Genomic DNA, 115343 nt, shown 5'->3' with positions numbered 1-115343 from the left:
GGAGAAAAGCTGGAGATTGGCAACGAACTTGTGAAAAAGCTCAAAGAAAAAAACACGTTCGCATGGCACTTTGTGTCACAAAAAGAAGCAAATAAAGGGTTAAAGCAGCGCAAGTATTATATGGTTGTCGAGATTCCTGGAAATTTCTCAGAAAACGCCACAACCTTACAAAATGAACATCCGAAGCAAATGGAGATTGTTTATAAGCCGAACGAAGGGATGAACTTTTTATCAGCACAAATCGGAAATAAAGCGGTTGAAGCAATCAAAGAGGAAATCTCCCGCACGGTAACGGCGACTTATGCAGAAGCAATGCTTAAAAATGTACAGAAGATGGCGAAAGGATTACAGGAAGCGAGCGCTGGTGCAAAACAATTAAATAATGGGATGTCAACTGCGGAGGACGGGGCCGTTCAATTGCAGAAGGGCCTTCATTCTGCACAAACAGGAGGCAGCCAGCTTCAGAAAGGGATTGGATCAGCCAAGACTGGGGCAGAAGCCATCAATCAAAACTTAACTTTCTTAGCGGAGAAGTCAGCTGCCTTTGAAAACGGGGTGAAATCGGCCAGTGAAGGTTCCCAGCGTTTAAATGACGGCCTTCAGCAGCTAAATGGCGGATTGGGAAGAATACATGAAGGTCAATCCCAACTGCTTAATGGAGCGAAGCAAACAGAAGGTGGCACAAAGAGTCTTTTGGAAGGAATTCAGCAATCACTGTCAGGGATGGAACAACTACAAGAAGCACTGCCATCGTTGACTAACGGCTCTCTACAGTTAAAGGAGGGAAGCGGAGAGCTTTCTGCATCATTGTCACAATGGCAGCAAGGGGCTGAAAGCACAAAGGACGGAGCGATGCAAGTCAGCAACGGACTGGAGCAAGTGGTAACCGAGTTAGATGGAATGATTGCTCAAGCACCAACTGAGGAGGAAAAAGCAAAATTACAAACGCTAAAAAATCAGCTTCAGCTTTTATGGCAAGGAAGCAAACGAACAACGGAGGGAATCGGCCAGCTCACTGCTAGCGCCACGGCACTAAAAGCTGGAGCCGATCAGCTGGCAGAGGGAGCGCTTCAGCTTTATAGCGGGGAGAATGCCTTCAACCAAGGCTTTAAGCAAGTGATAGACGGTCAACAGAAGCTGGCAGAAGGAGCGAGCGCTCTTGTAGAAGGTCAAGGAAAAGTGATTCAAGGCTTAGCGGTATTAGAAGAAAAAACGGGAGAAGCGAAAGCGGGAACGGCTGATCTCGCCAATGGAAGCCATCAGCTCTCCAATGGTTTACAAGAGCTTGCGGATGGTTCAGGACGCTTAAAGGATGGAGCAAGCCAGTTAGCCAACGGATCTAGCCAGCTTGCCGGCGGTATGACAGCGTTAGAAAATGGCGCTTCCCAGCTTCTAACAGGAATGAATCGATTAACGGATGGATCGAATCAATTAGTCAATGGTATGGAAAAACTTGATAACGGATCGGGAGAACTTGCGCAAAAGCTTACAGACGGGGCAAAAGAATCCAAAAATGTTAAAGCAAATAATGAAGTTTATCATATGTTTGCGGAACCAGTAAAGCTAAAAACCGAATCCATTCACCATGTGCCGAACTATGGAACAGGAATGGCTCCGTATCTTTTATCGCTTGGATTATATGTAGGAGCGCTTCTTTCGACTATTGTATTTCCGCTACGTTCACCAGCGGGCGTGCCGCGTTCTGGATTAAGCTGGTTCATTAGCAAATTTGGTGTGATGATGCTGATTGGGACAGTGCAAGCATTGCTTGCGGATCTGGTGCTGCTTATCGGATTAGGAGTCCATGTACAAAGCGCCCCGAGATTTATCATTTTTAGTATCATTGTCAGCTTTGCATTTATGGCATTGATCCAATTTCTTGTCACAACGTTAGAGGACCCGGGCCGATTTATTGGAATTATCATTCTCATTTTGCAATTGTCAGCGAGCGCAGGGACGTTCCCTATTGAATTAGTTCCAAAGGCTCTGCAGCATGTAACGGCTTATTTACCAATGACATACTCCATTCAAGGGTTCCGATCTGTCATTTCCAGCGGAGATTTTTCCTTCATGTGGGAAAACGCGGCTATTCTTGCGATTTATCTAGTATTCGGTGCATTTAGCACAGCCTTATACTTCATATATTGGCATAAACGGAAATTTCATAAGACCGCAAAACAGATGACAGAAGCACCTCAGGCGTAACGGCCGAGGTGCTTTTGTCAAAAAATTTTGAGATTGCTAGTTGAATGTTTTTGGAAAGTTGATTATAATTCAAATATGAAAACGATTTCATTACCGCGGAAGGCGCGGCACTCCAACAAGAAAGGGGGTATGCAGCGATGCCAACGATTGAAGATGTAGCGAAGCTGGCAGGGCTTTCTCGGACAACTGTATCACGAGTGATTAACAATCATCCATATGTGTCAGAAGATAAAAGGAAATTGGTCATCGAAGCGATGGAGCAGCTCGGATATGTTCCGAATTCTTCGGCAAGAAGTTTGAGAAGTCAGAAAACAGATGTGATTGCATTATTTGTTCCAAGAATCATGAATCCGTTTTTTAGCCATTTAGTAGAGTCGATGGAAATTGCTGCTGCTGAGCATGGCTACCAGCTTATTATTTGCCAGACGAGATATTCGGCGGAAAAAGAATTAAATTATATGAATTTATTAAAGATGAAACAAGTAGACGGCGTCATTTTAGCATCTATGCAAAATGATTGGAACGTCATTGAACCGTTTTTAAACTATGGTCCAATCATTCTGTGCAATGAGTTTGACGAACAAGCGAACGTTCCATCCGTGATGCTTGATCAAGTAGAAGGAGGCTACATAGCGACAAAGCATCTGCTTGAACAAGGCCATCGCCGCATTGCGTATTGCCAAGGCGGAGCGCGCAGCAATGTCGCCAGCTATCGGGAAAGAGGATTTCGCAAAGCGCTTGCGGAATATAAAATTGAATTTAATGAACAATACGCATTCCGCAATGTGTTTCACAGCGAGGGCGGCCGGCGCGTGTTTCATGAAATGATGGCGCTTTCTGAACCTCCGACTGCCGTATTCACAGGCAGCGATGAAGTAGCCGCTGGAATTATTTCTGAGGCAAATAAGCATGGCTGCAGCATCCCTGAGCAGCTTGCCGTAGTAGGTTTTGACAATCAAGAAATTACGGAATTAATAGAGCCGACGATTACGACTGTATACCAGCCGGTTGAGCAAATGGCCCAGAAGGCGCTTGAAATAATGGTGGAAAAAATTCATTCCCGCAAATATCGATGTCGTGAAGTATATGAATTTCCGCTTGAATTGATCGTCAGAGAGTCGACGGTATCATCGAATAAACTGGTGACATTATAAGCCTTCAAGGTTTTGAAATCGATTTCTGAAGCTGTTTAGTACGATACGGGGGGACACATATGAAAAAAACGGTCAAACTATCTTCTGCTTTGTTAGCGCTTACATTCGGGTTAACGGCATGTTCTAGTGGCAACAGCGATCAAGGGGCTGATCAAAAGGAAACAAACAAAGGAGACTCATCAGACAAAAAAGTAACCATTGTGTATGCGCGTGGCCAAGATTCTACGAAAGCGACGGAAAAGGTGATTGAAGCGTTTGAAAAGGCTCATCCCAACATTAAAGTAGAGTTCCGCGAAATGCCCGCTGATACAGGCAAGCAGCACGACTCATATGTAACGATGCTGAATGCTCAATCAGCGGAAATTGATGTGATGGATCTTGATGTGGTTTGGCCTGCTGAGTTTGCTCAGGCGGGCTATACGCTGCCACTTGACCGTTTTATTGATAATGATGGTATCGATCTCAGCAAGTACAATCAAGGGGCGTTAGCGGCCGGTAACTTCAACGGAAAGCAGTGGGCGTTACCGAAATTTATTGATGCTGGAATGCTCTTTTATCGTACCGATCTTGTGCCTCAGGACAAAGTGCCAAAAACATGGGATGAATTATTAGCCATGGCGAAGCAATTAAAAGGAACAGGAGGCACCAAGTTTGGTTATTTAATGCAGGCAAAGCAATATGAAGGATTAGTATGTAACGCAGTCGAGTTTATTGCTTCCTATGGCGGCAAAATCGTGGATGAAAATAATAACGTTGTTATAAACAGCCCAGAAGCGATCAAAGGGTTGAAGAAAATGGTCGAGATTGTAAAATCAGATGCCGTGCCAAGCAATATTACGACATTCACAGAGCCTGAATCGCATACGGCGTTTATTGAAGGACAGTCCCCGTTTATTCGCAACTGGCCTTACCAATATGCACTGGCCAATGACCAAACTCAATCGAAAATCGTCGGCAAGGTTGGCGTAGCACCGCTTCCAGCGGGTGATAAAGGATCTGCCGCTACTTTAGGAGGTTGGATGACAGCCATTAACAAATATTCGAAACATCCGAAAGAGGCTTGGGAATTCGTAAAGTTTATGACGGGACCAGAGGGGCAAAAAATTTCAGCTATTTACGGCGGACTTGCTCCAACGCTTCCAGAGTTGTATAAAGATGCGGATGTGCTCAAAGCGAATCCATTCTTTGGTGAGCAAGGATTCGTTAATGCTCTTAATGCAGCGGTACCGCGCCCTGTTGTGCCAAACTATCCGGAAGTGTCAGAAATCATTCAAATCAATGTATCAAAAGCTCTTGCCGGAGAATTAACGGTTGAGCAAGCAGCTGCAAACATGGAAAAAGAAATTAAGGCAGCCTTAAACAAATAATTGTTGCTCAACGATTTGGTTAGCCTTCAGATCGCTGTTTGTTCAGCGCTGAAGGCTAATTATCCTTTATGGCATAGGAGGAGAACCGCATGAGGAACGGAAAACGCGCAGAACAAATATTAGGATATTCGCTTGTTGCTCCAGCGCTGCTGCTTATTTTAGCGGTGGCCATTTGGCCGGTTATTCAATCATTTTATTACAGCCTGTTTGATTATCGGTTAAATGATCCGACTAAATCTTCCATTCATCTGAATTATAGCCTTGATCTCGAAGGTTATTTACAAAATTATCCGTTTTTAAAAAGCTCTTTAACACAGGAAATGGCACAAGCAAATCCTGACGCGAAGAAAGCGCTGGTAGATGTCGAGGAAAAGCTGAAAAAAATGGATCAGACGATTCGCTCAGATCAGGAAGTAGCCAAACGCTACGATCAAGTGGATGAGGCTTTAAATAATTTCGAGTCACCAAGCGATGAGCTTAAAATGGTGGAGATTGATGAGGAAGCCGCCCGGCAGTTCCAAAATAACGTCCGAGAAGTAATCAAAACACTTTCTCAAATGAAAGAAGAGGGGAATTTAAAACAGGCAGATAAAATTGTCGGACTTGCTCAGGGATTAAAGGGAGTGGTTGTGGAACCGAATTTTATTGGCTGGCAGCATTACAAGGACAGCCTTGGTGATACGCGTACATGGAAAGCGTTGTGGAATACCGCTTCTTTTACGATCATTTCTGTAGCGATTGAACTAGTCTTGGGATTAGGAATTGCCCTTTTAATTAACAAAACCTTCTTTGGCCGCGGATTAGTGAGGGCCGCCATTCTTGTTCCGTGGGCAATCCCGACAGCTGTGTCAGCATTAATGTGGAAATTTTTATATGATGGACAGAATGGGATTGTCGCGAAATATTTTGAGGATATTGGAATTGTTCATCGGATGGGGGATTTATTGACAACAGAAGTAGGAGCGATGTTTGCTGTTATTTTTGCTGATGTATGGAAGACAACTCCTTATATGGCCCTACTTTTGCTGGCCGGATTACAGACCATACCAAGCTCCTTATATGAAGCAGCCTCCATTGATGGGGCGACCAAATGGCAGCAGTTCACAAAAATTACGCTGCCGCTATTGAAGTCAAGCATTCTTGTTGCGTTACTATTCCGCACACTGGATGCCTTCCGTGTTTTTGATCTCATTTATGTGCTGACAGGCGGAGGTCCAGCGAATTCGACAGAAACGATTTCCATTTTGGCTTATAAAATGATGTTCTCGCAAACGAACTTTGGAGAAGGCTCTGCATTAGCCGTTATGGTCTTTATATGTGTTGCTCTTATTTCCATGATTTATATTAAACTATTAGGCGCGGACTTGCTCTCGGATGGCGCAAAAAAATAAAGGAGGGGTGAGACGATGTCTAAAAAAGCTGGACCATTATTTTATGTTTGTTTAGCCGTTTTTATCTTTTTTGTGATGTTTCCATTTTTATGGATTTTACTTAGTTCAGTGAAACCGTTGAGCGAGCTGTTTGGCGATCATGCGTTTCAATGGTTTACGAGCCATCCTACCTTTGAATCATACGTTTCTGTGTTTGTCAATTATCCATTTCTGCGATATTTGTGGAACAGCACAGTGGTTGCGACCATTACCACCGTGTATACGGTATTTGTGGCGGCATTTGCTGCCTATGCCATTGCACGTCTTGAATTTAAAGGAAAGGCCGTCATTCTCGGATTGGTCTTGGCCGTGTCAATGTTTCCGCAAATTGCGACGATTTCCCCCATTTACATGTTTGTTAAAAAATTTGGTTTAACGAATAGCTATTTAGGTTTAATTATTCCGTATACTACCTTTGCTTTACCATTGTCTATTTGGCTGCTTGTTACGTTTTTTAGAAAAATCCCATTTGATTTAGAGGAAGCAGCGAAAATGGACGGAGCTACGCCGATGCAAACGTATTTTAAAGTCATTTTGCCGCTGGCAGTACCAGGGGTATTTACAACTTCGATTCTTGTATTTATTGCTGCTTGGAATGAATTTCTATTTGCTTTGACGATCAACACAGCTGAAAAATATAAAACGGTTCCGGTTGGAATTGCGATGTTCCAAGGACAATATACGATTCCATGGGGAGAACTATCAGCTGCAACCGTGATTGTGACGGTTCCGCTCGTGATCATGGTATTATTATTTCAGCGGCGGATTGTCTCTGGATTAACATCTGGATCTGTAAAAGAATAAAAAAAGGATGCTCCTTACTAGCGAGCATCCTTTTTCTATTAATGATGATGGATCACGCCTAAACAGTCGTTGCATTTATTGCCATAACATTCATGCTGCTCTTCGATTTCTTTTCCGCAATCTGTACATTTTTTAGGCGGAAGGTTTCTGAAAAATTCAGAAATTTTCATTAGCATGGGAATCGCCTCCGTTGATTTGTTATTTATATTGTATTATAACAGTGTTAAATAAGTCAATAACTGTTTTAAAACAAAATTCCACAATCGTGAAAAATGTTGGAGAATTATGTATGATATAAAAAAGACTACATATGTAGAGGTGAGTGATGATGAAAGTAACGGTCATTGGATATTGGGGCGGGTTCCCAGCCGCCAATGAAGCAACGTCTGGATATTTATTGGAATATGATGGATTTCGGTTATTAGTGGATTGCGGGAGCGGAGTGCTTTCAAAATTGCAAAATTATGTGTCAGTGGAAAAGCTAGATGCCGTCATCTTGTCGCATTATCACCATGACCATGTGGCCGATATCGGACCGCTCCAATATGCGTGGCTGATTAAGAAAAATCTCGGATGTTCATTGCCAGAACTGCCTATTTACGGTCATCCATTTGACTCGTTGGGTTTTGCGCGCCTCGCTCACAAAGAGATCACAAAAGCGGTCGCGTACGATCCAGAGAAACCGTTGGAAATCGGACCGTTTGCGATTCAATTTATGAAAACTGCGCATCCGGTGATTTGCTACGCCATGCGCATCACAGCGGGAGGCTCCACGGTTGTTTATACGGCGGATTCCAGCTACTTACCAGAGTTTGTGCCATTTTCGCAAAATGCTGACTTATTCATTTGTGAAAGCAACTTTTATGCGGGACAAAACGCGGCTCCAGCTGGTCACATGACAAGTGAAGAAGCGGCAGCCATCGCCCGCGATGCGAACGTAGGAACCTTGTTATTAACGCATTTGCCGCATTTCGGAGATCACGCGCAGCTCGTTCAGGAAGCAAAAACGATATTTGCCGGAACAGTAAAGCTTGCAGCGACAGGGCTTGTATGGGAAAGATAAACAAACGCACGAACTTTCTCCCTTTTGATTCCATCATAAAATGAAAAACAAGCAGTAAATAATGACTAGCTTTTGGAATGCGATAGAAGAAAAAAACGCAGGCTTTCTAGGCTGTTGAGATTTCTCGACAGCCTAGATTCATATATCTTGTTGATGATCGTATACAATCTAGCGGATCATTTGAACGGTTTTTCAAAACAATTGAATGATAGTGGTTAGCATCTTTGTGAATGCCGCTATTAGAATAACAAGAAAAAACAGATCGATAAAATGGAGGAGCGGGGCTTTTTTCTTGCGCTTCTCTTTTTTATAAAATATAATATATTTAGAATTTTTTTATTATTAAATGAATGATTATTCATTCATTAATTAAGCAGGGGAGAGGGTTTTATGAATTTATCGTGGCGATTGGCAGAGGTGGCCAAGCAGCTGCCACAGAAGAAAGCGTATGTGTTTGAAGGAGAAAGCTGTACATATCAAGAATTGCATGAACGAATCTCGCGGTTTGCGAGCGGACTAGCCAGCATGGGAGTTGGCAAAGGGGATCACATTGCGCTATTGCTTGGAAATTCGCCATACTTCATTATTGGATTATATGGAGCGTTGCGGACGGGAGCGACGGTCATACCGGTCAATCCGATTTATACGCCTGATGAAATTGGTTATATTTTAACCAATGGCGATGTGAAAGCGGTTATAGGCTTAGATTTGCTTGTTCCGCTATTTCAGAAAATGGAAGCGCGCTTACCAAACATTGAGCATGTCATCGTATGTGACACACCGCAAGGAAAAGATCAGCCTATTTCATTCACCGGCAAAATGAAATCGTTTACAGACGTCTTAAAGGCTGGTGTGGCTGATTATCAAGGACCGCAGCTTGCTGAGGATGATACAGCGGTTATTTTATATACATCAGGAACGACAGGAAAGCCGAAAGGAGCGATGCTGACACATAAGAATCTGTATAGCAACGCGCAAGATACGGCCAATTATTTAAAAATAAACGAGAGCGATCGCGTGATTGCTACATTGCCGATGTTTCATGTTTTTTGTTTGACCGTTGCGCTCAATGCGCCGTTGATGAATGGCGGAACGGTGCTGATTGTTCCAAAATTCAGCCCTGCGAAAATCTTTCAGCTTGCTAGAGAGGAGAAAGCGACGATCTTTGCTGGGGTGCCAACAATGTACAACTTTTTGTACCAATATGAACACGGAAAAGCGGAGGATTTTCAAACATTGCGGCTTTGCATCTCTGGCGGAGCCTCGATGCCGGTGGCGCTGCTTAAAAATTTTGAGCAAAAATTTAAAGTGATTGTATCAGAAGGATATGGATTGTCAGAGGCTTCTCCGGTTACGTGTTTTAATCCGCTTGATCGTCCGCGCAAACCGGGGTCCATTGGCTGCAGCATTTTACATGTGGAAAATAAAGTGGTGAACGAATTTGGCGAGGAAGTGCCAGTCGGAGAAGTCGGCGAATTAATTGTGCGCGGTCCGAACGTGATGAAGGGATATTATAAAATGCCGGAGGAAACGGCTCATGCACTTCGCAACGGCTGGCTTTACACCGGAGATTTGGCGAAAATGGATGAGGAAGGATATTTTTATATCGTTGATCGCAAAAAAGATATGATTATTGTCGGAGGATATAATGTTTATCCTCGCGAGGTAGAGGAGGTGCTGTACAGTCATCCGGACATTGTTGAAGCAGCGGTCATCGGCATTCCTGATCCCGATTTTGGAGAAGCAGTCAAGTGCTTTGTTGTATCTAAGAATGCCGATTTGACAGAGGAACAGCTGATCGAATATTGCCGGGAGCATCTTGCCAAGTATAAGGTGCCAAGCATGGTTGAATTTTTAGACGAAATTCCGAAAAATACAACCGGGAAAATTTTAAGAAGGGCATTGAAGGAGCAATTGACTTCACGCTAAGCGATATTCAAGCCCGTGGGTGATGGATTTAAATAGAAAGAGAAAGCGGTGTAAATGGGCTTGGCTGAAAAAAGTGCCGATCAATCGGTACTTTTTTTATTGAAAAACGCAAATCATTTACGGAAAATAAAGAAAGAAAGGAGGAGGAAGATGGACACAGCACTTACTGCACGAACGTTGTCCTCATTTCGCCAAGGGGTGCAAGCGGGGATGAGCATTGCAATCGGGTATATGCCGATTGCTTTAACATTTGGACTATTGGCGAAAACAACAGGATTGACGCTGTGGGAAACAGTGATGATGAGCGTGATCGTCTTTGCCGGGGCGTCGCAGTATATCGCTTTAAACTTGTTGACGCTTGGCACAGGCGGATTTGAAATTGTGTTGACCACCTTTATTTTAAATATTCGTCACTTTTTGATGGCGGCGGCATTGAATGAAAAAGCGGAGCAGGAATCGTTATGGAAAAAGGCGTTATATGCGTTTGGCATTACAGATGAAACCTTTTCCGTAGCGGCGATGAAACCGGGAAAAGTGAATGCCTCCTACATGTTGGGTTTAATTTTTGTATCTTATGGGAGTTGGGTGATAAGCTCAGGTGTTGGCCATGTAGTGGGAGAGAGACTGCCAAAAAGCCTTCAGGAAAGCATGTCGGTTGCTCTATACGCCATGTTTATCGGCTTGCTTGTCCCGACTTTAAAGAAGCAACGAAAAGTGATTTGGCTTGCTTGTTTAGCCGCTGCGTTCCATTCTATTTTGTTGCTGGGGCTTCATATGTCAAAAGGCTGGGCGATTGTCATCTCCACCTTGCTTGCTTCCGTACTCGTTCAATCTTTTGCCAAAGAAAGCGAGGAAAGCGACGATGCGCTATGACATTATTTGGATGATTATTGGAATGGGAATGGTTACGTATATTCCGCGCATGCTTCCGCTTGCTGTTTTTCATCGAGTGAAGCTCCCGCCGTTTTTGCAAGGGGTATTAAAAAACGTGCCATACGCGATATTAGGAGCATTAATTGTACCGGGAATTTTTTTGCTTGACGAGGATCCTTGGTTCGGCGTGCTCGGCTTTGTCAGTGCTGTTGTCGTGGCGTGGTTTGGTGCGAATATCATTATCGTAGTGCTTGCCTCTGTTTTAGTTTTAAGCGCTTATGCTGTTTTATAAAAAGGAGAAACCACCGATAAACCGGTGGTTTATTTGATTTTGTCCATAATGGTCTCGTAAACTTCTTCGTATTTAAATCCTTTTTTGCCCATTCCAAATTGCTCAATGACACGGTTGTTTTCATCGAGCAGGTATGTGCGAGTTGTATGAATGAGCATGCCGTTGCCGGGGTCGCGATATTGGAAATCAAAGGCGTCGGCTACTTTTTTTGTATCGCGTTCACTTCCGCGAAGCAAAATCCATCCTTTGTCATTTGGCGAAATGTGAAAAGTTTTAGCGTATGCTTGAAGCTTTGCCGCTGTATCGCGCTTCGGATCAATGGTGATGGTAATAAACTCGATTTTATTTGGAAATACACGCTGCTGCTCTAATTTTTGCCGCAGCTTCGTCATTTCGAATGTCGTATTTGGACAAATGTCTGGACAATTTGTATAAATAAATTCGAGCAGCCGCATTTTTGGTGTCATTTTATTGAATGAATATTCTTCCCCCCATGCCGTTTCCATGGTTATGTTGTTTGGCAGCTTCATTTGCCATTGACGGTATATGGAAACATAAAAAATCCCGATACCAATGCATACAGCAAGCAAGATGCCGAACATCCAATATATTTTTTTCAACAGCTTCACCCTCCCTTATTTTCCATGATACATGAAAAAGTAAGGAAAAACGAATAATGATTTTGAACTTTATCTGACGTTCTAATTCATCCAAAAGAGACTACACTAATGATAAGGAATGTTGTCCATTCGAAGGGGGAATTTGATGAAAAAAATGATCTATTGGTCGGTGTTGATTTATGTGTTGTACTGTGCAGGTATCGCGCTGTATTTATTTTGGTTTTCTGATGCGTCCATTCCGACTGAATGGCGGGGAACGAGTGCAGATCCATCCAGCTTTTTAACATCAGGAGAGCAGCATTTGAGCGAGCGGTATTCCGATTTGAAAAATTTTTTATATTTTGCCTCTATTCCTTATGATTGGTTTGTTTACTTATTGATTTTACTGCTGGGAATCTCCAACATGCTGCAGAAATGGGCGCAGCGTGCCACAAAAGCATTTTGGGTGCAAACCGCGCTTTATGTATTTTGGCTGTCGCTGATCATCACAGCTGCCGCCTTGCCATTGGAGTTGGCAAGCTATCATTTTTCTCGAGCCTATGGAATCAGTACGCAATCCATGTCTAGCTGGCTTCGAGATGAAGTCACTGATTTTTTGATCAGTACGCTGCTTCTGTTTTTCGTCATCACGGTTTTGTATGGGTTGATTCGTCGCTTTGAAAAAAGATGGTGGTTTTTTGCTTGGTTGATATCGATTCCATTGACCATCTTTTTGATGTTTATTCAACCTGTTGTCATTGATCCATTATACAATAAGTTTTATCCACTAAAGAATCACGCGCTTGAGGCGGAAATTTTATCATTGGCACAACAAGCGCATATTCCAGCTGACCATGTATTTGAAGTCAATATGTCTGAAAAAACCAATGCACTGAATGCATATGTGACAGGCATCGGTTCCCATGCGCGCATTGTGTTGTGGGATACAACGGTTGAACGGTTAAAACAGGAAGAAGTACTGTTTATTATGGCCCATGAAATGGGGCACTACGTAATGAAGCATATATACTGGGGCATAGCAGGGTCCATTGTGCTGGCTTTTTTTGGACTATGGATGGTCAGCCGCTTGATGAGCTGGGCTCTTGCTAAATGGAGAAAGCATTTGCGTATAAAAGCGGTGGGAGAATTAGCTTCCTTGCCGCTGCTTTTGCTCATCATGTCGCTGCTCCAGTTTTCTGTTACGCCTTTGACTAATATGGTGTCAAGATATGAAGAGCATGCGGCTGATAAATATGCGGTTGAATTAACAGAAGATGCAGATGCCGGGATTTCCACATTTCAAAAACTGGCCAAAGCTGGACTTAGCGAGGTGTACCCACCATATCTAGTGAAAATTTTTCGCTATACACATCCGACTATTTTTGAAAGGATCGTGTTTTTAGAACAGCAAAAATCAGAGAATGGGCATAAATGAAAGTTCTATTTATGGATAAAGCTTGGTCCTTCCATGAAATTTGTGTTCTTTTAAACATCATCCACTGATTTCTTTGCTGAGTCTTGAATTTTTCGGTGATATTATCTGCAGGCAGAAAGTGAAACACTTTCTGCTTATTTTTTTAAAAAATTTCAAAAAAATAGTTTTCTTTTCGGATGTTCTGTTATATAATAACAACAGAAAAAATATTATTTGTATTATAACAAAAGGAAGGTGGGGGATATGGAGACGAAAATATCGCGACTTCATGCAAATGGACGCATAAAAAAGAGGTAGAAACCATTTTGACAGATGAGCCTTCCAAATGTACGGAGAAATAAGAGGGCGATTTTGGTTGGAAAAGAAGGAAATTGTTTGAGCAAAGAAAGAAAAAGCATCAAGAAATGGATGATGGAAAGATTGTTAAACTCCCCAGAAGAAACTGTTCATATCGGCAACCGTGAGACCCATTTCTAAAGATCTGCTAGACTAGCATATTGAAATTGCGGAGCCGGCGGATCGCCAAATGATGATTGACGCGCTCTATTCCGGGGCTAAGGGGGTTATGGTTGATTTGGAAGATGTTTATTCTCCGACATAAGAAAACGGACAGCAAAGACACCAACCCACTTACGAGACACCACCGTATGATCACTTATGAATCTCCAGAAGGAAAACTCTATTTACGAGGGAAGAGACGGCTGTGCTGAAGGGTTCGTCCGCACGGCTGGTATTCTGAAGAAAAGCATCTCACACTTGATGGAAATTTACTTTCTATAAAAAAGTTAGTTCAACTTTAACAAAAATGGCTTAGTTCATATTTTTATTCGCTGAAAATAGAAGGCCATTTTGAGGATCTTACTGAAAAAAAGAGGGGGAAGGGAAAATGACACGTGATGAAAAAGTGAGACAATTGCAAGAAAGCTGGAACACGGAGGAACGATGGAAAGGGATTGAGCGCCCTTATTCTGCAAAAGATGTGATCAAGTTGCGCGGTTCGATCGATATCGAATATACGCTTGCTCGCCGTGGAGCAGAAAAGCTTTGGAATTTGCTTCATACAGAGGATTATGTGCATGCGCTTGGGGCATTGACTGGCAATCAAGCTGTTCAACAAGTAAAAGCGGGATTAAAGGCGATTTATTTAAGCGGCTGGCAGGTAGCGGCTGATGCCAACTTAGCTGGACAAATGTATCCGGACCAAAGCTTATATCCTGCCAACAGCGTGCCACATGTCGTGAAACGGATCAATCAAGCGTTACAGCGGGCGGATCAAATTCAACATCTAGAAGGAAGCGGTGATATCGATTATTTTGTTCCGATTGTAGCAGATGCGGAAGCGGGCTTTGGCGGGCAGTTGAATGTATTTGAATTGATGAAAGCGATGATTGAATCAGGAGCAGCAGCGGTACATTTTGAGGACCAGCTTTCTTCTGAGAAAAAATGCGGTCATTTAGGCGGAAAAGTATTATTGCCTACGCAAACAGCGGTACGCAATTTAATTGCAGCGCGTTTGGCGGCAGATGTTATGGGAGTTCCAACGGTGCTAATCGCTCGCACGGATGCAAATGCCGCTGATTTAATTACAAGTGATATTGATCCGCGCGATCAAGAATTTATTACAGGAGAACGCACACCGGAAGGGTTTTACCGCACAAAAGCAGGATTGGATCAAGCGATTGCTCGCGGCCTAGCATATGCACCATATGCCGATTTAATTTGGTGCGAAACAAGTGAACCGAATTTGGAAGAAGCACGCCGTTTTGCTGAAGCTATTCATGAGAAGTTTCCTGGAAAGCTGCTTGCGTATAACTGCTCTCCATCCTTTAATTGGAAAAAGAAATTGGATGCTGAAACAATTGAGAACTTCCAAGTGGAGCTTGGAAAAATGGGTTACAAGTTTCAATTCGTTACATTGGCAGGATTCCACTCCCTCAACTACAGCATGTTTGAATTGGCACGCGGATACAAAGAGCGCGGTATGGCGGCGTATTCCGAATTACAGCAGGCAGAATTTGCAGCTGAAAAATACGGTTATACAGCAACTAGACACCAGCGTGAAGTTGGAACAGGATATTTTGATGAAGTATCCCAAGTCATTTCCGGGGGACAATCGTCAACGGTGGCACTTAAGGGATCGACAGAAGAAGAACAATTCACAACAGCTTAATCATAGAAATGTAAGGAAATAAGGGGGATTATATAGAGAAAATAATAGAGAGAAAAGCTCGCGTCTATGCGAGCCTTCAAGTTGTAGACAAAGTCATCATTGACTTTGTCTACAACCATTTTAATATCCTTTATTGATGGCATGGTTTCACATCGGACTCGTTTGAAAGCGCTTGGCAGATAAGGAACACAGCTGAGTGAAGACGTGAATGGAACCAAAACGTTCATGAGTGGATGTACGAGGCCTGTGACGCAGGATGAAAGCATTTGTCAGCAGTCAAAAGGTTCGCAGTCGATGCGAACCTTTTGCATGTTTAGCGAAAAATGAAACATGATAACATCAGGAGGTGTTGACAAATGCAGAATAGCCGAAAGGAATTGCCGCTTGATTCCGTGCTCAATCCCGAAGTAAGAATAAGCACCGATTTTCATTTTTATCAAGCGTTTTTCGATGAGGTTGGATATGCAGACAGCTCAAATGCAGAACATAAAGCGATCAAACAGGCAAACGAGTATTTGGCAGAGGAAGAGAGGTACCCCGTTTTTTATTATTCATGAGCGATTTTTTAATCGCTCTTTATTTTTTGAAAATATAGAAAAATATAGATGTAAATGGTATGATGAAGATGTACAAGTCATTTTAATCGATGTGAGAGGTGAACGATTTCAATGAAAGTAAACGAATTTATTGTATTAAATGACTTCATTGTGAGCCGCTACACAATGGTCATTTTGCCTCATCATTTTCATGACCATCATTACACAAAAGTCATTGAAGAAGACGGAGAATACATCGTCAAGATGAAGCCGATTGAGATTATTTCCCGCAGCTGCTATTACTACGGCTCAAGCTTAAAAGGTAGAAAGGAAGGAACAAAAGAAATTATAGGCATTACCCACAAGCCTCCCATTGCGATTGAACCACTGAACGAAATTTATGTGTTTCCTACAACATCTCCAAATGATATACGATGCGTATGGATTTCGCATATGCACGTGCTCGAATACGAACCCTCTCGCGGCGACACAACAACCGTATATTTTAAAAACGATAAAAGTGTTTGCCTTGATATTTCCTACTATTCGTTTGTCAATCAACTTTATCGCACAGCCCAACTGCGCACGAAGCTATCTGAAAGAATGGAAGCGCGTGAACGAAAAATGCAGTATTTGTTTAGAATGGATCAAACAAAAGACTGGTTGTCATGAATTATTAACCTCGAAAAATTCCCGGTTTCCATTACGTGAAGGGCAAAATTCCAACGATCAGGATGAATGGCAGTGGGCATAGGTGAAATGGATTGTATTCCCTGAACTATTGTACTACTATAGAAACAAAGGTTCTTTGCCGATAACTGGGGGAGCAGAGAGAATCTAGACGAAAACCAAGCGCTTCAGTCTTTGCGTAATACCGTATCAAAATTTTCGATTGGTTGAATATGTATCATCACGCAGCGGGAAGTTACGATGAGGGAGACGAAAAAGGCTTCGTCGTGAGACTCAAGAAACACTCACTTCTAGAAGTGATGATTCGTTTAGAAGTTGTTAAAATTCTCTCTATTTATATTCCCCGCGTAACCGTGTAAAATAAGATTGTTAGCAACAATGTAAATGGGGAGTATTCATGGACATCGAAGCATTAAAGCACTGGTTTACATTAAAGCATGTATTAGAATTACTGGAACATTACCGCTCGTTTGGGATGCTGCCCGGGGTTATCGTTACGCTGTTAGAGTCGTTTTTTCCGATTCTTCCGATGTTTGTATTTGTGATGGCGAACGCGGCTGCTTTTGGGCTTTGGCAAGGAATTATGATTTCGTGGATTGGCGCTTGCCTCGGATCCATTTGTGTTTTTTTACTTGCTCGAAAAATAGGCCAGAAACGGTTTTTTCATTTTTTGAGCCGTCATCAAAAGGTGAAAAAACTGGTGGATTGGGTGGAGCGCCACGGATTTGGCCCATTGTTTTTACTGTTTTGTTTTCCGTTTACACCATCGGCGATTATCAATGTCGTGGCTGGACTAGCCCGCGTTAGCCGCCAGCAGTTTATTTTAGCCGTACTTCTCGGCAAAATGGTGATGATTTTTATGATTAGCTTTATTGGCTATGATTTGGCGGCTTTGGCCAAACAGCCGCTTCGCACAGTAGCGGTCATTATCGCGATTTTCCTTTTATGGTATGCAGGGAAGAAAGTAGAAGCGAGGTTTTCATTGACGGAAAAAACAGATAAAAAAGACTCTTAAGCTGGGTGGGCGGTGTGATGAGCAAACGGCCAATTTATCGGAGAAGATCGGTTATATGGACGGTTAGTCTGACACTGGTTTTTTTTGCGCGGTTTTTATTGTTTACTAACTATGTAGTTGAAGGAGAATCGATGATGCCCACGCTGCAGGACGGCAATTTCTTAATCGTGAAGAAATTTGGCAGCATCCAGCGTTTTGATATTATCGTGTTCCATGCCAATACGCAAAAGGATTATGTCAAGCGTGTTATCGGTCTTCCTGGCGATCGCATCATGTATAAAAATGATGTGTTATACATTAATGGGAAGCCGATAGAAGAACCGTATTTGCAGCGATATAAACGTAAATTGGTTAATGGAAAACTCACCGGGGATTTTACGCTTCAAGAAGTGACCGGGAGAAAGACGGTTCCCCCTGGCTATGTGTTTGTCTTAGGCGATAATCGTTTAGTCAGCTGGGACAGCCGCCATTTTGGCTATGTGAAAATGAACCGAATTGTTGGAAAAGTTAATGCGCGCTGCTGGCCTTTTCGTGAGATTAGCATTCAGTTTTAAAGGTATTCATCGAAACAAGCGTTCAATGAATACCTTTTTTACTTTGACAGATGACGATTTCCCACGATCTCCCTCTTTTAAACAAACGAACATATGTGCTAAAATAAGAAGGGCAATGGAAAATAAAGGTGGTGATAGCATGTCGCTTCGCTTTATGATTGGAAGATCAGGGACCGGCAAAACGACAGCATGTTTAAACGAAATTCGTGAGAAGCTGAAGGAGCAGCCGATGGGCTCTCCCATCATTTATCTTGTGCCAGAGCAAATGACGTTTCAATCAGAATATGCGTTGATTCGCACACCGGGACTGGACGGGATGATTCGCGCACAGGTGCTAAGCTTTACGCGATTGGCCTTTCGCGTGCTGCAAGAAACTGGGGGAATGAGCCGCTATTATTTAAATCAAACGGGAGTGCGCATGCTGCTAAGGAAAATTATTGATAAGCATAAAGATGAGCTGATTTTATTTGCCCGCGCGGCTGATAAGCATGGCTTTATTGAGCAGCTAGAAGAAATGCTTATTGAGTGCAAGCGTTATTGTATTACACCGGAGCAACTGCTGGAAACAGAAACGCAGCTGCGCCAAAATGCCACCTCGGCCGAAAAAGTATTAGCGGACAAGCTAAAGGATTTACAGCTTATCTATCGCCAATTCGAACGGGATTTAATGAATCGGTATGTGGATTCGGAAGATTACTTGCGCTTTTTGGCTGAAAAAATTCCGCATTCCCGCTACATACAAGACGCGGAAATTTACGTGGACGGGTTTCACCATTTTACACCGCAAGAATATATGGTGCTTGAGCAATTGTTATGTTTCGCTAAGCGCGTGACGGTCGCTTTAACGGTGGATGAGCCTTATAATGAACAGCTGCCGAATGAGCTACATTTGTTTCGCATGACAGGTAAAACATACTATGAGTTGCGAAATATAGCCCTTTTAAACAACGTTCTCATTGAACCGATCAAGTTTTGTCAAGAGAATGTAAGGCATCAGTCGTTATCGCTTCGCCATTTAGAAGCGCATTATGATACGCGCCCTTCTTTGCCCTTTGCTGGGGAGGCCGGTGAAATTCAATTATGCCAAGCATCACATCGCCGGGCAGAGATTGAAGGAATTGCTAGAGAAATTATTCGGCTTGTGCGCGAGGAAGGGTATCGATATCGGGATGTCGCTCTATTGGTACGAAATTCTGATGACTATCGCAATCTATTTCAAACTGTTTTTGTTGATTATGAGATTCCTTACTTTATTGATGAAAAGGAGCCGATGGGAAATCATCCATTTATCGAACTGATTCGTGCAAGCTTGGATGTGATTCAGACAAACTGGCGGTATGAAGCCGTGTTTCGGGCGGTAAAGACCGATTTCTTTTTTCCGCTAGAGAGCCATGTGCAAACGATGCGAGAAGCAATGGATCAGCTGGAAAATTACGTGCTTGAACACGGAATTTATGGAGCGAAATGGAGGCAGCACTGGGTGTATCGGCGCTATCAGGGACTTGAGGAGATCGCGGCGCCGCAAACAGACGAAGAAAGAAACTACGAAGAAAAGCTAAATGTGTGGAGAGAAATGGTCGCTTCCCCGCTCTTGATGTTGCAAAAACGGTTACAAAAAGCGAAAAACGGGCGAGATATGTGCGAAGCCCTTTATTTATATTTTGAACAATTGCAGATTCCTAAAAAGCTGGAGAAGCTGCGTGATGAAGCTGAGGCAAAAGGGCAGCTGCTGGCAGCCCGGCACCATGAGCAAGCGTGGGGGGCAGTCATGGAACTGCTTGACCAGTATGTAGAAATATTAGGGGAAGAGCCGATGCCTCTTCATTCATTTGCCGCTTTGATGGAAACAGGGCTTGAGAGCCTGGAATTTTCACTTGTACCGCCAGCGATCGACCAAGTATTGATTGCTCACTTTGACCGTTCGCGTCTAACAGATATGAAGTGTATATTTATCATTGGTGCGAATGATGGGGTGATTCCTTCGCGAAAAAGCGCGGATGGCGTATTATCTGAGCAAGACCGCGAGCTGCTGCATCATTTTTCGGTACATGTCGCTCCAACAAGCCGGCAGCAGCTGCTAGATGAGCCGTTTGCGATCTATATGGCGTTGGCTAGCCCAAAGGAACGGCTTTATATTACGTATCCGCTTGCTGATGAAGAAGGAAGAACGTTGCTGCCATCTGTGCTGATTAAAAGAATAAAAGAAATATTTCCTGATGTGCAAGAAAAGAGATGGGGCGGTGAACCTTTTACATTGCCGCTTCCGGAACAGCTCTCACTCATTACCAATTATTCAGCAACGCTTGGAGCTCTTGCCGTTCAGCTTCATGCATGGAAACGGCAATATCCGATCGAGCCCATTTGGTGGGATGTATATAATCTTTATGCAGGTCATAACGACTGGAATGAACGGGCTAATAGAGTCATTCAAGCGCTGTTCTATGAAAACAAAACGAAAAAATTAAAGAGAGAGATTAGCAGAAAACTATACGGACGGACATTAAGAGCAAGCGTTTCGCGAGTGGAGCAATTCAATCGCTGTCCATTTGCTCATTTTGCCTCATACGGGTTGCGCTTAAAAGAACGCAATGTTTTCCGGCTCAAAGCCCCAGACATTGGTCAATTATTTCATCATGCTTTAAAAATGATGACAGAGCGTATTCGCGCAGAACATCTAGATTGGGCACAGCTTTCTAAAGAGCAATGTGAACAATTATCCTATGATGCGGTCGAACAAATCGCTCCGTATATCCAGCAAGAAATTTTACTTAGTTCGCATCGTTACCATTATGTGAAGCGGAAATTGCATCACATTATGTCAAGGACGGCAAGCGTGTTGAATGAACAAGCAAAAATGAGCGGATTTGCCCCGTTGGAGGTGGAGCTGCAATTTGGCGACAAAGGGCCTTTGCCTCCGTTGACTTTTCCGTTGGCCGACGGAACGGTCCTTGAGCTTGTCGGTCGAATTGACCGCATTGACCAAGCCAAAAGTTCAAAAGGCATTTTATTGCGCATTATTGATTATAAGTCAAGCAGTCAAAAACTAGATTTTACAGAAGTTTATTACGGGCTTGCCCTGCAAATGCTTGCCTATTTGGATATTGTGATTGAATTTGCAGAGTATTTGGTCGGATCGAAAGCTTTGCCGGCAGGTGTGCTATATTTTCATATCCATAACCCGATTATCAAAAGCAAAAATGTGCTTCTAAAAGAGGACGAAGCAGAACAAAAAATTTTTGAAAGCTTTAAAATGAACGGTTGGTTGCTTGATGACCAAGAAACGATCAAATTAATGGACCAAACGCTTGATGCAGGAAAAGGTTCAGCCGTTGTTCCAGTAAAAATCAATAAAGATGGCTCTATTTCCAAAAACTCATCTGTGATTTCAGAGACTGATTTTGCTTTGTTGCGTCAGCATGTGCGCACCATTTTTCAGCAGGCTGGATTGCAAATCATCGATGGAGTGGTCGATATTGCTCCGTATAAACGAAAAAACGAGACAGCTTGCCAATATTGTGAATTTCGGACGTTCTGTCAGTTTGACGAATCGATTGAGCAAGATCGCTACCGGATCTTAAAGAATAAGAAAATGGAACAAATGAAGGAAGAATAGGAGGGAATCGCAATGGACATCATCCTTCCACCAAAGCCGCAAGGAGAGCAATGGACAGATGAACAGTGGCGCGCCATTGTCACGAATGGAGCTCATACGCTTGTAGCGGCCGCTGCTGGTTCAGGGAAAACGACGGTTCTTGTTGAGCGAATCATTCAAAAAATATTGGATGAGCAGCATCCAATTGATATTGATCGACTGCTTGTGGTGACATTTACGAATGCAGCGGCGGCTGAAATGCGCCAGCGGATTGCTGAGAGGATCGAAAAAGCGATCGCCAAGGAACCGCATTCCCTTCATTTGCGCAGACAGCTCAGCCTGCTGCCAAAAGCAGCCATTTCCACGATTCACTCGTTTTGCTTAGATGTTATTCGCAAATATTATTATTTAATCGATCTAGACCCTGTGTTTCGCATTGCTGATGAAACGGAAATCGAGCTAATCAAAGAGGAAACCATTGAAGAATTGTTTGAAGAACAATACGGGAAAAAGGAGAACGACATGTTTTTAAGTGTCGTTGACCGTTATACGAGCGACCGGACTGATGTTGGTTTGCAGACGATTGTGCTTTCCTTATATGAATTTGCCCGCTCGCATCCTTATCCGAGGGAGTGGCTTGATCGGCTTGTGGACATGTATCATGTTTCGGCTCATACGGCAATTGAAGAGCTTCCATTTGCGCCTTATTTGCTGCAATACATCGAGTTTCAGCTGCAGGCGGCTAAACAGATGATTGAGCGCGCGCTTGTGATGGCAGAACATCCGGCAGGTCCTCATTATTTACGCGATACGCTTGCGAGTGATATCCTACAAATTCGCGAGCTGGAGGAAACGAAAAAGCATTCATGGCAGCGACTTCACGAGGCGATTCATTCATTGACGTGGGCAACAGCAAAGCGGAAGCCGAAAAATGGAGAATATGATGAGCAGTTGGTTAGCGAAGTGAAATCCTTGCGCGATAAAGCGAAAGAAAAAGTCAAGGAAATAAAGGAAGAGCTCTTTTCTTTTAAACCAGAAACATGGCTGCACCATTTGCAAGAGATGAAGCCGGTGATTGAAACGATCGTAGATCTTGTCAAAGAGCTGGCCGATCGTTTGCAGGCCAAGAAAATAGAAAAGGGAATTGTCGATTTTTCTGACTTGGAGCACTATTGCTTGCAAATTTTACGGCATCCGTCATCGACAAGCGATCAATTGCTTCCTTCTGATGCCGCGCTTGATTACCGAGGACAATTTGCAGAAGTGCTGATTGATGAATACCAAGACGTTAACATGGTGCAGGAAATGATTTTGCAGCTTGTGATTCATGATGATGAAGCAGCGGGTAATTTGTTTATGGTGGGAGACGTGAAGCAATCCATTTACCGCTTTCGTTTGGCTGAGCCATTTTTATTTCTCAAGAAGTATCAGCGTTTTTCAAACAGTGGCGGCAATGGAGGCATTCGCATCGATTTGGCGCAAAATTTCCGCAGCCGTCCAGAGGTTTTAGATGGGACGAACTTTGTTTTCAAACAAATTATGGGGGAGACTGTCGGCGAAATTGTGTATGAGGCTGACGCAGAACTGCGCTTTGGAGCAAGCTACTACCCTGAGAAAAGCATGCCTGTCGAGTTGGTGTTGATTGATAAAGCAGATAACGATCATGCGACGGAAAGTGAAAATGAATCGCAGCAGGATGAACAGCAAGAGCTTGAAAATGTTCAGCTTGAGGCTCGCTGGATCGCCCAAAAAATTAAGGAAATGATTGAAACGCCTTTTTATGTCTATGATCGTCATCTAAAGCAAGAAAGGCGCGTAATGTACCGAGATATTGTCGTCTTATTGCGTTCCATGCCGTGGGCGCCGCAATTGATGGAAGAATTTCGCAAGCAAGGCATTCCTGTGTACGCGGAGCTTTCGACGGGATACTTTACGGCAACAGAAGTGTCAGTGATGCTGTCGGTGTTAAAGGTCATTGACAATCCGTATCAAGACATTCCGCTCGCTTCTGTTCTTCGTTCGCCGATTGTTGGGTTAGATGAAAACGAGCTTTCTCTTTTGCGTCTTGAAAGACCGAAAGGAGCTTTTTACGAAGCGTTTTTGGCGTTTTTAGAAAAACGGCCGGCCATGGATCAAGAAGCAGCGCTTCAAAAAAAAATCGCGTCTTTCGCTGCACACCTACAAGAGTGGCGTACGATGGCGCGGCAACATTCATTAGCAGAATTGATTTGGCGCGTCTATCGCGATACTAGCTTTTATGATTTTGTCGGTACGATGCCTGGAGGAAAACAGCGGCAAGCCAACTTGCGTTTTTTATATGAAAAAGCGCGACAATTTGAACAAACTTCGTTTCGCGGCATTTTTCGTTTTCTGCGTTTCATGGAACGGATGCAGGAGCGCAAGGATGATTTCGGTGCCGCTCGTTCTATAAGCGAACAAGAGGATGTTGTACGGCTTATGACGATTCACAAGAGCAAGGGGCTTGAGTTTCCGATCGTCTTTGTGGCTGGTTTAGGAAAAAGTTTTAATACACAAGATTTGCGCAAGAGTTATTTAATGGACAAAGATTTGGGATTTGCCGCCCATTTTGTTCATCCGCGCCTGCGTGTCAGCTATCCGACCATTGCCCAGCTGGCATTGAAACGAAAGCAGGAACTGGAGCTTCTTGCCGAAGAGATGCGCATCCTATATGTCGCTTTGACGCGGGCGAAGGAAAAATTGTTTTTAGTAGGAACGGTGAAGAAACTAGAAAACGAGAAAAAACGGTGGCAGTCTGTTTGTGTGCACAGCGAGTGGCTACTGCCTGACTATATTCGAGCTTCTGCTAGATGCTATTTAGACTGGATCGGCTATTCGCTTGTCCGGCATGCTGATGCCGTTTGCTTGCATGATGGATTCACGGTGGAAAATGACATTTTTGCCCATGGATCGAAATGGAACGTGCAAGCTGTTTCTGCTGCTGAAATCGATAGAGAAATAGAAAATGCTGAACAGCAGGAAGCGCAAATAACGGAACAGCTTCGCAAAGGGGAACGCGTGCCGCTTCAGAGCGAATGGCATGACGAGATCGTTCGCCGCATGAATTGGCTTTATCCTTATCCGCTTTCGACCACTTCGAGAGCCAAACAGACGGTATCGGAATTGAAGCAGCAGCGTGAAACGTTTGGAGCCTATGGAGATGAAGCTTTTCTTAAGCCGTTTCGTACCGGAATCATGGATCGGCCGCGTTTTATGCAGGCGAAACAACTCTCTTCCGCGGAAAAAGGAACGGCGATGCATTTAGTGATGCAGCATATCGATTTAAAAAGCGATATAACAGAAGGAAGAATTCGTGAGCAGATCGCCAAGCTGCTTCAGGGTGAATGGTTGACAGAAGAACAAGCAAAGGAAATCGATATGGCTAGCATTCTTGCTTTTTTCCAAACCGATATCGGCCGTCGCTTGCAAAAAGCATCGTATGTTGAGCGTGAGGTGCCATTTAACTTAGCGTTGCCAGCTAAGGAGACGTATGGACAATGGAAGGAAAACGAGGAAACGGTGCTGGTTCAGGGCGTCTTTGATTGCGTATTTCAGGATGAAAAAGGCTTTGTCCTTATTGACTTTAAAACGGATCGAGTTCAGTGGGCTGATGATGTATCGGCTCTTATTGAAAAACGCTATCGTGTACAAATGGAACTATATCGTTTGGCCATTGAGCGAATCTGGAAAACGCACGTCGATGAATGCTATATCTATGCTTTTGACGGGGCAAAATTGGTTTCCATGTAGGAGGGAAGGCTTTGCGAATTTTGCATACAGCCGATTGGCATTTAGGGAGAACATTAGAAGGAAGAAGCCGGCTGCGAGAACAAGAGCAATTTTTAGATGAATTGGTCTCCATTGTTGAAGAAGAAAAAATTGATGCTGTGCTGATGGCTGGCGATGTTTTTGATTCGGTGAATCCGCCAGCAGCCGCAGAACAGTTGTTTTATGAAGGGATTGCTAGGCTATCAAATGGCGGACGGCGTCCGGTGGTCGTGATTGCAGGCAATCACGACCATCCGGATCGTTTAGCCGCTGCTTCGCGGCTGGCGGCTTCTCATTCGATCACCTTGCTTGGTTTGCCCACGATGAGAGGGCAAGAAATCTATATTCCGACATGCGGGGAAACGTTGTTGTTAGCCGCGCTTCCATACCCATCAGAATCAAGGCTAGCCCAGCTGTTGGCTGCTGAAAACGATGAGAAACTATTACGAAAAAAATATGATGAAAAGGTAAAGGAAATTTTCACTGTGATGAATCAGCAATTTCGGCACGATACGGTGAATATCGCGATGAGCCATTTATATGTGGCGGGAGGTGAGCCGTCTGATTCGGAGCGGCCAATTGAAGTCGGAGGGGCTTATACGGTATCAGCCCATTGTTTTCCAGACCAGGCTCAATATGTGGCGCTAGGGCATTTGCATCGGCCGCAAAACGTTAAACAAGCCGCAATGCCGGCGCGCTATTCGGGTTCTCCGCTTGCCTATAGCTTTTCTGAAGTGGGCTATACCAAATCGGTCACGATTGTGGATGTTCATCCCCAAAAGGAAGCGAATGTGTCAGAGCTACCGTTGTCATGCGGCAGACCGCTTGCCAAGTGGAAAGCGACCGAAGGCTTGGCCCAGGTTTATCGCTGGCTTGAGGAAGGAAAAGACCGCAATGCTTGGATTGATTTGGAAATTTATGTTGAGCATTCATTGACATTGGAAGAAATTCATCGTTTACGTAAAAGCTATGACGGATTTATCTATATTCGCCCTCATTTTTTAACCAAGCAACAGGCTGTACAAGAGGAGCGCGAGCATACTCCGATTGAAGTGCTATTTCAGCGCTTTTATGAAAAGCAGACAGGAGGGGCCAAGCCGACGGAAGAGCTTGTCCGGATGTTCCTCGAACTGCTTGCTGATGAAGATGAGGATGGTGATGAAGCATGAAGCCGATTCGTTTAACGGTTGCCGGATTGCATAGCTTTCGCGAAAAGCAGGTGATCGAATTCGATAAGCTGTGTGAAGGGGGCCTTTTTGGCATTTTCGGACCGACGGGCAGCGGCAAATCCTCCATTTTAGATGCGATGACTTTGGCGCTTTACGGAAATGTTGAGCGCGCGGCCAACAATACGAACGGCATTATGAATCATGCAGAGCAGGAGTTAGTCGTTTCCTTTACTTTTGAATTGGCCAGTGCCAATGGAAAGAGAAAATATACCGTTGAGCGAAGCTTTAAGAGAAGTGAGGGACTTCGTGTTAAAACAGCGATTAGCCGTCTAATTGAGGAAGGTTCAGAACGAGTCGTGCTTGCGGATAAAACAAGGGAGGTCGACGATCAAATCAAGCAGCTGCTCGGCTTGGAAATGAAGGATTTTACGCGGGCCGTCGTGCTGCCGCAAGGGAAATTTGCTGAATTTTTATCGCTAAAGGGTGTCGAGCGTCGGCAAATGCTGCAGCGGCTTTTTAATCTTGAACAATATGGGGATCAATTGAACAAAAAGCTAAAAACGAGATTCATAAACGCTACAGCCAAGTTAGAAACCATTTGCGCGGAGCAAGCAGGACTTGGCAATGCCTCAAAAGAAACGTTGGATGAACAACTGCAGCAATTAGAACAACTGGAGCAAGAACTCAAGCAGCAGCAGCTTTATTTGGTTCAAATAAAAGAGCGATATGAACGTGATAAAGAGCTGTGGCAATGGCAAAAGGAAAAGGAATACATCGAACAGCAGTTGGAAAAATGCCGGATGGAGGAGACGGAAATCCTCACGCTTGAACAAAAGCGCCAAAAGGCGGAGGAGGCGGAACGCTTACTTCCCTACGCTCAGCAATATGAACAAGCAAAGCGAGAGGTTGAAGAATGGGAAAGAGAAATGAAGCGCATTGAGCAGCAGCTTCATGTTACTCGTCAGCAATATGAACAGGCAGCTGAAGCTTACCGTTTTATTCGCGCGAAAAAAAATGAGCAGGAGCCGAAGCTTTTGCAGAAGAAAGAACAGCTTTTGCAAGCCAAGCAGCTGTGGGAGCGGATGCAGCAAATGGAGCGAGAAATGAAGGATATTAGGGCGCGGATCTCGGAAACGATGGCAAAAGAAAAGCAAGCACAGCAAGCGTTCGAACACCTTTCCCAGCTTTATGAACGAGCGTTGGACAAGCAAAAAAGTCTCAAGGAGCAATGGCGGCAAAAGCAGGTCCCTGCGCAAGTAAAAGAGCGGATCTATCGGGCTTATGAAGAAAAAAAAGAAGTGATGGTGCTTGATCAAGCGCTGCAAGAAATCAAGAGGGAGTATAGACAAAAGCAAGAAAGCTATGATCGGCTTGTGCAGCGCGAAAGTGTGTATGAAAAGCAACTGGAAGAGGGTAAGAAAGCGTGGACAGCCCATTTTCAGCGAATCGAGAGGCTTTACCATCGTGTATGTGAAAAACAAATCCAACTTGAAAAGCTCATCTATAAGATCAAACAAAAGCAAAAAATAGCGGAGAAGACACGGCTGCAGCATGTGGCTGCCTCTTTGGCGGCAACGTTAACAGAAGGAAGTCCTTGTCCTGTGTGCGGTTCTCTCCATCACCCGTCTCCTGCCCTATCATCTAGCGAGCAACCGAGCGAGCAGGAGCTGTTAAAATGGGACGAGGAGCTGGAGAGAGCACAGCCGCTCGCTTCGTCCTTCCAGTCGCTGAAAATTCAGCTGGAACAATTAGCTGAAGCGGTTATGCAAGAGGAGAATAGAGAGGGAGTAGCGTTAAGCGATGCGTCTAGGGCAAAAAGAGAAGCAGAAGAAGAGTCTTATGCTCCTATCGACGTACAGTTCCATGATCTGGCCGCAGAAGTAAAAGCTTTACAGCAGGATTATTTCCAATGCCGTGAAGCAATCAATACGATGCTGGAAAGGCGGCGAACGCTTGAAAAGCAGCGGCAAGAGATTGTCAATCAGCGCCATTCGCTGCAGCAAGAAATAGAAGAGCGTCTCGCTAAATACCAAGAAAGAGAGCGCATGAAGGACGAACGCATGCAAAATTGGCTAGCAATCTATGAAGATCTCTCATTTACAGCGATTGAACAAATGATGGACCAATTGCGTGCGGATGAAAAAGAAGCACAATTATTGCAGGAACGAATTGATAAAAGCGTTGTATTTCTTGAACAAAAACAGGAGGAATGTGAACAAGCAAAAGAACAATGGCAACAGCTACAGCGGCAGAGAGCGGATGCTCTGCTTTTACAGCAGATGAAACAGCAACAATATAAAGAGTACGAGCAATCCCTTCCATTTCCTATTGACGAACAACCGCTTGAGCATCGATTGGCGGATGTGGAGCAGCAGCTTGTTCAGTTGCAAAAACAAGAAGAAGAAGCGTATGAATCGTACAACGGCATGCAGCGCCAATATCAGCTGTTAGAAGCAAAAAAACAGGCTGCGATACAAGCGCTATCTGAAGGGGAAAAACGGCTGGAGCAAGCAGAGGATAAATGGAGGGAGATGTTGCAGCAGAGCTCTTTTGCAAACGCTGATGAAATTCGTAAAACTCCATTAACACAAGAAGAAAAGAACGCGATGGCAGAACGTATCCAACAATTCCGTGAAAACTGGCTGAAATGGCAAAATGAATGGCAGCGGGTGACGGACCGGATGAATGGCATGGAAATCAGTGAAGAACAATGGCAGCAGAGCGCTTCCATGCTCTGGCAACAAGAAGAGAAAACGACAGAATTAATCAAACAAGTGGCTTCTGCTAAAACAAGAGTAGAGGAGCTGACTGAAAAGCATAAACGCTTTCAAGAGCTGGAGCAGCAGCGAATGGCAGTGGAACGGCTAGTCCAGCAATATCGTGAGCTGCAAAACGTGTTGCGCGGAAACAGCTTTGTTGAATTTATGGCGGAGGAGCAGTTGATCCGTGTCACTCGTGATGCGTCTGAGCGGCTTGGCGAGCTAACAAGACAGCGCTATGCCATCGAAGTCGATTCAGAGGGAGGATTTATGATCAGGGATGATGCGAATGGAGGAGTGCGACGTCCAGTAACGACGTTATCAGGAGGGGAAACCTTTTTAACTTCTCTGTCATTGTCCCTAGCCTTATCGGCACAAATCCAGCTTCGCGGTGAGTATCCGCTGCAGTTTTTCTTCTTGGATGAAGGGTTTGGCACACTGGATGGGGAGCTTCTCGATGTCGTCATTTCTGCTTTAGAACGGCTGCAGGCGAACGATATGGCGATCGGCGTGATCAGCCATGTGCAGGAGTTGCGCGCCCGTCTTCCAAAGCGGCTCATTGTCGAACCTGCTGAGCCTTCTGGCCGGGGCACGCGTGTTAAATTAGAAGTCATGTAGTCAAGTAGCCAAAAGAGGAGTTTTTATCTACTTGATGCATATCATGATTTCTGAAAAACGAATAGTTGGAGGCTTGTCCGTCCTTAGTCTTTTCATTACATAGATGTGTGACAAAAGTTGAAGTAACGCCGCTTTCAGACCCGTTCTGGTTCTGTGAAGCGGCGTTGTTCCATCATCGGGCTGTGGGAAAACACCCAGCCTTTATCATGCAAATAAGTGACATCGATCGTAGCTGTCATTGCTGCTTTTTAACGGAGAAGCCTCTCACCTCTTAACGGAGTGTTGGTGGGAGAGGTTCATTTTTTGGAAAAACTTTAGTTATTACCAGCGACATTGTTATCGAATACATCCGGATCGAGGGAATTTGTAAAACTGATACCGTTATTTGTCAAAATAAAATCGCCCGTATTAAATCCTCCGGATCCCCCTTGGGTTTTGGTAGATGTTTTTGGTGCGATGTACATGGTGTCTCCTACTTGAAAAACAGCACCACTGCTTACGTTTGTAATTTTAATTGGACCAACAACTGCTGGCATGTTCATCCATCCTTTGTTATTCGAATTGCTGCTTGTGGAAGCGAAAGAGAGAAAGGAATGTTTGGCTCTGATAGTTGCCGAATATGCTTAATGCGCGTATCGGCATCAATCGTAGAAGTGGAGCCGATATGAACGACTGCTGCGGTGGAAACAGCGATTAAGTGAATCGAACGAACTGAAAGAACAGGTGATTCATTCAAGCGGCGAGTTTGCACATATGCCGATACGGGAAGTTTAGGCAGAGACCTTGCAAACACAGGAAAAGCCCCTTCCCCTTCATTCCCGCCAAACCATTCGTATTGCCTTTGGACAGCTAAAACGTATGAACGAGCGTTAATTTCTCGAGAATCGCCAATTTGCAACACCGAGCTCAAAAGGACGGTGTTACTATTGAGCCATTGAACCATTGATAAGCGCTTCATCAATACCGACAACCTTCCCCTAAGCTTGTAGTGTTACGATCCTTTTGGAGTAAGCGGGACGAGAGGGCCAATAATCAATGATTCAGGCGGTGTGTCAAAAGCGGATGATAAATTTATCACGTCTGCATCTCCGATGAGAAAAATAGCAGAGCTCGTTACAGCTGTAAGATAAATGTCGCCTACTTGCACGTCACGGTTAATCACAGTATAGTTCATGATGTTCCTCCTTGCTTTGGAAGATGTTTAATAAAGCTTTCTAATGATTGCTCAATGTCTTCCTTCAGCTTCATAAATATCATATTCTCTATATTTTCCGATGATTTTTGATCTGGGACATATCCGCCATTCATGGTTTGCTGCAAATAGAAGCGGATCCGTTCATCGACTTGACGCTGAATATCTTGGAGAATAAACTGGCGATACGGATCATCTAAAGGATAGGCGTATTTCGCTTCGAGCTCTTGTAATACTTGCATGCATTCATTTTCCAAATAACCATTGACTTTGGTCTGAATATTGCCAAATAGGGCCGGCTCCGGTTTAGGAATAATCGTTTTTTCAGCATCGACTGCAAAATCTTCAATGGATCCCGTGCCATTTGGTGTGAGGCCGATATTTAACGTGCCTTCTAATGTTTCTACTTTGAGCTGATCAAATTTATACTCAATTCGTTCAATCATTGTTTGTGGATGCTGCTTGATTTCATGCAGCTCTTTCTCAAGAATGGCAAGCCGGTTTTCGATGGTTTGGATCTTGTTTGTTTGCCATAATAAATATTGCTGCAATTTCATAAAATAGTCGTATGGAAACAAGCTGCTCATAGTCGCTTCTCATCCTCTCAATGATCCCTTCTCTTTTCAATATATGGGCTATGAATGGTTGTCATCACTTTTTTTTGTCATTTTTTCGCGAGTTGCGGAATGAAGAGGGACCAATGGAGTGCTCGGCTCGCTTGTAGGGCCAGAGATGACGGCTTCAGGTGCAGGCCCAGTAAATCCGCCTGTGTTGCTTAATGTGGAAAGTGCCTGAATTTGCCCAGCGCTGCCGATTTGGAGCACGGATGAGTTGGTCACAGAGCCGATTTTAAATTGATAAATGTAGATGCTTTGGTTGATATAAAAGTTCATCGTGTCACTCCTTTATGCGTTGCCGACCACACTATCATCCATAAGATCTGCATCATTTGTGTTTGTATTGCTGTAATAATTATATATGCTTAAGCCGTTTCCTGTATTAAAAGAACCAGCACCGGCAAATGTTTTCGCGACGCTGTAAGGACTGATCGCAAAAACGTCGCCAATATGAAATACACCGCTGCTTCCGATACTGTTAAGTTTTACTACCCCAACGAATGCTGGCATCATCATACACCCTTTTTTTATTCTCGTTATAGGTTATGGGCGAATAGAGAAAAATGTGAATTTCTTTAATTATTGGCGACATTATTGGCATCATTAACGTCAGGATCGGATGTGTTTGTAAAGCTGACAAATGTGTTGGTTTGCAAAAAATCTCCGTTATTTCCGCCGCCGGCGCCTTGATTGGATTTTAAGGCGCTTTTTGGCGCGATTTGCAGTACATCGCCAAAATTGACGGTTCCATCGCCGCTGACATGTGTGATTTTTATAGGCCCCCCGATAAAAGATGGCATATGACCACGTCCTTTCTCATCATAGGTATCTGTTTATCATTATATGGAGATGGAAATAAAGTGTTGAATATAAGATGGATGTCCCTATCGTTTTTTGTTTGCTCTTCATAAAATAACAGTAATACAAAAAAGAGGATGATCGACATGCCAGCATTGATTTTGGGCGGTATCATGGTGACAAGCATTAGCGGAAATGGAACGGTAAATCTAGGAGATGTTTTACAAATTGCGCCAAAAAGTACGGCGAAGGCTTTTCATGGAGGCGGCGGAGATAATGTAGGGAATTTTATTCAAACGAATGTCTTGTTTAGTGTCACTAATACTTTGGATCCAAGCTTGAAGGATACTAGCAATATTGGAAACAACTAAAAGCGCTACAAACCTGTAGCGCTTTTCTTATGTAAAGGCTGTTTGTAGATATTTTGGAGAGATCGGCAGCCGGCCACGCCAAAATGTGATGTCGAAGTCGGCTTTCGCCTAGAGAGCAATGTGCTGGATCATTGATCCATACAAATGTGAAATAGTAAGTTACATCTATATCACCCATGTGTTATAATTTTATTGAATTTTCAGATAGATAAACACGGAGGGGAGAGAGAAAAATGAAAGTACCGTTGCTGCTGACCCAGTTTTTGGACCGGGCGGTGTCGTTATACGGCGACAAAATAGGGGTGATTGACGAAGGAAAGGAGCTTACATATCGCGAGCTAAATGACAGAGTCAATCAACTGTCACACGGTCTGAGGGATTTGGGGGTAAAAAAAGGGGATCGCGTGGCGTATTTGGCTCCGAATACGCTTGAAATGCTCGAAGGATTTTATGGGGTGTTTCAGCTTGGCGCGGTCATGGTTCCGTTAAACATTCGCTTAAAACCAGACGATTATTTGTTTATTTTAAATCATAGTGAAAGCAAAGTGCTGTTTGTAGATCAAGAGCTGTACCACTTGATTTTGCCGATTAAGGACAAGCTTGAAACCATCGAAGCGATCATTGTTCATGGGAAAAATCAGGAAACGAATGAAATCGCTTACGATGAATGGCTGACGCAGTTCACTTCTGCGCCATTCCAGCGCCCTGATATCGACGAGGATGATGTATGCAGCCTTCTGTATACGAGCGGAACAACCGGAAATCCGAAAGGGGTCATGCTTACACACCGGAATAATTATCTTCATGCGCTAATAACGATGCATCACCTGCGCGTATCAGATCGCGATAACTATTTGCATGTGCTGCCAATGTTCCATGTGAATGGGTGGGGATCTCCGTTTTATTATACGGCGAATGGAGCGACGCATATTTGCTTGCGAAAAGCGGCGCCAGAGCTGATTTTTGAATACATTCAAAAATATCAGGTTAATGTGATGCATATGGCTCCCACTGTGCTCAATTCATTATTGCAATATTACGAACAGCATGTTCCTATTATTGATAATCCCGTTCGTGTTGTCATCGCTGGTTCCGCACCGCCGCCGGCCTTTGTCACACGCGTAGAAAAAGAGCTGGGCTGGGAGTTTATCCAAGTGTATGGCATGACAGAATCGTCGCCGCTAAGCACTGTTTCTACGATCCGCTCGCATCTAAGCGACTTGCCTCTTCATGAACAATACCGGATGAAAGCAAAGGCGGGACACGCCATGATCGGTTGCGAAGTAAAAGTGGTGAACGAGCATGGTGAAGCCGTTCCACATGACGGTCAAACGATTGGAGAAGTCGTTGTGCGCAGCAACGGTGTAATGAAAGGATATTGGAAAAATCCCGAGGCAACGATGGAAACGATCCGAAACGGCTGGCTTCATACAGGAGACATGGCTACAGTTGATTCGTATGGAAATATTGATATCGTTGATAGAAAAAAAGATATTATTATTAGTGGCGGCGAAAATATTTCTTCCATTGAGGTGGAAGGTGTTCTGTATGATCATCCATCCGTGTTGGAGGTGGCAGTGATTGCTGTGCCCCATGAAAAGTGGGGAGAAACGCCACATGCATTTGTCGTGACACGCCCAGGACATACGGTTACAGAGCAGGAGCTTATTGCTTTTTCACGAGAAAGACTCGCACATTTTAAAGCCATTACAGGTGTGACATTTGTGGATGAGCTTCCGAAAACGGCATCAGGGAAAATTCAAAAAGTGCATTTGCGCAAGGAATATTGGACGTCTATTGGAAAAGCAGACAGATATGTAAACTAAACGCGCAATGTCTTGGGGAGGAAAGGCCATTTGTTCATTGACAGATGGCCTTTGTTTTTTATATTGTTGAAGACATGAGCAGGCATGAGTGAATGGTGAGGTAAGACAATGAGCGAATTTCATTCTATTTCTGATACAGAACGTATTCAATCTGTCGATATGATGCGGGGGATTGCTATTTTGGGCATTTTTCTAGTCAATATGCCCCATTTTAACTCTCCTATCATGTATTTGAGCCACGGAAGCGGGTCGAGCCATGCTTCCGATCGCTTGACGGAAAAAATGATTGATATTTTTGCTGAAGCTAGCTTCTATCCGTTATTTGCTTTTTTATTCGGTTTTGGCGTCATCATCTTTCGTGAACGAGTGCTTATGAAAAAGAGGCCGTTTGTCCGGCTTTTTGCCAGAAGGATGATTTCCTTGCTTTTAATCGGATGTCTCCATGCCTTTCTGATCTGGTATGGCGATATTTTAATTTCCTATGCTCTTACTGGAATGTTTATGCTATTGTTTCATCGGGCGTCCCCGCGTTCTCTCTTTGTCTGGGCATTGCTGCTTTGGCTCGTTCCCAACGGACTGCTTAGCGCTTTATTGGGGATTGCAGTATGGATAGAGCCTGGAAATTCGGATGCACCATCTGACGAAACCTTGGCTCACGAGGCTCTTCATCATTACCGAGACGGTACATTTGCAGAGATTTTTCAGCAGCGTTGGCACGACTGGATGTATGTAAACAACGCAGAAGGAACGATCTTTATTATTCTTTCGCTTTTGCCCATGTTTTTGTTCGGGGCGTACGTTGCCAAACAACAATGGTTTTCCTCTATTTCTGCCAATAAAAAAACATTGAAAAAACTGTGGATTTTCACTCTTTTGTTTGGCTGGAGCTTGAAGCTTTTGCCGTACTGGACGGAAAGAAATATGGCGGCAGAATATGTACAAAACATGCTGGGCGGGCCATTAACTTCTATTTTTTATGTGACCACCATTGCGTTATGTTCCGATATGAGATGGGGAAATAAAATTCTTTCCATTTTTGCAGCTGTAGGCAAAATGTCGCTAACAAATTATTTATTTCAATCTATTTTGTGCACGTTATTGTTTTATCATTATGGCTTTGGATTATATGGAACGGTTCGTCCATTTTACGGATTGCTTTTGGCGATTTTCATTTATAGCCTGCAAGTGGTCATCAGCAACAGATGGATGAAGCGCTATCGAACAGGACCGGTAGAATGGCTATGGAGAACAATCATATATGGGCAGAAGCAGCCGTTTAAAAGAACATAAAGAGATTCATGATAAAAATAAAAAATCTACTGAATCGGCTTTTTCAGTAGATTTTTATTCGATGCGAAGATAGGCGGATTTAGAAAGAGAATAATGATGCTGCTTAGAGGCTAGAGCCTCTCTTAATTGAATATTTAACAATTCATCGAGCTCCTGGCTGCATTGAATGGTTTCTTTGGCAGTTAGACCATATGTTAAAGCTAACTCAATCATCTGTTGTCTTTTTTCTTCAATCAACATGATCATTGTTTTTCACCAACGTTTTATTATGATGTTTTAGGAATTTAGTATGGCGAATAGTATATCATCATTATACATAGAATGGGAAGGAAGGGAAGAGGTTCGCTAAAAAAAGACATAATATTCTATATTTCTACAAATTTTTGGGAGGGTTTGGACGACAAGATAGAGAATAATCAAAGGGAGAAAGGGAGGTCAAGGATCATGAAATTTGTGACAGCTAAGCGCCAAGGAACGTCATTTGTCGGCGTACTAAGCGCTCAAAATGAAGTCATTCACTTGCAAATGGCGGAGCAGGCCATGGGAGAGGAGTCCACGCTGCCCCACTCACTTATTGAGTGTATCGCGCTTGGTGATGCGTTTGTCGATAAAGTGCAGGAAATTGTCACATGGAGCGAGAAGCAGCGAGCTGCTGATTATGTCTATCCACTTGCAAGCGTCCAGCTGTTGGCGCCGATTCCGCGTCCTCTCAAAAATATTTTTTGCGTCGGGAAAAACTATGTCGATCACGCACTTGAGCTTGGAAGCGCGGATGACATTCCGGAACATCTGATGCTGTTTTCTAAAGCGCCGACAACCGTAACAGGACATGAGTCCCTTGTTTTGCGCCATGCCCATGTGACAGAAGAATTAGATTATGAGGGAGAATTAGCGGTTGTTATCGGCAAAAAAGGAAAAGGCATTAAAGAAGAAGAAGCGTTGGACTACGTATTTGGTTATACGATTATCAACGATATTACAGCGCGGGATTTGCAGCAGCGCCATAAACAGTTTTTGCTTGGCAAAAGCTTGGATACGTCTTGTCCGATGGGGCCATGGATCGTGCACAAGTCGCTGATTCCTAACCCGAACCGCTTGCATATTGAAACGAAAGTGAATGGGGAAATACGGCAAAAAGCGAATACGGAACAGTTTATTTTTTCGGTTGAAACGATTATTTCTACGATTTCACAAGGAATGACGTTAGAGCCTGGCGACATTATTGCGACAGGAACGCCGGCTGGAGTCGGAAAAGGCATGAAACCGCCGCGTTTTTTGCAATCAGGGGACATCGTGGAAATCACCATCGAAAAAATCGGCACGCTTCGCAATCGAATTGGCGAATAAGAATGTCATAAACGAGGGCTTTCCTCATCCGGAAAGCCCTTGACTGCTGATAAACGCTTTTATCTTTCGTCACTGGCTTCGCTCCTCAGCCCCTAAACGTCTTTGGTCAATTGGCATCTTCGCTAAAGCACAGCCCCTTTGTCTGCCAAGTGCTTTCAAGTGAGTCTGATGTGAAACCAGCCCAATCCATGAAGGATGGTTAAAATGGTTGCAGGGTCTGTCCAGAAAGTCAACTCTATAAAGCATTAAAGGGGCGTCTATAAGCCGGAAAACCGACTTATTAAGCCCCTGCTGTTCTCTTTGCTTTTATTTATTCATTAAACACCTTTTTCACTTTTTCGATTGCCCAGTCCAACTGTTCTTTCGTGATGATCAATGGAGGGGCAAAACGAATGACGGTGTCATGTGTTTCTTTGCATAGTAATCCTTCATTCTGCAATTTTTCACAATATGGACGGGCAGGCCCATGCAATTCAACGCCGATAAATAATCCGCGGCCACGGACCTCTTTAATATCAGGATGCTGAATTTCACGTAACTTTTCTTGGAAATAATTACCTAATCCAAAAGAACGTTCTGCTAGTTTTTCTTCAACAAGAACGTCGATGGCTGCGATGGAAACAGCGCAAGCGAGCGGATTACCGCCGAAGGTCGAACCGTGTGAACCTGGATTGAAAACGCCTAAAATATCGCGGTTGGCCGCTACGCAAGAAATCGGGAATACACCGCCGCCTAGCGCTTTGCCGAGGATATACATATCCGGCACAACATTTTCCCAATCGCATGCAAACATTTTTCCTGAGCGGCCTAGGCCAGCTTGAATTTCGTCGGCAATATACAATACGTTGTGTTGTTTACATACTTCATAGGCGGCTTTTAAAAATCCTTCTGGAGGAATATTAATGCCTGCCTCCCCTTGGATCGGTTCAAAGATAAAGGCAGCCGTATTTGGTGTAATCGCTTTCTTTAATGCTTCCACATCGCCAAATGGGATCACTTTGATGCCAGGAAGCATCGGTCCGAATCCGCGCTGATACTCAGGGTTGGAAGACATGGAAACAGCGGTCATTGTCCGTCCGTGGAAATTATCTTCGCAAACGATAATTTCCGCTTTATTTTCTTCGATGCCTTTGACATCATACGCCCAGCGGCGCGCAGCTTTCACGGCTGTTTCTACCGCTTCTGCGCCTGTATTCATTGGTAAAACCATGTCTTTTCCTGTTAATTTGGCTACTTTTTCATACCAAGGGCCCAACTGATCGTTATGAAACGCTCGAGATGTTAAGGTAATGCGGTCTGCCTGTTCCTTGAGCGCTTGAATGATTTTCGGATGACGATGTCCTTGGTTGACGGCGGAATAGGCGCTTAACATATCCATATAACGATTGCCTTCAGGGTCTTCTACCCATACGCCTTCTCCTTTAGAAAGAACGACTGGCAGCGGATGATAGTTGTTTGCGCCAAACTGCTCAGTTAAGTGAATAATTTCTGTTGTTTTGCTCATGTGTGCTCCTCCTATTTGCAATATTCGCTCCATTATATATTATAGCAAAAATTATACGAGCTTGTTAGATTGGGAAAAAGAAGGAACTTTATGGCCTTTGTCCATTTTCTTGCTTGCAAAGAGAGCTTCTTACCTGATGGCGCGATGGAGCATTGCGTATGACGATATAAATACAACTCGATTCCTTCATTTTGTTTCCGTGTGAACAGGTGATGATCCAATTTCGGCGATCGCTCGACCGTCGAAAAATGGGGGCTCTGTTTTGGAAACGGCTATACGGCTTATCTTTTGATGATATGTATTCTATTTATAGACAAGCATGCCATTTCGTTTTTTTACAAAAACATGCTATGATGAAGAAAACGAATGCTGGAAAGGAGATCATTTTCGATGACGCATGCACACATTACAACATGGGTGATTGCTTTCATTTTATTTTTTGTTTCTTTGTCGATGTACAAAGCTCATTCTCCGAAGGCGAAAATCGCCCATATGGTTTTGCGCTTGTTTTATCTGCTCATTATCGCTACTGGAGCGATGCTATTGTTTAGCTTGTATTCGATTTCAGCGCTGTATATCGTAAAAGCGATTGTTGGTCTTTGGGTCATTGTCGCGATGGAGATGGTGACGGTCCGCGCCAAAAAGGGAGAGCGTGCCCAAAGTGCTTGGATTCAGCTTGTACTGGCTTTTGTGCTTGTTTTATATTTAGGACTTAAGCTTCCGTTAGGATTCCATGTTTTTTCCTAAACGACAGTCAAGTATTACTTATATTGAAAAGGGGGTGTCTAATAAGTCGATTTATCGGCTTATAGACACCCTCTTAATGTTTTAGAGATGTTGATATATCAATGTTTATGATGTTTCGTTTTCAATGGATTTTGACTTTCTGGACAGCCCCTTTTTAGCTGATTTGTGTGCAAATAAACCGATTGCCTGTATGGAACGTCATTTCAAAGCGATCTTTATTCGTTTCGCCTCGCTCATAATAGTGTTGCACGTTCCCGATCAGCTCTGTATTATCAAAAATCATAAAATTGACGCCTGTACGCTTCTCAAACAAGAGCCCGTTATAGCAATACAGACAATCGTATAATGAAAAATTCAGTTTATTTAGCCATTCAATGAAGCCAAAAAACGTTTTTTCAGGAAGAGCATCAAGCCAGCTGCGATAAGCATACGGCAATCGTTTGCGAAAACGAACCAGCTCGCCCTTTTGCAGTAAAACTCTTGTTCCAGATAATTGAATTTCTCCATTGTGTTGATAATATCCGCGAAGCCAGCGGCCGAATCGGAAAATTTCGATTTCCTCATCACTCCACTCTGCAAGCAGTCCTGCTTCTTCCTCTTCTTCATCAAAAAAAACCCATTCCCCGTTTACATATTCAATTTCTCCTTGTATATAAGCGCGCTGTTGGGCGGGAATCTGTGCCAACTTTTGTTCAAGAGTCAATTTTCCTCATCTCCTTTCTTTTTTCGTTTTCACCTATTTGCCCATCATTTATTCACTCTATTGGACAATTCATCGAAATCGCTGCATTTGCATACAATGAAAGCATGCCATAAAGGAAAACGGCGGAGAACGCTTAGCTTTAGAGAGAAAGATGGATTGACAAAGTTTACTCGCTCCACCCGGAGGGAGTTGGTTTCGCACAAGAGAGACGGTCGCCAGAGTAGATAAAGAAAAAAGCGGCGACGAGCGCCTAGCGCTTAGCTGCATATAATGAAAAAAAGCAACCTGTTTTTACGCTGAAGAAAAGAAAGGATTGATTCATATGTGTGGGATCACCGGTTGGGTGGATTTCCAGCGAGAGATGCGCACTGCACAACCAACCATTGAAAAAATGACGGAAGCATTGGCAAAGCGCGGTCCAGATGATACAAACTACTGGTTAGACCAGCATGTGGCATTTGGACATAAACGACTTGTCGTCGTCGATCCAGCAGGCGGCATACAGCCGATGACAAGACAAAAACATGGCAGTGATTATACAATTTGTTATAATGGCGAACTGTATAATACCGAAGAAATTCGCAAAGAGCTTTTAAAAAGGGGCTATACATTTCAAGGCCATTCGGATACAGAAGTATTATTAACAGCCTATATCGAGTGGCAAGAAACATGTGTGGACTATCTTAATGGAATTTTTGCATTCGCCATTTGGGATGGAAAAAATGAAAAATTGTTTTTAGCAAGGGATCGCTTAGGAGTTAAACCGCTCTTTTACCGCCATATTGGAGGCAGTTTATTATTTGGTTCCGAGATTAAAGCGATTTTGGCACATCCTGAAGTAAAGACAGAAATCGGCCGCGAAGGATTGGCGGAAGTGTTTGGATTGGGGCCGTCTCGAACTCCAGGGCACGGAGTATTTAATGGCATTCATGAATTGCGTCCAGCCCATATGCTTATCTATTCGCGAGAAGGTATCAACATTCGCCGCTATTGGAACGTAAAAAGCCATGTCCACTCCGATTCGCTTGAAGAGACGGTAGAGAAAGTCCGTTTTCTACTGACTGATGCAGTGACGCGACAGCTTGTATCCGATGTACCTGTTTGTACGTTTTTATCAGGTGGGGTGGACTCAAGCGCCATTACTGCCATAGCCGCCAATGCGTTTGAAAAGGCTGGGAAAGGCCCGCTGCATACGTATTCGATTGATTATGAAGGGAATGATCAGTACTTTACAGCGAATGATTTTCAACCGAATGCCGATGGTCCTTGGATTGAGAAAATGTCGAATACATTTTCGACAATTCACCATCGTTGTGTCATCTCGCAGCAGGATTTAGCTGATTATTTAACAGAGGCCGTTACGGTACGTGATTTGCCAGGAATGGCCGATGTAGACTCATCGTTGCTTTGGTTTTGTCAACAAATTAAGAAAGACTTTGTTGTTAGCTTATCAGGAGAGTGCGCCGATGAGATTTTTGGCGGATACCCTTGGTTTCATCGCCCAGATGATTTGGCGCGAAATGGATTCCCTTGGATGCGGTCCACGGAGGCACGAATGGATTTGCTTCAAGAAAAATGGCGGAAAAAATTGCGCTTAGATGAGTATGTGCAAACGCGATTTCGTGAAACGATCGCAGAGGTTCCAAGATTGGAAGGAGAGAGTGCCGTCGAAGCGAAACGGCGCGAGCTGTTTTATTTAAATATGATTTGGTTTATGACAACCCTTCTTGATCGCAAAGACCGAATGAGCATGGGAGCGAGCCTAGAGGTGCGTGTGCCATTTGCCGATCACCGTTTAGTAGAATATGTATGGAACATTCCATGGGAAATGAAAATGTACGGAAATCGAGAAAAAGGAATATTGCGTCGAGCGCTGGAAGGAATTTTGCCAGAAGAAGTGCTATATCGCAAGAAAAGCCCTTATCCGAAAACACATCATCCTCTTTATACAGAATTAGTCAAAGCGAGAATGAAAGAAATATTAAAAGAGCGATCCTCTGCACTATATGAATTTTTTGAAGCTGGAAAGCTAAAAGAAATGGTGGAAACAGGAGGGAAATCATTTCAAATGCCTTGGTTTGGCCAGCTGATGACAGGACCGCAGCTGCTTGCTTATTTGTGCCAAGTTCACACTTGGTTCGAGCATTACTCCATTCAAATTAAAGATTAAAAAAGAAAAAGGAGAAGCTTTTGTTTACCAAGCTTCTCCTTTGCTTTTTATTATGTCGTTCCCACGGGGAATTGGACAAGGGATTTATGGCACCAAGTCTTTGATCGCCAGCGCCATAGCATGAATAGTCCACGCAGCCATTCATCAGCAATAAAAGAAATCCAAATACCGATGAGCCCCAAACCAAAATAAATGCCAAGAATATAGGAAAGTACGACGCTTACTCCCCACATCGATGCAATTCCTATGTAAACAGGAAACTGCACATCGCCCGCTGCCCGGAGCGAACTAATAATCACTAGATTAAATGAACGGCCCGGTTCAAGTAAAATAGTTAGTAATAACAGCGTTTTTCCCATTTCGATGATCTCTTTGTTATGTGTAAAAAATGAGAGCAGGGGTTCAGCCAATAGATAGCATGTAAAAGCCATAGCAATAGAAATCGAGATGGCGCTATACAAGCTTTTTAAGCAGCGCGCGTATGCCTGCTCATATTGCTTGGCTCCAACGAAATAACCGACGAGAATTTGCGTGCCTTGGCCGACGGCAATGCCAAACAGAAAAACAAACATGATCAAATTTTGCGTATAGATTTTTGCTGTTAGCGCTTCAGTTCCCATCCATGTAATAAAGTATGTGATCACCATTTGCGCTGTATTGTAGGCCAAATTTTCTCCGGCAGCAGGGATGCCGATTTTCAGCAAGCTACGAATGTGATGCATAGGCAAATAGGCGAAGCGTGATAGCGACGGAATCAAGTTCGTTCGCTTGGCCAAAAGGAAAAAGATAGCGATTAATGCGATGATTCGACTAATGGTGGTAGAAATGGCGACTCCTTTGACCCCTAAAACCGGAAGACCAAATGGCCCAAAAATAGAAATGTAATTTCCGATGATATGAAGGATGTTCATGCCGACGGTAATATACATCGTGTCGCGAGTATACCCATGGCTTTTTAAAATGGCCCCAGCCGTCATCATAAGAGCCTGAACAAATAAAAAACCGCCAACGATGGCTAAATAAGAATAGGCTTCATCTAAAAGTTCATCAGGCAGCTTCATGGCATATAATAGTTGCTTTCCAAATAACAGGAGAATGGCACTAAGAAAAAAACTAAAGAAAAAGTTAGTGCTTATGGAAGCAAGGGCAACTTCTCTCGTATTTTTGACATCTTTTGCACCGATATATTGAGCGACTAAAATAGCAGTACCCATTGCCACAAAATCGAACATGACGATAACAAGAAAAATAATTTGGTTCGCGACGCCAACAGCGGCGACGGCCTGATCAGAATAGTGGCTGAGCATGAGTGTATCAGCACTGCCCATCAACATATACAGAAGCGTTTCGATAAAAATCGGCCAAGTCAGTGCGAATAATGACAAGTGTTTATGATTAGACATAATCGTTCCCTCCTTTATAGCTGAAAGCGACGGCAGTCGATCGCCCGGCCGTCGAAATCGGTGATCATCATCTCATTTGAGAACAAAAAACGTGGATGCATCAAACTTAAATAAACGGCATTTGATCCTGGTATATATAAATCTAGTTCTTTCATCGATTGAAACGTTTTCGATTTTGATTGATGCCGATTTTTTTATAAATAAAAGCTATATTCAGTGTATCGATTTTACGGCATAATAAAAGGGAGCAACACGATTCGATTTGTATATTTCCGACATAAAGAGGAGAGTGATTATGCGGCATATTGCCTTTAGGTGTCCGCCTTTTCCGACCTTTATTAAGGGAGGAGAGGCGATGTTTGTGCAAGGAAAAAAACACTTCAAGCGAACTTTTTCAGTATTTGATTTGCTGTATGTAAAGCGAGGCTGCTTATTTATGGCAGAGGAAGATCAGCTATTTGAAGTAAAAGAAGGAACCTATATGATTCTGATACCGCAACGCGGACATTATGGTTATCGCCCATGTGTGGAAGATACCTTGTTTGTCTGGCTTCATTTCACCATGGAGCAACATTATGAGATCCTTCCTAAAGGAGAAATCGCTTGGCATGATGTAATGGAACGAGAAGCATCATATGTAGAGGCAGCACAATATCAATTTTACTTGCCGCAGTTTGGGGTAATGAAGCAAAAAGAAAGAATGGAGCAATTGCTGGAACAAGTGGTTCATTTAGAGCACGATAGCTCTCCTGATCGTGCGCTTAAACAGCAAATTTATTTCGCGGAGTTTCTCGTGCAGCTTCAGAAACAAGCATTGGACATTCCAACGGCATCAGAAAAAGTATGTGCCGAAGCTGTTCAATATATCCATAAGTACTATCGTGAGCCTTTTGAGATGAAAAAATTAGCTCGATCGTTGCGCTTTCATCCAGACTATATCACGCGCTGCATGCAAAAAACGATGGGAATGAGCGTCATGCAATATTTGCATTACTATCGGATAGCTCAGGCGAAAAAGCAGCTGGCAGAAACGAACGATACGATTGATTCCATCGCCAAGCGGGTAGGGATTGAAGATGCCGCTTACTTTTCCCGCTTGTTTAAAAAAGTGGAGGGAGTGACGCCAACAGAGTACCGCCGCATCGTTTACCGCATATGAAAAGCGAGGAGATGCTTCCTCGCTTTATAACCAATCTTCGATTTTATAGATGAAAAATCCGTATGGTGGAAGTGTCGACTTTAATGTGTCAGCCTCAGCTGCAAACTGCTCATTTGTCCATAAATTCGTGAGCAGCTTTCCTTTTAGAGAGAGAGGCAAGGTGATCTCTATTTCTTGTTCGTTATTGTTCACGAGGAAAATGATTGCTTCTTCTTCGAATGTTTTCATATAGATCAAATGATTCGTTTCATCATTTGCATCGATAAAATGAAGATTTCCGCGATTTCCAAATGCCTTATAAGCCTTGCGCAATGCAATAAGCTTTTGGACATGTCTAAAAAGCTCGCGATTTTGCTGATGTTCATCCCATATCATGCATTTGCGGCAGCCTGGGTCTTGATCGCCTGTTATTCCAATTTCATCGCCATAATAGATGCAAGGTGTTCCTGTAAAAGAGAGCTGGAATAAAAACGAGAGCTTTGCTTTCCGCACATCCTCTTTGCAGAGAGTCAGCAGACGAGGCGTATCGTGACTGCCGAGTAAATTAAATGCTACTTCATTTACATTCGTTGGATAGGAATGGAGCACATGTGTCATCATTCCGACAAATTGTGAAGCGCGAATCTCATGTTGAGCAAAGAAACGAAGGGTCCCATTTGTAAAAGGATAATTCATCACAGCGTCGAATTGGTCGCCGCGCAGCCAAGGCATAGCATCATGCCAAATTTCTCCAAGAATATAGGCGTCTGGTTTGATCGTTTTCACCGCTTGGCGAAACTCGCGCCAAAATTGATGATCGACCTCATTAGCGACATCTAAGCGCCAGCCATCAATATCAAATTCACGAATCCAATAAGTCGCCACATCTAATAAATAGTTTTTCACCTCTTGGTTTTCTGTATTCAGCTTTGGCATATTCGGAGTAAAAGCAAATGTATCATAGTTTGGACGCGGCACGGTTTGCAGTGGGAATTCGCGAATATGAAACCAATGTTTATACTTAGAATTTTCTCCATATTTCAGCACGTCTTGAAATGGAGGAAATTCGTAACCGCTATGATTAAAAACCGCATCAAGCATGACGCGAATGCCTTTTTGATGGCAAAGCTCCACAAGCCTTTTAAATGTCTGTTTATCTCCAAATTGCGGATCAATTTCAAAATAATCGATCGTATCATATTTATGATTGGATGATGCTTTAAAGATAGGCGTGAAATAAATTCCATTAACTCCTAGATCAACGAGATGATCCAGTTTCTGAATAATGCCCTCAAAATCTCCACCGAAAAAGCTGGTCGGCGTAGGATCAGCGCTTCCCCACGGCAATGTTCCAGCAGGATTCAATGCTTCATTGCCATTGGCAAAGCGCTCTGGGAAAATTTGATACCAAATGGTATCTTTTACCCACTCAGGTGCTTGGAACACATCGATTTTGTTTAAAAAAGGAAAACAAAAATAATAAGCGGTATCATCCATCGGTGCCGTTCTGTAAAATCCTTTTTCTGTATAAACGATTTGCTCGTTGTTGCTTGTCAGTTCGAAACCGTAACGGAGGCGACGATATGGAGGAGTTAAGGCGATAAACCAATAATCAAACAGTTCATCTGTTCCGCTTTTTTGCATAGATTGATAGCTTACCTGCCAATGGCCGTTTTCCCATTCGTATGGATCGCCGTAAATAAGGCGGACATGCTCGACGTCATTTTTTTTTGTCCGCAATCGTATATGTAGTGTTTGCTCGTCATATGCATAAGCAAAGTTGTCTTTTGGACGATGATAAATGGCTTCTTTGAACATGGAATCAGCTCCTTTAAAAAAGATTAAGTGCAAGCGATTGCCATTTGGTTACACAGTGACAAGATGAATATGATAGCTTGTTTGTTATTTTGCCAAACAAAAAGGAAACGTATTCATTCCGCATGTTTTAAGAGTAATTGATCACTATATAAAAAGTCAATCAATCGCTAAACCAATTGTAAAACATGTAAAAAAGAGTTGTCAAAATTCAAAATGATTGTATAATAAAAGTGATAATTTGTGCAACCGTTTTCCTAATTAATCATTATGAAAACGCTTGCCATTTTCATTTTTTGTAAATAAACAGGAGGGATCGGAATGAAAAGGATGGTATCTCTTTTTTCCTCGCTCGCATTGACGACAGGGGTGTTGGCAGGGTGCGGACCTGATGGGGAAACAACGAAGACGAATCCAAATGAAGGGAATAAGCAAACGGAAACATCAGAAAACAGCATGCCTCCTAAGCCAGATAAGCTTGTTGTTTGGGAAGATGTCAAGCGGGGAGTAGCGCTTGAGCCAGCCATTAAAGCGTTTGAAGAAAAATATGGGATTAAAGTCGAGTATAAAGAAGTAGAGATGGCGACAAAGCAACGGGAACAATTGCGTTTAGATGGCCCGGCAGGCACAGGTCCCGATGTGATTACAGTGCCTCATGACCAGATCGGCCAGCTTGTAACGGAAGGACTCATTCGTGAAATCAACGTTGATCCATCCGTATTAGATCAGTTTACAGAATCCTCTATCAAAGCGGAGACCTATAAAGGAAAGCTTTATGGGCTGCCAAAGGCCGTAGAAACCCCGGTATTTATCTATAATAAAAAGCTGATGGATAAAGCGCCGGAAACGATGGATGAGCTGTATCAATTTGCGAAGGGCTTTACAAAAGGAGACAAATACGGATTTTTAGCTCTTTGGGATAACTTTTATTTTGCACACGGTGTGATTGCCGGCATGGGCGGCTATGTATTTAAAGAGGATAACGGCACATTGGATCCGAAAAATCTCGGTTTAAATAACGATGGGGCAGTCAAGGGAGCTGAATACATCCAAAAATGGTATAAAGAATTATTCCCGAAAGGAATTATCGGTGAAAACGGCGGTTCGACGATGGATGGCCTGTTTAATGAAGGAAAGGTAGCCTCTGTCATGAATGGACCATGGGCATTTCAAGGAATGCGTGATGCGGGAATTGAAATTGGAGTTGCACCGATGCCAACATTGCCAAACGGAGAACATGTGAAAACGTTTATGGGCGTAAAAGGATGGCATGTGTCTGCTTTTTCCAAAAACCCAGAATGGGCGACGAAATTAATTGAGTTTTTAACGAATGAAGAAAGTGCGAAAAAGCGCTTTGAATTAACAAAAGAGATTCCGCCGGTTAAAGCTCTCGTTGATGATCCGCTTATTGCAGAAGATGAAGGGGCCAAGGCTGTGGCGATTCAATCCCAATACGCGGTTCCGATGCCGAATATTCCGGAAATGTCTGAAGTATGGGGCCCGATGGCAACCGCTCTGCAATTAGTGGCGAACCAAAAGATAAAGCCGAAGAAAGCATTAGATGAAGCGGTGAAAACCATTCAAACCAATATCGAAACGAATCATTCAGGCGAGTAAAAAGGGAGCGCCTCTCTTTTACGAGATCGGCAATAAGACAACTTGAAGATGAAACAAATGATTGGTGGAAAATTGGCGGTCGAAGGAAAGTCGCTGCCTTGTCTCAGTCACGCCAAAACGTGACCAGGAACCGAGCAATCAGCTACTTCCAGACAAATTCATTTGTCTGGAAGCAATGCTGTTCGGTCGACCGACTATCGAAATCGGTAGTGATCGGCCCGCTTTAGGGGTCCATATTGATGCATCAAGAAAAACCCATTTGCCGATCAAACAGGAAAGTGAAAAGGTTCCTTGCTTCTGCTGGGCTCCATGTTTTGCACGGGCGTTTATAGTATGGATGGCTTTCACGTTTTCACACGCCTATCGCATTTGCCGAACTATGCTTTTATGGCCGATAGAACTTTTGATGATAGAAAAGGATTGGATGCTGAACTGATATTTGCAGGCGATGAATCTAACATTCTCAAATATGAACTGGTTGTGAGTGGTGATATGTTAGAAAGGAGGGGCTTATGTGGAGTCGACTATCTATCAATCTCGTCATCGGAAGATTGCGCTTGGTTTATCGATTATTCCGGGACTCGGACAGCTATACAACCGCCAATATATGAAAGGTATTTTCTTTCTTGTATTAACGGTTTCTTTTTTTATTGTCTTTCATGATTTATTGGATATCGGTTTGTGGGGATTAGTGACGCTTGGTGAAATAGTCCCGCGTGATCATTCCATTTTTTTGTTGGTGGAAGGGATTTTAGCGGCGATCGTGCTCGTATTTGGCCTCGGGTTTTATGCGTTTAATTTGCAGGATGCGTATAAAAACGGACAAAAACGCGACCTTGGCTTAAAAATCAACTCGCTGCGTGAACAATATCAAACGCTTGTCGATAGCGGATTTCCTTATTTAATGATCTCGCCGGGATTTATTTTGCTCATTTTTGTCGTTGTTTTTCCGATTATTTTCGTTGTGCTGCTTGCGTTTACAAACTACGATTTGTATCATACGCCGCCAGCTAAATTAGTCGATTGGGTTGGCTTGCAAAACTTTGTTGATTTAGTGAAGCTTGACCTTTGGCGGAAAACGTTTATTAACGTATTGGCATGGACGATTATTTGGACGTTTGGTGCGACTACCTTGCAAATTGCTCTTGGCATTTTCCTAGCGATTCTCGTCAATCAAAAAGATTTAAAAGGAAAAGCGATTATCCGAACTATTTTTATTTTGCCTTGGGCCGTTCCGGCGTTTGTGACTATTTTGATTTTTGCGGGCATGTTTAATGAATCTTTTGGCGCGGTCAATCAAACCATTTTAGCTTCCTTGGGGCTTCCGGCTATTGATTGGATGACAAACCCATTTTGGACAAAGGTGGCGCTGATTTTCATTCAAACATGGCTTGGTTTTCCATTCATTTTTGCGATGACAACGGGTGTGTTGCAATCGATTCCAAGTGAATTGTATGAAGCGGCAACGGTAGATGGAGCTACAGCATGGCAAAAATTCACAAAAATCACGCTTCCTCTCGTTCTTTATACAGTCGCTCCTATTTTAATTACGCAGTATACGTTTAATTTTAATAACTTTAACATTATTTACTTGTTTAATGGCGGAGGGCCGGCGGTCTCGGGCCAAAACGCCGGTGCGACCGATATTTTAATCTCTTGGATCTATCGTCTGACGATGACGTCGGCACAATATTCGAAAGCCGCGGCTGTAACCTTGCTTTTATCGCTTGTTGTTGTCTCCGTTGCTTTATGGCAGTTTAGAAGAACGAGATCATTTAAAGAAGAGGATATGATGTGAAATGGGCATGAAAAGACGAAAAATCATTCGTTTAACCTTGTCGTATATCGTGATTTTAGTGGTCGCCGCCATTATTGTGTATCCGCTTCTTTGGGTTATTGGCTCTTCGTTTAATCCCGGGCAGAGCTTGTCGGGGTCGAAGATGATCCCGGAGAATGCAACGCTTGCTCATTATAAAGAGCTGTTCGACCCTGATCAAAGCGATTATTTACGCTGGTACTGGAACTCTTTAAAAATCTCTACACTCACGATGGTTTTTTCTGTTATTCTCGTAAGTTTGACGGCCTATTCATTTTCCCGCTACCGTTTTATCGGAAGGAAAAATGGTTTAATCACCTTCTTGATTTTGCAAATGATTCCGAACTTCGCCGCATTAATTGCTATTTATGTTTTAGGGCTGCTCACAAAATTAATTGATACGCATTTAGGGCTGATTCTTGTTTATGTAGGCGGATTTATCCCGATGAACACTTGGTTGATGAAAGGTTATTTAGATACGATTCCGAGAGAGCTTGATGAATCTGCGAGAATCGACGGTGCCGGACATCTGCGCATTTTTTGGCAAATTATTATGCCGTTGGCTAAACCGATCATTGCGGTTGTGGCGCTATTTACTTTTACGGGACCGTTTGCCGATTTTATTTTGGCCAGCGTTCTGCTTCGCAGCAAAGAAAAGTATACGCTGGCTGTTGGGCTGTATGACTTGGTCGCAAAGCAATTTGGAAGTGAATTTACAACGTTTGCTGCTGGTTCTGTGCTGATCGCTCTGCCGATTGCGATCCTGTTCCTTTCGTTCCAAAAATATTTTGTATCGGGATTGACAGCTGGCGGAACAAAAGGATAAGAAAGAGGGGGAAAGAACCGTTCAAGTTCTTTCCTTTCATGCTATTTCGAGCTATATTAAAACAGTAAGTAGACTCGAAATAGATAGGGAGTGGGAAGGTTGAAACGAGCATTTGCTTCTAGTTTAGCGCTTCTTTTTTTACTTTCATTTGCCATTCCTGCACAGGCAGACACAAATGAAAAGCGGACATGGCAAGACGAAACCGTCTACTTTATGATGGTTGACCGATTTAACAATTTGGATTCGACAAACGACCAAGGTGTCAATGTCAAAGATCCTCACGCCTATTTCGGAGGGGATTTAAAGGGAATTACAGCTAAACTGGATTATATTCAAAGCATGGGATTTACAGCGATTCGACTGACGCCGATTTTTCAAACGGAGCCAGGGGATTATCAAGGAAAGAAGGTTACGGATTTTTATAAAGTCGATCCGCGTTTTGGAACGCTCAGCGATTTAAAAACATTGGTGAAAGAAGCGCATAAGCGTCATATGAAGGTGATTTTGGATTTTGTGACGAATCATACGTCATCTCGCCATCCGTGGGTAAACGATCCGGCGAAAAAAGATTGGTATCATGAGAAAAGGGAGATTTCAGACTGGAATAATCCGCGGCAAATAGAGACCGGCTGGTTAAATGGGTTGCCAGATCTTGCGCAAGAAAATCCGGAAGTGAAACGTTATTTGATTGATGCTGCTAAATGGTGGATAAAAGAAACGGATATTGATGGTTATTATCTTGATGACGCTGGACATGTGCCTAAATCGTTTTGGCAGGAGTTTTCAAATGAAGTCAAAGCAGTAAAGAAAGACTTTTATCTGCTTGGAGGAATAGACAGCAATGATCCACGTTATATAGCCGATTATGAGAAGGATGGAATCGATGGTTTTCTTGATTATCCTTTTTATAATGAAGCGTCAAAGGTATTGAGCAATGTGAATCAATCGCTTGCGCCGCTTTATCGTGTTTGGAAGAACAATGTCTCTTATTATGATCATCCTTATTTGTTAGGTACGTTTTTGGACAATGACAGAACTGTTCGATTCACAAGGCTTGCTTTAGAAAACAAGCAAAATCCGATAACAAGAATGAAGCTTAGTCTAGCTTATTTATTTTCAGCGCCAGGCGTTCCTATTGTCTATTACGGAACAGAAATTGTGTTAGACGGAGGAAAGGCTCCTGATAATCATCGCCTTATGAATTTCCGCACCGATGATGAAGTGGTGAACTATATAAAAAAATTAGGAGAACTGCGCGGGCAATTACCTTCTTTGCGGCGGGGGGATTTTACTCTCTTGTACGAAAAGAAGGGAATGGCTGTTTTTAAACGAACATATAAGGGAGAAACAGCTGTCATCGCGATAAATAATACAAACAAAACGCAAAAAGTCCATTTAACAAACGCTCAGCTTGCCCCTGGAAAAGAGTTGAGAGGACTGTTATCTGGCGATTTAGTGCGAAGCAGCAAAAACGGGTATAACTTGATTTCGGATAGGGAAACAGCAGAAATTTACGTGCTTGCCAAAAAGACGGGTCTGAATATTCCATTTATCGCTGCGCTCATTGCTGTTTATGTCTTGTTTGGATTGTTTTTATACTATGCGAAAAAGCGTGCCAAACGGTCTAGGTAGGAGGGAGAAAAGATGCTGGAAGATACAAGCTTTGCTATTTTGCCGGATCGCGAGGGAAAGCGGCGTAAACGGAATGTAATCGATATCGGAAACATGCTGGCTTTTTCCTGTAAAGATGAAGTGCTTTTCTTCCGATGTGATGCAGGTGTAGTGAACGTTCAGTTTTATGATCATCCTATCGTCCGCGTCGCTTTTAATCCTTTTGGCGAAACGAGCATGAAAACAAGCCGTGCCGTCGTCATGCAGCCAAAAAAGGTAAAAGTGGATGTGCATGAAACAGAGGAACAGGTAGAGCTGGCTTCACCACAAATGAAAGTGGTAGTGAAAAAACGGCCCTTTCGTGTGCAGATTTATGATCAAGCGGGCCGTTTGCTTGTAGGGGAGGAAGCGAGAGGGATGGCCTTCACTTATGAAGGTGATGTTTACTGTTATAAAGGAATGGATCAGGCCGACCATTTTTATGGGCTCGGTGAAAAAACCGGATTTCTGAATAAGCGCGGTGAAAAATGGACCATGTGGAATACAGATGTGTATGCGCCGCATAATCCGGAAACGGACCCTCTTTATCAGTCTCATCCGTATTTTATGACGTTGCGGAATGGATGGGCACACGGTTTGTTTTTTGACAATACGTATCGGACCATATTTGATTTTCAAACGTTCGAAGATGAATATTGCTTCGCGGCGGAGGGCGGACCGATTGATTATTATGTATTTGCCGGTCCGACTCCGCGCGATGTATTGAAGCAATATACGAATCTGACAGGAAAAATGCCGATTCCTCCTAAATGGGCGCTCGGCTATCATCAATCGCGCTATAGCTATGAAACGGAGCAGGAAGTAAGAGAACTGGTGCAGACGTTTATAGAAAAAGATATTCCGCTTGATGCGGTGTATTTAGATATCCATTATATGGATGGCTATCGTGTGTTTACATTTGATAGAAACCGCTTTCCGAATCCGAAGCAGCTGATTGCCGATTTGAAACAGGAAGGGGTTCGTGTTGTTCCGATTGTAGATCCTGGGGTAAAGGTGGATCCTGAATACGCCATTTATCAAGAAGGAGTAAGGGACGATTATTTTTGCAAATACATGGAGGGAAATCTTTTCATTGGGGAGGTCTGGCCAGGAAAAAGCGCGTTTCCGGATTTCACAAATGAACAAGCGAGAAGCTGGTGGGGCGACAAGCATCGGTTTTATGCTGATTTAGGCATCGAAGGTATTTGGAACGATATGAACGAACCGTCTGTGTTTAATGAAACAAAAACGATGGATATTACTGTGATGCATGATAACGATGGAAATCCGAAAACGCATCGTGAACTTCATAACCTTTACGGATTGATGATGGGAGAAGCGACATACACTGGCATGAAAAAGCTGTTGAACGGAAAGCGTCCGTTCTTGTTAACGCGTGCCGGTTTCTCAGGTATCCAACGCTATGCAGCTGTATGGACGGGAGATAATCGCAGCTTTTGGGAGCATTTGCAAATGTCGTTGCCAATGTGCATGAATTTAGGATTATCAGGCGTAGCGTTTTGCGGAGCGGATGTTGGCGGGTTTGCTCACGATACGAACGGGGAGCTTTTAGCACGTTGGACGCAGGTGGGGGCGTTTACTCCATATTTTCGCAATCATTGTGCGATCGGATTCCGCCGGCAAGAACCGTGGGCGTTTGCTGAAAAGTATGAGCGAATTATCAAACAATATATCCAGATGCGCTACGAATGGTTGCCGTATTTATACACGCTTTTTGCAGAAGCTCATGAGACAGGTGCTCCTGTCATGCGACCTTTGCTTTTTGAGTATCCGGATGATCCTCATACGTATAATCTTTATGATGAATTTTTGCTTGGTGACAATGTGTTGGTTGCTCCGATTATGACGCCTAACACCGCTTATCGAGCCGTATATTTGCCGAGAGGGAAGTGGATCGATTATTGGACAGATACCGTTTGGGAGGGAGGTCAATACCATCTGGTTCATGCGGAATTAGACAAGCTCCCAATTTTTGTGAAGCAAGGCTCAGCCATTGCGCTTGCCAATGCAAGACGTTCTACTGATATGCCGGATGAACAGCGCATCGTGCGCTTATATAAAAAGTGTGATGGAAAAACCGCATATACGATATATGATGATGATGGACAAACGTTTGCTTATGAGAAAGGAATTTATTTCCGTTTGCATTTGGATATAAGGTATGATGAGAATATTGTTCGGATTGACACGAAAACGGAAGGGGAGTACCGGCCAGACTGGAAGCTGTCATTTGCGATTCATGGAGGAACGGCACAGACGACTGTGATCGTCGATGGAAACGAGCAACATGGTAGATGGGATGATAAGCAGAACATCTTATGGATCGACCACAATTGAGGGATGGAGAAGGAGGGATGTGAAATGAACGTCACCATTAAAGATGTTGCAAAACGAGCGAATGTGGCTCCCTCCACTGTTTCAAGAGTCATTGCAGATAGTCCGCGCATTAGTGAAAAAACAAAGAGAAAAGTGCGAGAAGCGATGAAAGAGCTTGGCTATCATCCCAATTTTATTGCCCGGAGCCTGGCGAATCAATCGTCGCAGGTGATTGGAATCGTGATGCCGAGCTCAACTGACCAAGCGCTGCAAAATCCGTTTTTTCCTGAGGTGATTCGCGGAATTAGCAAAGCAGCACATGAGAAAAAATATGCTTTGCAAATGTCGACAGGCGAAAAGGAAAGCGAGATTTATGAAGGTGTGATCGAAATGCTGCAGGGGCGGCGGGTTGACGGTGTTATTTTGCTTTACTCTAGAACGAATGATAAACTGATGAAATATTTGCAGAAGAACCGCTTCCCATTTGTTGTCATTGGAAAGCCTCACCAGATGGCAGAACAAATTACTCATGTCGATAATGATAACTATCGCGCGGCAAAAGAAGCGACTCAATATTTAGTTGAGCTTGGGCATAAGCGAATAGCATTTGTCGGCGGCAATATCAGCTATTTAGTGACAGTCGATCGGCTGCTAGGATATGAAGCGGCGCTTAAAGAAGCCGGGCTGCCGTACCGCCAAGAGTATATTATGCATGAAGAATTTTTAAAAGAAGGCGGACAAGAAGCGATGAAAGAGCTGCTGTCGTTACGTGAACCGCCGACAGCGTTAGTGGTGGCGGATGATTTGATGGCGCTTGGGGTTTTGAATACGTTGGACGAGATGAACGTTCGCGTTCCTGAGGATATATCCATTGTCAGCTTTAATAATACGCTGTTAGCGGAGCTCTCACGTCCTCCATTAACATCAGTCGATATTCATATTTTTCAGCTTGGATATGAAGCAGCGAAAAGTTTGATCGAAAAAATTGCGAATCCAAATGAGCCGGTCAAGCGAATTATTATTCCGCACCAGCTTATGAAACGATTTTCCTGCGATGACGATCAAATGAAATGAAAAAAGTTAGATGGCCGACAAAGTCCATTTCGGCTTTGTCGGCCATCATTGTCAAGCATTCTTTGTTTCCGCACCAGGCTGGCTTGCGCTCGGCCGACAAGGAACGCAGTCAAGCGAAGACGAAAATCGAATAAGAGAGGCTTGCGAGCGGACAAAATTCAGGCGCTTTTTTGCTCATAAGAAGAATGGATGATTCGTATATAAACAAAAAACTTGCAACATATCGTTGCAAGTCTATCAAAGGGAAGAGAGGGGTCACCTTTTGGTTTGTGCAAAAGGCTGACAGCAAACACTGTACGTAATAATCATAATTGGATCATACATGATAAATCAAGTTTACTGTAAATAAAATTAACAATAAATGTTCAATTTCATTACATTTACCCGTTCACGATTTTTCCGCCATTCACATGAATCATTTGCCCTGTTATATAGGAGGCGTCATCGCTGGCGAGAAACACATAGCTTGGCGCTACTTCCTCAGGCTGTCCAGGTCGTTTCATCGGCGTATTCGAACCGAATGCAGCTACTTGCTCGCTGGAAAAGGTTGATGGAATGAGGGGCGTCCAAATCGGTCCGGGGGCGACACCGTTGACGCGAATTCCTTTTTGTACCAAAGATTTAGCTAACGAGCGTGTAAATGTCGCGATCGCTCCTTTTGTTGCCGAATAATCGAGCAGCTGCTCGTTGCCCTCATAAGCTGTAATGGATGAGGTGTTAATAATGGAGCTGCCTTCTTTTAAATAAGGAAGTGCCGCTTTCGCCAAATAAAAGTAGCCAAACACATTCGTGCGAAACGTTTTTTCTAGCTGCTCTGAGGTGATGTGCAGCAGGCTGTCTTGAGGATGTTGTTCAGCTGCGTTATTGACAAGAATATCTAGCTTTCCAAATGCAGCGATGACTTGCTTGACAGCTTCGATACAAAAATGCTCATCTCCCACATCTCCGGCAATCAACAGGCATTGGCGCCCCTCTTCTTCAACCTGCCGCTTGGTTTCTTCTGCATCTTGGTGTTCATTCAAATAAATAATGGCGACATCCGCGCCCTCTTTCGCAAAATAAATGGCAACCGCTCGGCCGATTCCGCTGTCTCCGCCGCTAATTAAGGCGATCTTTCCTTGAAGCTTGCCGCTTCCTCGATAGGCAGGATCCTCGGAGACGGGCTCGGGCTGCATCACGGATTGTAATCCCGGCTGCTGATATTGATGCTGTGGCGGCAAGGTCATTTGCTGCTTTGTGACCATCTTGATCATTCCTCCCTTATACCATCATGTTCAGTCATTGTTTAGTATGGGAGAATCAAGCGAAAATATCACGAAAGCCGTTTATCCATTATTTTACTATATACATACAGCTTGATGGATCAACATTTATCCCGGAAGTGAGGCATCCCTGAAAAAATGATGATAAAAGAAGGACGTGACTGGTGACATTCGATCAGACGAAACAAAAAAGCTGGCATTCGCCAGCTTTTTTACAATACATTAAAGTATTTCGCTTCTGGATGAGCAAAAACGATGGCAGATACAGAGGCTTCGGGTTCCATCATAAATTCCTCCGTTAGATCAATCCCGATCTCTTCCGGATGCAAAAGATGGAACAGTTTTTCTTGGTCTTCTAGGTTTGGGCATGCCGGATAGCCAAAAGAAAAGCGTTGTCCTTGATATTTGGCGGCGAACCGTTCCTCCATTGTGAAATCAGGATCGTCTGGAAATCCCCAACGGTCGCGCATGACTTGATGGATCCGTTCAGCCAGCCCTTCTGCTACTTCAAGCGCCAGTGCTTGAATTGCATGGCTTTTTAAAAATTCGCCGCTTTTTTTCCATTCTTGAGCTAGCTCACGGATGCCTGTTCCAGCGGTCACGGCAAATAATCCTACATAATCAAGCTGCCCGCTTTCCACCGGCTTGATATAATCAGCCAAACAAAGATAAGGTGACTGGCGCTGCCGTGGAAACTCGAATGTTTCGATCATGGTTTTTGCATCTTTCGGCGAGTAAATATAAATACGGTTTCCATCGCTTTGAGCGGGAAAAAATTGATAGACAGCCGCTGGCTTTAACCACTGTTGCTGTTTGGCGGCAGAGAGAAGATCCTCTATCAATTGTTTGAGAAAAACAGCTTTTTCATTTTGTTCCGCTAATAACTTTTTCACTTTTCCTTTCAAGCCAAGGTGATGTCCGAGCAGCATTTGCCAGTTAATATACCGCTCAATGTGAGCGAGCGGGATATCTTTTAGGACATGACGCTCTAGATCTGCCGGAACATATACTGGAACATGGATGGATACATTGGACCGAACAAGGGTAGCCGTTTGCGATGATGACGCTGATACCGTAAAGCTTTGTTCCTTTCGTTTATATTCAACTTCGTTTTGCTGCAGGCGGTTGGCAAGGGAGAGACCGTCCATGGCGTCTTTTGCATAAAGCACGATTCCGTCGTACTCTGGAGCGATTTTATTTTCGGTAAATTTTCGCGATAATGCTGCTCCACCGACAAGAATAGGCAAGGAAATGCCGGCTTGTTTTAAATCTTGAGCGGTTAGCACCATTTGTTGGGCTGATTTGACGAGCAGCCCCGACAAGCCAATAATGTCGGGTTTTTCGGCTTTTATGGCTTCAATCAGCTGCTGGGAAGTGACTTTAATGCCTAGATCCACCACGTGATAGCCGTTGTTGCTCAAAATAATGTCCACTAAATTTTTGCCGATGTCATGCACATCCCCTTTGACGGTAGCAAGCATCACTTTTCCTTTTAGACTGGTTTCGGTTTTTTCCATATAAGGCTCCAAAAAGGCGACCGCTGCTTTCATCACCTCAGCACTTTGCAGGACTTCAGCGACAATGAGCTGGTTGTCATTGAACAGCCGGCCTACTTCATCCATACCGGTCATAAGCGGACCATTGATAATATCGAGAGGGTTGTTATATGTTTGCAAGGCCAACTCTAAATCCTCAAGCAATCCCTCTTTTGTTCCTTCGACGACATAGGAGGCGAGCCGTTCCTCGAGCGATAAATGAGTATTCGTTTTTTTCGTTTCTTTCGTTTTGCCCCGGTAAAACTGAATAAAGGTGTTTAAAGTTTCATCATTCGTATGAAAGAGGAGCGCCTCAGCCAATTGCACTTCCTCCGCTGGAATGGAAGCAAAGCGCTCAAGCTTTTCCGTATTAACAATCGCGTAATCAAGGCCGGCTTGCGTACAATGATATAAGAAAACAGAATTTAAAATTTCCCTGCCAACTGGCGGCAATCCGAATGAGACATTGCTGATACCGAGTATGGTTGGACAATGTGGCAGCTGTTCTTTAATGAGTCGGATGCCCTCAATCGTTTCTTTCGCGGCGCCAATATATTGTTCGTCGCCGGTGCCGACTGGAAAAACGAGCGGATCAAAAATAATGTCATGTGGCGGTATGCCGTATTTATTGACAAGCAAATCGTAAGAACGCAAAGCGATTTCAAGCTTTTGTTCAGCGGCAATGGCCATTCCTTGTTCATCAATCGTGCCAACAACAACGGCCGCTCCATAGCGATGAATGAAAGGAACAATTTTTTCGAAACGCTCCTCTCCGTCTTCGAGGTTAATGGAATTAATAATCGCTTTTCCTTGCGAATAGGAAAGGGCGCACTCAATCACTTTTTCATCCGTTGAATCAATCACGAGCGGCACCTTTACCTTTCGAACGACTTGCTGGATAAATTGCTCCATATCTTCCTTTTCGTCGCGATCCGGATCTGCAAGGCAGATATCGATGACATGAGCGCCGTTTTTAACTTGCGTTCGAGCAATTTCTGCTGCTTCTTCATATTTTCCTTCCGCAATCAAACGTTTAAATTTACGAGAGCCGATGACGTTTGTTCGTTCGCCGACAAAAAGCGGGCGCATCGTTTCATCGTAAATAAGTGGCTCGATTCCTGAGACAGCATGAACGGAGAATGAGGTTGGAATCGTGCGCGGAGCGACATCGCGAACCGCTTCAGCGATAGCGCGAATATGAGACGGCGTTGTGCCACAGCAGCCGCCGACGATATTGAGCCAGCCTTTCTCAGCAAAGCGGCGGATTTTTTTGGCTAACATATCCGGTGTTTCGTGATAATGCCCTTCTTCATCCGGGAGCCCGGCGTTTGGATAACAGCTGACGGCTGTATCGGCTAGTTGAGAAAGAGAACGCAAGTGATCAGTCATAAACTCCGGCCCAGTTGCACAGTTGAGCCCAATGGCAAATGGCTTCATATGGCGGACGGAAATAAAAAACGATTCAATCGTTTGTCCCGCCAGCGTCGTTCCCATCGGTTCAATCGTCCCAGATATCATAAGCGGAACGATTTTTCCTATCTTTTGAAATGCTTGTGAAATGCCGATAAAACCCGCTTTTACGTTAAGTGTATCTTGACACGTTTCTAAAAGCAGAAGATCGACGCCGCCGATTAATAGGCCACGCGCTTGCTCTTCATAGGCGGCTACAAGTTGGGCAAATGTTGTCCCCCCGGTAACAGAAAGGGTTTTCGTTGTTGGACCCATCGAACCGGCGACAAACCGCGGCCAGCTTGAAGTGGAATGGAGTTCAGCCGCCCGCTTAGCCAGCTTGGCTGCTTCTATATTTAATTCAAGCGCCATATGGCCGAGCCCATATTCGTCTAACACCATGCTGGTAGCACCGAACGTATTGGTTTCAATGATATCGGCTCCCGCTTCAAGATAGGCTTCGTGAATCTGTGCAATGACGTGAGGGGAGGTCACCGATAAATATTCATTGCATCCTTCGTATGATTCGCCGCCAAAATCAGCAGCTGTAAGCTCGGCGCTTTGAATCATCGTTCCCATTGCTCCATCCATTACTAAAATTTTCTTTTTCAGCTGATTATACAGTTGGCTAGCCATGATGAAGTACCTTCCTTTCTGAAATCGAACGTTCTTTTTCTTGAATATAGCGGACGAGCTCGACTGTCATTTCATAGCGCAAAAACGGCGTAATTAAATAAATGCCGCGAAATAAATCAAAAGCCGCATCGATGAGCGATTTGGCGATGGCAATTCCTTCTCTCGACGATTGAATCGGATCATGGGCGCAAGCCGCCATTCGGGAACGAATATCGTCCGATAACGTGATTCCCGGTACTTCGTGATGCAGAAAGTCGGCGTTACGTGCGCTTGTAAGCGGCATAATGCCGATATAAATCGGCGCTTCAAGATGTTTCGTTGCCTCGTATACCTCTTCGATTTTTTGTTCGGAATAGAGCGGCTGCGAAATAAAGTAGTGGGCGCCGCACTGAATCTTTTTCTCAAGCCGCTGCACCGCTTTATCTAAATAACGGACATTCGGATTGAAGGCCGCAGCGATAGAGAAGTTGGTTTTTTGCCCAAGCGGCTGACCGGAGTAGGAAATCCCTTCATTAAATTGGCGAATCAGCTGAATTAAATCAAATGATGATAAATCATACACAGATGTTGCGCCAGGAAATTCGCCGATTTTGGATGGATCTCCGGTGACAGCAAGTACATCCGTAATGCCAAGTGTATGCAATCCCATTAAATGAGATTGCAGACCAATCAGATTGCGGTCGCGGCATGTAATGTGGATCAGCGGACGGATGCCTAGCTGTTGCTTAATAAGGGTTCCGAGCGCGACATTGCTGATGCGCGGAGTAGCTAAAGAATTATCAGCCAGTGTTAGGGCATCAATATTCGTTTCTTTGAGCGCTTTCGCTCCTTCCAAAAATTTCCCGATGCTCAGCTTTTTCGGCGGATCTAATTCAACAAGGACCGACCGACGTTTTTTTACGATATCTTCTAAAGGCGGTTCAGATTTTGGCTCTGTTGATGGAATCGAGATGGTTGCTTGCTGCTGTTTCACTTGTTTCGTTTGAATGGGCGTGCGATCAATCAAGGCTTGTGCCATCGCCGCAATATGTTTAGGAGTCGTTCCGCAGCAGCCGCCGATCAGGCGGACGCCTTGTTCGCGAAAGGAGAGAGCCGTTTCCTTAAAATATTCGGCGTTCGTTTCATAAACAAGGCGGCCGTCGCGATAATCCGGAAGGCTAGCATTCGGATAAGCGGAAAGGAATGCGGTGCTGGGAAGCGGCACGGCTTCAAGAGAACGAATCATATGATACGGACCAAGATGGCAGTTTAATCCAACTACATCGGCCCCCAATTGTTCCAATTGGGAAAGCGCATCGCTGAGCGGAGTCCCGTCTTGCAGCACGCCAACACCGTGAAGGGTCACATGGGTGATAATCGGTAATGTTGTTTCTTTTCGGGCGATGGCGAGCACCGTTTGAAGCTCCTCTAAGTCGTAATAGGTTTCAAGCAGAATTCCATCTACTTCTTCGTGCAAAAGCACGTACAACTGCTCCCGAAACGTCCGTTTCACTTCTTCAAGAGTGATGGCGCTTTTCTTGAATGTGCGAAGACCGCCGATGGTTCCAAGAACATAGGCACGGCCTGAGGCCGCTTGTTTCGCTAGTTTTACAGCTGCGCGGTTGATTTCTTTTACATCGTCCTCCAATCCATAGCGTGCTAGCTTCATATAGTTTGCGCCATATGTATTGGTTTGAATGACTTCTGCGCCAGCGTCAAGATAAGCTTCATGAATATGGATAATATCTTCTGGTTTGGAGAGATTCAATTCTTCAAAACATCGGTCAATTCCATGGGAGTATAATAAAGTTCCCATCGCCCCATCGGCGATGATGATTCGTTTCTGCAATTCTTCTAAAAATCCCATGCGTATCACTCCTTCGTCTTCTTAAAAAATAAAAAAAGCCTTCTAAAAATAAGAAGAAGACTTTGGGTTGCTCCTTCTTATCTTCCAAGCATCAAGCCTGTCTGGAATTAGCACCTTGACATACAGTCAGGTTGCTGAGAGTTCACAGGGCCAGTCCCTCCCTCTCTCTTGATAAGAAAAATGAGTATGCAATTTTCAATCAATACGTTATTTATAATTTAAATAATTTTTAGAAAATATTCAACTGCAAATTTTGATTATTTTTTAGATGGAACGGATCAGCGCTCAAAAGGCGACGATCAGGCAAAGTTTGTGGAATTACGCCAGGAAATCTATAGTTCGCATTTTGGTTATAAAAACAGCCTAATTCGGAGGAATTAGGCTGTTAAGACGAAGCGCACAAACCCCTATCGATAGTTGACAAATTGTACATCAATCGGCAAATCAGCTTCACGGATCGCTGTGATCACTTTTTGCAGATCATCTTTGCTTTTGCCGCTGACGCGGATTTGATCTTCTTGAACTTGGCTTTTTACTTTTAAGCCTGTGTTTTTAATAATCGTATTAATTTTTTTCGCATGATCTTTGTCAATTCCTTGAACAAGGCTGGCACGTTGACGGACCGTTCCTCCTGAGGCTGGTTCTATTTTTCCGTATTGAATATTTTTGATAGAGACCCCGCGCTTAATCAGTTTGCCGATTAATACATCTTTCAATTGCTCAAGTTTGAATTCATCGTCGGAAACGAGGATCAGTTCGTCTTTTTCTAAGGAAATGTCACTTTTGCTTCCCTTGAAATCGTAGCGGTTTTGAATCTCCTTCATGGCGATATGAATGGCGTTAGTAACTTCAGATAAATCTACTTTGGATACGATATCAAATGAGCTTTCTTTCGACATATATTACCTCCAGTAAAATTTGGTCATTTCGTTCTTATTATAGTAAAATGTAGCATGATAAACAATAAAAAGGAAGATGCATCCATGAAACAACTTATACCAGGAGAAATAAGAACATTAACCGTAAAGCGGGAGGTTCCGTTTGGCTGGTTTTTAGCGAGCGGTCAGGAAGAAGTGTTGCTTCATCAAGCGGAGATAGACCGTCCACTTGCAATCGGAGAAGAGGTCCATGTCTTTTTATATCACGACCATCAAGGACGGTTGAGCGCTACAATGAAATCACCCAAAATAACAAAGGATACATATCATTGGGTGGAGGTGGTTGATGTTGTTCCAAAGCTCGGTGTTTTTGTTGACATTGGCATATCAAAAGATGTGCTTGTGTCTAGCGATGATTTGCCTCCTCTTTTGTCACTATGGCCGCAGCGAGGGGATCAGTTATATTGTTCGTTAAAGACAGATCGGAAAGGGCGCTTGTTGGCTAACTTGGCGGATGAGGAAACAATCCGGCAGCTTGCTACGAAAGCTTCGGAGTCCGTCTTTAATCAAAATGTGCGCGGTCGCATATATCGTGTGATCAAAGCTGGAGCGTCTATGATCTCAGATGTGGGTTATATCGGTTTTATCCACGAATCTCAACGCAGGAGAGAACCGCGTCTTGGCGAAGTGGTCGAAGGGCGTGTCATCGCTGTCAAAGAAGACGGTACAATGAATGTGTCGCTGCTGCCGCGCAAGCACGAAAGCATCGACGAAGATGCAGGAATGATTTATCGTTACCTTGAAAGCAGAGGAGGGGCCATGCCCTATCATGATAAAAGCAATGCAGAGGATATTCAAGCGCGCTTTCAAATGAGTAAAGCCGCGTTTAAAAGAGCATTGGGACGGCTTATGAAAGAAGATCGGATTTATCAAGAAAATGGCTGGACTTATATCAAGCATAAGGAAGAATAGAAGCGGGGGTACAATACTCCGCTTTTTTTGTGCAGGGCTAAAAAGATCTCCTATATCGCCGATAAAAATAGTGGATAGATTACAGCATAAGGGGATAAATCGATGAAGCAACTACGTCTTATCATTGTTATGATGGTGGTCGTGTGCCTTTTTTCAGGATGTTCAGCGCAGGAAACGGCCACAACAAAAGAAAGAGTAAAAGTCGGTATTATGTTGTCTGACGTCGGACTTGGAGATCAATCGTTTAGTGATTCTGCTTTCAATGGATTGATGAAAGCGCGCAACGAGCTTGGCATTGTGTTCGATTATCGCGAATTGCAGGATACGAAAACGTATGAGCAAGGGCTAAAAGAATTGGTCGAAGAGGGAAATGATATCGTCATCGGCCTCGGATTCATGGTGCAAGAGGATTTGGAAAAAGTAGCGAAGCAATATCCAAAGCAGCCTTTTATTCTAGTGGATGCTGTGTCCAATTTGAAAAACGTGACTTCGATTACGTTTAAGGAAGATGAGGGAAGCTTTTTAGCCGGAGTGGTCGCGGCGTTAGCGACCAAAACGAATCAGGTTGGCTTTATTGGCGGAGACGATGTACCGCTTATCCACAAATTTGCCGACGGCTTTGAAAAAGGGGTTCATGCTTTAAAGCCTTCAGCTTCTGTGAGCGTGGTGTATGCCGGGGATTTTGGAAATGATCAGCTTGGCGCCAAGCTTGCGGGAGAAATGTTTAAAGGCGGCTGCGACGTCGTATATACGGCCGCTGGATTTACGGGCGTGGGAGCGTTAAAGGAAGCGGAGGCGCAAGGAAAGTATGCCATTGGCGTTGACAGCGACCAATATTTTTATGCGGAAAAGGCGGTTGTCACATCAATGGTGAAAAATGTGGATGTGGCGCTGTTTACGATTTTACAGCAATATGTGCAAAAAGGCGAAATGCCACAAGGGACGGTTCAACTGGGCCTTAAGGAAAATGGCGTCGGACTTGCGCCGATTCGCGTGATGGCATGGAGCGAGCCGCAACAAAAATTGATCGAACAATGGAAGCAAAAAATTGAAAATGGTGAAGTAACAACGAAGGAATAGAAAAGGGGATAGCGATGACGGTTCGGAAAAAGCTATGGCTTCATGCCACGATTTCGATTTTGCTTTCGATCGGCATGATGGGATTTATTATTGTCAATATGCTGTCGATTCAAGCGACCAACAAAGATATTGTGCCCGTGCTTTTGACTGTTCAGGAGCTAGAAGCGAGCATGAAATCAACGAAGCAAAGCTTAAATAACTTTGCCTACAATATGACAGAAGGAAATAAGCAGGGGGCCATTGAACAAGTTCAGCAAACAGAGCAGCTCATTCGTAAGCTGAAGAAGATGTTAAAGCAAAACCATTTTCGAGCTTTATTGGAAAAAGCAACGGCCAAATTTTCCAATGTACATGAGCAATCCATTGAAGCTTTGAACACTCTTGATGCGTCTGAGGCCAGACGGCAAGCGATGCGAATCGAAGGGGCTATGAATGATATATATGGTTTAAAGTTGGCTGCAAATGATTTTTATGAACAATTACAGCAAGAGATGCAAGCACAAATCCGCTTTGTGGTGTGGACGGCAATCATTGGAAGTATGGTGCTTCTCGGATTGGCTGGCGCAAGCAGTTTACGGCTCACACGTTCTATTACTAAACCTCTTGAGCATCTAGCGGCCAACGCGAAAGAAATAGCGAGCGGCCATTTGCTTGTTGAGCCTGTTTCCTATAAACATCATGATGAAATCGGCGAGCTCAACACTTCATTCAGCCAAATGGTCCATGAGCTGCAGCGGCTGCTACATTCTGTAGATTCCGCAAGCCGGCGTGTTGAAACATTTGCTAAAGAGATTGAACAAGAAAATAAAATGCTCACAGAAATTAACCAACAGGTTGCTTTATCTACGAATGAGCTATCAGCCGGCGCTCAAAGTATTTCCGAAGAACTGCAGCAAGCGGTATTGCTTGTCGAAAAAATGGACGATACGTTTGCACAAACCGCTGAACGGACGAAACAAACGGCTCAGTACAGCGAAGTCGCAGTAGAAGCGATTCGCAACGGACAAAAGGCGATTGGGGAACAAATGAAATTGATCCGCGATAATGCTGAAGCGACAGCGCTGATCGAGAGGGAAACACAAGAGTTTATTAGCCACGCAGCGGATATTGAACAAATGGCAAAAGCTGTATCGGAAATGGCGGAGCAAACGAACTTGCTTGCGTTAAATGCGGCCATTGAAGCAGCCCGTGCAGGAGAAGCGGGAAGAGGATTTGCGGTCGTGGCAGAAGAAGTGCGCAAGCTTGCCGAGCAGTCTGCGCAAGCAACGAAGCAAATTTTCGCCACTGTTTCTCACATTAAACAAGGGGTCGCTTCTGTTTCATCTGCGGTTACGCAAGGAGTGAAAATTGCTGAACAGCAATCTCGGTCAACGGAAGCAACAGCAGAAGCTTTTCGTGAAATTGAAAGCAAGGTGATTGGGATATCGGCTGATATTCAGGAGCTCGTAGCAGATGTGGCTGCCTCTAAAAAATTGGGAGAGAGCGTGCTGCAAAATGTGGAAAGCATTAGCGCGGTTGTTGAGCAATCGGCGGCCGGCAGCGAGGAAATTGCTGCTTCGATGTCTGAACAGCTCGTCGCTTTTGAAAAAATGGTGGAAAAAGTGGCGATGCTGCGTCAATTGACGGATGAATTGCATACAGTGATGACAAAGTTCCGCATGGAGTAAATTTATCATCAAACAAAAGTTCTCCACGTTTTTTTAGGTGGAGAACTTTTGTATTAAGGCCGGAAGGTTGTCTCTAGTACATTGAAGAAACCTATTATACAAAATTATTAACGTTGTTATTTCTTCCAAACTTATAGGCCGAGATGAGGAAAAAGATCAGCGCGAATGCGAGAATAATGAGCAGGTTCAAATATAAGCTTCCAAAGGAATGACCTTGCTGTAATTTTAACAACGCATCCAGCGTCCAGCGTTGCGGCAGAAAATTAGCTATTTTTTGTACGAAAGTAGGCATAATATCCGCTGGCCAAAAACATCCTGAAAGCATGCAGGAAGGAACAACGATCAAGTTTTGCATCGCTCCTGCTGAAGCAGAGCTGTTTGCAAAAGCGACCGTTATAAAAGCGATACCGATGGCTACTAGTGAAAATAACATCAGAACAACGGCCATTTGCCAAAAAGCAATATTCGTTTTTATGTGAAATACTCGATCCATTATCACTAATGTAAGGATAATCTGGCCGGTCATCACAATCATGTTGACGATGATATTCGATAATACGTATCTTTTTCCATTAATAGGAGCGGATAATAATCGGAAGTATGTTCGATTCTCTTTTTCTTTCACGATCATTTCCGCTAAATTGCCTGCTGAAAAAAGCATAATCATCAGCAAATATCCGATGGTCTGATAGGTCATGCCGATATTTTTCGATGTATCTTTCAACGAATGGACCGATGTCCGAAACGGCGATTGCTGGTAGCGTTCGTACATTTGCAAAAATGTGCGTTCATCCCCGTTAGCTATTTTTCCGAGCGCACTAATATTATTGATGTAGTGATATAGGTAGGATTTGATGAAACCGGTAATTTCCGAGCCATGAATCGAAACAATTTGCAGATGGTCGGGTCGTCCTTGCTGGACACTTTTAGAAAAGCCTGGATGAAAAACAAGCACGCAATCGAGCTTGCCGGATGTGATTTGATCGTCTATTTCTGATTCCTTAATGTTCGTTACCGAAAGATGTTCTAACCCTTTGATAAAATGGATCGTATCATTCGTAATATAATGAGGGTCGTTATTGACAATGCCGATGTGTACATTTTTTTCGTTAGAACCGCTGTAGACAAGCAGGGATATGATAATGCCGATGAGCGGCGTGCCAAAATACAATAGAATATTTTTTTTATTACTAAACGTCTTTTTTAATGTATGTCTCACCAACCACATCACATCTTGCATATTATAATCCCTCCTGTCTTGTGAACGCCGTCCCAGCGATCAGCAAAAACAACGCTGCTAATCCGACATTTAGCAGCATGGCGAAAGAACCGGCTGATACATCGTTTAAATAAATAATTTTTGTAAGAGCTGTATTGACCCATGTGAGAGGGGAGAGGTTCGTTATGAATTTTTCCATTGGGCCTGTAGCTTCTATTTTGAAATACGCTCCGCCCAAGAAAGACGCTAGCTGTATAACAACCATAAGAATCGTTCTGGCCGCTCCTTCTGTTCTTGAGATATAGCTGATCCCAAGACCCAAGCTAATCGCAAATAATACTTCTGTAAATACGACAAGATATACTAGAGCAAGATGATGTCCCCAATAGGCTTTAAAGACGAATTTACTAAACGTAATGACAATGGCGACACAAAGAAAATTCACAACCATGTTTCCGAATATTTTTCCAATAAAAATTTCAAATTTATGGACTGGTGCTGCCAATAATCGATCTGCCGTTTTGCGCGTTCTTTCTCCCCGAATTAAATAACTTGCTGGCAAGGCTCCATAAAGGGCGATCATTGTTGTCATAGCAATCGCATAGTAGTCCATCGCGCCTGGCTGTCTTTTCGAATGCAGAGACGTTTCTTTTATATAATCATTTTGTACTTTGTTGTTCATTAACAGCTGTACTTGCTCGGGTTTTACTTTTGCGACGGCTGTGGCGATGTTATATTGATCGGCAAATGCGGCAGTCATTCCTTGAATAATGCTCCCTTTGATCGAGTTTGTATCGTTCACATATAGCTGGATTTGTTCATTGGTGATTGTCATATATCCATCATAATAGCCTTGCTGTACCTCTTTTTTTGCATCAAGCTGGCCAGAGATTCGTTTAAAATGAAGAGCGGATTTTTTGGCTTCCTTCATAAACTGACGAACATAGCCTGAAAATTCTCCGGATGTTTGATCTTTATATAATACATGGATCTCGCCAACAGAAGTGGAAGTATTAAAGGTATTAGATAAAGCCGTTCCTAGTATGAGCATTAATACAATCGGGAATGCCAGCATAAAAACAAGTGTTCGGCTATCGCGAAAATCGCTTTTTATTTCTTTGAACGCAATACGAATGATATTCAAAAAACATCCCTCCTTTGCATTAATGATCTCTTAAACTTCTTCCGGTTAAAGTCAGAAACACAGTTTCCAAATTTGGCGATTGCTCTTTAAGTGAACGGATTTCTACTTTGTCGTTAATGAGGCATTGAATGATGTCGTTTAAGTTGTTGACACTGACATCCGAACTGACTTTCATTAGGTTTTCCTCCATTTGGACAGCTTTTACGCCGCTAACGGCTTCGATTTTATTTAAATCGATCGTTTCCATCGGTTTGATTTCAATCCAAACATCTTTTGTATTGGTAATAATGGCTTTGAGCTGCTCTTTTGTTCCTTCAGCGATGATTTTGCCGTGATCGATAATCGCAATACGAGAGCAAATTTCTTCAACTTCCTCCATATAGTGGCTTGTATAAATAATCGTACATCCCATTTCATTCAATTTTTTTACAGAGTTTAAAATATAATTTCTTGATTGCGGATCGATTCCAACTGTTGGTTCATCCATAATGATGAGTTTTGGCCGGTGGGCGATCGCGCAAGCAATGTTTAATCGTCTTTTCATTCCGCCGGAGAAGCTTTTCGGATAGCTTTTATGTTTATCGCTTAACCCGACAAACTCTAATGCTTCTTCTACTTGCTTATGAAGTTGGGTACCGCGCAGTCCATAGAGACCTGCGAAAAATTTAACATTTTCGTATGTTGTCAAATCTTCATAAATCGCGATGTCTTGTGGAACGATACCGATATTTTTTTTGGCAAATCGGCTGTGCTTGTGTATATCTTTGCCAAGGATTTTAATTTCTCCAGAATTGGCACGCAAAAGCCCAGAGATCATGTTGATGGTCGTGCTTTTTCCAGCTCCGTTTGTCCCCAGAAATCCAAATATTTCCCCCTCTGCTACGGTTAAGGACATATTATCAACGGCGATAAAATCACCAAATTTTTTTGTCACGTTTTTTATTTCTAAAATGTTCATGATCTCACCTCTTTATTTTCAGTATGTTTTCAGTATAAAAAAGAAAATGAACTCATATAAGTGCATGAGTTCATTTCTTTAACATGAGAATATTCATATGTTACGTCTGAACTGGTTCATGTTTTTGGATAGGAAGAAGAGTGGTGACGGAAAAGCCGTTTGTACCATCGACAATGACCGTGCCATTGACGGAAGCGGCCCGTTCTTCCATGCCGATGATGCCAAGGCCTTTTTTGATTTTATCTGCTCCTTTTCCATTATCCTTGACTTCCATTTTAATAAGCGTATTTAGTACGTGTATCTCGATAGAAATAACGGTGGCGTTGGCATATTTCATAGCGTTAGTCAATGCTTCGGTCATGTTTTCATAAATAACTTTCCATTGAATGGGAGTGATGATCTCCAAATCACCTTTGCATACCAATGGGATGTGCCTATGGTGCTGTGCGGCCATCTCTTCGATGAATAATTTCACTCGGTTCACGCCCATTTGCTCAGAACGAGGCTTTATATGCTTTAATGTCGTTCGGATGTTTTCGATGCCATCTTTTGAAATGTGGATGGCGTTTTGCAGTAATTCCTTCGCTTTATAGCTGTTCGTATCAAGTAAACGTTTGGCCGCTTCCATTTGGATCAGAGCGCCAGTCATAGCATGCCCGATTTGATCGTGAAGCTGTTGAGCGAGCCGATTGCGTTCTTCTAATTGCAGCGTATATTGTGACTGTTTCATATATTCATAATAATCATTTAAGCTTTTGGTTAATCGGTGAATATCTTTTCTCATGGTGTCAAGGGCGCTTTCTAATTTTGCGGCTCTTTGTACGTACTGTTCAGTGATCGTTACGCTCATGAAATGAAAGGACGCTGCAAGAAAATAGGCAGGGTGCAGGCTGTGAGAAATCACGGCAAGCGGAAGCATAAGTAAAATCAATAGCACCCATTTTTTATTGATGTAAATGGAAAAAAATTCGTATAGATTCATTGGCAAAAGCAACATAAAGAAAGGATCAACTTGAAAACTCGCAGCTAAAATAAGAATCATGGATAGCCATATGCCACTGTATTTAAGTTGTGTTTTTTTAAAAAGATAAATGCTCATATTAATGGAGAGATAAGCGAGCGAAGTAAACACAAACCAAGCCGCATTGATATGATCTGAATATAAATAGCAAATGCAGATATAGCACCATAAAATGAATTTATTTAAAATCAGTAAAAGCTCCATTGCGATCCCTCAATAAATTTTTCCTGTCAAATAATAAATGGCGATTTGTGTGCGATGCTGCAATCCAGTTTTATCTAAAATCGAAGTAATATAATTGGCGATCGTTCCTTCCGATATAAAAAGCTGCTTCGCAATTTCTTTATTTGAAAGCCCCTTAGCAATGCACGCCATGATTTCCATTTCCCGATCTGTGAAAAGCGTTTTATCAATTTTTGGCTCCGGTTCTTTGTCGTTTGTTAAATTTAATTTGATTTTTTCCATAATCACATCTTGCATAATGGTATTTCCATTGTATACAGCTTTAATCGCTTCTCGTATGCGTTCAGGATCCGTATTTTTTAAAAAATACCCTTTTGCGCCGTTGCGGATGGCGTCCAAAATGTATTCGTCATCATCGAAAGTGGTAAGGATCAGAGGTTTTGTGTTTGTTTGCTCGCATATGAGTTTGGTTGCTTCGACTCCATTCATGTTCGGCATGCGCACGTCCAGTAGCGCAATATCGACAGAAAATTTTTGGCAGTATTCAACAGCTTCTTGGCCGTCGTTGACGGTTGCTAATACGTCAAACTCATCATAGGTACTTAATATAATTCGCATCCCTTCGCGAACAAATGAATTATCATCCGCAATGATGACTTTGATTGTTTGGGGCGTTTGCGTAACGGACACTTTCATGGATATTCATATCCTTTCTCTATATTATATTTTACGAAAAAATACAGAATGATAGGGCAGCACTCTGCTTCTTTCCTCGATCAAGAACGTGACGTTGTTCGAGAAGGGCATGCTAAAAATCTTCAGTCGGCCAGCAAACGGCTTGCTGACTACGATAGAAAAGCGAGGAATTAATAGGTTTTTATTGGATTTTCAACACGCCTAATCCTATTTCTTTTCGGTGTGATCGTATAAGTTCTCATGGGAAAATGGGTACCAAGAGGCAGGAACTGGTCCTCCTTGTGCCTTTATTTTTTATCTAATGAAGCCTCATATTTTAACGTTTGTATTTTTTAGCATGGAGATTGGGAGCGCTTTTGTAAAAAACGTTGTCTTTTTAGAACGGCTCTGTTTCATTCGATAGAAAATGTGTCCTTCTTGCTTTTTTATTATACAAAAGCTTCAGCTGAAAAACACATAAAAAAGAGCTTGCTCTGCAAGCCCCTCAGACTGTTGCCAAGCGGTTTCATCCTGTGTCACGGGCCTCGTCGTTCGTCTGCTCATGAACGTTTTTGTTCCGTTCATGGCCTCCACTCGGTTGCGTTTCTTGTCTGCCAAGCGCTTTCGTGAGACCTTCAATAAAGGATATGAAAATGGTTGTAGACAAAGTCAACATGGACTTTGTCTACAACATGCTTTTTTACAAATGATCGGTTTTTTTTGAGTATTCGTTTTTTCCCGCTTGTCGATTTTTTTCGTGAAGCATATTTTTCTCATGCTGTTTGGCGTTATTGTCTCGTGCTTTTTTATCATTATCGCTTGTATGAGCCATATGAAGCTTCTCCTCCTTTTTTAGAGGTTGTCTAGCGATAGTGTGAGCAACAAGAGAATGTTTTATGCTTCAATATATTCGTTTAAGAAAAAGAGGGCAAGTGTCCCAGGACCCGAATGTGAGCCGATGGCTGCTCCAATTTGGGAGATATAAAAGCGGGTACAGCCGAATTTGGCTTCAATTTGCCGCTTAAGTTCTAATGCGGTTTCCTCGTCATCGCCGTGGCTTATGCCGATGAGTTGCTTTTGCAAATCACTTCCGCGCTCTTCCATCAACTCAAGCATTCGCTTTAGCACTTTTTTGCGCCCGCGAATCTTTTCAAGCGGAATAAGTTTGCCGTTTTCTACGTGCAAGAGCGGCTTGATGTTTAAAAGGCCTCCGACAACAGCTGATGCCTTGCTGATTCGCCCGCCGCGCGCTAAAAATTCTAAGTTGTCAACCGTAAAGATGTGCTCCATTCGGCTACAATAAGCATCGATTGTTTCACATAGCTGCTCATAAGGCATTCCTTTTTGTGCGAGCTCACTTGCTTTCATGACCACAAGCCCTAGGCCAAGCGATGCGCATTTGGAATCAATAATCGTTAATTGAAAATCAGGATATTGTTCTAAAACTTCTTCGCGCATCATCATGGCGGTTTGATATGTACCCGACAACTCTGAGGAGAAAGCGATATAGAGAGCAGGGCGCCCGTCTTTAGCCAGCTCGGAAAATACTTCCTTTATTTTTTGTGGGCTTGTTTGGGATGTTTTTGCCACTTCCCCGTTGCGCATCGCCTCATACACCTGCTTTGGATCGATGGTGACGGCATCCTCATAGTCGCGGCCGCTTAAATGAACGATAAGAGGGAGCAAATAAATATGGCGCTCCTGCAAAAAAGAATATGGCAAATCACAACCGCTATCCGCTACAATATGAATCGACATTGTGTTCACCTTCTCACTATAAAATAAAAAATGATTTCGTCCTTATAAGTGTAACGAGTTAACAACAAAAATACAATTTCTCTTTTCTGATACGGAGTGATACGATGATTGGACTGCAGGTAAAAAAATTGGTGATCGTGTTAATGGATGCGCTGCTGAATGCGGCAGCGATGAATCTGTTTTTGATTCCGGCCAACGTTTATACGAGCGGTTTTGCTGGTATTGCTCAGCTTGCTTCAAAGCTTGTGGAAGATTATACTCCTTATCATCTTTCGACACGATTGCTCTTATTCCTGCTGAATATTCCTGTGGCCATTTTAGGGTGGAAAAAAATAGGGGAATCGTTTACGCTATACAGTTTTTTAGCGTAGCATTTATGTCGCTGTTTTTTAGAGGATCGAGAGTTTGCCTATAACTTGTTGAAGCCGCGGATCAACCCGCGGCTTCTTTAAAATGATTATAAATCGTTTAATTCATTCTGCAGTTGCCGCAGCTGTCTTTTTTCTGCCAAATTCGAATGAGTATAAGCAGAAGATAAAGCGTTTTTCGCTTTTTCAACCGTTTGTTCCTCTGTTGTTACTTTTGCAGTCATAACGGCTTTCTGAGCTTCTTGAAATAAACGGCTCCCCACAGTTAGTATCCTCCAAGGGAAGTTTCGATCGCTTCTTTTGCTTTTCGCTCTTCGGCTTCCGCATATGTCATGTGATAAGGGATTCTCTCATCATGTTTTTCCACAGCATCCGTGCTTTGCTGAATAAACCGCTTTGATTTATTTCGTTTACCCAAGACGCATTCCCCCTTGAAAATCAAGACGCATCGCTGCGTCGTTTATATTGTAACCGTGTTGGGGGAATGATAGTAAGGCAATTCGTTACAGCTTTAACAGCGATTTTAAATAAACAGCGATGCCGTCTTCCTCATTGGTTTTTGTCACATCATTGGCGATTTGTTTTAATGGTTCAATGGCATTTCCCATCGCGATGCCATATCCTGCCCATTGAATCATTTCAAGATCGTTGTCTTCATCCCCAAACGCGATGACGCGTTCTTGAGGGATTTGGAAATAGTTGCAAATTTGCTGCAATCCGAATGCTTTATGAACACCCGTACGAACAATTTCAATAATATGCCAAGGAGCAGCCCAACGGCGATGATGAAGCACATTGGCATGAACGGTGGATAAATAACGTTGCAGTTCATCGGCATGCTGTTCATCTGTATGAATAAGAACGCTCGTTGGATCAGCTTTTAACATGTTCCGCAAATCGCCAATTTCGATTTTGGGATTGCCCAATTTCACGAGATCCAACAGCTTTTCATCGTGGTCATGAAAATACACATCATCCATGACTTCCGCTAAAATGTTTTTGATGTGATATGTTTCGCTCACTTCAATAATTTCTTTAATGGTTTCCAGATTAAGCGGAGAGTGGCGTATTCCCCATGAGTCGTTTCTTGGATGATGCACAAAGGCCCCGTTAAAATTGACAATAGGTGTTGTTAAATGAAGCTCTTCATAATACATTTTGCTAGCGCGATAAGGTCTGCCAGTTGCTATGACAACGATATGACCAGCTTCTTTCGCGCGGAAAATAACCTGTTTAGTTAGCGGAGAGATCGTTTTGTCATCTTTTAACAATGTACCGTCTAAATCTAACGCAATTAAATATCGTTCCATAATAGCTCCTTTGTACATAGTTTTTGGATTTGGCATAAATGGATAAAGAGCTTACACAGATAGTGTAACTCTTTTCCAAAATTTTTGTCTACATGTTACACTAAAGGAAGAGAAAAAGTGTAAAGGAGTCTAAGTGGCTATGATTGTCATTAGAAATGAAGCGATTGCCGACATTCCTGTATTGCATGTGGTCAAGCAAGAGGCTCAGCAAGAAAAGCTGCCCCTTATCCTATTTGTGCACGGATTTACGAGCGCAAAAGAGCACAATCTTCATTTTGGTTATTTGCTGGCTGAGGCGGGATATCGGGTCATTTTGCCAGATGCGCTTTACCATGGAGAAAGAGCACAACGCCTCACAGACGAGCAGCTGCGATTATCCTTTTGGAATATTGTTCTGCGGACGATTGGCGATATAGAACAGATAAAAAATGAGCTCTGTTCTGGTGGTCTTGTACAGGAAGAGCGCATTGGCGTCGCCGGTACCTCAATGGGAGGAATCGTGACATTTGGCTCGCTTGCTGTGTATCCCTGGATTAAAGCCGCTGTTTCCTTAATGGGTAGTCCGTATTATCAAGCGTTTTTTGATGTTCAAATCGAAATGGTGAAAAATATGAAACGCAAGATTCCGTTGACAGATCAACAGCTGGAAAACGAGCGGCAGCGGCTGGCTCCGTACGATCTTTCGCTTCAGCCGGAGAAATTGCGCGGCCGCCCGCTCATGATGTGGCACGGGCAGCGAGATTCAGTGGTACCTTATCATTATACATATGAGTTTTATCAACAAATAAAACCTTTTTATGAGAACGGGAAGCTGAAATTTATTTCTGATGATGAGGCGGGACATAAAGTGACAAGAGCTGCGTTTTTGCAAACAGTTGATTGGTTCGCTCAGCATGTATGAGTCTCTCACCTACACGTCATTTCAAGCCGGGAGATTTCTCGATGGACATGGTCCATAAATCGTTTGGGGGTAGAGGTGTTCAGCTGCGTCAAGCACGGTTTTTTGTTTGATGGCGACCAGGAGAAGGACGAAAGGAAGTTTCCATATCATAAACATAGGGGCCGAAGACCAGGCCCCTTCATTCGCTTATATATTTACTTTTTTTGTATGTTTCGCTTTTTTTCTGGTAGCATTCAAAGCAATAGAGCATTTCTTGTTCCTCGCTGATGACACCGTTTAAAAATCCTGACAAGCAATGAATCGGTTTGCCGCACTTTGAGCAAAAGCCGACGAACTCTTCCAAGGGCCATTCCCCTTTCATGATCATTAAAAATTTTTGAAACATGTGGATAGGCAGTGCTTCGTCGAATGGGTCTAGCAGTTTTCGTGTATATATAATCTATTATAATATAAAGGAGGTTCGTTTTATGAGCTAATGACCGGAAAATTTATATATAAAAAGTTACATGAAACTGGGACGAACGGTCTATGGAAAATAGATGGTCGCTGGAAGCTCCTTGATTTGCCTCCAACCGTCCAAAAAATGAGAAATTTTGCTTTTGAATCGGCTATATATTCCATCTTTTTACTAAACATGAAAGTCGACTTAAAATGATGGAGTAAATGGGATTATATCAAAACGGATCTGTATGATCAGACAAAGCGGGGGATAGACGGTGGAACGGATGATCGGAGCGGTCTTGGCTGGAGGTCAATCGCGCCGCTTTGGCAGCCCTAAGGCGTTTGCCAAACGAAAGGATCAGTATTTTTTTCAAATCGCTGTCGATGCGCTGCATCCTTTTGTGAAAGAGGTGTATATTGTCAGCCATCCCGATCTTGTCGCACGTTTTGAGCGAATGGTGACAAACGAGAAGGTAGTGATGGATGAAGAGCGGTATCGCGGTCAAGGACCGCTTGCCGGCCTCTATACGGTTATGAAACAAACAGAAGCAGACTGGATATTTGTGCTTCCTTGTGACATGCCCTATATACAAAGCGACACAGTTGGCAGGATGGTATCATATGTTGATCATGCGTTTGATATTGTGGTCTCCACGCATTTTGGCCGGCTGCAACCATTGGTTGGCGCTTACCATCGCCGGACAATGAAGTGGATAGAACATATGCTGCAGCACGGCGACAACAGGATGAGATCGCTATTTGAACATTGCTCCGTTCGTTATGTCAATGAACAAGATTTTGGGGCAGAAGAGATCGTATTTCGGAATGTGAATGACTTAGATGAATATGCCGACATTGCAGCAGAATGAGAACAACGTTCGAAAGGGGAGAGCGTCACAAGTAAGGAAACTGAGCTGTAAGTGTGCAATCATAGCATGGTGTTAGGATCGACACATCATGCAAAGCTTTATTTTTTGCCTGAGCATGTTGGATGATGAAGATGAAGGATCGATGTTTTTTTCACGGCTGAATTTATCGATTTATGGTATACTTTCATGTAACATCCGCTTTTACAAACACAGCTGGCAAGCGCTTGTTGTTTAACATCATCCGCCGAGAAGTCTCCCATCTCTTAATGGAGGGGAGGAGTGGGAGGTTCATAAACATGATTGATCATCAAAACATGTTTATTCGATTTGAACATGCGGTTAAGAAAATATTTTATGATGAAAAGAGGAGGCACCATGAACCGAAATAAGCCGATAGTCGTTGATCGATGGGACCGGCCGCTGCGTGATTTGCGTATTTCTGTAATCGATCAATGCAATTTCCGTTGTGTTTATTGCATGCCGGCTGAAATTTTTGGTCCTCATTTTCGCTTTTTGCAGGAAGACGAGTTGCTGACGATGGATGAAATGGTGCTGGTTGCAGAAACCTTTGCCGAGTTAGGAGTAGAAAAAATCCGCATTACAGGCGGCGAGCCGCTGCTGCGGAAAGATTTGCCGCTGTTGGTTGAACGATTGGCCAATATCCCAGGTATCGGTGATATCGCTTTAACTACCAACGGAGTTCATTTAGTGAAAATGGCGAATCGATTAAAGGACGCAGGGCTTGGGAGAGTCAATGTCAGTTTGGATGCAATAGAGGATGAAATTTTTAAAAAAATGAACGGCGTCGGTGTTGGCGTTCAGCCTGTTTTGAAAGGAATCGCCGCGGCAAAAGAGGCGGGGCTGCTTGTGAAAGTAAATATGGTTGTAAAAAAAGGATGGAATGATTCCCAAGTCGTGCCAATGGCCAAGCATTTCAAAGCAGAAGGAATTCCTTTGCGGTTTATTGAATTTATGGATGTCGGGACATCAAATGGCTGGAATCTGTCACAAGTCATGACGAAAAAAGAAATATATGAACAAATTCAACAATGGCATCCGCTTGAGCCGATCGAACGGGCCTATTTTGGGGAAGTGGCGAGCCGATATCGTTACGTTGGAACGAATATAGAGGTAGGATTTATTTCTTCGGTCACCCAATCATTCTGCAGCAGTTGCACAAGAGCGCGGGTATCGGCGGACGGAGTATTGTATACTTGTTTGTTTGCCGCAAATGGAACGTCATTAAAGACATTGCTTCGTCAAGGGGCTGGTAAGAAAGCGTTAAAGCAGCTGGTAATGGAGACATGGACAAACAGAACGGATCGCTATTCAGATGAGCGTGCCCTGCAAGCAAATCAAGAACGGAAAAAAATTGAGATGTCCTATATCGGCGGATAGATTTTTAGTAAAAAAAGTGAGAGACATGATCGTGAAGGACCAATTCAACAGATTGGTCTTTTTTATTTGATTGAAAGAAGAGGAAGAATATCATCTGTACAAAAGTAAGGAAAGCGTGCAGAATCTTTATGAGACATGATAGAATCAGATAAACATACACTTATTGTGTCAGATTCGCTCGAATATGGGATGGGAGCTGTTACAAAATCCACGGTCGGAAGGGAAGATGATTTCTTGGGTCTTCAAGCGGCTTGTATATAAGAGAGTATAGAAGGTTTTTCATTCATTTTGTTAAAAGAATATACGATGTGGCGCGTTAGCAAGACGGATCGCTGTTTCCTATTTTATTTCTGCAGTTTGGCTGTATCGCTTTGAGCATCTAAAATAAATACAATTAAAAAACAGAAGATGGACCAGCGCTGTTACATGAAACAGCGATACCCATTTTATTGTGTACGGAATAAGTAAGGGGGATCGATGATGTTAGAAAAAAGAAATCCAATTCCTGTAGCGGAAGCGATTCAAAAAGTGATGCTTTATGCAAGAGAAGGAGAAAAAGAAAGGGTTCCGCTCACGGAGGCGTACGGGAGATATTTAGCGGAAGATCTTTATGCGGATCATGACGTTCCGCCGTTTGACCGCTCTCCATATGATGGATTTGCCATTCGAGCGGCCGATTCGGCACTTGCCAGCCTCGATCATCCTGTTGAGCTGGAAGTAATTGAAACGATCGGAGCGGGGCAAGTGGCCGCAAAAGCAGTAGCTGCATTTCAAGCGGTGCGAATTATGACAGGCGCGCCCATTCCTGATGGCTGCGACGCGGTAGTGATGCTAGAGCTAGCTAAGCAATATGAACGAAATAGAAAGACATATATATCGATTAAGCGTCCATTTCGTTCAGGGGATAACATTTCGTTCCAAGGAGAGGATGTTAAAAAAGGAGAAGTACTAGCGGAGAAGGGAACATTCATCAATCCTGGCGTGCAGGCGTTATTGGCTACGTTTGGCTATTCAGAGGTCAAAGTGGCTCAAAAACCGAAAATTGGGATTGCCGCAACAGGGAATGAATTATTGGATGTATCAGAGCCGCTTGTTCCTGGGAAAATCCGCAATAGCAATGCGTATATGATTCAGGCGCAAGTGCTTCGCAGCGGAGCCACTCCCGTTGATTTAGGAAAATTGCCGGATGATCCAGATCAATGTCTTGCCGCGATCGAACAGGCGCTTCCTGATGTGGATTTTCTGATTACAACAGGAGGAGTGTCTGTCGGCGATTATGATTATTTACCGGTGATTTATGAGCGGCTCGGCGCCGAAGTGTTATTTAATAAAGTAGCTATGCGTCCGGGAAGCGTAACGACGGTAGCCCAATTGGACGGCAAGCTGCTGTTTGGATTGTCGGGCAATCCGTCAGCGTGCTATGTCGGATATGAACTGTTCGTCCGCCCTGTTGTGCGTACAATGCTATATTCATCCACTCCGCATTTATACAAGACGAAAGCCATCCTATTAGAGGATTTCACGAAGCCTAATCCGTTTACTCGTTTTGTTAGAAGCTATGTAAGTGCTCAAGGAGGGCAGCTTTATGCTTCGCCGGTTGGGATGGATAAATCGAATATTGTGACCTCTCTTGCTAAAGCCAATGCGCTGACCGTACTTCCAGGAGGCACTCGCGGCTTTGTCAAGGGGGATCTTGTGGATGTTTGGCTGCTCGATAGCGAAGAGGGAAGCGCCCAATGAAGGTTTGGCAAGTGGTCGGCTATAAAAATAGCGGAAAAACGACACTGATAGAGAAATGGATTCAACTGGCAGTACAAGCAGGATATAAAGTGGGAGCAGTGAAGCATCATGGCCATGGGGGGCTGCCGGAGACGGGACAGACGTCAACCGATTCAAACCGCCATCTGCGGGCAGGAGCGCTGGCGGCAGCGGTAGAAGGAGGCGGAATGCTGCAGTTGCATGCGATTCATCCAGAGTGGACGTTATCAAAGATTTTACACATGTATTCTCTTTTTTCTCTCGACTTTGTCCTTATCGAAGGATATAAAGACGAACCATACCCTAAAATCATAATGATTCGAACACCTTCGGATTGGGAGCAGCTTGGCCATTTGCAAAATATTATCGGTGTCATTGCCTGGAAGAAGGATTTCGTCCCTTTCGATATACCGTATCCTCTGTTTTCTCTTGATGATGAACAGACCTATTTGCAATGGGTCATGAATGAGGTGGAAAAAGCGAGATGAATGAGACATTATTTATGGTTACTGATCAGCCGATTTTGATTGAAGACGTGGTGCGAAAGGTCGTTCGCCCTGAGGCGGGAGCGGTTGCCGTTTTTGTCGGGACCGTAAGAGAATTTACAAATGGAAAACGCACGCTATTTTTACAATATGAAGCCTATACCACGATGGCAGAAAAAATGCTCGAACGCATCGCTCAAGAAATTAAGGAACGTTGGCCGGAAGCCAAAACCGCGATTACCCATCGAATCGGCAAGCTCGACATTTCCGATGTGGCCGTTGTGATTGCCGTGTCGACGCCGCATCGAAAGGATGCCTATGAGGCCAATCAATACGCGATCGAAAGAATAAAACAAATCGTGCCGATCTGGAAAAAAGAATATTGGGAGGATGGCACACAATGGATTGGAAACCAGCTTGAAACGAAGGAATATCCAGATGGAAAGCCGAAGGAGGAGGATCTGGCGTGATCACGCTGCTTTTTTTCGCCTCTTTAAAAGAAGCGGTTGGGAATGGACAAATGAGCATAGAGTACGAACCGATCACAATTGAGCAATTAAAACGACAGATAGAAGTGAAATATGGGGTGAATTTGCAAAATGTGATGGTTGCGGTGAATGAAGAGTATGCCCAGGAGAATCAACGGTTGCAGCCGGGCGATGTAATTGCTTTTATTCCACCGGTTAGCGGAGGATAAAGATTGAAAGGCGTTCAAGGGAGACCTTGAACGCCTTTTTAATTAAAGGGGCATCTTGATTATTTTAATTTATTTATTTTCCTTACGGAAGTCATATGTATCCCTAATATTCATTTTTTTCCCATTTATAGATATGTGTTGATTATCAAGCCAGCTGACGTCATAATTTTCTCCTGGTAAAAGAAAAATATTTCGTCTAGATCGATTTTTCATATTTTCTATTTCACCAATATAAGAATAATCAGTATATCCTAGTATTCCTCCATTAAAATACACATTGATTCTTTTTGTATGATCTGGGGAATATATGACATCACACTTTTCCATTTTAGAAACATCGTAATCCGATACAGATTTGAATATAAATTGTGAAAAAACAACATAAACGATTCCAACTACTATAACCAAACTTAAAATTAACATTTTTTTGCTCAAGATTGGCTTACCTCCTTACTTTTTTAATAAAACCAAGAGGCATAACGCTTCTTGGTTTTATTTTGAGTAAAGATTACTACTAATGAGCATGGTACTTAATGCTATGCCCTATAGCGCTTGAACAGTTATGTGGGTTAGAGTTTATAGTTGATTTATAATATAGCAGCCCCTTGCAGTTTGTACTTGCAGTGTAATCGTTCCAACAGTTATATCTTATAAAAGCTCTATCACAGTCACTATCAACAAAATTTTTAATAGCCTGTGTTGATGTATGGTCTGCATAGTATGTCTGATTTCCTGAAGGTCCATTAAATCGGTTACAGTGTACATATGCTCCTACTCTTCCTTTTTCTCCGTCTTCATCTATTTGGATATCTCCACCTACATCTCCAGGTATTTGATTTGGTACGATCAACTCAATACCTGAATTTGTGTTATCTGATTTTTGGTTGTTGTTAATTACTTCAATATCAGGATTTATTCCACTTAGATTTCCATCCATAGCATCCATTAATTGTTTAAAATTCACTTCATATATCAAATCAGTGTTTATGATTCCCCCCTTTTTTAACTCTACCTCTTTTTCAACTTTAAGAGGACCTCTACTAAACGAAACTCGTATATTTTTGTTTGATTTTTCCTCTATTTTAAACTGAAAATTCCCTTTGGAGTCAACGTTTAAAAATCCGTTTTCTGTGACTCCTATACTTTCTTTATTCGCTGGGTAAAATCTCGTAATAACATTTGATGTTAGTCTAAAAAGTGGACACGGAGAACAGGGAGATGATAATCAACTTAATGACAATCGGTTCGAGGTGTCCAATCATGAAAAAGAGAACATTTGATCAAGAATACAAGATTCAAGCGGTTGAGTTATGCTTGGAGGGGGGGGGACAAGTGGCAAAAGAACTAGGTTTGGCTTACAACACTCTTCGCCGTTGGGTCAAAGAATACAAAGAAAGCAATGGCACAAGCTTTGTAGGTTCAGGCAACATCAAGCCACAAAATCAAGAAATCATCGAGCTACGCCGTCGCAATCATTTGGATTTATACAATATATTTAATCATTGCGGTTTCATCACAACAATCAAGCTTGGGGCAATTCACACAGTCAATCCATACTTTTTCAGGTAAAGTTTCTTTTTCAGCAATTTCAAATCCACATTTTTTAAAAAACTCAATCTGATAAGTAAAGGATATTAATCTTTTAACTCCAAGTCTAGATGCTTCATTTATAATATGGTTTACTAGCATGCGGCCTATTCCTTTACTCATATGATCTGGTGATACGACTAATGAACGTATCTCTCCAAGATCATGACCCAAAATATGTAATCCAGCAACTCCAACTATTTTGTTTTTCTCTTTTACGACATACATACACTGTAAATGCTGATATATTGATAATAACGAACGAGGTAAAACTAATCCTTTTTCGGCATATATTTGAATTAAAGCGTGTATATCTTTAACATCACTGGTAACTGCATTATAAATTTGCATAATTATCTCCTCATAATTGTATTATTTATAACCATAGAAATCTTTTTTATAAATATACAAAATTTATTTTTTATATGCAATTATAAATTTTTAAAGTACCCTATGAGAAGGGATAATTTAAGGTTGAGATCGATAAAAAGAAGTCCATCAAAAATGAAAAAAAGGGGCACTACTTTCTCTTAGTTCATTTTAAATCTATTTGGGTCATACCCACACTTTTCATGTTTTGACATGGGATCAATCTTAAATAATAAGGCTATAAACATAGAAAATAATGCATAGATCAACCAATTCACCCATATTAAATCGATAGACTTAAACTGTTCAAATAAAGAACCACCTATCAAGTTCCCAAATAAACTACCTATTCCTGTACCTAAGGAAACAAAACCTAGGTAGCTTCCAGCTAATCCAGGTGGGGATATATTACTGGTTAAGTCGTCAATAGTTGGTATTATCAGTATTTCCGAAATTGTAAAAAATATAATGAAAGTAAAAAAAGCATAGATCGAAGGAAAAATAGATAGGCTAAAAAATGCAAATGCCATTAGTATCATGCCGAAAGTCAATATCAATGATTGATTGAATTTTTTATTCATCCACTTTACCATTCTGTATTGTAATATTATTACTAAAAAACCATTTATAGAAAACAGCAAACTAACAAGTGAATCAGAATTAAACCTAGTGGTAAAATCTAATGGTATAGTAATATATACCTGTGAATAAAGTACCCAAAATCCACTATTTATAAGCATTAAAAATATAATTTTATAATCTTTTATTACCTTGTTTAACTGACTAACTATTTTCATATTTGAATTTATATTATTATGATTCTTGTCAACATACTTAAGAGCTAGAAGTAGAAATATAAAGTGGACTAAAGTAGCGCATAGGAAAACTATTTTAAATTCAAATTTATAAAGTAACCCTCCTAAAAGAGGGCCTATTGAAGCACCTATATTAACTGCTATACTTCGCAAAGCAAAGGCTTCAGATTTAACGGAATTAGGAACAGTTGCAATAATGGCTTTTGAAGCTGGAAAAAACAAAGCTCCCCCTATCCCTACAAAAATTGAAGAAATCACAAAAAACCATGAATTATTAGAAAAAGCAAAAGTCAAAAAGCCTATAATTCGTATTAACATTCCATAAATTAAACTGTTTTTAACCCCAAAACGGTCACTTAAAATTCCACCAAAAAAAGTAAAACCTTGTTGCGAAATTGTCAAAACTGTTAAAACTAATCCAATTTGAAATACACTTAGTCCTCTATAATTACTTAAGTACAAGCTTAAGAGAGGAATAGCCATAAAATAACCAATTCCAATCAGCAGAACACCAAAAAGAACAATTCTAACCTCCGTGCTTAACTTTTTTATAGAATCTTTCATCTACAATCACTCCACGATAAACTTTACATGTTCTTCAACTTGATTAATAATTTGGTTTAATTCATTTAATGTCTTGCATTTTATACTATAATAACCTAATCTTGACCAACTATTAGTCATTTGATGTATATTTTGTCCAACTTTTAAATTAATCTCATAATTTGTTATTTGAGGTAAAATATCAAATATCTCTAATCCCTCTATTTTTATTAAACGACCGGGTTTGGGATTGAAGTAACGAATTGCCGTGATATATTGATTTCTGGTTGGAGGGGGGGGAACCATTTTTTGTTGAAGCACTTTTAAAAATGCATCATTAATGTTAAAACCATAAGCCTGTTCAATTAAAACGGGGATATAGTCCCCTGGAGTTCTTGCAGCGCATTCGATTAACTTAGGTCCTTCACTAGACATTTTCCATTCCGAATGGAATAGTCCAGCTTTTACTTCTAATCCAGACAATAATTGTTCTTTAGCTGCAATTAACATGTTACTATCTTCCTCGGATATCGGGGCTGGGACGGTATGTCCGATTTCAACAAAATATTTTCCTTTGGTAGTTTCTTTATAAGTAATATTATGAAAAATTGACTTTCCTTCTGCCACGATTGTTTCTATAGATACTTCATAACCGTCAATATAATCTTCAACTATATATTCCCAATTAAAATCCCGATCAGCTATAAAAACATTTTCATCGGCTTCTATACATTCTTTCCAAGCACTTTCAATATCTTCAATAGTTTCTATACCAATAACACCTACAGATGCCCGACGGTTAGCCGGCTTTACCACTATCTTTGAACCTTTAAAAAAAGTTTCTACATCATGAATATTTTTTACTTTAGAAAAATTAGGATGAGGTATACCTAGATTTTTACATTCTTTCCGTAATTCATACTTGTTAGTACAAGCTTTAACGGCTCTTTCTCCAGGAGTCAATAAACCGATTTTTTCTGCAAACTTATATGCACCTCTAACGGCATAATCACTCCCAGGTACTACTACATCAAAGCCTACTTCCTTATGCCATCTAATAGCTTGTTCCATAAATCCCTCACTTTGTTGGTAATCTCCGTAACGTACTTCTTTCAGAATTTTATTATGATAAGGATTATTTTTAAATAATTTTTCCTCTTCTAGTAAAAAAACTTGGTAATCGGTGTCTGCTCGCTCTAATGACGAAATGAAAGTTTTATTAAGACCAATTAACAATACATTGACTTTCATTGAAATCCCCTCCAATTTAATAGATAATCTTTTCTCTTTACAAAAAAGTAAATTATTTTAAATAATTATATAGTTAATAGTAAATAACAAGAAAAATTAGACTATTTAATATGAAAAGGGGAGGAAAATATCTCCTCCTTAACTACCTAAAAAGTTATTTAATAATTTTTTCTTCATTCAACATCTAAAGAATGGAAACGCTCTCCTACCTCATTATGATATACTATAGGTACCTCAATTAATACAGGTTTATTTAATTTAATGGCTTTTTCTAAACTCAGTTCGAGTTCTGTTAAATTACTAGCATAGAATCCCTCACATCCGTTAGCTTTTGCTAGTTGGACAAAGTCCACTTTACCAAAATTAACAGCCGGAGGGTAAGTTTCTTGATGACCTAGACTTTGGTATAAACGTATTAACCCATTTGAATTATTATTTAACAAAACAATTACGATTGGTAAGTTATAACGAACTGCTGTTTCTAAATCTTGGCTGTTGGAATGAAACCCTCCGTCTCCACACACTAATATTACTAGTTCATCTCTGTTTGCCATTTTAGCAGCCATCGCTGCTGGTAGACCAAATCCAAAAGTAGAGCAACCTGCAGAAGTAATAAATCCGTTTGGTTTATTAATTTTACTAAAAAGTACTGCAAAATGACGGAAGAAACCAACATCACTCACTAGGGTGCCATTACCAAGTACTTTATTAATCTTTCCCATCACCTGATTTACAAGTAGACCTTCTGTATTTTCTGTTTGGTCTTCTAATAGTTCTTCAATTCTTTTGCGTACTCCGCTAATATCATGCGGTTTTTTTGGAGCGCATTCAATTAATGAGTTTTGTAAGTATTCCAAAGAATCTGAAATATTATTTACCACATTTACATTAGGTTTAAATTTTTGATAGGCTAAATTCGGGTAAGAAGCTATCCGAACTACTTTTTTTTCTTTTCCATGTTTCCACATGGATGGCCGCAAATCTTCGGCGTAATCATAGCCCACTGTTATAATAAGATCTACAGGGCCGAATATATTTTCTAAAGCATTATAGTTTAGTATTCCATCCATATAACCACTAATTGCCCCAAAATTAAGAGGATGGTCACTTGGTAAAACTCCTTTTGCAGTATAAGATGATACAATTGGAATCTGCAAAGATTCACTTAATTCTCGGATTTTATCTACACAATTAGCGCGAATAACAGTATTTCCTACTATAATTAGTGGATTATTGGATTCTTTAATCATCTTCACTACTTGATCTAAATTTTCTTTCCAATCATTTTGAACATATTCTTTTTTAGGTGATTTTACCGGGCGTTTACTTATTGAATCTATTACCTTCTCCGAAACATTCGTTTTTAAAATGTCAATTGGAATACTGATAAAAGTGGGACCCAGTTGTTCTGTCATAGAAGCCTCAAAAGCTTGATCAAGTATCGGAATAATATCATCAGGATTTGTTATTTCTGCTGCAAATTTTGCCATTGGTTTTATAATACTAACGTTATCTAAGCACTGATGGGTTTGATTATAAATTGCATCATTTGTCTCAGCTTGGGCAGCTAATGCAATAACTGGTGATCGGTCTAAACATGCCGAAGAGATGCCCGTTGCTAAGTTAGTTACCCCTGGGCCAATTGTAGACCAGCACACTTGAGGGTTACCAGTTAATCTGGCAAGTACATCAGCCATTATTCCAGCGGTAAATTCATGTCGAGTTAAAATAAAATCAATACCCTCTTGTTCATTAAAAAGAATGGATGATGCTTCACGACCCACAACACCAAATATATGTCGAATTCCCTTGTGATATAAATATTTTAGTAAACTTGATGCAACAGAATTTTTTGTATTATATAATATTGCATTATTCATCTAAATACCTCCTTTACGATTTTTTCTCTAAAGAAACAGTATTTAAGAACTCATAAATTAAATTAGATGCTAATAGTGACGTAATTCCATTGTTATCATAAGGAGGAGAAACTTCTACTAGATCAAATCCTACTACGTTAAGTGGTTTTAAACTACGTATTAATTGAATTATTTCTCGACTATCAAACCCGCCTGGAACAGGAGTACCAGTACCAGGTGCAAAAGCTGGATCCACTGCATCAATATCTAGTGATACATATACCGGTTCTTTACCAAGACCCTCAATATTTTTAATTACATCTGAAATACCTTTTTTGTTTATATCATCCATCATTAAAATCTTCATTCCACTCTGCAGTGCGTAGTCAAGGTCTGTAGAGGAAACAAATTGTCCACGGATGCCGATTTGTAGGGAGCGTGATGGATCAATTAGTCCCTCTTCAATAGCTCTTTTAAACGGAGTGCCATGATGGTATTCGGTACCATAAACACCATCATATGTATCAGAATGTGCATCAAATTGCACTAATCCAACCGGACCATACTTCTTAGCTACAGCTCTTAGGATACCTAAACTTATAGAATGATCTCCACCGATTACAACTGGAAAAACATTTTCATTTAAAATGGATTCTATTGTATCTTCGATTAATTTATAGGTTAATTCTATGTTGTAGGGGCTTGCATCGATATCTCCATAATCAGCAATCCTTAAACGTGAAAATAAATCGCTTTTTGAATAATAGCTATATCCACGTATGAGCGAAGAATAAGATCGTATCTCCCTAGGACCAAAACGTGTCCCAGGTCTATATGAAGTTCCACCATCATAAGGAACCCCAATAATAGCAACATCATAATTTTTAATGTCCCGAGAATGAGGTAATCTCATAAAAGTTGAAATTTGTGCATAGCGTGGAGAGATTCCCGCATCCATAGGCTTGAATTCTACCAATTATTCCTCCTCCTTATCTAAATTTATCATAATATTCATAACAGTTAATAAATATAACATAAAAACTCTTTTAGGTAAACATTGTTAGCAGAAAATTTAAATTAAAAATATAATAATTTTTATTTTTAATATTCAATATTGAATAAATATTTGTGTTGTTGTATATTATATTTCAGTTTATATAGGAAAAATGAGATTGTTAATTCAATAATATACCATAATTTCATAATGTGTTATAAAAGTGTAGTTATTAAAATATATAAAACCTAAATTTTAATAATTACATAATTTTCATATTATTTTTTACTAATCTAGGGAATGGGTATAGAAGGGAGATCGAATGTTGGAATACCAACAAAAACATCTTATATTACTAGAAAGTATGTTTTTTTCTACAGGTTTTGAGGCTTGTAAAATTGCGAAAGAACTGGGATATAAGGTTACATTAATTTGTCGAGATTTTAAACTTTATCTTAAAAATAAACCTTTAAATCAGCATCCACTTGGTTTAGCTGATTTCCATATTGAAACAGAAACGAATGATGCTAAAAGTCTTATTCAATTTCTTGGAAATTATTATGAAAAAAAACTATTTCATGGATTACTAACTTTCTCAGATTATTATGTTGATATTGCAGCGCAGGTAGCTACTTACTTTGGCTTTCTATCTCCTTCTCCAAAATCAGTTCAAATAGCACGAAATAAAGATTTAAGCCGTATATGCCTACTGGAAAAGAGTGTTCCCTCTGCAAAATTTCATATTGTAAAAAGTTTTGAAGAAGCTCTTAAGGCAGCAAAAGATATAGGCTATCCATGTGTTGTTAAGCCGACAGCAGAAACTAGCAGTTATGGTGTAGAATGTATATTCAATGATGAACAATTATTAAAAGCTTTTAACTTTGCAAATTCGATTATAATAAATGAACGTGGTCAGCGTCGTGAAGGTAAAGTGCTGATTGAAGAATATATGGTGGGAGAAGAAGTAAGTGTTGAAACTATATCAATAAATGGAGACTGTCATGTTTTAGGTATTACTTCTAAAGGATTGACAGGATGGCCAAACTTTGTTGAATGCGAGTTTAGCTTTCCTTATAAAATTCCAGAAAATACAAGAAATTCAGTTATAGATGTTGTTAAATCTGCATTAAATGCAATAGGATATTTCCACGGTCCTTGTCATACGGAAATTAAATTAACAAAAGAAGGACCTAAAGTAGTAGAAATTAACCCTCGTTTAGGAGGACGATTTATTTCGAAAATGATTTCAGATTCTTTAGGTATTGACCCTATAAAAGAAGTAATAAAATTAGCTATGGGAGATTCAGTTGATTTACTACCTAAACGTAATATTGGTACAGCTTGGTCTGCCATTACTGCACCTTCTACGGGATTTTTAAAAGAAATAAAAGGAAAAGAGGAAGTGCTAAAATCTTCAGGTGTTGAAATATTTATACTTAATGCAAAAATTGGTGATTTTGTTCGCAAGCCTACTAATAATGGAGATACTATTGGCTATATCTATACTTTAGGAAAAGATGCAGCCGATGCCAGAGATAATCTAAAAAAAGCTAGGGAAAAACTCCAATTAATTATTTCAAGTTAGAGAATATTTAAGGAGGGATTTTAAAAGTGGAAATTATTAACCCACTGAAAAATAATAATCAGGAGATTTTGTCAATGTATTTACCAAAAGGATTTTACACTTGCTCTAAAAATTTAGGAATAAAAGACGAAACACTTGATTTTACTGTTATATATTCTACGACACTCGCTACGGCTGCTGCTATGTTTACACAAAGCCGTTTTTGTGGTGCACCTATCCCAATTGGAAGAAAAAACGTTGCTAATGGACGATTACAATGTTTTGTAATTAATAGTAAGAATGCTAATGTGGCTACAGGTGAAGAAGGAATTGCAAATGTAAAAGAGATAATTCAACTTATCGGAGAAGAATTAAATATTTCTCCAGAAGATATTCTCCCTTCATCAACAGGTGTAATCGGCCGACAATTACCAATGGAAAAGATTAGGAAGGGGATCAAAGACCTTAAAAACCAGATGATTCAGGGGGGATTTGAGAAAGCTGCTGAAGCTATCATGACCACTGATACCTACCCAAAAATGAGGGTTTGTAAGGTAGGAAGTGCTACATTAGTTGGCATAGCTAAAGGATCCGGAATGATTGAACCAAACATGGCTACCTTGCTTGCTTATTTTGTAACAGATGCAAAAATCCCTTCAGATACGTTAAAAGAATTTCTTGAAGAAGCAGTAAATAAATCCTTTAATATGGTAAGTATCGATACTGACACAAGTACAAGTGATACTGTTGCTATTATGGCTAATGGTTTAGCAGGTAAAGTAAACTTTGACGATTTTAGAACAGCGTTAACAAATATGGCTATAGAACTTGCTAAGGAAATTGCCCGAGATGGTGAAGGTGCTACCAAATTACTTGAAGTTATTGTAGAGGAAGCATCTAGCTTCGCTCAAGCTAAAAAAGTTGGAAAAAAAATCGTAAATTCTCCACTTGTAAAAACAGCTATATTTGGAACTGACCCTAACTGGGGACGTATAGCAATGGCGATTGGTAAATGTGAGGAAGAAGTAGAAATCTCACCTGAAAAAGTTTCGATATTTTTTGGTACTATACCTGTTTACAAAGGAAAACCGGTAAATGACCTAGATTTGGAACAAATTAGAAAATATTTGCAGATATCGGAAATTACAATCCGAGTATCTCTTGGTTTAGGAAAAGATACAGCGACCGTTTGGGGGTGTGATCTTTCCTACGACTACGTTCGAATAAATGGTGAATATACAACTTAACTATCTAAAAAACTAAAGAAAGAAGGGATTTTTGTGGTACGTTGTACAGGTTTTGGTTTGATTGTAAGCCCTGACCGACATAATGAGGTAGTTGAATGGCCTTTTGCTGTTCAGGGAATCAATAGTACACGATTTGAACGGATAGAAAACTTGGAATACTCTAGTGTAATCCGAGGAGAAGAAAATTGTGTCAAAACGGCCTATATGATTGAAGAAGACATAGCCATATGGATGATAGGTGAAGTTTATAATAGAGAGTCTATTTGGAATACTATAATTGGTGAAGAAAAAAACTCAAGTGATTTAGATGTAGATTTATTATTAAATTTAATTAGATTATATGGGACAACAGCTTTACGACTTGTAAATGGTCGTTTCGCTGCAGTTATTCGTTTTAGGGATCGTTTACTTTTAGTTACTGATCACGCCGGGACAATACCTTTATATTTCCATATATCCAAAAATTCTATCTATGTAGCAACTGAGGCTAAAGCCCTTATTCTTGGTGGGAATCTTTCTCCTGGACTTCGCAAATTTGAGGATCGAATTTTTGAACAAAATATGATTGAAACAATTTTTAAAGGTATTAATCGCGTACCAATCGGATCTATTATTGAGATTAATCTTCGGACGTTTGAGATGAAAAAAGAACATCACTGGAGAATGCCTTCTGAAAGGCTAGTAATATCAGAAGAAAAGGCTTGTCACTTGTTATATGAAACGCTCGACAAAGCGGTAGAATTTCAGAAAGGAGAAAATGATTCAGTAGGTGTTATTCTTTCGGGTGGGATTGATTCCAGCGCTATTACAAGTTTAATTGCTCCTAAGGTTACAAAACTATATACATTTTCTATAGGAACTGAGTCAGCAAATGAATTTGAATACGCTAAATTTGTAGCAGATAGATATCAAACAGATCATCATGAGTTTTTAATCAGGGAAGAAGAATTTTTAGAAAAACTACCGCATGTAGTATGGGCTGCTGAGGTCCCACATGCAGAATTTATTGAATATTTAACACCAGTATATATAACTTATCAACATGCTCGCTCATTTACTAACCGTATTCTTACTGGATATGGATCAGATATTTTGTTTGGAGGTATGTTAGATCCCCACATGTCAATAGAAGAGTTGGATAATTATATACAACAGGATGTACTATCAATCGATGGTTCCAACGAGTTTACTCATACTATAGGTTTAGTTCATGGAATTTGGACAACCCATCCATACTGGGATCGCGAATTTTTGAGAATAACGCTACAATTAGACCCTAGATTAAAGAACTTACATGGAATAGAGAAATATATTCTTCGTAAAAGTTTTGAATCCTTTCTACCACAACGTAATGTGTGGCGTAAAAAAATTGGAGTTCATCAATCTACAGGAACTGAAAATGCCTTTACCAAATGGGTAAATGAAAATATTAGAGGTAACGAACCTCTTGCAGTAAGGAAAAATAAAATAATTTATAATCTACTCCAAACTCTGTATGTAGAGGGTGCAAATCCTGACGAAATTAACATAAACAATTTCACGAAATAGAAATTTAAATTTTTTGATAGAGAATGAGTGGTACCGTCGAGAATTTTGTGTAATGTAAGATAGATAGGGTATCTCTGGAATAGATTCAGAATAGGTAGAGAACCGGTTTTCTCCAAACAGGATACTGAATATTCAGTTGATGTTAGTCTAAAAGTGGACACGGAGAACAGGGAGATGATAATCAACTTAATGACAATCGGTTCGAGGTGTCCAATCATGAAAAAGAGAACATTTGATCAAGAATACAAGATTCAAGCGGTTGAGTTATGCTTGGAGGGGGACAAGTCCATCACCCAAGTGCCAAAAGAGTTAGGTTTGGCTTACAACACTCTTCACCGTTGGGTTAAAGAATACAAAGAAAGCAACGGAAAGAGTTTTGTGGGTTCGGGCAACATCAAGCCACAAAATCAAGAAATCATTGAGTTACGCCGTCGCAATCAAGAGTTGGAGGAGGAATTAGCGATCCTAAAAAAGGCGTTAGGCATCTTCACCAGAAACCAGAAGTCATTTACGCATTTATTTTTCAACACCGAAACGAATTTCTTGTTGTGAAGATGTGTCAAATGCTCGGTGTTTCAAGAAGTGGGTATTACGACTGGCTCAAGCGTGCGAAAAGTAAACAGAAAGAACGAAAAGAACAACTCACTCAACAGATTCGAAACGAGTATCTAAAGTCCCGTAAGATTTACGGAAGCCCGAAAATGACGCAAGAACTACGCAAACAAGGGATTCGTGTGTCTCAAAAGACGGTCGCTCGCATCATGAACGAAGAAGGCTTGAGATCCATTACCGTCCGTAAATTCAAAGCCACTACGAATAGTCACCATCCTTACAACGTATATGCCAATCTATTGAAACAGAACTTCCAAGCAACGGCTCCGAATGAAGGATGGATGGCGGATATTACGTACATTCCTACCGATGAAGGCTGGTTGTATTTAGTGAGTATTATGGATTGATATACTCGTAAGATTGTAGGATGGTATATCGATACACGAATGACGAAAGAGTTCGTCATCAAAGCACTACAACGGGCTTTAAACAGCGAAAAACCAACGGAACGAGTGATTCATCATTCGGATCGTGGGAGCCAATATGCTTCGAATGACGATCAGCAACTTTTACAGGAACATCATTTTCAAGTGAGCATATCGAGACGTGGGAACGGTTACGACAATGCTTGTATGGAGTCGTTTCATAGCCTAATCAAGAAAGAGTGCATTGATCTGAATCGATTCCGCACGCGGAAAGAAGCGAAACAAGCCATTTTTGAGTACATCGAATGCTTCTACAATCGCAAAAGAAGTCATTCCACCCTTGGCTATGTATCGCCATGTGAATTTGAGGCTGCTTACTACGCTAATCAGAGAAAAGTAGCTGCCTAAGTTCAGCTATTTCTCTCTGTTTAACGTGTCCGTTTTCTTGATAATACCACATTCCCTTTTAGCTCCCAACCATCAGGGAATTTAAAATCTTTAAATTCCTCTACCTGCTCTGGACATAGCATGCAATGTTGCTGTTTGTACATGTATAATGATTTTATATTCTGTTGTTTTTTTAAACTTTAAATCTACACTGTATGATCCTGCCTGTTGAGGATCAGGTTTTAAAGGTATGAATTCGTGTTTTTCAGAATTTATTTCCCATATTTCTAAATTGACCTCTGCGTTCTGGATAGGTGTATTCTCATTAAAAACGCTAGCAATTATTCTAGTCAGTTCATTTAATTTCGCTTTATTAGTATTCAATTTTATGGTTACATTTTGATCGTTATGGGCTGTTATATTGGAGGTCTCCAGTGTTTTTTTCATTTGTTCGTGTTTCATAGTGGTAGAAGCTTGTCCTGTTTCCTGATTTTTATGATCAGATTCTTTACAGCCCGATAGCAAAATAAAAGTCGAAGAAATCAATACCAAAAATAGATCGAAAATTCTACGTTTCATGTCTGCACCTCCTCTCTCTTTTAGAAAATTCTATCATTATTGATATATTTATTTTAAAATATTTGTTTTTTTGTAAATAAGTAAAAAATAAGGTTCATACCTAAAAATCGGTAATAATAAATTTTTTTAATTATCTCTAAACGTACATCTAAGAAAAGAAGTGTGTGGTTTCGGTATTATCCCTCCTCTTTTTCATAAACTTTATTTTTATCTGTGCCCTTCATCATCCTGTTTAATAAAGTGGATAAAATAATATTGAGCATGGCTTTCTCAAAAGATGTTCACGATATTTGTTCCTTTGCAACTATGAAATATTGAAACCATTTTATCTAATCTAAAAATCGTCTTTTCGATTGGATAAACATTTTAGTCGTGAATATGTTGTTAAGTATTGTATATGACATACTTGGTTTACCTTCTTTTAGACATTGCGAAACAAAACCGCGTTCTTCTTGGGGGAATCACTCGTTAAGAACAATCAATGAATAAAATTATATCTATAATGCTTTTTTGTCTTAATCAAATAATTTCTTCCTCTTTGTCAGGGCACCTGTAAAGCATTTTAGTTATATTGAAGCTTTTTTTGTTTTTATTTCTGTAAATTCCTCGCAATCTATAGGTTAATCACAACTGTTTTTCTGAATCTATCGGATCATTCTATTTCTGCTCTTTTAGATAGAAGCCTGCTTGTTTGCGATTTTGATAGAAAATACAAATAAAAAATAAATATACATTTGATTTTATTTTTATGCAGTATTATAATGATAACTACATGAATATCATTGTTCGAGGAGGACAACTATGAATATTGCAATCATTGGCGCAACAGGATACAGCGGTGTGGAATTGCTGAGATTTCTCCAGCACCATCCTCATGTTGAACGTTGCCATCTCTATTCTTCATCGCAGGATGGCATGGCGTTATCGCAAAGTTTTCCGCATACGGGCGAAAACAGAGGGAATGTTTTAAGAAAAATGGCGATTGAACAAATCGCTGCAGCCAATGATGTTGTCTTTTTTGCAACGCCTCCTGGAGTGTCCAGCGAGCTGTCCCCATTGCTAATTGAGAAAGGAATAAAAGTGATTGATCTCTCTGGCGATTTTCGTTTGAAAGATGGCACCGTATATGAGAAATGGTATAAGCGGCCAGCTGCGGAGCATTCATATTTGCAGAAAGCTGTGTATGGACTTTCCGAATGGAATCGAACAGAGATACGAAAGGCTCAGCTGCTTGCGAATCCGGGATGCTACCCGACAGCGACGCTGCTTGGATTGGCGCCACTTGTGCAGAATGGGCTTATTGAAGAACAATCGATCATTGTGGATGCTAAATCAGGGGTATCAGGAGCCGGAAGAAAAGCGTCGTTAAATACGCATTTTTCCGAAATTAATGAAAATGTGAAAATTTATAAAGTAAATGAGCATCAGCATATCCCGGAAATTGAGCAAATGCTGAAGCTTTGGAACGAACACATTCAGCCGATTACGTTTAGCACCCATTTAATCCCGATGACGAGGGGAATTATGGCGACGATTTATGCTCAAGCGAAAGTAGAGCTGTCGCTTGAGACATTGCTAGATTTATATAAAACAAGTTATGAAACGGCTCATTTTGTCCGCGTCCGAAACTCCGGACAATTTCCAGCGACAAAAGAAGTGTACGGCTCAAACTATTGCGATATCGGCATCGCTTATGATGAAAGAACAGGAAGAATCACTGTTGTTTCTGTCATCGACAATTTAGTGAAAGGGGCCGCGGGCCAGGCTGTTCAAAACTTTAATGTGATGATGGGATGGAACGAGTCAGAAGGATTGAAGGTTGCCCCTATTTATCCATAGGAAGGAGAAGAAGCAAAATGTTAACGAAACAGGAGCATGAAATTTACTGCGTTGCCAATGGGGCCGTTGTTACCCCAAAGGGATTTAAGGCGGCAGGTGTACACGCTGGTTTGCGATATATAAAAAAAGATCTTGGAGTGATTGTTTGCGATGTGCCTGCCTCCTGCGCAGCCGTTTATACTCAAAGCCATTTTCAAGCTGCTCCGCTGAAAGTTACGCAAGAGAGCATCGCGGTTGAGCAAAAATTGCAGGCGATCGTCGTCAATAGCGCATGCGCCAATGCGTGTACAGGAGAGCAGGGATTAAAAGACGCTTATGAAATGCGGGAGCTTTGCGCTCTGCAATTCGGGCTGCCTTCGCACTACGTAGCGGTCGCTTCTACGGGAGTCATTGGAGAGTTTTTGCCGATGGAAAAAATTCGCGAAGGCATAAAAAAATTGCAGCCGAGTGTTACAGAGGAAAGCGCACATGCGTTTCAAACCGCCATTTTAACGACCGATACAGTCATGAAGCAAGCCTGTTATCAAACGACGATTGAGAGGAAAACCGTGACAATCGGAGGGGCTGCCAAAGGATCAGGAATGATTCATCCTAATATGGCGACGATGCTCGCTTTTATTACAACAGATGCTAATATTTCCTCGCCCGTTTTACAGGAGGCGCTTCGTTCCATTACTGATCTATCGTTTAATCAGATCACGGTCGATGGCGATACGTCTACAAATGATATGGTGGTCGTCATGGCGAGCGGCCTTGCTGAAACAACCGAATTAACGCCGCGCCATCCAGAATGGAATAAATTTTACGATGCATTAAAGAAAACATGCGAGGATTTGGCGAAACAAATTGCCAAAGATGGAGAAGGAGCGACCAAGCTGATTGAGGTTCGCGTATCAGGGGCTGTGACGGATGACGATGCCAAGCGCATCGCCAAACAAATCGTCGGCTCTAATCTTGTCAAAACGGCGGTTTATGGAGCGGATGCCAATTGGGGAAGAATTATCGGCGCGATCGGTTATGCGGATGCAACCGTCAACCCTGACTGCGTCGATATTACATTAGGGGATATTGTCATGCTAAAAGCAAGCGAACCCCAACCGTTTTCTGAAGAGGAAGCAACGGCTTATTTGCAAAATCATGAAATTATGATTCATGTTGACCTGCATCTTGGAAATGGTACAGGAGTCGCATGGGGATGCGATTTAACTTATGATTACGTGAAAATTAACGCAAGCTATCGCACGTGATGACGGGGGGAAGAGGAAAATGCAGGGAACGATTGTCATTAAATGCGGAGGAAGCGTTCTTAACGAATTATCTTCATCATTTTTTCAAAGCTTGCAAGCGTTGCATGCCCAAGGAAAAAATATTGTCATCGTTCATGGAGGAGGGCCGGAAATTGGGCAAATGTTAAAGCAGCTGGCGATTGAAAGCGAGTTTGTGAATGGATTGCGGAAAACGACAAAAGAAGGGTTGGATGTCGTTGAAATGGTCTTAGCCGGAAAAGTAAATAAACAGCTTGTTTCGCTGCTTTGGCAATACCATTTGCCTGGTGCCGGGGTGTCCGGCGTGGATGGCCGGTTGCTTGAAGCGGCTCCGCTTGATCTTGAACGGCTAGGGTATGTGGGAACCGTCACCCGCGTTAACGCATCATTTTTAGCCCATTTTCTTCGTGTTCGTTATATCCCGGTGATCGCGCCGATTGGATGCGATCAGAACGGACAAAAATATAACATTAACGCCGATACGGCCGCTGGTGCTATCGCCCAAGCATTGCGAGCCCAACAGCTCATTTTTGTGACCGATGTTCCAGGAGTGCTGCACAACGGTTCACTTGTGGAGTATGCAACAGCAGAAGAAATTGAAAAAATGATAGAGGACGGAATTATTTCAGGAGGGATGATCCCGAAGGTCAAAGCGGCGCTAAGCGCTTTGTCGGATTCTCTGCCTGAGGTGATGATTGTAAGCGGGAAGCACTCATTTTATTCAGAAGGAAAACTACATGGAACGAGCATTCAAAAGGAAGCGGGGGTTTGCTAATGGGAGCGTTATTTCCGACGTATAATCGTTGGGATCTATGTGTGGAATCGGCACAAGGAACGACAGTTGTCGCTACAGATGGCAAGCAATATTTAGATTTTGTGGCTGGAATTGCGGTTTGCAATTTAGGGCATCGTCCGCCACAAGTGCAAGAGGCATTGGAAGCTCAGCTAAATAAGGTGTGGCATACCTCTAATTTATTTACAAATCCATTGCAGGAAGAAGTGGCTCAGCTGCTTGCCGGGCATAGCTGCGGGGATTATGTGTTTTTCTGCAATAGCGGTGCGGAAGCAAATGAAGCGGCGTTAAAGCTGGCAAGAAAGTATACAGGACGGGCAAAAGTGATTTCTTTTCAGCAGTCGTTTCATGGCCGGACGTTTGCTACGATGTCGGCAACAGGACAAGAAAAAGTTCATAAGGGCTTTGGACCGCTTTTACCGGAGTTTGTTCACCTTCCGTTTAATGACATAGAGATGCTGGAAAAGGAAATGAGTGAACAAGTGGCGGCTGTGATGCTGGAAATCGTGCAAGGCGAAGGCGGAGTAAGACAAATCAATGAATCATTTTTACAAAAAACTGTTCAGTTGTGTCGACAATATGGAGCATTGCTGATCGTTGATGAGGTGCAGACGGGAATTGGACGGACCGGGAAGGCGTTTGCCTATCAGCATTTTTCGATTGAACCAGATATTATTACGACAGCCAAGGGATTAGGAAGCGGCTTTCCGGTCGGAGCGATGATTGGCAAGGCCTTTTTGCGAGATGCGTTTACAGCGGGAACTCACGGCTCCACATTTGGCGGAAATCCGTTAGCAATGGCGGCGGCGAAAGCCACCTTGCAAGTGATTTTCCAAGATGATTTTTTACAAAGCGTAGCAGAAAAAGGACATTATTTCTTAGAGCAGCTTCGCACGGCTTTAGCCGGAGTCGGACATGTGCGAGAAGTGCGCGGCCTCGGCTTATTAATAGGAATCGAATGCGAGGCGGACGTGGCAAAGCTGATTCCGCTTATCCATGAAAAAGGATTGCTTGTACTGCCCGCTGGCGCGAATGTGATTCGTTTAGTGCCGCCGCTGATTGTAACGAAAGAAGAACTGGATAGGGCTGTTGCCATCTTGAAAGAAGTGTTGCTAAACGAATATGTGGCTATTTCCTAGGAGCGGAATTTTTTTTCATAGTGAATGCATAAAAATTCTCATTTTGTAATAAAAATTCGACAATGAGGTGTCTGCGATGAACGCTTGTTTGCATTTAGCAAATGGAAAGACATTTGCCGGAGTTCTTGAAGTGCCGGGAGAAAACGGGGAAATTCAAGGGGAAGTCGTCTTTTATACAGGAATGACCGGCTATCAGGAAGTGCTGACAGATCCTTCATATAAAAACCAAATCATGGTGTTCACGTATCCACTTATTGGAAATTATGGAATTAATGAAACCGATTTCGAAAGTAAAAAACCGCATGTGCAGGCGGTGATTGTATATGAGGCAAGTCAGCAAGGATACCATTATGAAGCGAAATATAGTTTAAAAGAATACTTGCAGCAATGGAAGATTCCGCTATTAACCCATGTGGATACGCGGGCGCTGGTAAAAGAGATTCGCAATCAAGGAACGATGATGGGGTGGATTGCTCCAGGAGAATCGGAGATTGGCGCGCTCAAGGAAATTCGCTTTCCTGTTGCAAGTGTGTCCACTGAGCAAATGTCCGTATATGGAAACGGCGATACGCATATTGTACTCGTCGATTTTGGCTATAAGAAATCGATAGTGCAATCTCTGGTAACAAGAGGATGCCAAGTAACCGTCGTTCCTTATCATACGCCATTTTCCGCTATTGAAGCATTGCAGCCCGACGGGATCGTTTTATCCAATGGCCCGGGAGATCCGAAGCAGCTGGCGGAATATTTGCCGACTATCCGAATGATGATTGACCATTATCCGACGCTTGCGATTTGTTTAGGACACCAGCTCGTCGCATTATCATACGGAGCCAACACAGAGAAGCTCCGCTTTGGACATCGCGGAGCCAACCAGCCCGTTTATGATTTGCAGAAGAAAAAGGTGTTCATGACTTCGCAAAACCATAGTTATGTGGTCAATAAAGAAAGTTTGGCCGCTACGCCGTTTGACATTCGCTTTATCAATGTGAACGACGATTCGGTAGAAGGAATGGTTCACCGATACAAACCGATTTTATCGGTTCAGTATCACCCGGAGGCACATCCCGGACCAAATGATACAGAACATATTTTTGCTGAATTTTTGCAAGCAGTGAACAAAGGAGAGAAAGTATATGCCTAAAGATCCATCACTTCAATCGATTTTAATCATCGGATCTGGACCGATTGTGATTGGTCAAGCGGCGGAGTTTGACTATTCTGGTACGCAAGCATGCATCGCTTTAAAGGAAGAAGGCTATCGCGTCATTCTAGTCAATAACAATCCGGCTACGATTATGACTGACGATGTTCATGCAGATGCTGTTTATTTTGAGCCATTGACAGTCGATAGCTTGGAGAGCATTATCGCGAAAGAACGGCCTGATGGCTTGTTGGCGACCTTTGGAGGACAGACGGGATTAAACTTAGCGTTTCAGCTCCATGAAGCAGGAGTTTTAACGAAATATGGCGTGAGATTGCTTGGAACACCGATTGAAGCGATCCAAAAAGGAGAGGATCGGGAAGCGTTCCGCCAGTTAATGTATGAGTTAAACGAGCCGGTGCCAGAAAGTGAAATTATTACGAATGTAGCGGACGCAGTTGCTTTTGCTGAAAAGATCGGCTTCCCGATCATTATCCGTCCAGCCTATACATTAGGGGGAAGCGGCGGAGGAATTGCGGAAACCATGGAGCAATTTGTATCCCTCGTTGAAAAGGGATTGGCGGAAAGTCCCATTACCCAATGTTTGGTGGAGCGCAGTGTGGCAGGATACAAAGAAATCGAATATGAAGTGATGCGCGACGATACCGATACTTGCATTACAGTTTGCAACATGGAAAACATCGATCCTGTCGGAGTTCATACGGGTGACTCCATTGTTGTGGCCCCATCCCAAACCTTAACGGATGAAGAATATCATATGCTGCGCTCATCGGCAGTAAAAATTATTTCAGCGCTCGGAATTATTGGCGGATGCAACATTCAATTCGCGCTCGATCCGTTTAGCAAAAATTATTATTTAATCGAGGTGAATCCGCGCGTCAGCCGTTCCTCCGCTTTGGCATCCAAAGCGACCGGATATCCGATTGCGCGCATTGCTGCCAAATTGGCTGTTGGCTATACATTAGCGGAATTGCTAAATCCTGTTACGAAAAATACATTTGCCAGCTTTGAACCAGCGCTTGATTATGTTGTTGTCAAATTTCCGCGTTTGCCATTTGACAAATTTCCAAGCGGCGACCGCCGCCTAGGAACGCAAATGAAAGCGACGGGGGAAGTGATGGCGATTGACCGCAATTTGGAGCGCGCCCTGCAAAAGGCTGTCCGTTCATTGGAGGGGGCTAATAACGGATTGTTTTTGCCGGAGATGTCCGCCAAAACGAATGATGAATTAAAAGAGCTATTAATTCATCAAGATGATCGCCGCTTTTTTGCGATTTTAGAATTGTTCAGACGCGGCGAAGGGATCGAAACGATCTATCAGCTAACCAAAATCGACCGCTTTTTTTTAAATAGTTTTTATCAGCTTATTATGCTTGAGCAACAAGCGAAAGCCGCCCATTTTGCTCATATTGATGCCGCAATGCTTCGCTTATTGAAAGAAAAAGGCTTTTCTGATGCTTTTTTAGCGAATATTTGGAATGTAAAGGAAGCGGAAATTCGCCGCAAGCGGAAGCAGCTTGGCATTATTCCAGCTTATAAAATGGTAGATACGTGTGCAGCGGAATTCCACTCGGAAACGGATTACTATTACTCCACTTATTTTGGTGCGGATGAACGAAAAGCAAGCGATAAAGAAAAAGTTCTTATTATCGGAGGGGGGCCGATTCGAATCGGCCAAGGAATTGAGTTTGACTACAGCTCCGTTCATAGCGTCTATGCTCTTCAGAAAGAAGGATACGAAACCGTCTTGATTAACAATAATCCGGAAACCGTTAGCACCGATTTTGCAGTGGCGGATCGTCTTTATTTCGAACCGCTTGTGTTGGAAGATGTGCTTAATGTGATTGAGGCAGAACAAATTCAAAAAGTGGTTGTCCAATTCGGGGGACAGACAGCGATTAATCTAGTAAAAGAACTGGAAGAGGCAGGTGTGACCATTTTAGGCGCCTCATACGATGTCATTGACCAGCTGGAGGATCGTGATCGTTTTTATCAGCTTTTAGAGGAATTAGCGATTCCACACGTGCCTGGTGTAATAGCCGAAAATGAAAATGAGTTGGTGGAAAAAGCGGAAAAGATCGGTTATCCGGTGTTGCTTCGTCCGTCATATGTGATCGGCGGCAAAGGCATGTTTATTGTACAAAATGAACAGCAATTGTTGCAGCAAGCGGCCACTTTGACGTATCCCGTACTGATTGATGCGTATTTGGAAGGAAAAGAAGCCGAAGTCGATGTGGTAGCCGATGGAAAGAGCGTACTGATTCCAACCATTATTGAGCATGTTGAAAAAGCGGGCGTCCATTCAGGTGATAGCTATGCGTGGCTGCCAGCGCAAACGCTGTCAGAAGATGAAAAAGCCAAGATAAAAACATTTGCTGAAAAAATTGTGCAAAAGCTTCAATTCAAAGGTTTAATGAATATTCAATTTGTCATCGCAAATGGCGAGGTGTATGTGCTGGAAGTCAACCCTCGCGCGAGCCGAACGGTGCCGATTGTCAGCAAGACGACGGGAATTCCACTTGCGCAAATTGCGACAAAATTATTGCTTGGGAAATGCTTAGATGAGGTAAATGATTCTGTGACAAACAGCTTCAGCGATATGCCCTACATTGTTTTGAAATATCCCGTTTTTTCAATGCATAAGCTGCCTGGAGTCGATCCGCTTGTCGGGCCGGAAATGAAATCGACAGGCGAAGGAATTAGCATTGCTCATACAGCAGCGGAGGCATCCGGCAAAGCGTTCCATTCTTATTTGACAAAAAAAGCAGATGCTTTCGAGGTTTATGTGGATGCAGAAATAGAGCAAATACAAGCGCTCGTAGAAGCAATGAAGAATAAGCGAATCAAGCTTGTGAGCCACATTCCATTTTCTGAATGGGTAAAGCGAAAAGAAGCATTAGCCTTTTTTAATTTCAAAAACGATCAACAAGCTGCGGAACAACGGATGCTTGCTTTGTCACGGCAGCTGCTGGCCTTTACGGAAGTGGAAACGTGCAAGCTGTTTTTGCAGGCGCTTGATTCTGACGATTTTTCCGTTCTTTCGATTCAGGAATGGCTTAAATTAAAAAAACAAACAGAGGAAGCGGTGATAGGATGAATGCGACAATCCATTCATTAAAAGGAAAGGATTTATTAACATTAATCGATTTTTCTTCTGAGGAGATCCATGATTTACTAACGTTAGCAAGTGAGTTGAAACAAAAGCAGCTGGCAGGTCAAGCCTATACACCATTAACAGGGAAAACATTGGCGATGATTTTCGAAAAGCCATCTACGCGGACGAGAGTATCCTTTGAAGTGGGGATGACACAGTTAGGCGGACATGCGCTTTATTTAAACAGCAATGATTTGCAAATTGGCCGCGGGGAAACCATTGCTGATACGGCAAGAGTATTATCGCAATATGTAGATGCGATTATGATTCGCACATTCGCCCATAGCAAAATCGAAGAGCTTGCACAGTACGCAACGGTGCCCGTTATTAACGGATTGACAGATGACGATCATCCATGTCAAGCACTGGCTGATTTACTAACCATTTATGAAACGAAAAAACAGCTAAAGGGACTGAAGCTAGTATATGTCGGAGATGGCAATAATGTTGCCCATGGATTAATGATCGCCGCTGCCAAAGTAGGGATGGATTGTACGATTGCATGCCCGGTAGGCTATGAACCGAAAGAACAATATGTCGAGGCTGCAATCGAAGTAGCCAAACAAACAGGATCACAAATTGTCGTGACCCATTCTCCACAAGAAGCGGTGAAACATGCTGATGTCATTTATACGGATGTATGGACGAGCATGGGACAAGAACAGGAAAGCCAGCAGCGGCTGGCAGTGTTCCAGCCGTTTCAAGTCAACGAACAGCTAGTGAAGCAGGCTAAGCCAGATTATATGTTTTTGCATTGTTTGCCTGCTCATCGCGACGAAGAAGTGACAGCTGGCGTCATTGACAGCGACCATTCTTATGTATTTGAGCAAGCGGGAAATCGTCTCCATGTCCAAAAAGCCATTTTGCTATCGTTATTATCATGCTGAAAAACACCGGAGGTTACTCCGGTGTTTTTTTGCAAATCATTCCACGATTTGCATGAGTGAATGATAAAAAGAGGGGAGATGATAAGCGTGTACGCTGCTTGAAGGAGGGGATGAGCATGGGCCAAAGACGTCATTTTGGACCAGGGGACAAAGCGCCCAACAATGGTGTATATATTGAAATCGGAGAAACAGGAGATAACGTGAAAAATCCTAAAAAAGTGAAGCTCAAAGCGGGAGATACATTCCCAGAAACGTCCAATCATAATCGCCATTGGACTTATATGCGCAAACCATAACGATCGATGCAGCCGTTGATATGGTAGACAAAGCAGATTTTTTCTTTGTCTACCATTATTTTGAGGCGTTACTCATTTCAGTTGTTTCCACTTCAAAATGTCTTAAAAACGCTGGGCAGAGAAAGAAGAGAACCGAACGAAGACGTTACCGTGCAGACGAACGAGACGCTGTGACGCAGGATAATAGACTGAGCCATTCTCACCGTGGGAATGGCTTTTCCTGTGGGACAAGGGTATAATATATATAAAGGTCAAAAAAAGTCAAAAGACAGGTGAATGTCATGGATATGAACAAGCTAACAGAAAAGATGCAGGAGGCGCTGATCTCTGCTCAATCCATCGCCAAAACGTATCATCATCAAATGATGGATATCGATCATCTTTTGCTGGCGTTGTTGGAGCAGGAAGAAGGGCTGGCCAAACGCATGCTCTCTCTTCTACATATCAATATTAACAAAATGGCTGTAGATCTCCGTTCATTTTTAAAAAGAAAACCTGAAGTGATGGGGGCGGAAGAAATTGTCTACATGGCGCCTCGTTTGGAACGGTTGCTCACCAACGCTGAACAGGAAGCAAAACAGATGAAGGATGAGTATACCTCTGTAGAACATTTGCTTTTGGCGTTAACCAATGAAAAAAATGAGATCGGGCAGCTGCTGCAAAAGTACGAATTAAATCGTTCGAGACTTTTACACGTATTAAAAGAAATAAGGGGGAATCAGCGCGTGACAAGTGCAAATCCAGAAGCTACATATGAGGTATTAAAAAAATATGGCCGCGATTTAGTGGAAGAGGCGCGCGCCGGAAAAATTGACCCTGTCATCGGCCGCGACAGTGAAATTCGCCGTGTGATCCGCATTTTATCGCGTAAAACCAAAAATAATCCAGTGCTTATTGGCGAACCGGGAGTGGGAAAAACAGCGATTGTCGAAGGGCTTGCTCAACGGATTGTTCGGAAGGACGTACCGGAAGGCTTAAAAGATAAAATCATTTTTGCTTTAGATATGAGCTCTTTAATCGCAGGAGCGAAATTTCGCGGGGAATTTGAAGAGCGCTTAAAAGCTGTATTAAATGAAATAAAAAAAAGCGAAGGAAAGATCATTTTATTTATTGACGAGTTGCATACGATTGTCGGTGCTGGAAAAGCCGAGGGGGCTATTGATGCAGGAAACATGTTAAAGCCGATGCTCGCTCGCGGGGAATTGCGCTGCATTGGCGCTACCACTTTGGATGAATATCGACAATATATCGAAAAGGACCCGGCTTTAGAGCGACGGTTTCAGCAGGTGCTTGTGGAAGAGCCGAGCGTGGAAGATACGATTTCTATCTTGCGTGGTTTAAAGGAACGGTTTGAGATTCATCACGGCGTGAATATTCATGACCGCGCGCTCGTTACCGCTGCGGTATTATCAGATCGCTATATTTCTGAACGTTTTCTTCCTGATAAAGCCATTGATCTTGTTGATGAAGCGTGCGCCATGATTCGCACAGAAATTGATTCAATGCCATCAGAATTAGATGAGGTGATGCGTCGTGTGATGCAGCTTGAGATTGAAGAAGCAGCGTTGCGCAAGGAAGAGGATGAAGCGAGCCGGGAACGTCTGGAAGCTCTCAAACAGGAGCTGGCCAATTTAAAAGAAAAAGCCAATAGCATGAAAGCGAAATGGCAACAGGAAAAAGAAGCGATTCAGCAAATACGCGGTGTTCGTGAGGAACTGGAAAGAGCAAAACGAGAGCTAGAAGAGGCTGAAAATGCTTATGATTTAAATAAAGCAGCTGAGCTGCGCCATGGACGCATTCCGGAACTGGAAAAGCAATTAAAGCAACTTGAACAAGATGCGAGCCGAACAGAAAAAGAAGGGCGGCTTTTGCGGGAAGAGGTGACGGAAGAAGAAATTGCCGAAATCGTCTCAAGATGGACCGGCATCCCATTAACGAAGCTAGTAGAAGGGGAACGGGAAAAGCTGTTGCGCTTGCAGGAGCTATTGCATCAACGCGTCATCGGTCAAGACGAAGCGGTAGAGTTGGTGGCAGATGCCGTGTTGCGGGCGCGCGCCGGTATTAAAGATCCGCGCCGACCGATTGGATCCTTTCTATTTCTAGGGCCGACAGGGGTAGGGAAAACGGAGCTGGCCAAGGCGTTGGCGCAAGCGCTTTTTGATAGCGAAGAACAGATGGTTCGGATTGATATGTCGGAGTACATGGAAAAGCACGCGGTATCGCGGCTGATTGGCGCGCCTCCCGGATATGTCGGTTATGAAGAAGGCGGACAGCTGACAGAAGCGGTGCGTCGCAAGCCGTATTCGGTTATTTTGCTTGATGAAGTGGAAAAAGCGCATCCGGAAGTGTTTAATATTTTATTACAAGCGCTTGACGACGGCCGCATTACGGACTCACAAGGAAGAACGGTGGACTTTAAAAATACCGTCATTATTTTAACATCGAATATCGGTTCACACACACTACTGGAAGCAGGGCAAGAAAATGGCGAAATTGGCGAAGAAGCTCGCAGTCAAGTGATGCAGCAATTGCGAATGCACTTCCGGCCGGAATTTTTAAATCGCATTGATGATATCGTTCTATTTAAGCCGCTGACGATAAAAGAGTTAAAGGGAATTGTGGACAAGTTTGCGGGAGAACTGGGCACACGCCTTGCGGATCGCCATATTTCTGTAACGCTGTCAGAGCGTGCGAAAGAGTATATCGCGCAAGCAGGTTTTGATCCTGTCTATGGAGCGCGTCCATTAAAGAGATTTATGCAGAAGCGGATTGAAACGCCTCTGGCCAAAGAAATCGTGGCGGGACGGGTGAAGGATTACAGCCGGATTGTCGTGGACTATGAGAACGAGCAAATCGTGATCAAGACGAATGCTGAAAGCGAAATGTAACTATTTTTGACCGCAGAGTAATATGAATGAAAGTTGTATACCATAATTTGGAATAAGCGTCATCCGTTGAAAGTAAGCGTTCGGTCACATCAAAGCGTGCCGGCGAAATCGGATATCACCTGCTCAATGGTGGGCAAATGTTCGCGCATCAAATTGTAATGGCAGAGAGTATTGACAAAAGGAGGCTGTCTTTTTAGACAGCCTCCTTTTGTGCAGCGCACTAAGAGCTAGGTTCTGCTTTTTAATGATGGTCATGATGGCCAACAGGATCATTAGGAAGCAAGCTGCCAATGATGATGACAAAAATCGTCATAGCCACTCCTAAAAAAGCGCCTGTTGAAAATTGATAAGAACTTCCTTGCATGGAACTAATGACATATGTAGCCATTTGTGCTAGCAAGAATGTCCAAAAGAGCGTCCAAAAAAATCTCATGATTTTCACCTCAACATTTCTTGCTTTCTTTATCTATCTTATCACAAATCGCTTTCATGGAAAATGTTCTTCTTTTTAGGCTGATACCCTTTCCATCTTTGAAGTGTTCACATATATTTTTAATGTACAGCTATGCTTTGTAGAAGGCAACAAACAGTGGTTTCATTGAGGTATAAATGATCAGGAGAGGATGATGATTCGCTTTTCTGCGCATAACGATTATTGTTCGAAGGGCGGCAGAAAAGCAATAAAGGTAATCAATTTCTAAATGATATTGATTCATCGACAACACACCTGGGAAAGTAAAGGTGAAATAATATGACGATTCAGCAGCGTTTTTTCCAATTAGATGATCAATGGTGCATCATCCATGTACCGGAGCGCCCAAATGGGTTTGGCGTTCTTCTTCTTGGAGATGTCAATCATTATGTAACAGAAAATGCAAGCTTCTGGACCGAGCACGAAGGAAGACGGCAACTGCTAGATGATCTGCTTCAATATGGATACACCATTTTTTCTTCCCATTTGTACGGGCGGCATTGGGGAAGTGATCAGGCGCTTCGGTTGGCGAAACAACTGATCTACTATGTATTAAAAAGTGAAATTCTTAATCATCGTATTTATCTTTTAGCCGAAGGAATGGGGGCGCTTGCCGCCTTGCGACTGATGGAGGAAATATCTCCACAAATTCGGGCGGTGGCGATGTTTAGTCCATGTCTAAATTTGCGAGCACAACTGGAATACGAAAAGGAAAACAAATTTTTCTACAAACGTCTAGTAAACGATATCGCCGATGCCTATAGAGTAGACAAGACTAAAGTATATGATGTGATTCCTTGTTCTTCTTTGACTTTTTCCCATGTACCGACGAAAATATGGCAGCTATCCGGAGTAACGCCTTATCCTTCTTCCCTTCACTGCCGTAAGTATGCAGAAATAGCAAAAGAAAAAAAGCTGCCTGTGGAAGTTTTGTATCATTTACCGGAAAAACGATATCGGTTTGCCAGAGCCATTCACCAATTCTATGAAAAGTATAATCGATTATGATGAGCTCCTCTATCGCTCTTAGGAACGATAGAGGAGTTTTTGCAGCAGAAGGATCCACGCAACGAGTTAGATAAGGAGGCTGGTGAAGCATGCTTTACAGAAGCTTTTCTAAAAATGCGCTCTACTTTCCCACTATTCATGCTATTTGAAGATGAAAACATGGTTTCTGCACAAACGGTAATAATCCATTCTTTTACTAAAAATATGGCTTGCCGACTACGGCAGAAAAGCGAGGAATCAAACAATGTCAATTGGTTTTATTGGATCATCAACACACCTGTGGTTTCTGGAATAGCAACGGCCGGAGAGATCTGGTGACTTACCTTTGCCATGTATTCGTGTGGAAAAAATAGGAACCGCACAATCGGTTCGTTTCGATCTACGTTATTTATTTTTTTAATAAATCCGTAAAAGAAGTAAACGTTTTCATGAATGGTTTGAGTTGATGGAACGAGGAGACAAGTGTATCAATGTCCTGCATAAGCTGTAGAAAATCAACCCCCTGCTGGGAAGAGGATGTTTCTGCTACGTTTGTTTGTTTTTCTTGACGAAATGGAAAGTCTCCAAACATTAGACGAGAAAAACGGTCATTTAGCTGATGGGTCGTTTGTTTTTCTTCTTCCACATGAGATCCCCCTTTCTCCTTATAAGCAATTTATGTTCAGAAAAGTAGAAATGATTAGACAGATGACATGGACCAAACATTTATATTGCGTGATTATGAAAACTTCGATAAAATTAGTACCAAGTAATAGTAATTGGTTATATAACAATAAAGGAGATGTTCTGCATGAATGCAGGTATTATCGGAATCGGCCGGTATTTGCCGGAAAAGGTAGTCACCAACCTCGATTTGGAAAAAATGATGGATACGTCTGATGAATGGATTCGGACTAGAACGGGAATTGAAGAGAGAAGAATTGCCGCTGATGATATTGACACGTCAGATATGGCTTATTTTGCTGCTGTGAAGGCTCTTGAGAACGCCCGGATCTCAGCTGCGGAACTTGATTTAATTTTAGTGGCTACAGTAACGCCGGATCGTCCATTTCCGTCAGTTGCTTGCATGCTGCAAGAAAGATTGGGGGCGACAAAAGCAGCAGCCCTAGATATTAGTGCAGCCTGCGCTGGCTTCATGTATGGAATGGTTACAGCAAAGCAATTTATTGAAAGCGGAACATATCGATATATATTAGTGATAGGAGCGGAAAAATTATCGAAAATCGTAAATTGGGAGGACCGCAATACGGCTGTTTTATTTGGTGATGGGGCAGGTGCTGTCGTGATGGGACCCGTTTCCGAAGGACGCGGCATTGTATCCTTTGAATTAGGAGCTGACGGAACAGGAGGAAAACACCTATATCAAGACGAATATGTTGTTATGAATGGTCGAGAGGTGTTCAAATTTGCGGTTCGTCAAATGGGGGAATCATGCATTCACGTACTCGAAAAAGCAGGATTGTCTAAACAGGATGTGGATTTTTTAGTTCCGCATCAAGCCAATATTCGTATTGTTGAAGCAGCTAGACAGCGCTTGGAGCTGCCGGAGGATAAAATGTCAGCAACCGTCAGAAAATATGGCAATACGTCCGCTGCTTCTATTCCAATTTCGATTGTCGAAGAACTAGAGGCTGGAAAAATCAAAGACGATGATCTAATCATTATGGTTGGTTTTGGGGGCGGTTTAACATGGGGAGCGATCGCCTTAAGATGGGGACGCTAAAATAACGATGAAAGCTCTTTGACTACAAACGGAAAGAGAGGCAAAAAGGATGGAAAAGAGAAGAGTCGTTGTCACAGGTTTGGGAGCAGTGACTCCGCTTGGTAATGATGTGGAAACAACATGGGAACGTATAATAGCAGGCGAAAATGGCGTGGGTCCGCTGACTCGTGTCAATCCAGATGATTATCCGGCAAAAGTTGCGGCAGAGGTAAAGGATTTTAATCCGGAACTTTATATGGATAAACGTGAAGCGCGTAAAATGGACCGCTTTACTCAATATGCGGTAGCATCTGCACTTATGGCTGTAAAAGATGCCAATTTAACAATCAATGAAGAAAATGCCGAGCGAGTGGGCGTATGGATTGGCTCAGGAATCGGCGGAATGGAAACATTCGAGCAGCAGTTTGAAATTTTTCAACAGCGCGGTTATCGCCGTGTAAGCCCATTTTTTGTACCGATGATGATTCCTGATATGGCGGCAGGGCAAGTATCGATTATATTAGGAGCAAAAGGAATCAACTCTTGTACAGTTACAGCATGCGCAACAGGCGCGAATTCGATTGGCGATGCGTTTAAAGTCATTCAACGCGGTGATGCGGATGTGATGGTGACAGGAGGAACCGAAGCGCCGATTACGAAAATGGCATTAGCCGGATTTTGCGCGAATACGGCTTTATCAACAAATCCTGATCCGGACAAAGCAAGCCGGCCATTCGATAAAAACCGTGATGGGTTTGTGATCGGAGAGGGTGCTGCTATTCTCGTGCTCGAAGAATTAGAACATGCACGCAAGCGGGGCGCTCGTATTTATGCGGAAATCGTTGGCTATGGATCAACGGGAGATGCTTATCACATTACAGCTCCTGCACCAGGCGGGGAAGGCGGTGTGCGGGCGATGCGCCAAGCGCTCGCTGATGCCGGAATGAAGCCAGAAGAAATCGGTTATATTAACGCTCATGGAACAAGCACCGAATATAACGATAAATATGAAACAATGGCGATAAAAGAGGTCTTTGGCGATCATGCTTATAAATTGGCAATCAGCTCAACCAAGTCGATGACCGGCCATTTATTGGGTGCCGCAGGCGCGGTTGAAGCGATGTTCTCCATCTTGACAATGATCGATGGAGTGATTCCGCCAACGATTCATTATGAAACACCGGATCCAGAGTGCGATCTTGATTATGTGCCAAATGTGGCGAGAAAACAGGAAGTAAACGCTGTTTTAAGCAACTCGCTTGGCTTTGGCGGACATAATGCCACTCTTATTTTCAGAAAATATACGGAATAATCAACAAGGCGATCTCATAAAAAGCGGGATCGCCTTTTTTTCACCCCTTTTTCTGCTCCATCATACGATAGGAAATAAGGAAGAGAAAGGGGGAAGCGAGAAATGCCGGTTATTCATACCGACGAATGGCTCGCTACGGAACAGCCGCTGCAGCTATGCGAACGGCTAACCGATTATTTTCGAGGGGGCAACGCTCGGCATATTTATGTTCATCTTATTCATCACGGAATGCATTCGTTATCGGAGGAAGCGAAAAAGATAACAGAAACCATGAAGCGAAAGCAGCTATGGGAGCGAACGGAAAGGATCTATCATCGATTACAAAAGCGCTGGAACGGCCCGGATGTACCTGTTTTTATTTTTCCGGCAAATGAACATAACAGAAAGATGGCTCGAGATTTTAATAGTAAAGGCGGTCTTGCCTACGCTGATAAATTGTTTTTATTTTTGTTGCCGCAGCATTCATGGAAAGAAATAGAGGCCGTATTGACTCATGAATACAATCACGTTTGCCGCCTAGCAAAGCAACCGAAAAAGGAATATCCGCTGCTTGACGCCGTGATTTTAGAGGGCTTGGCAGAACAAGCAGTCGGGCAAGACGTGGGAAAAGAATATCAAGCCAAATGGACATCATACTATTCAGACGATGAATTGCGCCATTTTTGGAAGCAATATCTTGACCGCTATCAAATGATTTTTCCGTCACATCGATTATACGACCGCCTTTTATATGGACGCGGTCTGTATCCTGAGATGCTTGGATATGCGGTAGGCTACGGAATCGTATGTGCCGCCTTGCAAAAAGAGCACGACTTTTTTAAGCTGATGGAAATGCCTGCAGAGCGCATTCTGCAGCTCGCGCAATTTTAGCAATCGTCTTAAGGTCATAGTCATGAACAATGCCGCTTGCAC

99 protein-coding genes, 2 pseudogenes and 1 riboswitch (1 of these 102 running past the window's edge) are annotated in these 115343 nt (G+C 42.4%); of the genes and pseudogenes, 63 read left to right on the top strand and 38 right to left on the bottom strand.

Annotated features, from left to right (window positions below):
- The 5 genes from GGQ95_RS09170 to GGQ95_RS09150 all read left to right on the top strand — a co-directional run.
- Nucleotides 1–2205 carry the 3' portion of a YhgE/Pip domain-containing protein gene (locus GGQ95_RS09170; RefSeq protein WP_183186656.1) on the top strand. It extends 198 nt beyond the left edge of the window, so only the last 2205 of its 2403 coding nucleotides appear in the window; its start codon lies beyond the left edge, outside the window; its stop codon occupies nt 2203–2205.
- A 137-nt stretch (nt 2206–2342) separates the two neighbouring features.
- Nucleotides 2343–3359 (top strand): LacI family DNA-binding transcriptional regulator, encoded by a 1017-nt coding sequence (locus tag GGQ95_RS09165; RefSeq protein WP_066148110.1) that lies wholly within the window; start codon nt 2343–2345, stop codon nt 3357–3359.
- Between the two features lie 59 nt (nt 3360–3418).
- A complete protein-coding gene (locus tag GGQ95_RS09160; protein ID WP_080860505.1) occupies nt 3419–4726 on the top strand; it encodes an ABC transporter substrate-binding protein in 1308 nt (435 codons plus the stop codon).
- Nucleotides 4727–4815: 89 nt separating this feature from the next.
- Nucleotides 4816–6117, top strand: a complete 1302-nt coding sequence (locus tag GGQ95_RS09155; RefSeq protein WP_183186655.1) for an ABC transporter permease subunit — start codon at nt 4816–4818, stop codon at nt 6115–6117.
- A 15-nt stretch (nt 6118–6132) separates the two neighbouring features.
- Entirely contained in the window at nt 6133–6960 is an 828-nt protein-coding gene (locus tag GGQ95_RS09150) for a carbohydrate ABC transporter permease (RefSeq protein WP_066148117.1), read from the top strand.
- A 38-nt stretch (nt 6961–6998) separates the two neighbouring features.
- Here the strand turns inward: GGQ95_RS09150 and yhfH are convergent, their stop codons facing one another.
- Nucleotides 6999–7136 (bottom strand): protein YhfH, encoded by a 138-nt coding sequence (gene yhfH / locus GGQ95_RS09145; RefSeq protein WP_080860509.1) that lies wholly within the window; start codon nt 7134–7136, stop codon nt 6999–7001.
- A 152-nt stretch (nt 7137–7288) separates the two neighbouring features.
- Between yhfH and GGQ95_RS09140 the strand changes: the two genes are divergently transcribed.
- From GGQ95_RS09140 to GGQ95_RS09125, 4 genes are all read left to right on the top strand, one after another.
- Nucleotides 7289–8023, top strand: a complete 735-nt coding sequence (locus GGQ95_RS09140; RefSeq protein WP_183186654.1) for an MBL fold metallo-hydrolase — start codon at nt 7289–7291, stop codon at nt 8021–8023.
- 390 nt (nt 8024–8413) lie between these two features.
- Entirely contained in the window at nt 8414–9952 is a 1539-nt protein-coding gene (locus GGQ95_RS09135) for a fatty acid--CoA ligase family protein (RefSeq protein WP_044745655.1), read from the top strand.
- A 150-nt stretch (nt 9953–10102) separates the two neighbouring features.
- Complete coding sequence (locus tag GGQ95_RS09130) at nt 10103–10825, top strand: AzlC family ABC transporter permease (RefSeq protein WP_080860511.1); 723 nt, start codon at nt 10103–10105, stop codon at nt 10823–10825.
- The gene (locus GGQ95_RS09125; RefSeq protein ID WP_183186653.1) at nt 10815–11117 is read left to right on the top strand and encodes an AzlD domain-containing protein; all 303 of its coding nucleotides are present in this window, start codon (nt 10815–10817) and stop codon (nt 11115–11117) included. The genes GGQ95_RS09130 and GGQ95_RS09125 overlap by 11 nt, the downstream gene beginning before the upstream one ends.
- 29 nt (nt 11118–11146) lie before the next feature.
- On the opposite strand, the gene GGQ95_RS09120 is transcribed toward GGQ95_RS09125, so the two are convergent.
- Nucleotides 11147–11737 carry an SCO family protein gene (locus tag GGQ95_RS09120; RefSeq protein ID WP_066148135.1) on the bottom strand — a complete coding sequence of 197 codons (591 nt, stop codon included), beginning with the start codon at nt 11735–11737 and terminating at the stop codon, nt 11147–11149.
- A 145-nt stretch (nt 11738–11882) separates the two neighbouring features.
- On the opposite strand from GGQ95_RS09120, the gene GGQ95_RS09115 reads away from it, so the two are divergent.
- From GGQ95_RS09115 to GGQ95_RS09070, 10 genes are all read left to right on the top strand, one after another.
- Complete coding sequence (locus GGQ95_RS09115; protein WP_183186652.1) at nt 11883–13151, top strand: M48 family metallopeptidase; 1269 nt, start codon at nt 11883–11885, stop codon at nt 13149–13151.
- 886 nt (nt 13152–14037) lie between these two features.
- Nucleotides 14038–15321, top strand: coding sequence for an isocitrate lyase (gene aceA / locus GGQ95_RS09110; protein WP_183186651.1), 1284 nt, complete (start codon nt 14038–14040; stop codon nt 15319–15321).
- Nucleotides 15322–15677: 356 nt separating this feature from the next.
- Nucleotides 15678–15878 (top strand): hypothetical protein, encoded by a 201-nt coding sequence (locus GGQ95_RS09105; protein ID WP_066148143.1) that lies wholly within the window; start codon nt 15678–15680, stop codon nt 15876–15878.
- Nucleotides 15879–15989: 111 nt separating this feature from the next.
- Nucleotides 15990–16529, top strand: coding sequence for a competence protein ComK (locus GGQ95_RS09100; RefSeq protein ID WP_044745662.1), 540 nt, complete (start codon nt 15990–15992; stop codon nt 16527–16529).
- Between the two features lie 415 nt (nt 16530–16944).
- Entirely contained in the window at nt 16945–17562 is a 618-nt protein-coding gene (locus GGQ95_RS09095) for a TVP38/TMEM64 family protein (protein WP_044745663.1), read from the top strand.
- Between the two features lie 17 nt (nt 17563–17579).
- On the top strand, nt 17580–18116 hold the full coding sequence (lepB, locus tag GGQ95_RS09090; RefSeq protein ID WP_159719396.1) for a signal peptidase I: 537 nt from the start codon (nt 17580–17582) through the stop codon (nt 18114–18116).
- A 139-nt stretch (nt 18117–18255) separates the two neighbouring features.
- Nucleotides 18256–21729: a helicase-exonuclease AddAB subunit AddB gene (gene addB, locus GGQ95_RS09085; RefSeq protein ID WP_183186650.1), complete on the top strand. Its 3474-nt coding sequence runs from the start codon at nt 18256–18258 to the stop codon at nt 21727–21729.
- A 12-nt stretch (nt 21730–21741) separates the two neighbouring features.
- Nucleotides 21742–25476 (top strand): helicase-exonuclease AddAB subunit AddA, encoded by a 3735-nt coding sequence (gene addA, locus GGQ95_RS09080; RefSeq protein ID WP_183186649.1) that lies wholly within the window; start codon nt 21742–21744, stop codon nt 25474–25476.
- A gap of 11 nt (nt 25477–25487) precedes the next feature.
- Nucleotides 25488–26663, top strand: a complete 1176-nt coding sequence (locus GGQ95_RS09075) for an exonuclease SbcCD subunit D (RefSeq protein ID WP_066148156.1) — start codon at nt 25488–25490, stop codon at nt 26661–26663.
- Nucleotides 26660–30040 (top strand): SbcC/MukB-like Walker B domain-containing protein, encoded by a 3381-nt coding sequence (locus GGQ95_RS09070; protein ID WP_183186648.1) that lies wholly within the window; start codon nt 26660–26662, stop codon nt 30038–30040. The genes GGQ95_RS09075 and GGQ95_RS09070 overlap by 4 nt, the downstream gene beginning before the upstream one ends.
- 314 nt (nt 30041–30354) lie before the next feature.
- Here GGQ95_RS09070 and GGQ95_RS09065 read toward each other — a convergent pair whose 3' ends face one another.
- The 7 genes from GGQ95_RS09065 to GGQ95_RS09035 form a co-directional block, all read right to left on the bottom strand.
- Nucleotides 30355–30576 (bottom strand): spore germination protein, encoded by a 222-nt coding sequence (locus GGQ95_RS09065; RefSeq protein WP_066148161.1) that lies wholly within the window; start codon nt 30574–30576, stop codon nt 30355–30357.
- A 2-nt stretch (nt 30577–30578) separates the two neighbouring features.
- Nucleotides 30579–30998: a spore germination protein GerPE gene (locus GGQ95_RS09060; protein ID WP_080860525.1), complete on the bottom strand. Its 420-nt coding sequence runs from the start codon at nt 30996–30998 to the stop codon at nt 30579–30581.
- 33 nt (nt 30999–31031) lie between these two features.
- Complete coding sequence (locus tag GGQ95_RS09055; protein ID WP_183186647.1) at nt 31032–31214, bottom strand: spore germination protein GerPD; 183 nt, start codon at nt 31212–31214, stop codon at nt 31032–31034.
- Complete coding sequence (locus GGQ95_RS09050) at nt 31211–31819, bottom strand: spore germination protein GerPC (protein WP_370514184.1); 609 nt, start codon at nt 31817–31819, stop codon at nt 31211–31213. The genes GGQ95_RS09055 and GGQ95_RS09050 overlap by 4 nt, the downstream gene beginning before the upstream one ends.
- Before the next feature lie 48 nt (nt 31820–31867).
- Nucleotides 31868–32125, bottom strand: a complete 258-nt coding sequence (locus tag GGQ95_RS09045) for a spore germination protein GerPB (RefSeq protein WP_044745673.1) — start codon at nt 32123–32125, stop codon at nt 31868–31870.
- A gap of 12 nt (nt 32126–32137) precedes the next feature.
- On the bottom strand, nt 32138–32359 hold the full coding sequence (locus GGQ95_RS09040) for a spore germination protein (RefSeq protein ID WP_044745674.1): 222 nt from the start codon (nt 32357–32359) through the stop codon (nt 32138–32140).
- 65 nt (nt 32360–32424) lie between these two features.
- The gene (locus GGQ95_RS09035) at nt 32425–32649 is read right to left on the bottom strand and encodes a spore germination protein (protein WP_044745675.1); all 225 of its coding nucleotides are present in this window, start codon (nt 32647–32649) and stop codon (nt 32425–32427) included.
- Between the two features lie 144 nt (nt 32650–32793).
- On the opposite strand from GGQ95_RS09035, the gene GGQ95_RS09030 reads away from it, so the two are divergent.
- The 3 genes from GGQ95_RS09030 (at nt 32794) to GGQ95_RS09020 (ending at nt 36134) form a co-directional block, all read left to right on the top strand.
- Nucleotides 32794–33018 (top strand): spore germination protein, encoded by a 225-nt coding sequence (locus GGQ95_RS09030; RefSeq protein WP_183186646.1) that lies wholly within the window; start codon nt 32794–32796, stop codon nt 33016–33018.
- 233 nt (nt 33019–33251) lie between these two features.
- The gene (locus tag GGQ95_RS09025; protein WP_183186645.1) at nt 33252–34844 is read left to right on the top strand and encodes a long-chain-fatty-acid--CoA ligase; all 1593 of its coding nucleotides are present in this window, start codon (nt 33252–33254) and stop codon (nt 34842–34844) included.
- 108 nt (nt 34845–34952) lie between these two features.
- Nucleotides 34953–36134 (top strand): DUF418 domain-containing protein, encoded by a 1182-nt coding sequence (locus GGQ95_RS09020; protein WP_066148179.1) that lies wholly within the window; start codon nt 34953–34955, stop codon nt 36132–36134.
- Nucleotides 36135–36188: 54 nt separating this feature from the next.
- On the opposite strand, the gene GGQ95_RS09015 is transcribed toward GGQ95_RS09020, so the two are convergent.
- Nucleotides 36189–36380, bottom strand: coding sequence for an aspartyl-phosphate phosphatase Spo0E family protein (locus GGQ95_RS09015; RefSeq protein ID WP_044745679.1), 192 nt, complete (start codon nt 36378–36380; stop codon nt 36189–36191).
- Between the two features lie 198 nt (nt 36381–36578).
- On the opposite strand from GGQ95_RS09015, the gene GGQ95_RS09010 reads away from it, so the two are divergent.
- On the top strand, nt 36579–37481 hold the full coding sequence (locus GGQ95_RS09010; RefSeq protein WP_066148182.1) for a fumarylacetoacetate hydrolase family protein: 903 nt from the start codon (nt 36579–36581) through the stop codon (nt 37479–37481).
- Nucleotides 37482–37791: 310 nt separating this feature from the next.
- Here GGQ95_RS09010 and GGQ95_RS09005 read toward each other — a convergent pair whose 3' ends face one another.
- Complete coding sequence (locus GGQ95_RS09005; RefSeq protein WP_066148185.1) at nt 37792–38985, bottom strand: ornithine--oxo-acid transaminase; 1194 nt, start codon at nt 38983–38985, stop codon at nt 37792–37794.
- Between the two features lie 390 nt (nt 38986–39375).
- Here GGQ95_RS09005 and GGQ95_RS09000 point away from each other — a divergent pair, with 390 nt between their 5' ends.
- Complete coding sequence (locus tag GGQ95_RS09000) at nt 39376–39732, top strand: YisL family protein (RefSeq protein WP_044745683.1); 357 nt, start codon at nt 39376–39378, stop codon at nt 39730–39732.
- Nucleotides 39733–39886: 154 nt separating this feature from the next.
- On the opposite strand, the gene GGQ95_RS08995 is transcribed toward GGQ95_RS09000, so the two are convergent.
- Nucleotides 39887–40435 carry a DUF2777 family protein gene (locus GGQ95_RS08995; protein WP_066148192.1) on the bottom strand — a complete coding sequence of 183 codons (549 nt, stop codon included), beginning with the start codon at nt 40433–40435 and terminating at the stop codon, nt 39887–39889.
- Between the two features lie 322 nt (nt 40436–40757).
- On the opposite strand from GGQ95_RS08995, the gene asnB reads away from it, so the two are divergent.
- On the top strand, nt 40758–42605 hold the full coding sequence (gene asnB / locus GGQ95_RS08990) for an asparagine synthase (glutamine-hydrolyzing) (protein ID WP_183186644.1): 1848 nt from the start codon (nt 40758–40760) through the stop codon (nt 42603–42605).
- A gap of 50 nt (nt 42606–42655) precedes the next feature.
- Here asnB and GGQ95_RS08985 read toward each other — a convergent pair whose 3' ends face one another.
- Entirely contained in the window at nt 42656–44011 is a 1356-nt protein-coding gene (locus tag GGQ95_RS08985; RefSeq protein WP_376768709.1) for an MATE family efflux transporter, read from the bottom strand.
- Nucleotides 44012–44303: 292 nt separating this feature from the next.
- On the opposite strand from GGQ95_RS08985, the gene GGQ95_RS08980 reads away from it, so the two are divergent.
- A complete protein-coding gene (locus tag GGQ95_RS08980; RefSeq protein ID WP_066148200.1) occupies nt 44304–45167 on the top strand; it encodes a helix-turn-helix transcriptional regulator in 864 nt (287 codons plus the stop codon).
- Nucleotides 45168–45191: 24 nt separating this feature from the next.
- Here the strand turns inward: GGQ95_RS08980 and GGQ95_RS08975 are convergent, their stop codons facing one another.
- Entirely contained in the window at nt 45192–46964 is a 1773-nt protein-coding gene (locus GGQ95_RS08975) for an alpha-glycosidase (RefSeq protein ID WP_080860549.1), read from the bottom strand.
- A gap of 318 nt (nt 46965–47282) precedes the next feature.
- Here GGQ95_RS08975 and GGQ95_RS08970 point away from each other — a divergent pair, with 318 nt between their 5' ends.
- From GGQ95_RS08970 to GGQ95_RS08940, 7 genes are all read left to right on the top strand, one after another.
- The gene (locus GGQ95_RS08970; protein WP_066148206.1) at nt 47283–48578 is read left to right on the top strand and encodes an extracellular solute-binding protein; all 1296 of its coding nucleotides are present in this window, start codon (nt 47283–47285) and stop codon (nt 48576–48578) included.
- Between the two features lie 514 nt (nt 48579–49092).
- On the top strand, nt 49093–50376 hold the full coding sequence (locus GGQ95_RS08965; protein ID WP_183186642.1) for an ABC transporter permease subunit: 1284 nt from the start codon (nt 49093–49095) through the stop codon (nt 50374–50376).
- 1 nt (nt 50377) lies between these two features.
- Nucleotides 50378–51220 (top strand): sugar ABC transporter permease, encoded by an 843-nt coding sequence (locus GGQ95_RS08960; RefSeq protein ID WP_044745691.1) that lies wholly within the window; start codon nt 50378–50380, stop codon nt 51218–51220.
- A gap of 99 nt (nt 51221–51319) precedes the next feature.
- The gene (locus GGQ95_RS08955; protein ID WP_183186641.1) at nt 51320–52852 is read left to right on the top strand and encodes an alpha-amylase family glycosyl hydrolase; all 1533 of its coding nucleotides are present in this window, start codon (nt 51320–51322) and stop codon (nt 52850–52852) included.
- 12 nt (nt 52853–52864) lie between these two features.
- Complete coding sequence (locus GGQ95_RS08950) at nt 52865–55228, top strand: glycoside hydrolase family 31 protein (RefSeq protein WP_183186640.1); 2364 nt, start codon at nt 52865–52867, stop codon at nt 55226–55228.
- A gap of 24 nt (nt 55229–55252) precedes the next feature.
- A complete protein-coding gene (locus GGQ95_RS08945; RefSeq protein ID WP_080860572.1) occupies nt 55253–56281 on the top strand; it encodes a LacI family DNA-binding transcriptional regulator in 1029 nt (342 codons plus the stop codon).
- Nucleotides 56278–56415 carry a hypothetical protein gene (locus tag GGQ95_RS08940; RefSeq protein WP_183186639.1) on the top strand — a complete coding sequence of 46 codons (138 nt, stop codon included), beginning with the start codon at nt 56278–56280 and terminating at the stop codon, nt 56413–56415. Before GGQ95_RS08945 ends, GGQ95_RS08940 begins: the two co-directional genes overlap by 4 nt.
- A 246-nt stretch (nt 56416–56661) precedes the next feature.
- Here the strand turns inward: GGQ95_RS08940 and GGQ95_RS08935 are convergent, their stop codons facing one another.
- From GGQ95_RS08935 to GGQ95_RS08920, 4 genes are all read right to left on the bottom strand, one after another.
- On the bottom strand, nt 56662–57525 hold the full coding sequence (locus tag GGQ95_RS08935) for an SDR family oxidoreductase (RefSeq protein WP_044745694.1): 864 nt from the start codon (nt 57523–57525) through the stop codon (nt 56662–56664).
- Between the two features lie 230 nt (nt 57526–57755).
- Nucleotides 57756–61163 (bottom strand): methionine synthase, encoded by a 3408-nt coding sequence (gene metH, locus GGQ95_RS08930; RefSeq protein ID WP_183186638.1) that lies wholly within the window; start codon nt 61161–61163, stop codon nt 57756–57758.
- Nucleotides 61156–63009, bottom strand: a complete 1854-nt coding sequence (locus tag GGQ95_RS08925) for a bifunctional homocysteine S-methyltransferase/methylenetetrahydrofolate reductase (RefSeq protein ID WP_183186637.1) — start codon at nt 63007–63009, stop codon at nt 61156–61158. Before GGQ95_RS08925 ends, metH begins: the two co-directional genes overlap by 8 nt.
- Nucleotides 63010–63083: 74 nt before the next feature.
- A riboswitch (SAM riboswitch) is annotated at nt 63084–63187 on the bottom strand.
- Between the two features lie 229 nt (nt 63188–63416).
- On the bottom strand, nt 63417–63908 hold the full coding sequence (locus tag GGQ95_RS08920) for a YajQ family cyclic di-GMP-binding protein (RefSeq protein ID WP_066148227.1): 492 nt from the start codon (nt 63906–63908) through the stop codon (nt 63417–63419).
- 84 nt (nt 63909–63992) lie between these two features.
- Between GGQ95_RS08920 and GGQ95_RS08915 the strand changes: the two genes are divergently transcribed.
- The 3 genes from GGQ95_RS08915 to GGQ95_RS08905 all read left to right on the top strand — a co-directional run bounded on the left by GGQ95_RS08915 (nt 63993) and on the right by GGQ95_RS08905 (nt 67606).
- A complete protein-coding gene (locus GGQ95_RS08915; RefSeq protein ID WP_156450514.1) occupies nt 63993–64859 on the top strand; it encodes a CvfB family protein in 867 nt (288 codons plus the stop codon).
- A gap of 102 nt (nt 64860–64961) precedes the next feature.
- Complete coding sequence (locus GGQ95_RS08910; RefSeq protein ID WP_044745698.1) at nt 64962–65939, top strand: BMP family lipoprotein; 978 nt, start codon at nt 64962–64964, stop codon at nt 65937–65939.
- Between the two features lie 14 nt (nt 65940–65953).
- On the top strand, nt 65954–67606 hold the full coding sequence (locus GGQ95_RS08905; protein ID WP_183186636.1) for a methyl-accepting chemotaxis protein: 1653 nt from the start codon (nt 65954–65956) through the stop codon (nt 67604–67606).
- A 94-nt stretch (nt 67607–67700) separates the two neighbouring features.
- On the opposite strand, the gene GGQ95_RS08900 is transcribed toward GGQ95_RS08905, so the two are convergent.
- The 7 genes from GGQ95_RS08900 to fakB form a co-directional block, all read right to left on the bottom strand.
- Entirely contained in the window at nt 67701–68846 is a 1146-nt protein-coding gene (locus GGQ95_RS08900; RefSeq protein WP_183186635.1) for an ABC transporter permease, read from the bottom strand.
- A gap of 1 nt (nt 68847) precedes the next feature.
- Nucleotides 68848–69969, bottom strand: a complete 1122-nt coding sequence (locus GGQ95_RS08895; RefSeq protein ID WP_183186634.1) for an ABC transporter permease — start codon at nt 69967–69969, stop codon at nt 68848–68850.
- Nucleotides 69970–69988: 19 nt separating this feature from the next.
- Nucleotides 69989–70927: an ABC transporter ATP-binding protein gene (locus GGQ95_RS08890; protein ID WP_080860579.1), complete on the bottom strand. Its 939-nt coding sequence runs from the start codon at nt 70925–70927 to the stop codon at nt 69989–69991.
- A 100-nt stretch (nt 70928–71027) separates the two neighbouring features.
- Nucleotides 71028–72152, bottom strand: coding sequence for a sensor histidine kinase (locus GGQ95_RS08885; RefSeq protein WP_183186633.1), 1125 nt, complete (start codon nt 72150–72152; stop codon nt 71028–71030).
- 9 nt (nt 72153–72161) lie between these two features.
- Nucleotides 72162–72827: a response regulator transcription factor gene (locus GGQ95_RS08880; protein ID WP_183186632.1), complete on the bottom strand. Its 666-nt coding sequence runs from the start codon at nt 72825–72827 to the stop codon at nt 72162–72164.
- A gap of 679 nt (nt 72828–73506) precedes the next feature.
- Nucleotides 73507–73638 carry a DUF3941 domain-containing protein gene (locus GGQ95_RS08875; protein ID WP_082741658.1) on the bottom strand — a complete coding sequence of 44 codons (132 nt, stop codon included), beginning with the start codon at nt 73636–73638 and terminating at the stop codon, nt 73507–73509.
- Between the two features lie 62 nt (nt 73639–73700).
- On the bottom strand, nt 73701–74564 hold the full coding sequence (fakB, locus tag GGQ95_RS08870; protein WP_066148244.1) for a DegV family protein: 864 nt from the start codon (nt 74562–74564) through the stop codon (nt 73701–73703).
- A gap of 104 nt (nt 74565–74668) precedes the next feature.
- Between fakB and GGQ95_RS08865 the strand changes: the two are divergent.
- Nucleotides 74669–74932, top strand: a pseudogene (locus tag GGQ95_RS08865) (YitT family protein); the annotation flags it as partial.
- 89 nt (nt 74933–75021) lie between these two features.
- On the opposite strand, the gene GGQ95_RS08860 reads toward GGQ95_RS08865, so the two are convergent.
- The 3 genes from GGQ95_RS08860 to GGQ95_RS08850 all read right to left on the bottom strand — a co-directional run bounded on the left by GGQ95_RS08860 (nt 75022) and on the right by GGQ95_RS08850 (nt 76242).
- Complete coding sequence (locus tag GGQ95_RS08860) at nt 75022–75195, bottom strand: DUF3813 domain-containing protein (protein WP_082741659.1); 174 nt, start codon at nt 75193–75195, stop codon at nt 75022–75024.
- 2 nt (nt 75196–75197) lie between these two features.
- Nucleotides 75198–75350: a hypothetical protein gene (locus GGQ95_RS08855; RefSeq protein WP_172798648.1), complete on the bottom strand. Its 153-nt coding sequence runs from the start codon at nt 75348–75350 to the stop codon at nt 75198–75200.
- Between the two features lie 85 nt (nt 75351–75435).
- Nucleotides 75436–76242 (bottom strand): Cof-type HAD-IIB family hydrolase, encoded by an 807-nt coding sequence (locus tag GGQ95_RS08850; protein ID WP_066148248.1) that lies wholly within the window; start codon nt 76240–76242, stop codon nt 75436–75438.
- A 139-nt stretch (nt 76243–76381) separates the two neighbouring features.
- On the opposite strand from GGQ95_RS08850, the gene yjfP reads away from it, so the two are divergent.
- The 7 genes from yjfP (at nt 76382) to moaD (ending at nt 82791) form a co-directional block, all read left to right on the top strand.
- On the top strand, nt 76382–77143 hold the full coding sequence (gene yjfP, locus GGQ95_RS08845) for an esterase (RefSeq protein WP_080860592.1): 762 nt from the start codon (nt 76382–76384) through the stop codon (nt 77141–77143).
- A gap of 725 nt (nt 77144–77868) precedes the next feature.
- Nucleotides 77869–78453, top strand: a complete 585-nt coding sequence (gene mobA, locus GGQ95_RS08840; protein WP_066148377.1) for a molybdenum cofactor guanylyltransferase — start codon at nt 77869–77871, stop codon at nt 78451–78453.
- Nucleotides 78454–78828: 375 nt separating this feature from the next.
- Nucleotides 78829–79851, top strand: a complete 1023-nt coding sequence (gene moaA, locus GGQ95_RS08835; protein WP_066148253.1) for a GTP 3',8-cyclase MoaA — start codon at nt 78829–78831, stop codon at nt 79849–79851.
- A 480-nt stretch (nt 79852–80331) separates the two neighbouring features.
- Nucleotides 80332–81591 (top strand): molybdopterin molybdotransferase MoeA, encoded by a 1260-nt coding sequence (locus GGQ95_RS08830; RefSeq protein WP_183186631.1) that lies wholly within the window; start codon nt 80332–80334, stop codon nt 81589–81591.
- On the top strand, nt 81588–82097 hold the full coding sequence (gene mobB, locus GGQ95_RS08825) for a molybdopterin-guanine dinucleotide biosynthesis protein B (protein WP_183186630.1): 510 nt from the start codon (nt 81588–81590) through the stop codon (nt 82095–82097). Before GGQ95_RS08830 ends, mobB begins: the two co-directional genes overlap by 4 nt.
- Nucleotides 82094–82564 (top strand): molybdenum cofactor biosynthesis protein MoaE, encoded by a 471-nt coding sequence (locus tag GGQ95_RS08820; RefSeq protein ID WP_080860597.1) that lies wholly within the window; start codon nt 82094–82096, stop codon nt 82562–82564. Before mobB ends, GGQ95_RS08820 begins: the two co-directional genes overlap by 4 nt.
- Nucleotides 82561–82791 carry a molybdopterin converting factor subunit 1 gene (moaD, locus tag GGQ95_RS08815; protein WP_066148258.1) on the top strand — a complete coding sequence of 77 codons (231 nt, stop codon included), beginning with the start codon at nt 82561–82563 and terminating at the stop codon, nt 82789–82791. The genes GGQ95_RS08820 and moaD overlap by 4 nt, the downstream gene beginning before the upstream one ends.
- A 69-nt stretch (nt 82792–82860) precedes the next feature.
- Here moaD and GGQ95_RS08810 read toward each other — a convergent pair whose 3' ends face one another.
- Together GGQ95_RS08810 and GGQ95_RS08805 are read right to left on the bottom strand one after the other, a co-directional pair.
- Nucleotides 82861–83226, bottom strand: coding sequence for a DUF5412 family protein (locus GGQ95_RS08810; RefSeq protein ID WP_183186629.1), 366 nt, complete (start codon nt 83224–83226; stop codon nt 82861–82863).
- A gap of 79 nt (nt 83227–83305) precedes the next feature.
- Nucleotides 83306–83755: a hypothetical protein gene (locus GGQ95_RS08805; protein WP_183186628.1), complete on the bottom strand. Its 450-nt coding sequence runs from the start codon at nt 83753–83755 to the stop codon at nt 83306–83308.
- Between the two features lie 254 nt (nt 83756–84009).
- Here GGQ95_RS08805 and GGQ95_RS18835 point away from each other — a divergent pair, with 254 nt between their 5' ends.
- Nucleotides 84010–84360: a transposase gene (locus tag GGQ95_RS18835; protein ID WP_376768708.1), complete on the top strand. Its 351-nt coding sequence runs from the start codon at nt 84010–84012 to the stop codon at nt 84358–84360.
- Here the strand turns inward: GGQ95_RS18835 and GGQ95_RS08795 are convergent.
- From GGQ95_RS08795 to speB, 5 genes are all read right to left on the bottom strand, one after another.
- Nucleotides 84274–84729 (bottom strand): N-acetyltransferase, encoded by a 456-nt coding sequence (locus GGQ95_RS08795; RefSeq protein ID WP_183186626.1) that lies wholly within the window; start codon nt 84727–84729, stop codon nt 84274–84276. The genes GGQ95_RS18835 and GGQ95_RS08795 overlap by 87 nt on opposite strands.
- 179 nt (nt 84730–84908) lie before the next feature.
- On the bottom strand, nt 84909–86126 hold the full coding sequence (locus GGQ95_RS08790) for an MDR family MFS transporter (RefSeq protein WP_183186625.1): 1218 nt from the start codon (nt 86124–86126) through the stop codon (nt 84909–84911).
- A gap of 6 nt (nt 86127–86132) precedes the next feature.
- On the bottom strand, nt 86133–87356 hold the full coding sequence (locus GGQ95_RS08785; protein WP_183186624.1) for an ATP-grasp domain-containing protein: 1224 nt from the start codon (nt 87354–87356) through the stop codon (nt 86133–86135).
- A 173-nt stretch (nt 87357–87529) separates the two neighbouring features.
- Nucleotides 87530–89236, bottom strand: a complete 1707-nt coding sequence (locus tag GGQ95_RS08780; protein ID WP_183186623.1) for a thiamine pyrophosphate-binding protein — start codon at nt 89234–89236, stop codon at nt 87530–87532.
- Between the two features lie 13 nt (nt 89237–89249).
- The gene (gene speB, locus GGQ95_RS08775; RefSeq protein ID WP_183186622.1) at nt 89250–90191 is read right to left on the bottom strand and encodes an agmatinase; all 942 of its coding nucleotides are present in this window, start codon (nt 90189–90191) and stop codon (nt 89250–89252) included.
- Nucleotides 90192–90531: 340 nt separating this feature from the next.
- On the opposite strand from speB, the gene GGQ95_RS08770 reads away from it, so the two are divergent.
- From GGQ95_RS08770 to GGQ95_RS08755, 4 genes and pseudogenes are all read left to right on the top strand, one after another.
- Nucleotides 90532–91794 carry an ATP-grasp domain-containing protein gene (locus GGQ95_RS08770; protein ID WP_183186621.1) on the top strand — a complete coding sequence of 421 codons (1263 nt, stop codon included), beginning with the start codon at nt 90532–90534 and terminating at the stop codon, nt 91792–91794.
- A 26-nt stretch (nt 91795–91820) separates the two neighbouring features.
- Complete coding sequence (gene argJ, locus GGQ95_RS08765; RefSeq protein WP_240371513.1) at nt 91821–93020, top strand: bifunctional glutamate N-acetyltransferase/amino-acid acetyltransferase ArgJ; 1200 nt, start codon at nt 91821–91823, stop codon at nt 93018–93020.
- A 33-nt stretch (nt 93021–93053) separates the two neighbouring features.
- Entirely contained in the window at nt 93054–94568 is a 1515-nt protein-coding gene (locus GGQ95_RS08760) for an asparagine synthase-related protein (RefSeq protein WP_183186620.1), read from the top strand.
- Between the two features lie 216 nt (nt 94569–94784).
- Nucleotides 94785–95953 (top strand): annotated as a pseudogene (locus GGQ95_RS08755) (IS3 family transposase).
- A 90-nt stretch (nt 95954–96043) separates the two neighbouring features.
- Here GGQ95_RS08755 and GGQ95_RS08750 read toward each other — a convergent pair.
- Nucleotides 96044–96511, bottom strand: coding sequence for a FixH family protein (locus tag GGQ95_RS08750; RefSeq protein ID WP_183186619.1), 468 nt, complete (start codon nt 96509–96511; stop codon nt 96044–96046).
- 801 nt (nt 96512–97312) lie between these two features.
- Here GGQ95_RS08750 and argC point away from each other — a divergent pair.
- The 9 genes from argC to clpB all read left to right on the top strand — a co-directional run bounded on the left by argC (nt 97313) and on the right by clpB (nt 109937).
- Nucleotides 97313–98350 (top strand): N-acetyl-gamma-glutamyl-phosphate reductase, encoded by a 1038-nt coding sequence (gene argC, locus GGQ95_RS08745; RefSeq protein WP_066148260.1) that lies wholly within the window; start codon nt 97313–97315, stop codon nt 98348–98350.
- Between the two features lie 17 nt (nt 98351–98367).
- A complete protein-coding gene (gene argJ, locus GGQ95_RS08740; protein WP_183186618.1) occupies nt 98368–99597 on the top strand; it encodes a bifunctional ornithine acetyltransferase/N-acetylglutamate synthase in 1230 nt (409 codons plus the stop codon).
- A 19-nt stretch (nt 99598–99616) separates the two neighbouring features.
- Nucleotides 99617–100390, top strand: a complete 774-nt coding sequence (gene argB / locus GGQ95_RS08735; RefSeq protein WP_183186617.1) for an acetylglutamate kinase — start codon at nt 99617–99619, stop codon at nt 100388–100390.
- Nucleotides 100390–101547, top strand: a complete 1158-nt coding sequence (argD, locus tag GGQ95_RS08730; RefSeq protein ID WP_183186616.1) for an acetylornithine transaminase — start codon at nt 100390–100392, stop codon at nt 101545–101547. The genes argB and argD overlap by 1 nt, the downstream gene beginning before the upstream one ends.
- Nucleotides 101548–101623: 76 nt before the next feature.
- Nucleotides 101624–102691: a carbamoyl phosphate synthase small subunit gene (locus GGQ95_RS08725; protein WP_183186615.1), complete on the top strand. Its 1068-nt coding sequence runs from the start codon at nt 101624–101626 to the stop codon at nt 102689–102691.
- Nucleotides 102684–105809 carry a carbamoyl-phosphate synthase (glutamine-hydrolyzing) large subunit gene (gene carB / locus GGQ95_RS08720; RefSeq protein ID WP_183186614.1) on the top strand — a complete coding sequence of 1042 codons (3126 nt, stop codon included), beginning with the start codon at nt 102684–102686 and terminating at the stop codon, nt 105807–105809. The genes GGQ95_RS08725 and carB overlap by 8 nt, the downstream gene beginning before the upstream one ends.
- Complete coding sequence (gene argF / locus GGQ95_RS08715) at nt 105806–106753, top strand: ornithine carbamoyltransferase (RefSeq protein ID WP_066148274.1); 948 nt, start codon at nt 105806–105808, stop codon at nt 106751–106753. Before carB ends, argF begins: the two co-directional genes overlap by 4 nt.
- Nucleotides 106754–106869: 116 nt before the next feature.
- Nucleotides 106870–107049, top strand: coding sequence for a YjzC family protein (locus GGQ95_RS08710; RefSeq protein ID WP_044745720.1), 180 nt, complete (start codon nt 106870–106872; stop codon nt 107047–107049).
- Nucleotides 107050–107330: 281 nt separating this feature from the next.
- Nucleotides 107331–109937, top strand: coding sequence for an ATP-dependent chaperone ClpB (gene clpB, locus GGQ95_RS08705; protein ID WP_183186613.1), 2607 nt, complete (start codon nt 107331–107333; stop codon nt 109935–109937).
- 241 nt (nt 109938–110178) lie between these two features.
- Here the strand turns inward: clpB and GGQ95_RS08700 are convergent, their stop codons facing one another.
- Nucleotides 110179–110370, bottom strand: coding sequence for a YjzD family protein (locus GGQ95_RS08700; RefSeq protein ID WP_044745722.1), 192 nt, complete (start codon nt 110368–110370; stop codon nt 110179–110181).
- 318 nt (nt 110371–110688) lie between these two features.
- On the opposite strand from GGQ95_RS08700, the gene GGQ95_RS08695 reads away from it, so the two are divergent.
- Together GGQ95_RS08695 and GGQ95_RS08690 are read left to right on the top strand one after the other, a co-directional pair.
- The gene (locus tag GGQ95_RS08695) at nt 110689–111417 is read left to right on the top strand and encodes an alpha/beta fold hydrolase (protein ID WP_044745723.1); all 729 of its coding nucleotides are present in this window, start codon (nt 110689–110691) and stop codon (nt 111415–111417) included.
- 39 nt (nt 111418–111456) lie between these two features.
- Entirely contained in the window at nt 111457–111735 is a 279-nt protein-coding gene (locus tag GGQ95_RS08690) for a hypothetical protein (RefSeq protein WP_183186612.1), read from the top strand.
- 70 nt (nt 111736–111805) lie between these two features.
- On the opposite strand, the gene GGQ95_RS08685 is transcribed toward GGQ95_RS08690, so the two are convergent.
- Nucleotides 111806–112042 carry a hypothetical protein gene (locus tag GGQ95_RS08685; RefSeq protein WP_044745725.1) on the bottom strand — a complete coding sequence of 79 codons (237 nt, stop codon included), beginning with the start codon at nt 112040–112042 and terminating at the stop codon, nt 111806–111808.
- Between the two features lie 165 nt (nt 112043–112207).
- Between GGQ95_RS08685 and GGQ95_RS08680 the strand changes: the two genes are divergently transcribed.
- The 3 genes from GGQ95_RS08680 to GGQ95_RS08670 all read left to right on the top strand — a co-directional run bounded on the left by GGQ95_RS08680 (nt 112208) and on the right by GGQ95_RS08670 (nt 115301).
- Nucleotides 112208–113140 carry a beta-ketoacyl-ACP synthase III gene (locus tag GGQ95_RS08680; protein WP_044745726.1) on the top strand — a complete coding sequence of 311 codons (933 nt, stop codon included), beginning with the start codon at nt 112208–112210 and terminating at the stop codon, nt 113138–113140.
- A gap of 49 nt (nt 113141–113189) precedes the next feature.
- Complete coding sequence (gene fabF, locus GGQ95_RS08675; RefSeq protein ID WP_044745727.1) at nt 113190–114431, top strand: beta-ketoacyl-ACP synthase II; 1242 nt, start codon at nt 113190–113192, stop codon at nt 114429–114431.
- Nucleotides 114432–114533: 102 nt separating this feature from the next.
- Entirely contained in the window at nt 114534–115301 is a 768-nt protein-coding gene (locus GGQ95_RS08670; protein ID WP_066148281.1) for a DUF2268 domain-containing putative Zn-dependent protease, read from the top strand.
- Nucleotides 115302–115343: the final 42 nt, after the last annotated feature.

This window comes from Anoxybacteroides rupiense (assembly GCF_014196195.1).
Taxonomy (GTDB): Bacteria; Bacillota; Bacilli; order Bacillales; family Anoxybacillaceae; genus Anoxybacteroides; species Anoxybacteroides rupiense.
Note: the sequence above shows the minus strand (reverse complement) of the source record. Positions and strands in the feature narration are given on the sequence as shown.

Bases quoted from the DNA above. Each gene is read 5' to 3' on its own strand.
- GGQ95_RS08880 (WP_183186632.1), bottom strand. From the start codon at position 72,827: ATGAAAGTGTCCGTTACGCAAACGCCCCAAACAATCAAAGTCATCATT.
- argJ (WP_183186618.1), top strand. From the start codon at position 98,368: ATGTTAACGAAACAGGAGCATGAAATTTACTGCGTTGCCAATGGGGCC.
- argC (WP_066148260.1), top strand. From the start codon at position 97,313: ATGAATATTGCAATCATTGGCGCAACAGGATACAGCGGTGTGGAATTG.
- GGQ95_RS08925 (WP_183186637.1), bottom strand. From the start codon at position 63,009: ATGGGATTTTTAGAAGAATTGCAGAAACGAATCATCATCGCCGATGGG.
- GGQ95_RS09150 (WP_066148117.1), top strand. From the start codon at position 6,133: ATGTCTAAAAAAGCTGGACCATTATTTTATGTTTGTTTAGCCGTTTTT.
- GGQ95_RS08935 (WP_044745694.1), bottom strand. From the start codon at position 57,525: ATGGTCACAAAGCAGCAAATGACCTTGCCGCCACAGCATCAATATCAG.
- carB (WP_183186614.1), top strand. From the start codon at position 102,684: ATGCCTAAAGATCCATCACTTCAATCGATTTTAATCATCGGATCTGGA.
- addB (WP_183186650.1), top strand. From the start codon at position 18,256: ATGTCGCTTCGCTTTATGATTGGAAGATCAGGGACCGGCAAAACGACA.
- GGQ95_RS08795 (WP_183186626.1), bottom strand. From the start codon at position 84,729: ATGCAAATTTATAATGCAGTTACCAGTGATGTTAAAGATATACACGCT.
- GGQ95_RS09165 (WP_066148110.1), top strand. From the start codon at position 2,343: ATGCCAACGATTGAAGATGTAGCGAAGCTGGCAGGGCTTTCTCGGACA.
- addA (WP_183186649.1), top strand. From the start codon at position 21,742: ATGGACATCATCCTTCCACCAAAGCCGCAAGGAGAGCAATGGACAGAT.
- GGQ95_RS08980 (WP_066148200.1), top strand. From the start codon at position 44,304: ATGCGGCATATTGCCTTTAGGTGTCCGCCTTTTCCGACCTTTATTAAG.
- GGQ95_RS09050 (WP_370514184.1), bottom strand. From the start codon at position 31,819: ATGAGCAGCTTGTTTCCATACGACTATTTTATGAAATTGCAGCAATAT.
- GGQ95_RS08910 (WP_044745698.1), top strand. From the start codon at position 64,962: ATGAAGCAACTACGTCTTATCATTGTTATGATGGTGGTCGTGTGCCTT.
- argD (WP_183186616.1), top strand. From the start codon at position 100,390: ATGGGAGCGTTATTTCCGACGTATAATCGTTGGGATCTATGTGTGGAA.
- GGQ95_RS08960 (WP_044745691.1), top strand. From the start codon at position 50,378: ATGGGCATGAAAAGACGAAAAATCATTCGTTTAACCTTGTCGTATATC.
- GGQ95_RS09040 (WP_044745674.1), bottom strand. From the start codon at position 32,359: ATGCCAGCATTCGTTGGGGTAGTAAAACTTAACAGTATCGGAAGCAGC.
- fakB (WP_066148244.1), bottom strand. From the start codon at position 74,564: ATGTCGATTCATATTGTAGCGGATAGCGGTTGTGATTTGCCATATTCT.
- GGQ95_RS09030 (WP_183186646.1), top strand. From the start codon at position 32,794: ATGCCAGCATTGATTTTGGGCGGTATCATGGTGACAAGCATTAGCGGA.
- yjfP (WP_080860592.1), top strand. From the start codon at position 76,382: ATGATTGTCATTAGAAATGAAGCGATTGCCGACATTCCTGTATTGCAT.
- fabF (WP_044745727.1), top strand. From the start codon at position 113,190: ATGGAAAAGAGAAGAGTCGTTGTCACAGGTTTGGGAGCAGTGACTCCG.
- GGQ95_RS09125 (WP_183186653.1), top strand. From the start codon at position 10,815: ATGCGCTATGACATTATTTGGATGATTATTGGAATGGGAATGGTTACG.
- asnB (WP_183186644.1), top strand. From the start codon at position 40,758: ATGTGTGGGATCACCGGTTGGGTGGATTTCCAGCGAGAGATGCGCACT.
- lepB (WP_159719396.1), top strand. From the start codon at position 17,580: ATGAGCAAACGGCCAATTTATCGGAGAAGATCGGTTATATGGACGGTT.
- GGQ95_RS09060 (WP_080860525.1), bottom strand. From the start codon at position 30,998: ATGAAGCGCTTATCAATGGTTCAATGGCTCAATAGTAACACCGTCCTT.
- GGQ95_RS09010 (WP_066148182.1), top strand. From the start codon at position 36,579: ATGAAATTTGTGACAGCTAAGCGCCAAGGAACGTCATTTGTCGGCGTA.
- GGQ95_RS08710 (WP_044745720.1), top strand. From the start codon at position 106,870: ATGGGCCAAAGACGTCATTTTGGACCAGGGGACAAAGCGCCCAACAAT.
- argF (WP_066148274.1), top strand. From the start codon at position 105,806: ATGAATGCGACAATCCATTCATTAAAAGGAAAGGATTTATTAACATTA.
- GGQ95_RS09025 (WP_183186645.1), top strand. From the start codon at position 33,252: ATGAAAGTACCGTTGCTGCTGACCCAGTTTTTGGACCGGGCGGTGTCG.
- GGQ95_RS08890 (WP_080860579.1), bottom strand. From the start codon at position 70,927: ATGAACATTTTAGAAATAAAAAACGTGACAAAAAAATTTGGTGATTTT.
- GGQ95_RS08695 (WP_044745723.1), top strand. From the start codon at position 110,689: ATGACGATTCAGCAGCGTTTTTTCCAATTAGATGATCAATGGTGCATC.
- GGQ95_RS09055 (WP_183186647.1), bottom strand. From the start codon at position 31,214: ATGAACTATACTGTGATTAACCGTGACGTGCAAGTAGGCGACATTTAT.
- GGQ95_RS09115 (WP_183186652.1), top strand. From the start codon at position 11,883: ATGAAAAAAATGATCTATTGGTCGGTGTTGATTTATGTGTTGTACTGT.
- GGQ95_RS09065 (WP_066148161.1), bottom strand. From the start codon at position 30,576: ATGCCAGCAGTTGTTGGTCCAATTAAAATTACAAACGTAAGCAGTGGT.
- GGQ95_RS08780 (WP_183186623.1), bottom strand. From the start codon at position 89,236: ATGAATAATGCAATATTATATAATACAAAAAATTCTGTTGCATCAAGT.
- GGQ95_RS08920 (WP_066148227.1), bottom strand. From the start codon at position 63,908: ATGTCGAAAGAAAGCTCATTTGATATCGTATCCAAAGTAGATTTATCT.
- GGQ95_RS09140 (WP_183186654.1), top strand. From the start codon at position 7,289: ATGAAAGTAACGGTCATTGGATATTGGGGCGGGTTCCCAGCCGCCAAT.
- moaA (WP_066148253.1), top strand. From the start codon at position 78,829: ATGAACCGAAATAAGCCGATAGTCGTTGATCGATGGGACCGGCCGCTG.
- GGQ95_RS08940 (WP_183186639.1), top strand. From the start codon at position 56,278: ATGAAAAAAGTTAGATGGCCGACAAAGTCCATTTCGGCTTTGTCGGCC.
- GGQ95_RS08790 (WP_183186625.1), bottom strand. From the start codon at position 86,126: ATGAAAGATTCTATAAAAAAGTTAAGCACGGAGGTTAGAATTGTTCTT.
- GGQ95_RS08875 (WP_082741658.1), bottom strand. From the start codon at position 73,638: ATGGCTCATACAAGCGATAATGATAAAAAAGCACGAGACAATAACGCC.
- GGQ95_RS09100 (WP_044745662.1), top strand. From the start codon at position 15,990: ATGAAAGTAAACGAATTTATTGTATTAAATGACTTCATTGTGAGCCGC.
- GGQ95_RS09155 (WP_183186655.1), top strand. From the start codon at position 4,816: ATGAGGAACGGAAAACGCGCAGAACAAATATTAGGATATTCGCTTGTT.
- GGQ95_RS09020 (WP_066148179.1), top strand. From the start codon at position 34,953: ATGAGCGAATTTCATTCTATTTCTGATACAGAACGTATTCAATCTGTC.
- GGQ95_RS08670 (WP_066148281.1), top strand. From the start codon at position 114,534: ATGCCGGTTATTCATACCGACGAATGGCTCGCTACGGAACAGCCGCTG.
- GGQ95_RS08945 (WP_080860572.1), top strand. From the start codon at position 55,253: ATGAACGTCACCATTAAAGATGTTGCAAAACGAGCGAATGTGGCTCCC.
- mobA (WP_066148377.1), top strand. From the start codon at position 77,869: ATGATCGGAGCGGTCTTGGCTGGAGGTCAATCGCGCCGCTTTGGCAGC.
- GGQ95_RS08850 (WP_066148248.1), bottom strand. From the start codon at position 76,242: ATGGAACGATATTTAATTGCGTTAGATTTAGACGGTACATTGTTAAAA.
- GGQ95_RS08700 (WP_044745722.1), bottom strand. From the start codon at position 110,370: ATGAGATTTTTTTGGACGCTCTTTTGGACATTCTTGCTAGCACAAATG.
- GGQ95_RS09105 (WP_066148143.1), top strand. From the start codon at position 15,678: ATGCAGAATAGCCGAAAGGAATTGCCGCTTGATTCCGTGCTCAATCCC.
- GGQ95_RS08970 (WP_066148206.1), top strand. From the start codon at position 47,283: ATGAAAAGGATGGTATCTCTTTTTTCCTCGCTCGCATTGACGACAGGG.
- GGQ95_RS08725 (WP_183186615.1), top strand. From the start codon at position 101,624: ATGAACGCTTGTTTGCATTTAGCAAATGGAAAGACATTTGCCGGAGTT.
- GGQ95_RS08680 (WP_044745726.1), top strand. From the start codon at position 112,208: ATGAATGCAGGTATTATCGGAATCGGCCGGTATTTGCCGGAAAAGGTA.
- GGQ95_RS09000 (WP_044745683.1), top strand. From the start codon at position 39,376: ATGACGCATGCACACATTACAACATGGGTGATTGCTTTCATTTTATTT.
- GGQ95_RS09035 (WP_044745675.1), bottom strand. From the start codon at position 32,649: ATGCCATCTTTTATCGGGGGGCCTATAAAAATCACACATGTCAGCGGC.
- GGQ95_RS09045 (WP_044745673.1), bottom strand. From the start codon at position 32,125: ATGAACTTTTATATCAACCAAAGCATCTACATTTATCAATTTAAAATC.
- GGQ95_RS08750 (WP_183186619.1), bottom strand. From the start codon at position 96,511: ATGAAACGTAGAATTTTCGATCTATTTTTGGTATTGATTTCTTCGACT.
- GGQ95_RS09095 (WP_044745663.1), top strand. From the start codon at position 16,945: ATGGACATCGAAGCATTAAAGCACTGGTTTACATTAAAGCATGTATTA.
- yhfH (WP_080860509.1), bottom strand. From the start codon at position 7,136: ATGCTAATGAAAATTTCTGAATTTTTCAGAAACCTTCCGCCTAAAAAA.
- mobB (WP_183186630.1), top strand. From the start codon at position 81,588: ATGAAGGTTTGGCAAGTGGTCGGCTATAAAAATAGCGGAAAAACGACA.
- GGQ95_RS09130 (WP_080860511.1), top strand. From the start codon at position 10,103: ATGGACACAGCACTTACTGCACGAACGTTGTCCTCATTTCGCCAAGGG.
- GGQ95_RS08900 (WP_183186635.1), bottom strand. From the start codon at position 68,846: ATGCAAGATGTGATGTGGTTGGTGAGACATACATTAAAAAAGACGTTT.
- GGQ95_RS08830 (WP_183186631.1), top strand. From the start codon at position 80,332: ATGTTAGAAAAAAGAAATCCAATTCCTGTAGCGGAAGCGATTCAAAAA.
- GGQ95_RS08950 (WP_183186640.1), top strand. From the start codon at position 52,865: ATGCTGGAAGATACAAGCTTTGCTATTTTGCCGGATCGCGAGGGAAAG.
- GGQ95_RS08905 (WP_183186636.1), top strand. From the start codon at position 65,954: ATGACGGTTCGGAAAAAGCTATGGCTTCATGCCACGATTTCGATTTTG.
- GGQ95_RS09070 (WP_183186648.1), top strand. From the start codon at position 26,660: ATGAAGCCGATTCGTTTAACGGTTGCCGGATTGCATAGCTTTCGCGAA.
- GGQ95_RS09005 (WP_066148185.1), bottom strand. From the start codon at position 38,985: ATGAGCAAAACAACAGAAATTATTCACTTAACTGAGCAGTTTGGCGCA.
- metH (WP_183186638.1), bottom strand. From the start codon at position 61,163: ATGGCTAGCCAACTGTATAATCAGCTGAAAAAGAAAATTTTAGTAATG.
- GGQ95_RS09015 (WP_044745679.1), bottom strand. From the start codon at position 36,380: ATGATCATGTTGATTGAAGAAAAAAGACAACAGATGATTGAGTTAGCT.
- GGQ95_RS08820 (WP_080860597.1), top strand. From the start codon at position 82,094: ATGAATGAGACATTATTTATGGTTACTGATCAGCCGATTTTGATTGAA.
- GGQ95_RS08915 (WP_156450514.1), top strand. From the start codon at position 63,993: ATGAAACAACTTATACCAGGAGAAATAAGAACATTAACCGTAAAGCGG.
- clpB (WP_183186613.1), top strand. From the start codon at position 107,331: ATGGATATGAACAAGCTAACAGAAAAGATGCAGGAGGCGCTGATCTCT.
- argB (WP_183186617.1), top strand. From the start codon at position 99,617: ATGCAGGGAACGATTGTCATTAAATGCGGAGGAAGCGTTCTTAACGAA.
- aceA (WP_183186651.1), top strand. From the start codon at position 14,038: ATGACACGTGATGAAAAAGTGAGACAATTGCAAGAAAGCTGGAACACG.
- GGQ95_RS08975 (WP_080860549.1), bottom strand. From the start codon at position 46,964: ATGTTCAAAGAAGCCATTTATCATCGTCCAAAAGACAACTTTGCTTAT.
- GGQ95_RS08785 (WP_183186624.1), bottom strand. From the start codon at position 87,356: ATGAAAGTCAATGTATTGTTAATTGGTCTTAATAAAACTTTCATTTCG.
- GGQ95_RS09135 (WP_044745655.1), top strand. From the start codon at position 8,414: ATGAATTTATCGTGGCGATTGGCAGAGGTGGCCAAGCAGCTGCCACAG.
- GGQ95_RS18835 (WP_376768708.1), top strand. From the start codon at position 84,010: ATGATAATCAACTTAATGACAATCGGTTCGAGGTGTCCAATCATGAAA.
- GGQ95_RS09160 (WP_080860505.1), top strand. From the start codon at position 3,419: ATGAAAAAAACGGTCAAACTATCTTCTGCTTTGTTAGCGCTTACATTC.
- GGQ95_RS08885 (WP_183186633.1), bottom strand. From the start codon at position 72,152: ATGGAGCTTTTACTGATTTTAAATAAATTCATTTTATGGTGCTATATC.
- GGQ95_RS08770 (WP_183186621.1), top strand. From the start codon at position 90,532: ATGTTGGAATACCAACAAAAACATCTTATATTACTAGAAAGTATGTTT.